This is a genomic window from Pseudomonas sp. S3_G06, assembly GCF_054667565.1.
In genome coordinates, this window is sequence record NZ_CP162738.1 from 2,156,797 (window position 1) to 2,272,139 (window position 115,343).

General features: G+C 57.2%; 98 protein-coding genes and 4 pseudogenes (2 of these 102 only partly in view). 45 read left to right on the forward strand and 57 right to left on the reverse strand.

The window, feature by feature from the left end; genetic code table 11:
• The 4 genes from AB4N47_RS09730 to AB4N47_RS09745 all read right to left on the reverse strand — a co-directional run.
• Positions 1 to 654: the 5' portion of an ABC transporter permease gene (locus tag AB4N47_RS09730; RefSeq protein ID WP_341637484.1), read on the reverse strand. Its footprint begins 150 nt before the window's first position; the window shows 654 of its 804 coding nt (coding positions 1-654); its start codon is at positions 652 to 654; the stop codon falls past the left edge of the window.
• Between the two features lie 19 nt (positions 655 to 673).
• Positions 674 to 1,516, reverse strand: coding sequence for an ABC transporter ATP-binding protein (locus AB4N47_RS09735; protein WP_339099878.1), 843 nt, complete (start codon positions 1,514 to 1,516; stop codon positions 674 to 676).
• Positions 1,517 to 1,576: 60 nt separating this feature from the next.
• Positions 1,577 to 2,602, reverse strand: coding sequence for an aromatic ring-hydroxylating dioxygenase subunit alpha (locus AB4N47_RS09740; RefSeq protein ID WP_041480351.1), 1,026 nt, complete (start codon positions 2,600 to 2,602; stop codon positions 1,577 to 1,579).
• A gap of 75 nt (positions 2,603 to 2,677) precedes the next feature.
• Positions 2,678 to 3,700 carry an ABC transporter substrate-binding protein gene (locus tag AB4N47_RS09745; RefSeq protein ID WP_341637485.1) on the reverse strand — a complete coding sequence of 341 codons (1,023 nt, stop codon included), beginning with the start codon at positions 3,698 to 3,700 and terminating at the stop codon, positions 2,678 to 2,680.
• A 665-nt stretch (positions 3,701 to 4,365) separates the two neighbouring features.
• On the opposite strand from AB4N47_RS09745, the gene AB4N47_RS09750 reads away from it, so the two are divergent.
• Entirely contained in the window at positions 4,366 to 5,187 is an 822-nt protein-coding gene (locus AB4N47_RS09750) for an outer membrane protein OmpK (protein ID WP_341637486.1), read from the forward strand.
• An 85-nt stretch (positions 5,188 to 5,272) separates the two neighbouring features.
• Here the strand turns inward: AB4N47_RS09750 and AB4N47_RS09755 are convergent.
• The 9 genes and pseudogenes from AB4N47_RS09755 to AB4N47_RS09795 all read right to left on the reverse strand — a co-directional run.
• Positions 5,273 to 5,899: pseudogene (locus tag AB4N47_RS09755) on the reverse strand (cysteine hydrolase family protein); the annotation flags it as partial.
• Between the two features lie 75 nt (positions 5,900 to 5,974).
• The gene (locus AB4N47_RS09760) at positions 5,975 to 6,631 is read right to left on the reverse strand and encodes a DsbA family oxidoreductase (protein WP_341637488.1); all 657 of its coding nucleotides are present in this window, start codon (positions 6,629 to 6,631) and stop codon (positions 5,975 to 5,977) included.
• The gene (locus tag AB4N47_RS09765; protein ID WP_016774741.1) at positions 6,628 to 6,843 is read right to left on the reverse strand and encodes a tautomerase family protein; all 216 of its coding nucleotides are present in this window, start codon (positions 6,841 to 6,843) and stop codon (positions 6,628 to 6,630) included. The genes AB4N47_RS09760 and AB4N47_RS09765 overlap by 4 nt, the downstream gene beginning before the upstream one ends.
• A 204-nt stretch (positions 6,844 to 7,047) precedes the next feature.
• A complete protein-coding gene (locus AB4N47_RS09770; protein ID WP_341637489.1) occupies positions 7,048 to 7,530 on the reverse strand; it encodes an HvfA family oxazolone/thioamide-modified RiPP metallophore in 483 nt (160 codons plus the stop codon).
• Positions 7,531 to 7,781: 251 nt separating this feature from the next.
• The gene (locus AB4N47_RS09775; RefSeq protein ID WP_341637490.1) at positions 7,782 to 8,573 is read right to left on the reverse strand and encodes an HvfC family RiPP maturation protein; all 792 of its coding nucleotides are present in this window, start codon (positions 8,571 to 8,573) and stop codon (positions 7,782 to 7,784) included.
• Complete coding sequence (locus AB4N47_RS09780; RefSeq protein WP_341637491.1) at positions 8,566 to 9,450, reverse strand: HvfB family MNIO-type RiPP peptide maturase; 885 nt, start codon at positions 9,448 to 9,450, stop codon at positions 8,566 to 8,568. The genes AB4N47_RS09775 and AB4N47_RS09780 overlap by 8 nt, the downstream gene beginning before the upstream one ends.
• Positions 9,451 to 9,563: 113 nt before the next feature.
• Positions 9,564 to 9,983 (reverse strand): organic hydroperoxide resistance protein, encoded by a 420-nt coding sequence (locus AB4N47_RS09785; protein ID WP_073476308.1) that lies wholly within the window; start codon positions 9,981 to 9,983, stop codon positions 9,564 to 9,566.
• A 61-nt stretch (positions 9,984 to 10,044) separates the two neighbouring features.
• On the reverse strand, positions 10,045 to 10,560 hold the full coding sequence (locus AB4N47_RS09790; RefSeq protein WP_130927265.1) for an HvfX family Cu-binding RiPP maturation protein: 516 nt from the start codon (positions 10,558 to 10,560) through the stop codon (positions 10,045 to 10,047).
• A 377-nt stretch (positions 10,561 to 10,937) separates the two neighbouring features.
• Entirely contained in the window at positions 10,938 to 11,999 is a 1,062-nt protein-coding gene (locus AB4N47_RS09795) for an SDR family oxidoreductase (RefSeq protein WP_460154475.1), read from the reverse strand.
• Positions 12,000 to 12,103: 104 nt separating this feature from the next.
• Here AB4N47_RS09795 and AB4N47_RS09800 point away from each other — a divergent pair, with 104 nt between their 5' ends.
• Positions 12,104 to 12,736: a dTMP kinase gene (locus AB4N47_RS09800; protein WP_341637493.1), complete on the forward strand. Its 633-nt coding sequence runs from the start codon at positions 12,104 to 12,106 to the stop codon at positions 12,734 to 12,736.
• Positions 12,737 to 12,844: 108 nt separating this feature from the next.
• Entirely contained in the window at positions 12,845 to 13,210 is a 366-nt protein-coding gene (locus AB4N47_RS09805; protein ID WP_150742172.1) for a low affinity iron permease family protein, read from the forward strand.
• Between the two features lie 74 nt (positions 13,211 to 13,284).
• On the opposite strand, the gene AB4N47_RS09810 is transcribed toward AB4N47_RS09805, so the two are convergent.
• The 4 genes and pseudogenes from AB4N47_RS09810 to AB4N47_RS09825 all read right to left on the reverse strand — a co-directional run.
• Complete coding sequence (locus AB4N47_RS09810) at positions 13,285 to 14,397, reverse strand: hypothetical protein (RefSeq protein WP_460154476.1); 1,113 nt, start codon at positions 14,395 to 14,397, stop codon at positions 13,285 to 13,287.
• Between the two features lie 126 nt (positions 14,398 to 14,523).
• Entirely contained in the window at positions 14,524 to 14,871 is a 348-nt protein-coding gene (locus tag AB4N47_RS09815; protein WP_095180026.1) for a helix-turn-helix domain-containing protein, read from the reverse strand.
• A 639-nt stretch (positions 14,872 to 15,510) separates the two neighbouring features.
• On the reverse strand, positions 15,511 to 16,599 hold the full coding sequence (locus tag AB4N47_RS09820; protein WP_460154477.1) for a hypothetical protein: 1,089 nt from the start codon (positions 16,597 to 16,599) through the stop codon (positions 15,511 to 15,513).
• A 725-nt stretch (positions 16,600 to 17,324) separates the two neighbouring features.
• Positions 17,325 to 17,447 (reverse strand): annotated as a pseudogene (locus AB4N47_RS09825) (transposase domain-containing protein); the annotation flags it as partial.
• Between AB4N47_RS09825 and AB4N47_RS09830 the strand changes: the two are divergent.
• From AB4N47_RS09830 to AB4N47_RS09865, 8 genes and pseudogenes are all read left to right on the forward strand, one after another.
• Positions 17,446 to 18,275 (forward strand): annotated as a pseudogene (locus AB4N47_RS09830) (transposase); the annotation flags it as partial. The pseudogenes AB4N47_RS09825 and AB4N47_RS09830 overlap by 2 nt on opposite strands.
• 501 nt (positions 18,276 to 18,776) lie before the next feature.
• On the forward strand, positions 18,777 to 19,319 hold the full coding sequence (locus tag AB4N47_RS09835; protein ID WP_460154478.1) for a GNAT family N-acetyltransferase: 543 nt from the start codon (positions 18,777 to 18,779) through the stop codon (positions 19,317 to 19,319).
• 24 nt (positions 19,320 to 19,343) lie between these two features.
• Positions 19,344 to 19,706: a hypothetical protein gene (locus AB4N47_RS09840; RefSeq protein WP_460154479.1), complete on the forward strand. Its 363-nt coding sequence runs from the start codon at positions 19,344 to 19,346 to the stop codon at positions 19,704 to 19,706.
• A 182-nt stretch (positions 19,707 to 19,888) separates the two neighbouring features.
• Entirely contained in the window at positions 19,889 to 21,151 is a 1,263-nt protein-coding gene (locus tag AB4N47_RS09845; protein WP_460154480.1) for an arginase family protein, read from the forward strand.
• A 12-nt stretch (positions 21,152 to 21,163) separates the two neighbouring features.
• Positions 21,164 to 22,639 carry a hypothetical protein gene (locus AB4N47_RS09850; protein ID WP_460154481.1) on the forward strand — a complete coding sequence of 492 codons (1,476 nt, stop codon included), beginning with the start codon at positions 21,164 to 21,166 and terminating at the stop codon, positions 22,637 to 22,639.
• The gene (locus AB4N47_RS09855; protein WP_460154482.1) at positions 22,636 to 23,493 is read left to right on the forward strand and encodes a cupin-like domain-containing protein; all 858 of its coding nucleotides are present in this window, start codon (positions 22,636 to 22,638) and stop codon (positions 23,491 to 23,493) included. Before AB4N47_RS09850 ends, AB4N47_RS09855 begins: the two co-directional genes overlap by 4 nt.
• On the forward strand, positions 23,490 to 24,392 hold the full coding sequence (locus AB4N47_RS09860; RefSeq protein WP_460154483.1) for a cupin-like domain-containing protein: 903 nt from the start codon (positions 23,490 to 23,492) through the stop codon (positions 24,390 to 24,392). The genes AB4N47_RS09855 and AB4N47_RS09860 overlap by 4 nt, the downstream gene beginning before the upstream one ends.
• Before the next feature lies 1 nt (position 24,393).
• On the forward strand, positions 24,394 to 25,452 hold the full coding sequence (locus AB4N47_RS09865; RefSeq protein ID WP_460154484.1) for a hypothetical protein: 1,059 nt from the start codon (positions 24,394 to 24,396) through the stop codon (positions 25,450 to 25,452).
• Here the strand turns inward: AB4N47_RS09865 and AB4N47_RS09870 are convergent.
• From AB4N47_RS09870 to AB4N47_RS09890, 5 genes and pseudogenes are all read right to left on the reverse strand, one after another.
• Entirely contained in the window at positions 25,437 to 26,618 is a 1,182-nt protein-coding gene (locus AB4N47_RS09870; RefSeq protein WP_460154485.1) for a JmjC domain-containing protein, read from the reverse strand. The two genes, AB4N47_RS09865 and AB4N47_RS09870, sit on opposite strands and share 16 nt — an antisense overlap.
• Before the next feature lie 215 nt (positions 26,619 to 26,833).
• A pseudogene (locus AB4N47_RS09875) lies at positions 26,834 to 27,275 on the reverse strand (ATP-binding protein); the annotation flags it as partial.
• Between the two features lie 661 nt (positions 27,276 to 27,936).
• Entirely contained in the window at positions 27,937 to 28,386 is a 450-nt protein-coding gene (locus AB4N47_RS09880) for a hypothetical protein (protein ID WP_460154486.1), read from the reverse strand.
• A gap of 439 nt (positions 28,387 to 28,825) precedes the next feature.
• Positions 28,826 to 29,386: a hypothetical protein gene (locus AB4N47_RS09885; protein ID WP_460154487.1), complete on the reverse strand. Its 561-nt coding sequence runs from the start codon at positions 29,384 to 29,386 to the stop codon at positions 28,826 to 28,828.
• Between the two features lie 106 nt (positions 29,387 to 29,492).
• On the reverse strand, positions 29,493 to 30,608 hold the full coding sequence (locus tag AB4N47_RS09890; RefSeq protein WP_198719741.1) for a HEPN-associated N-terminal domain-containing protein: 1,116 nt from the start codon (positions 30,606 to 30,608) through the stop codon (positions 29,493 to 29,495).
• Positions 30,609 to 31,009: 401 nt separating this feature from the next.
• Here AB4N47_RS09890 and AB4N47_RS09895 point away from each other — a divergent pair, with 401 nt between their 5' ends.
• Positions 31,010 to 33,079, forward strand: a complete 2,070-nt coding sequence (locus tag AB4N47_RS09895) for an ATP-dependent nuclease (RefSeq protein WP_460154488.1) — start codon at positions 31,010 to 31,012, stop codon at positions 33,077 to 33,079.
• The gene (locus AB4N47_RS09900) at positions 33,076 to 35,079 is read left to right on the forward strand and encodes a UvrD-helicase domain-containing protein (protein ID WP_460154489.1); all 2,004 of its coding nucleotides are present in this window, start codon (positions 33,076 to 33,078) and stop codon (positions 35,077 to 35,079) included. The genes AB4N47_RS09895 and AB4N47_RS09900 overlap by 4 nt, the downstream gene beginning before the upstream one ends.
• 1,081 nt (positions 35,080 to 36,160) lie before the next feature.
• On the opposite strand, the gene AB4N47_RS09905 is transcribed toward AB4N47_RS09900, so the two are convergent.
• The 6 genes from AB4N47_RS09905 to AB4N47_RS09930 all read right to left on the reverse strand — a co-directional run bounded on the left by AB4N47_RS09905 (position 36,161) and on the right by AB4N47_RS09930 (position 49,108).
• The gene (locus AB4N47_RS09905) at positions 36,161 to 37,306 is read right to left on the reverse strand and encodes a Shedu immune nuclease family protein (protein ID WP_198719737.1); all 1,146 of its coding nucleotides are present in this window, start codon (positions 37,304 to 37,306) and stop codon (positions 36,161 to 36,163) included.
• Positions 37,296 to 39,518, reverse strand: a complete 2,223-nt coding sequence (locus AB4N47_RS09910; RefSeq protein ID WP_330512574.1) for a hypothetical protein — start codon at positions 39,516 to 39,518, stop codon at positions 37,296 to 37,298. Before AB4N47_RS09910 ends, AB4N47_RS09905 begins: the two co-directional genes overlap by 11 nt.
• A 1-nt stretch (position 39,519) precedes the next feature.
• Positions 39,520 to 43,719, reverse strand: coding sequence for a DEAD/DEAH box helicase (locus AB4N47_RS09915; protein ID WP_460154490.1), 4,200 nt, complete (start codon positions 43,717 to 43,719; stop codon positions 39,520 to 39,522).
• The gene (locus AB4N47_RS09920) at positions 43,716 to 46,502 is read right to left on the reverse strand and encodes a hypothetical protein (protein ID WP_460154491.1); all 2,787 of its coding nucleotides are present in this window, start codon (positions 46,500 to 46,502) and stop codon (positions 43,716 to 43,718) included. The genes AB4N47_RS09915 and AB4N47_RS09920 overlap by 4 nt, the downstream gene beginning before the upstream one ends.
• 53 nt (positions 46,503 to 46,555) lie before the next feature.
• Positions 46,556 to 48,247, reverse strand: coding sequence for an HsdM family class I SAM-dependent methyltransferase (locus tag AB4N47_RS09925; protein ID WP_198719733.1), 1,692 nt, complete (start codon positions 48,245 to 48,247; stop codon positions 46,556 to 46,558).
• 564 nt (positions 48,248 to 48,811) lie between these two features.
• On the reverse strand, positions 48,812 to 49,108 hold the full coding sequence (locus AB4N47_RS09930; protein ID WP_046036377.1) for a helix-turn-helix domain-containing protein: 297 nt from the start codon (positions 49,106 to 49,108) through the stop codon (positions 48,812 to 48,814).
• A gap of 85 nt (positions 49,109 to 49,193) precedes the next feature.
• On the opposite strand from AB4N47_RS09930, the gene AB4N47_RS09935 reads away from it, so the two are divergent.
• Entirely contained in the window at positions 49,194 to 49,643 is a 450-nt protein-coding gene (locus AB4N47_RS09935; RefSeq protein WP_198719732.1) for a hypothetical protein, read from the forward strand.
• A 508-nt stretch (positions 49,644 to 50,151) separates the two neighbouring features.
• On the opposite strand, the gene AB4N47_RS09940 is transcribed toward AB4N47_RS09935, so the two are convergent.
• From AB4N47_RS09940 to AB4N47_RS09975, 8 genes are all read right to left on the reverse strand, one after another.
• Positions 50,152 to 52,260 carry a hypothetical protein gene (locus tag AB4N47_RS09940; RefSeq protein WP_460154492.1) on the reverse strand — a complete coding sequence of 703 codons (2,109 nt, stop codon included), beginning with the start codon at positions 52,258 to 52,260 and terminating at the stop codon, positions 50,152 to 50,154.
• On the reverse strand, positions 52,247 to 53,767 hold the full coding sequence (locus AB4N47_RS09945; protein ID WP_460154493.1) for a tyrosine-type recombinase/integrase: 1,521 nt from the start codon (positions 53,765 to 53,767) through the stop codon (positions 52,247 to 52,249). Before AB4N47_RS09945 ends, AB4N47_RS09940 begins: the two co-directional genes overlap by 14 nt.
• 11 nt (positions 53,768 to 53,778) lie before the next feature.
• The gene (locus AB4N47_RS09950; RefSeq protein ID WP_460154494.1) at positions 53,779 to 55,032 is read right to left on the reverse strand and encodes a tyrosine-type recombinase/integrase; all 1,254 of its coding nucleotides are present in this window, start codon (positions 55,030 to 55,032) and stop codon (positions 53,779 to 53,781) included.
• A gap of 262 nt (positions 55,033 to 55,294) precedes the next feature.
• The gene (locus tag AB4N47_RS09955) at positions 55,295 to 55,810 is read right to left on the reverse strand and encodes a cupin domain-containing protein (protein ID WP_341637523.1); all 516 of its coding nucleotides are present in this window, start codon (positions 55,808 to 55,810) and stop codon (positions 55,295 to 55,297) included.
• A 102-nt stretch (positions 55,811 to 55,912) separates the two neighbouring features.
• The gene (locus AB4N47_RS09960; RefSeq protein WP_341637524.1) at positions 55,913 to 58,315 is read right to left on the reverse strand and encodes a TonB-dependent receptor; all 2,403 of its coding nucleotides are present in this window, start codon (positions 58,313 to 58,315) and stop codon (positions 55,913 to 55,915) included.
• Positions 58,316 to 58,382: 67 nt separating this feature from the next.
• Entirely contained in the window at positions 58,383 to 59,333 is a 951-nt protein-coding gene (locus AB4N47_RS09965; protein WP_341637525.1) for a FecR family protein, read from the reverse strand.
• Positions 59,333 to 59,842 carry a sigma-70 family RNA polymerase sigma factor gene (locus AB4N47_RS09970; RefSeq protein ID WP_341637526.1) on the reverse strand — a complete coding sequence of 170 codons (510 nt, stop codon included), beginning with the start codon at positions 59,840 to 59,842 and terminating at the stop codon, positions 59,333 to 59,335. Before AB4N47_RS09970 ends, AB4N47_RS09965 begins: the two co-directional genes overlap by 1 nt.
• Positions 59,843 to 59,923: 81 nt before the next feature.
• Positions 59,924 to 60,820: a helix-turn-helix domain-containing protein gene (locus tag AB4N47_RS09975; protein WP_341637527.1), complete on the reverse strand. Its 897-nt coding sequence runs from the start codon at positions 60,818 to 60,820 to the stop codon at positions 59,924 to 59,926.
• A 162-nt stretch (positions 60,821 to 60,982) separates the two neighbouring features.
• Here AB4N47_RS09975 and AB4N47_RS09980 point away from each other — a divergent pair, with 162 nt between their 5' ends.
• The 5 genes from AB4N47_RS09980 to AB4N47_RS10000 all read left to right on the forward strand — a co-directional run bounded on the left by AB4N47_RS09980 (position 60,983) and on the right by AB4N47_RS10000 (position 67,385).
• Positions 60,983 to 62,341, forward strand: a complete 1,359-nt coding sequence (locus AB4N47_RS09980) for a glutamine synthetase family protein (protein ID WP_016774729.1) — start codon at positions 60,983 to 60,985, stop codon at positions 62,339 to 62,341.
• A gap of 187 nt (positions 62,342 to 62,528) precedes the next feature.
• Entirely contained in the window at positions 62,529 to 63,617 is a 1,089-nt protein-coding gene (locus tag AB4N47_RS09985; protein ID WP_460154495.1) for a polyamine ABC transporter substrate-binding protein, read from the forward strand.
• Positions 63,614 to 64,915, forward strand: coding sequence for an NAD(P)/FAD-dependent oxidoreductase (locus AB4N47_RS09990; protein ID WP_460154496.1), 1,302 nt, complete (start codon positions 63,614 to 63,616; stop codon positions 64,913 to 64,915). The genes AB4N47_RS09985 and AB4N47_RS09990 overlap by 4 nt, the downstream gene beginning before the upstream one ends.
• 245 nt (positions 64,916 to 65,160) lie before the next feature.
• Positions 65,161 to 66,816, forward strand: a complete 1,656-nt coding sequence (locus tag AB4N47_RS09995) for a PqiB family protein (RefSeq protein ID WP_123442487.1) — start codon at positions 65,161 to 65,163, stop codon at positions 66,814 to 66,816.
• Positions 66,817 to 66,833: 17 nt separating this feature from the next.
• Complete coding sequence (locus tag AB4N47_RS10000) at positions 66,834 to 67,385, forward strand: PqiC family protein (RefSeq protein WP_024012957.1); 552 nt, start codon at positions 66,834 to 66,836, stop codon at positions 67,383 to 67,385.
• A gap of 5 nt (positions 67,386 to 67,390) precedes the next feature.
• Here AB4N47_RS10000 and AB4N47_RS10005 read toward each other — a convergent pair whose 3' ends face one another.
• On the reverse strand, positions 67,391 to 68,329 hold the full coding sequence (locus AB4N47_RS10005) for a site-specific integrase (protein ID WP_186569674.1): 939 nt from the start codon (positions 68,327 to 68,329) through the stop codon (positions 67,391 to 67,393).
• Between the two features lie 243 nt (positions 68,330 to 68,572).
• Here AB4N47_RS10005 and AB4N47_RS10010 point away from each other — a divergent pair, with 243 nt between their 5' ends.
• The 5 genes from AB4N47_RS10010 (at position 68,573) to AB4N47_RS10030 (ending at position 74,611) form a co-directional block, all read left to right on the forward strand.
• Positions 68,573 to 69,952, forward strand: a complete 1,380-nt coding sequence (locus tag AB4N47_RS10010) for a UDP-glucose dehydrogenase family protein (protein WP_341637551.1) — start codon at positions 68,573 to 68,575, stop codon at positions 69,950 to 69,952.
• Between the two features lie 233 nt (positions 69,953 to 70,185).
• Entirely contained in the window at positions 70,186 to 71,364 is a 1,179-nt protein-coding gene (locus AB4N47_RS10015) for an MFS transporter (RefSeq protein WP_341637552.1), read from the forward strand.
• A gap of 156 nt (positions 71,365 to 71,520) precedes the next feature.
• Positions 71,521 to 72,207, forward strand: coding sequence for an HPP family protein (locus tag AB4N47_RS10020; RefSeq protein WP_341637553.1), 687 nt, complete (start codon positions 71,521 to 71,523; stop codon positions 72,205 to 72,207).
• A 142-nt stretch (positions 72,208 to 72,349) separates the two neighbouring features.
• Positions 72,350 to 73,456, forward strand: coding sequence for an enoyl-CoA hydratase/isomerase family protein (locus AB4N47_RS10025; RefSeq protein WP_341637554.1), 1,107 nt, complete (start codon positions 72,350 to 72,352; stop codon positions 73,454 to 73,456).
• 3 nt (positions 73,457 to 73,459) lie between these two features.
• Positions 73,460 to 74,611, forward strand: coding sequence for an acyl-CoA dehydrogenase family protein (locus AB4N47_RS10030; protein WP_341637555.1), 1,152 nt, complete (start codon positions 73,460 to 73,462; stop codon positions 74,609 to 74,611).
• Between the two features lie 91 nt (positions 74,612 to 74,702).
• Here the strand turns inward: AB4N47_RS10030 and AB4N47_RS10035 are convergent, their stop codons facing one another.
• The 6 genes from AB4N47_RS10035 to AB4N47_RS10060 form a co-directional block, all read right to left on the reverse strand.
• Complete coding sequence (locus AB4N47_RS10035) at positions 74,703 to 75,476, reverse strand: enoyl-CoA hydratase (protein ID WP_016774718.1); 774 nt, start codon at positions 75,474 to 75,476, stop codon at positions 74,703 to 74,705.
• A gap of 15 nt (positions 75,477 to 75,491) precedes the next feature.
• Positions 75,492 to 76,619, reverse strand: coding sequence for an acyl-CoA dehydrogenase (locus AB4N47_RS10040; RefSeq protein ID WP_073474453.1), 1,128 nt, complete (start codon positions 76,617 to 76,619; stop codon positions 75,492 to 75,494).
• Between the two features lie 142 nt (positions 76,620 to 76,761).
• The gene (locus AB4N47_RS10045) at positions 76,762 to 77,955 is read right to left on the reverse strand and encodes an acetyl-CoA C-acyltransferase (RefSeq protein WP_136493352.1); all 1,194 of its coding nucleotides are present in this window, start codon (positions 77,953 to 77,955) and stop codon (positions 76,762 to 76,764) included.
• A 12-nt stretch (positions 77,956 to 77,967) separates the two neighbouring features.
• Positions 77,968 to 78,729, reverse strand: coding sequence for an SDR family NAD(P)-dependent oxidoreductase (locus AB4N47_RS10050; protein WP_341637556.1), 762 nt, complete (start codon positions 78,727 to 78,729; stop codon positions 77,968 to 77,970).
• Between the two features lie 18 nt (positions 78,730 to 78,747).
• The gene (locus AB4N47_RS10055) at positions 78,748 to 80,412 is read right to left on the reverse strand and encodes an AMP-binding protein (RefSeq protein WP_341637557.1); all 1,665 of its coding nucleotides are present in this window, start codon (positions 80,410 to 80,412) and stop codon (positions 78,748 to 78,750) included.
• Positions 80,413 to 80,596: 184 nt separating this feature from the next.
• Complete coding sequence (locus AB4N47_RS10060; RefSeq protein WP_212616316.1) at positions 80,597 to 81,613, reverse strand: AraC family transcriptional regulator; 1,017 nt, start codon at positions 81,611 to 81,613, stop codon at positions 80,597 to 80,599.
• Between the two features lie 259 nt (positions 81,614 to 81,872).
• Here AB4N47_RS10060 and efeU point away from each other — a divergent pair, with 259 nt between their 5' ends.
• Genes efeU through efeO (AB4N47_RS10080) form a run of 4 tightly spaced genes read left to right on the forward strand, consistent with a single transcriptional unit; the run spans position 81,873 to position 86,072 of the window.
• On the forward strand, positions 81,873 to 82,712 hold the full coding sequence (gene efeU / locus AB4N47_RS10065; RefSeq protein ID WP_041480384.1) for an iron uptake transporter permease EfeU: 840 nt from the start codon (positions 81,873 to 81,875) through the stop codon (positions 82,710 to 82,712).
• 8 nt (positions 82,713 to 82,720) lie between these two features.
• Positions 82,721 to 83,905 carry an iron uptake system protein EfeO gene (efeO, locus tag AB4N47_RS10070; RefSeq protein ID WP_341637559.1) on the forward strand — a complete coding sequence of 395 codons (1,185 nt, stop codon included), beginning with the start codon at positions 82,721 to 82,723 and terminating at the stop codon, positions 83,903 to 83,905.
• Positions 83,906 to 83,922: 17 nt separating this feature from the next.
• A complete protein-coding gene (efeB, locus tag AB4N47_RS10075) occupies positions 83,923 to 85,221 on the forward strand; it encodes an iron uptake transporter deferrochelatase/peroxidase subunit (RefSeq protein WP_258709969.1) in 1,299 nt (432 codons plus the stop codon).
• 26 nt (positions 85,222 to 85,247) lie between these two features.
• The gene (efeO, locus tag AB4N47_RS10080) at positions 85,248 to 86,072 is read left to right on the forward strand and encodes an iron uptake system protein EfeO (RefSeq protein WP_341637560.1); all 825 of its coding nucleotides are present in this window, start codon (positions 85,248 to 85,250) and stop codon (positions 86,070 to 86,072) included.
• Positions 86,073 to 86,177: 105 nt separating this feature from the next.
• On the opposite strand, the gene pssA is transcribed toward efeO (AB4N47_RS10080), so the two are convergent.
• Positions 86,178 to 87,521 (reverse strand): CDP-diacylglycerol--serine O-phosphatidyltransferase, encoded by a 1,344-nt coding sequence (gene pssA / locus AB4N47_RS10085; RefSeq protein ID WP_341637561.1) that lies wholly within the window; start codon positions 87,519 to 87,521, stop codon positions 86,178 to 86,180.
• 269 nt (positions 87,522 to 87,790) lie between these two features.
• Between pssA and AB4N47_RS10090 the strand changes: the two genes are divergently transcribed.
• The 3 genes from AB4N47_RS10090 (at position 87,791) to AB4N47_RS10100 (ending at position 89,920) form a co-directional block, all read left to right on the forward strand.
• Positions 87,791 to 88,354 (forward strand): TetR/AcrR family transcriptional regulator, encoded by a 564-nt coding sequence (locus AB4N47_RS10090; protein WP_130910518.1) that lies wholly within the window; start codon positions 87,791 to 87,793, stop codon positions 88,352 to 88,354.
• Between the two features lie 54 nt (positions 88,355 to 88,408).
• Positions 88,409 to 88,888, forward strand: coding sequence for a nuclear transport factor 2 family protein (locus tag AB4N47_RS10095; protein WP_305380774.1), 480 nt, complete (start codon positions 88,409 to 88,411; stop codon positions 88,886 to 88,888).
• A 252-nt stretch (positions 88,889 to 89,140) separates the two neighbouring features.
• On the forward strand, positions 89,141 to 89,920 hold the full coding sequence (locus tag AB4N47_RS10100) for a TSUP family transporter (protein ID WP_016774706.1): 780 nt from the start codon (positions 89,141 to 89,143) through the stop codon (positions 89,918 to 89,920).
• On the opposite strand, the gene nudC is transcribed toward AB4N47_RS10100, so the two are convergent.
• From nudC to AB4N47_RS10120, 4 genes are all read right to left on the reverse strand, one after another.
• Positions 89,888 to 90,718 (reverse strand): NAD(+) diphosphatase, encoded by an 831-nt coding sequence (nudC, locus tag AB4N47_RS10105; RefSeq protein ID WP_341637562.1) that lies wholly within the window; start codon positions 90,716 to 90,718, stop codon positions 89,888 to 89,890. The two genes, AB4N47_RS10100 and nudC, sit on opposite strands and share 33 nt — an antisense overlap.
• A 7-nt stretch (positions 90,719 to 90,725) precedes the next feature.
• Complete coding sequence (locus AB4N47_RS10110) at positions 90,726 to 91,538, reverse strand: crotonase/enoyl-CoA hydratase family protein (protein WP_122881052.1); 813 nt, start codon at positions 91,536 to 91,538, stop codon at positions 90,726 to 90,728.
• A gap of 187 nt (positions 91,539 to 91,725) precedes the next feature.
• Entirely contained in the window at positions 91,726 to 92,871 is a 1,146-nt protein-coding gene (locus tag AB4N47_RS10115; RefSeq protein ID WP_016774703.1) for a PQQ-dependent sugar dehydrogenase, read from the reverse strand.
• 51 nt (positions 92,872 to 92,922) lie between these two features.
• Positions 92,923 to 93,243: a hypothetical protein gene (locus AB4N47_RS10120; RefSeq protein WP_016774702.1), complete on the reverse strand. Its 321-nt coding sequence runs from the start codon at positions 93,241 to 93,243 to the stop codon at positions 92,923 to 92,925.
• A gap of 189 nt (positions 93,244 to 93,432) precedes the next feature.
• On the opposite strand from AB4N47_RS10120, the gene ku reads away from it, so the two are divergent.
• Positions 93,433 to 94,299 carry a non-homologous end joining protein Ku gene (gene ku / locus AB4N47_RS10125; protein ID WP_460154497.1) on the forward strand — a complete coding sequence of 289 codons (867 nt, stop codon included), beginning with the start codon at positions 93,433 to 93,435 and terminating at the stop codon, positions 94,297 to 94,299.
• A gap of 132 nt (positions 94,300 to 94,431) precedes the next feature.
• Here ku and lpxO read toward each other — a convergent pair whose 3' ends face one another.
• Positions 94,432 to 95,331 carry a lipid A hydroxylase LpxO gene (gene lpxO / locus AB4N47_RS10130; protein ID WP_460154498.1) on the reverse strand — a complete coding sequence of 300 codons (900 nt, stop codon included), beginning with the start codon at positions 95,329 to 95,331 and terminating at the stop codon, positions 94,432 to 94,434.
• Positions 95,332 to 95,640: 309 nt separating this feature from the next.
• Here lpxO and AB4N47_RS10135 point away from each other — a divergent pair, with 309 nt between their 5' ends.
• Positions 95,641 to 96,075, forward strand: a complete 435-nt coding sequence (locus tag AB4N47_RS10135; RefSeq protein ID WP_024012933.1) for a hypothetical protein — start codon at positions 95,641 to 95,643, stop codon at positions 96,073 to 96,075.
• A gap of 33 nt (positions 96,076 to 96,108) precedes the next feature.
• Here the strand turns inward: AB4N47_RS10135 and AB4N47_RS10140 are convergent, their stop codons facing one another.
• The 4 genes from AB4N47_RS10140 to AB4N47_RS10155 all read right to left on the reverse strand — a co-directional run bounded on the left by AB4N47_RS10140 (position 96,109) and on the right by AB4N47_RS10155 (position 100,717).
• Positions 96,109 to 97,053, reverse strand: coding sequence for a methyltransferase (locus AB4N47_RS10140; protein WP_122507330.1), 945 nt, complete (start codon positions 97,051 to 97,053; stop codon positions 96,109 to 96,111).
• 14 nt (positions 97,054 to 97,067) lie between these two features.
• Positions 97,068 to 98,387: an iron-containing redox enzyme family protein gene (locus tag AB4N47_RS10145; protein WP_445941204.1), complete on the reverse strand. Its 1,320-nt coding sequence runs from the start codon at positions 98,385 to 98,387 to the stop codon at positions 97,068 to 97,070.
• Positions 98,388 to 98,545: 158 nt separating this feature from the next.
• Positions 98,546 to 99,475: a ZIP family metal transporter gene (locus AB4N47_RS10150; protein WP_122698304.1), complete on the reverse strand. Its 930-nt coding sequence runs from the start codon at positions 99,473 to 99,475 to the stop codon at positions 98,546 to 98,548.
• A 15-nt stretch (positions 99,476 to 99,490) separates the two neighbouring features.
• A complete protein-coding gene (locus AB4N47_RS10155) occupies positions 99,491 to 100,717 on the reverse strand; it encodes a zinc-dependent alcohol dehydrogenase (protein WP_160769536.1) in 1,227 nt (408 codons plus the stop codon).
• Between the two features lie 375 nt (positions 100,718 to 101,092).
• Between AB4N47_RS10155 and AB4N47_RS10160 the strand changes: the two genes are divergently transcribed.
• Positions 101,093 to 102,679: an ABC-F family ATPase gene (locus AB4N47_RS10160; RefSeq protein WP_016774693.1), complete on the forward strand. Its 1,587-nt coding sequence runs from the start codon at positions 101,093 to 101,095 to the stop codon at positions 102,677 to 102,679.
• A 250-nt stretch (positions 102,680 to 102,929) separates the two neighbouring features.
• Positions 102,930 to 104,117, forward strand: coding sequence for an MFS transporter (locus tag AB4N47_RS10165; RefSeq protein ID WP_341637565.1), 1,188 nt, complete (start codon positions 102,930 to 102,932; stop codon positions 104,115 to 104,117).
• Between the two features lie 130 nt (positions 104,118 to 104,247).
• Here the strand turns inward: AB4N47_RS10165 and AB4N47_RS10170 are convergent, their stop codons facing one another.
• Positions 104,248 to 105,285: an alpha/beta hydrolase family protein gene (locus AB4N47_RS10170; RefSeq protein ID WP_341637566.1), complete on the reverse strand. Its 1,038-nt coding sequence runs from the start codon at positions 105,283 to 105,285 to the stop codon at positions 104,248 to 104,250.
• A gap of 167 nt (positions 105,286 to 105,452) precedes the next feature.
• A complete protein-coding gene (locus AB4N47_RS10175) occupies positions 105,453 to 106,064 on the reverse strand; it encodes an FMN-dependent NADH-azoreductase (RefSeq protein WP_016774691.1) in 612 nt (203 codons plus the stop codon).
• Between the two features lie 126 nt (positions 106,065 to 106,190).
• On the opposite strand from AB4N47_RS10175, the gene AB4N47_RS10180 reads away from it, so the two are divergent.
• Both AB4N47_RS10180 and AB4N47_RS10185 read left to right on the forward strand, forming a co-directional pair.
• A complete protein-coding gene (locus AB4N47_RS10180; RefSeq protein WP_130910531.1) occupies positions 106,191 to 107,099 on the forward strand; it encodes a LysR substrate-binding domain-containing protein in 909 nt (302 codons plus the stop codon).
• A complete protein-coding gene (locus AB4N47_RS10185) occupies positions 107,096 to 107,455 on the forward strand; it encodes an MmcQ/YjbR family DNA-binding protein (RefSeq protein ID WP_341637567.1) in 360 nt (119 codons plus the stop codon). The genes AB4N47_RS10180 and AB4N47_RS10185 overlap by 4 nt, the downstream gene beginning before the upstream one ends.
• Before the next feature lie 119 nt (positions 107,456 to 107,574).
• On the opposite strand, the gene AB4N47_RS10190 is transcribed toward AB4N47_RS10185, so the two are convergent.
• On the reverse strand, positions 107,575 to 108,003 hold the full coding sequence (locus AB4N47_RS10190; RefSeq protein WP_341637568.1) for a DUF1294 domain-containing protein: 429 nt from the start codon (positions 108,001 to 108,003) through the stop codon (positions 107,575 to 107,577).
• Positions 108,000 to 108,830, reverse strand: a complete 831-nt coding sequence (locus AB4N47_RS10195; RefSeq protein ID WP_016774688.1) for an undecaprenyl-diphosphate phosphatase — start codon at positions 108,828 to 108,830, stop codon at positions 108,000 to 108,002. The genes AB4N47_RS10190 and AB4N47_RS10195 overlap by 4 nt, the downstream gene beginning before the upstream one ends.
• 304 nt (positions 108,831 to 109,134) lie before the next feature.
• Here AB4N47_RS10195 and AB4N47_RS10200 point away from each other — a divergent pair, with 304 nt between their 5' ends.
• The 8 genes from AB4N47_RS10200 to AB4N47_RS10235 all read left to right on the forward strand — a co-directional run.
• Entirely contained in the window at positions 109,135 to 110,769 is a 1,635-nt protein-coding gene (locus AB4N47_RS10200; RefSeq protein WP_071172404.1) for a methyl-accepting chemotaxis protein, read from the forward strand.
• Positions 110,770 to 110,999: 230 nt separating this feature from the next.
• A complete protein-coding gene (pnuC, locus tag AB4N47_RS10205) occupies positions 111,000 to 111,563 on the forward strand; it encodes a nicotinamide riboside transporter PnuC (RefSeq protein ID WP_341637569.1) in 564 nt (187 codons plus the stop codon).
• A complete protein-coding gene (locus AB4N47_RS10210) occupies positions 111,560 to 112,084 on the forward strand; it encodes an AAA family ATPase (RefSeq protein ID WP_341637570.1) in 525 nt (174 codons plus the stop codon). Before pnuC ends, AB4N47_RS10210 begins: the two co-directional genes overlap by 4 nt.
• A 333-nt stretch (positions 112,085 to 112,417) precedes the next feature.
• Positions 112,418 to 112,867, forward strand: a complete 450-nt coding sequence (locus tag AB4N47_RS10215) for a hypothetical protein (protein ID WP_024012918.1) — start codon at positions 112,418 to 112,420, stop codon at positions 112,865 to 112,867.
• A 1-nt stretch (position 112,868) separates the two neighbouring features.
• The gene (locus AB4N47_RS10220; RefSeq protein WP_341637571.1) at positions 112,869 to 113,441 is read left to right on the forward strand and encodes an adhesin; all 573 of its coding nucleotides are present in this window, start codon (positions 112,869 to 112,871) and stop codon (positions 113,439 to 113,441) included.
• 73 nt (positions 113,442 to 113,514) lie between these two features.
• Positions 113,515 to 114,498, forward strand: coding sequence for a heme utilization protein (locus tag AB4N47_RS10225; RefSeq protein ID WP_341637572.1), 984 nt, complete (start codon positions 113,515 to 113,517; stop codon positions 114,496 to 114,498).
• A 66-nt stretch (positions 114,499 to 114,564) separates the two neighbouring features.
• A complete protein-coding gene (locus AB4N47_RS10230; RefSeq protein ID WP_024012915.1) occupies positions 114,565 to 115,245 on the forward strand; it encodes a C39 family peptidase in 681 nt (226 codons plus the stop codon).
• 43 nt (positions 115,246 to 115,288) lie between these two features.
• Positions 115,289 to 115,343, forward strand: partial view of a hypothetical protein gene (locus tag AB4N47_RS10235; RefSeq protein WP_073474520.1) — the 5' portion only. Its footprint extends 692 nt past the window's final position; 55 of the gene's 747 nt are visible here — the first part of the coding sequence; it begins with the start codon at positions 115,289 to 115,291; its stop codon lies off the right edge, out of view.

Consider the following 115,343-nt stretch of genomic DNA (forward strand, 5'->3'; position numbering starts at 1 on the left):
ATACGCCAGCCCTGCACCGGTGCCCCCGGTGCCGGCAACGAACTCCGCCACCACCGCGCCGATCAACGCCAGCCCGCTGGCAATGCGCAGCCCGGCAAAAAAACACGGCAGGGCGCTGGGAATGCGCAGGCGCAACAGCACCTGCCAGCGGCTGGCGCGGTTCAGGCGGAACAGATTGAGCAGGCCGGGGTTGACGCTGCGCAAGCCGAGTACGGTGTTGGCGATGATCGGAAAAATCGCCACCAGGGTCGCGCAAATAATCAACGCCAGCGTGGTGTTGCTGCACCAGATGATGATCAGCGGTGCCACGGCCACCACCGGCGTCACCTGCAACAGGATGGCGTAGGGAAACAGGCTGGCTTCCAGCACGCGGCTCTGCACAAACACAAAGGCCGCCAGGGTGCCGATAAGCACCGCCAGCGCAAAGGAAAAAAAAGTGATCTTCAAGGTCATCCACAATGCACCGAACAGCATCGGGCCATCGCTGATCAGGGTACGGCCGATATCGACCGGGGAGGGCACCAGATACACCGGCACCTTCCAGGCCACACATGCCAATTGCCACAGACCCAGCAATACCGTGCCGAGCAGCAGCGGCGAGACGATGCGCAACACCGTGGGGTGACGTAACCAGGGAGTAAAGGACGGGCTCATGAGCGGGCTCTCAATAAAGTCAGCAAGAATCGCCATTGGCCTCGGCCAGCAGCCGGGACAGGCGTGCGCACTGCGCGATAAAGGCCGGGGAGGTGCGGTAGGCCTCGTCTCGTTCCAACGGGCCGTCGATTTCGATGTCGGCGATTACTCGGCCCGGGCGCGCACCCATCACCACCACCCGCGATGACAGGTAGACGGCCTCGAAAATGCTGTGAGTGACGAACACCACGGTCAGGTCGCGGCTAGCCCACAGCTGACGCAGGTCGCTGTCGAGCTTGTTGCGGGTGAACTCATCCAGGGCGCCGAAGGGCTCGTCCATCAGCAGCAGATTGGGCTCGGTGGCCAAGGCCCGGGCGATGGACGCGCGCATTTGCATGCCGCCGGACAGTTCCCGCGGGTACACCTGGCTGAAGCGGTCCAAGCCGACAAGGGCAAGGGCGGCGTCGACCTTTGGTTGGCTATGGGCTTTGGGCACATTGGCCAGATCCAGCGGCAGGCGCACGTTGTCGCTGACCTTCGCCCAAGGCATGAGGGTCGCCTCCTGGAACACCATCGCCAGGCTTTGCCCTTGGGTCGGGCTGGCCGGGCTGTCCTTGCCCCACCAGCGCACGTGGCCGGCGGAGGGCTTTTCGAGGCCGGCGAACATTTTCAGCAGGGTGCTCTTGCCGCAGCCCGAAGGGCCGAGCAATGAAACGAACTCGCCGCGCTGAATGGCCAGCTTCACCCGGCTCAAGGCCTGGGTACCGTTGCTGTAGGTTTTTTCCACCTGATTGGCGAACAGCGGTGTTTGCACGCCGACGCTGTCGCCCCGTGGCAACGCCTGTGGCAGGGCGTTGGCCCCAGTTATGGTTTGCATCAACATAGCGCTCTCCCCTTGGGTCATGAGCGTCCGGTAAAGCCCCGGCACACCGGGGCGCTGACTTCAATGGCTGAGGAACACTTCACTTTCACCGTGGGCTTCGAGCAGGCCCAGCAGTTGCCGGCGAATCACCAGGCCAGGCTTGTCCGACGGCATGTGCAGTTCCACTCGCCGGCGAGTATCGACACAGGCGTCGTAATCGGTGGCTTCGAGGATGTCGCGGTCTTCGGCGGTGATCGCTGCGTCCCAGTCGATCAGTTCCTGGGTCGAGCATTGCTCTTCGCTGTCATTGCGATACAACCACTGGACCAGCATCAGGCGCCCGTCTTCCATGGGTGTCGCGCAGTTGTAGATGATGTGGTGGATGCCGCTGTCCGGGTACATGCAGCCAAAGCGCCGGGAGAACGGCAGGTAATAGCGGTTGATCAGGTGGCGCTGGGTAATCGGCTCGCGGGTGCCGGTGATGCGATAGCTTTCCTCAGGATTGCGGATCGGCACCCGGGTCTCCGCCTCGAAGCCATAGTCGGTTTCGCGAAACTCGTAGCCGGCCGGCGCGGGCTGGTCGAAAAGGCCGAAGTTGGCTTTGTGGACGAAGGAAAAATGCGAGTTGTCAAAGGAGTTTTCCATGACCCGCAGCGGGCTGGTTTTCCACTCTTCATAAAACTGGAAGATGCGCCGGTAGCCCGGGGCGCCATCCTCGGGAAACTCAGGGATTGGTTGCAGAGGATCGTCGAGGGCAACCCAGGCGTAGCCGTATTTTTCCTGGCAGTGAAAGGCCTGGACCGAGGCGCCCGGCGGAATCATGCCAGCGGGGTTTTGCGGGATCTTCACGCAGGTGCCGGTGCAGTCGTATTCCCAGCCGTGATAGCCGCAGGCGATGTTGCCGTCCTCGCTGACAAAGCCTTTCGAGAGCTTGGCGGTGCGGTGGCAGCAACGGTCGCGCATGGCCACCGGGGTGCCGTCGGGGCGCTTCCACAGCACCAGCGCCTCACCGAGTAAAGTGAAGGGCTGCGGGCCGGCATCCAGCGAGGTCATGGGCAGCAGGGCATACCAGAAGCGGCGCAATACAGGTTGTTTGGTAACCAACATAACAAGTGTCCTCACGGTAATCGTTCAGCCGGCTCTTGGGCTCGGGCTCTGGGTTCAGCAGTCTTGCAATCAGGCTCAGCGGCAGGCGGACTGTTCGGCGCCAGGCAGTACCTTCAAGTCCTCGACGAAGCGCGTGGTGTAGGCCTTCTGCCAAGGCGCATCGGCACCGAGCAGGCCGGCGTCGACCATGAAATTGCGCGTGGCCTGCCAGCGCGCATCGCTCATCACGCCGATGCCTTGGGTGGCGGCATCACCACCGGTGACCAGGCGATATTGCTTGAGCGTCGACAAGCCCCAGGCGAGCAATTCATCGCTCATGTTCGGGTTGTCGGCCTTGATCAGGTGGTTGGCGCTCGGGTTGTCGAGATAGCGCTTCCAGCCCTCCATGGACGCGCGAACGAAGCGCTGGACCCGATCCGGATGTTGATCGATCACATCCTGGCGCGTGGCCAGGGTCGAGCCGTAGGGCGGGTAACCGGCGTCGGCAAACAGGAAGAAGTTGGCTTTTTCCCCGGCCTTCAACGCCTGGAACAATTCAGAGCTGGCATAGGCCTGCTGCGTGGTGTTGGCGTTCGCGAGGAAGGGTTGCAGGTTGAAGGTGTAGGGGCGGGCCTGGCTGTCCTTGAGCTGGTATTTTCCCTTGAGCCAAGGCCACCACGTTTGCTGGCCGGAGGTGGAAACCAGCACCTGCTTGTTCTGCAAGGCATCCAGGCCGCTCACATCGGCATGGGTCAGCAGACCCTGAGGATCACCTTGAAAGGGCGCGGCCACGGCCACTACCGGCAGGCCTTGCTCCACACTTTTGAGAATCTGCAAGTCGTAGTTGACGATGAAATCGGCCTGCTTGTTGAGCAGCAGCTGCATGCCATTGACCTGCGGCCCACCCATGCGGATGGTCACGTCCAGGCCTTCTTTTTCATACAGTCCATCCGCCAGGGCCTGGTAGAAACCGCCCTGTTCAGCTTGGGCATACCAGGAAGTAAGCAGCACCACCTTGTCATTGGCCAACGCCAGTGGAGACGCGATCAGGGCGGCGGGCACAAGCGCCATGGCCAGTAGCGAGCGAAGCGGTTGACCCAAGGCAAAGCGAATTTTCATGATGTGTTCTCCACAACGATTCGAAAACCGCCGCGCGCCAATCGGCACGCCAGCGAGGGACCGATTGGAGAGAACAAGGGAGGAGAGGGGCGTATATGCGTAGTTACACGGCTGACACTTCTCTCTTGCCCGGGGCGCTGGCGCCGCGTTCAAGCATCCAATCGGACGTACGCCCACAGGGAGGGGCGCAAGAGCAATGCCCGGTGCCATTGCTGGCACTGACCGCTTCTACTCGAAAGCAGTCATAGCCAAAAGTGTGCCAAGCCGTCGCAGGCCCGCCTTCACGGGATCCGGCGGGCGAGGCAATCAGCAGGAGGTGTGCAGACGAATCGCAACGGTGCGAATCCAAGTAAGCGCGCCTCAATCTGGTGCGCAACCGATGGCTGAAAAGTATTCAGTTTTACGCGCGGATTGTGCTGAATGAGGGTTGAGGATTGTATTCGCTCAGTTGGCACAACCCCTGCTTAGTCCGGAATCGAGTAGAAGCGGTCAGCACAGAGGGCTCTCAACAGAACCCGAGGTGCAGGGCATTGCTCTGGCGGCATTACGCCGCGCACCCGGCAAGGGTCGCCCCTCGTTAATTTGAGGGCCAGAGCAGCTGCTTGATCCGCAGCTCGGGCATGCCTTGCCGGTGATATCCGCCAATCACCTGACAAGGGCAGCCCATGAACGCATCGCGTACTCCATTACTTGCACCTTCACTGCTGCGTCGCAGCCTGGCGCCGCTGTTAGCTCTGGCCAGCGCCGGCGCCGAAGCTGGCCCTCTGTTGTGGAACGACAACAGCTTGAGCTACCTCTACGGCGAGCATTTCAAAGTCGACGGCACTGGCGACGATACTCAGCAAACGCTGAGCTTCGAACACGCCAGCGGCTGGACGTGGGGCGATATCTTCATGTTCGTCGACAACAAATGGTCCAGCGGACTCTCGGGTGCCGACGGCCATTCCTACTACGGTGAATTCTCCCCACGGCTGTCACTGGGCAAAATCAGTGACCGCTCCCTGAGCTATGGCATCGTCAAGGACGTCCTGATCGCCGCCACCTACGAGCGCGGTGAAAACCGCAATCGCAAATACCTGCTGGGTCCCGCTGTCGACCTCGTGCTTCCAGGCTTCGATCGCTTTTCCCTTAATACCTACTACCGCAAACCCGACGGCATCACCGGTAAGGCCTCAGGTCAATGGCAGATCAACCCGACCTGGTCCATGACCCTCCCGGTGGGTCGCTCCGATATTCTTTTCGACGGTTATCTGGAGTGGTACGTCAACGACGTCGGCGACAAAGGCACCTCCAACTATGTGGCCAGGAGCTTTCACTTCAACCCACAAGTCAAATACGACGTGGGCAAGGCGCTGGGGCAACAGCAAAAACGTTTTTATGCGGGACTTGAGTGGGATTACTGGTCGAATAAATACGGGATTGAAGACACGAGCGGATTCCCTACCGACCAGAACGCGTTGAGTCTCTTGCTCAAGGTGCATTTTTGACGGGAGCCGATCGCCCATTGCAGAAAGCGGCCTTGACGCACCACCTCGGCAAACTGGCGAAATCGGTGAGGTTCATCGCCGCTACCCCCTGCGCTGCCAGCGCCTCAATCAGTTCTTGGGTAGTCACGATTGAATGAGCGAAAGTCGGCCCGTTCAACTCGTGGGCAGCGTGCATCATTTCCGCGCGGAAAGCGGCGGTCGCATCGCGCACCAGCGTGACGTGGTAGCCCAATTCCGAGGCGTAGCGGGCGGTCGCTTCGATGCAGGTGTTTGCGAGCAGGCCGACGATGATGACGTGGGTGATGCCTTTCTGCTTCAGGCGAAAATCAAGGTCGGTATTGGCAAAGCCGCTGGAGCCCCAATGTTCCTGCACGACAATGTCGCCGTCCTTCGGCGCAAAATCGGGATGCCATTCGCCGCCCCATTCACCGCGTGCGAAGTGGTGCATGTGCATGATTTTGCACTGGGTCGGTGTTGGATGATCCCAGCCTTCGTAGTCGCCATGTTCCCAACGGTGGTGCGGCACGATGACCACCGGAATGTTCTGCGCCCGTACGGCGCGATCAAGGACTCGGAGGTTGTCGAGCAGCCCGACCTGTTCGGCAATCGGCTTGATCAAGGGGAAGACCTTGCCGTTTTCCGAGAGAAAATCGTTGTACGGATCGACCAGCAGATAAGCGGTGCGGTTCAGCGGATAAGCGGTATTCGACATGACGATGTACTCCGCAAAAGTTGAGTGACCGATGCGGTGGGCCTGCCCGAAGCATCGCATTAGAAAGTCACTTGGTCAGGCTGTGGCGGACTCTCGTGCCACTTGCCTGAGGATTTGTTCGTACTCCTTGACTGATAGCGATCCAGACACCAACTGACGACCGTTCAACACCATGGCCGGGACCGAGTTGATCCCGCGTTCAAGGTAGAAACCTTCAAGTTCACGGACCTCGAGAGCGAACGCCTCGCTAGTCAAAATTTCGCGAGCGCGGGTGGTTGAAAGTCCCGCTTCACCGGCCAGGCGCACCAGTGTTTCGTGGTCGCTGGGGTTCTCCCCATTGGTGAAATAAGCCTCGATCAGGATTTTCTTCAGCGCGACCTGGCGGCCTTCCTGCACGGCCCAGAGCAGAAGTCGATGGGCATCGAAGGTGTTGTAGAAATGGCTGCGCTTTTCCAGGTCGAATTGAAAACCGATGGCTTTGCCGCGCGCGACGATCATTTCATTGCGCGAGGCGACTTCTTCGGCGCTGCGCCCGTATTTGCGCATCATGTGCTTGATGGCGTGCTCGCCCTCGGCCGGCATGTCCGGGTTCAGTTCGAAGGGCTTGAAGGTCAGTTCTACGCCAACCTCGCCGGCAACGTTCGCGATGGCTTGTTCCAGCGCTGTGGCGCCGAGTGCGCACCAGGGGCACACCACATCCGACACAAAGTCGATACTGACGGGGAAGGTCATTTCTTCGACTCCGTCAGTTGTTGGCGGTACTCGGTGGTGGTAATTCCGGCATAGCCCCAGTTATCGGTGTCGACCTCTTCAATAACGATATGGGTGAGGTGCGGGTCCTTGTTGAGGACGGTTTGCATGGTTTTGGTGATCTCGGCGATGACTTGAGATTTCTGTTCTTTGGTAACGCCGTCGCGAGTGATACGAACGCTGATGAAAGGCATGGGATAAGTCTCCAGTAGGCGCCCCATCGACATGATGAGGAGAGCAGTGGGATGGACTTTAGAGTGTTGCGTTCAGGGGATAAATCAGGGGCGGAGAACATCACTTATAACGCGGTGTAATCAATACAACTGGGGGCTTTGCAGAAGGTAAATCGCCCTCCCTGGCTGCAGGCGCGGGGAGGGCGAATGCTACGGCGGAAGGAATCAGTTCTGCGCTTTGCTCATGCGGGTAAATAGCTCGGTTGGGACTTTCTTGCCGTTGGAAATGTACTGGTTGGTTCTGAACTTGTAGACCTCACCTTCCGAAAGAAAACCATCGTGGTTGGTGTCCATCGCTTTGAATTCTTCACCGCCCTGAGGTGCTACAGCCAGCAGTTCTTTAAGAGAGACGAGGCCATCATGGTCGGTGTCTGTGCGAGCGAAAGAGTCGTCGCCACATTTGCCTTCACCGCACTTGCCTTCGGCAGTAGCGGACTTGTCGCTGGCTTCGCTGGCCCCGCATTTGCCTTCGCCACATTTGCCCTCGCCACACTTGCCTTCGCCGGTTTTATCTGCCGATGCCAGTTGGTAGCCTTGGGGCAATGGCTCTACAGCGAATGCCGCAGACGATGCCAGGCTCATGCCACCGGCTAAAGCAATTGCGGCCAGGCCAAGACTGGTTTTGTTCGACATTGGTTTACGGTACATAGTGCTTCTCCAGATGCTTTGCGCGGCGAGGCCGCGGTTCATGCCACAGGGCGGATAGACCCTCAAGGAAGCTCGAGGCGAAGGGCGCAAGCGTCGCCACTTCGACAGAGCGTCCTAGTTCGGGTAGGCCTATTGAGCGGGAGTCATGTATCGGCGATGTATCGGCGAGAGGAGCATTTGTAAGCCAATCCCAAGACTTCGCGTTTGGGTACATAGAGATACAAAAACCGACCTCAGCCTTTGCTCGTCAGTCAGGACAACAGCTTTAAAACGGGGGGCGCGGCTATGCCCACGGCGGCTTGCGCATGCAGCTTGCGCAGCAGCACCAGTGCGTCAGCGACGAAGCCGGTCACGTCTGTTGCACCAGCCTCCGCAGCCAAAGCGTGCAACTGCGCTCGACCATCCATGTCAGGGAACTGCTCGATCCGCTGCAACAAACGGAACGCGAGAGGGCTGACCTGGGAGAATTGCACTTGGCCACTCGGCACACGGCTGATCAGCAGCAACGTTGGTTGTTCTGGCGGTTCAGAAGGCAGGTGGCCCGGCCCGAGACGATGTACGGCCCAGGTGTAAGCCAGCGGCCAGACGAGCGGGGAAAGCCTGAGGGGACGGTCGAGTAGCTGTTCTGCATCACTGACTTTTAACGGCGCAGCGTCCAACTGGTGCAGCGCCATTTCCACCCACTCGTAATGAGCCAATTCAGGCAAGAACGGGTACCAGGGGTGTTCGTGATCGGGCGAGTCCTCCAGGCTCGCTACGAAGTCTACAAACTCACGAGCAATTTCTCCGAAGCGTGGTGTCTGCGCGCGGTAATCACGCAAAAAACGTCGTACCAGTGCACGCCAACCGGCGTCACCCAGCACGGCCACCAGCACCGGAAACGTTCCACCCAGCAACCCCAACAGATTGTTCAACACCAGGTTGAGATAGACCTGCGCTCTTGCGGGATTCATCTGCGCAGGCGGCGCATAACTGTCCGGGTCACGCAGGTACCGTGTCAGCGCGAGCTGCTGACTGTGCAAACTTGAAGTGGAGTCAGTCATCGACAGTCACCCGCACCAAAGCATTGGCGTCGCGTTGCAAGCGCCTGATGGTGTTCAGCTCAGCCACAAGTTCGTCGTAGGACGGAAAGTTGAAATCGCGCTCCAGCAGGGTTGGTTTCACACCAAAGAGGCCATAAGCCTGGCCCAGCAATGACCAGACTACCGGTTTGACCGACGCACCATGGGTGTCGATGATCAGGTCATCAGCTTCGTCGTAATGGCCAGCCACATGCATGGCGACTACGCGTTCGGGTTCCAGGCCGGCGAGGAAAACCGCTGGATCGAAGCGGTGGTTCACCGAGTTGACGTACACATTGTTGACGTCGAGCAACAGGTCGCAATCGGCCTCGCGGAGCACTGCATTGGTAAAAGTGAGTTCGTCCATGTCCTGATGAGCAGCGGCGTAGTAAGAGACGTTCTCTACAGCAAGACGACGACCGAGAATGTCCTGTGCACGGCGGATGCGCGCAGCAACGTGATGAACGGCCTCCTCAGTGAATGGCAACGGCAGCAGGTCGTATAAATGGCCATCGTCACTGCAGTAACTGAGGTGTTCGCTATAGAACGGCACGTTGAAGCGATCGAGGAACCCGCGTACCTGCTCAAGAAAAGACTCGTCCAGCGGCGCACTGCCACCCAGCGACAGTGACAGGCCATGGCATGACAGCGGGTAGCGTTCAGCCAGCAATCGCAAGGCTTTACCATGAGCGCCACCGATGCCGATCCAGTTCTCTGGAGCAACCTCTAGAAAATCGAAATCCCCGACTGGAGCGTCGCGAAGCGTGTTGAGCAGCGCACGGCGCAACCCGAGCCCTACATTCGCTTCAAGGGTGAGCGGTGGATCTAAATGTGCTGGTGACGAAATGTTCGTTTGCATGAGCTCAATACTCCGATTCGACGTCTGAAACCCCCGATCCACAGCACCTCCACGGTTACCGCTGGCAGCCTGGGGGGTATGAATCGGGTGATTGAAACCCGCCACGATTCTGCTCAAACGAGGTTGATCACCACGTTGATGTTGTTCCGCGTCGCTTTGGAGTACGGGCATGTCTGGTGTGCGGTGTCGATCAGCTCTTGAGCGACGTTGCGATCCAGGCCGGGAAGGAAGACGTTGAGGCGAGCCTGGAGGAAATACGCACCATCGGTTGTGCCTAGATCCACTTCGGCGTCGACGGCAAGGTCAACCGGGAGGGTGACTTTCAGCTTGCTCGCCGCAAGCCCCATCGCGCCGATAAAACAGGCCGACCAACCAGCGGCGAACAACTGCTCTGGGTTGGTACCGGCGCCAGAGGTGCCAGGCGATGACAGTTTTATATCCAGTCGGCCGTCGTCACTGAGAGCGGTGCCATTACGACCACCCGAGGAGGTATGGACTTTGCCGGTGTACAGCACTTTATCAATATGGGTCATGGTGAAACTCCTGATTAACTAGCGGGGGTTGAGAGCGATAACCTCGGTGACGCGATAACACTCAGCGTGCATTCAAACGCTTGAGATACCGACCGATGCATGCATCCAGGCTCAGCTTGCCGGCGCCTGTGAACACCAGTGGTAGAAGTGCTACGAGATAGATCAACGGCAACTTGAAATTGCCGTAGCCTTTGTTGCTGATGGAGTACCCCATAGCCAGTTCGCTCAGCGTCGACCACTCTGCTGGCCAGTGAACTGCGGCAGTTGCCACGACGGTGACCACTATGAGGATCAGTGCCGAAAGACGTGTTCCCAGACCTACAAGCAAAGCGATGGAACAGAGCAGTTCTGCCCACATGGATAACTGCCAATTGAACGTAGCCGGCAGCTGATTGAAGGGAAAAGGAAAGGCCCCTTGAATGCTCGGGAACCAGTTCTCACCGTTCCACTTTTCCCATCCCGCTTCAAAAAACTCCCAGGCCAGAAAAACGCGCAGGCTCAAAGGGGCGATCCAGTCCCCAGCGCGATCGAGATTAAGTTGCAGCCGATTCAAGACCGATAACGCGTTTGTTTGCATTGGTTTAATCCTCCGACTCGTCGTCAAGAAAGTGGAAGCCGTTCAGGTGCTCCCAATGACAGGTGTCAGGCACAGGAGCACTGCGCTGGCCGTGGGCGCAGTTCATCGTGCTGGTGTATCTCGCTTGTGTCTGAGCGGGCGGGAAGATCAATGTTGTGTAACGTGTTTGCGTCCGTACACACTTGGATACAGAGCGATACCTGTCGAAGGCGCTATTTTGGAGTTGGGATATACGATCGGCTGCGTTCTGCCGGTGACTGGCGGGAGGATTTCGCAGGGCGAATGAACGTCGCAGATGAGGGGAGGGGCGAGGGCGTGGAAAGTACTGTTGAATGAGGGGGGCACGCCAGGTGCCCACCTTATCTGTCTGGAACCGCCTAAGGTATCAAGCGCATCTCCCGCAGCCTGTCGAACACGTCGAAAAATGCCTGATCACTCGCCTGATAGGCAGCGAAGCCCATCAGGCGGCTTTTCGACATGTCCGTGACCACTTCGATGGGCCGGCCAAGGTCTGCATCTGTATGCCATGGGGAAATCAGGCGTCCAATGTCGGACTCTTTCAAACCGTGATCGGCGACTATTTGCGTCCATACGGCTTGATCGTCCGCCATCTGCTTTTCTAGAGGCGAGGGTGACGCGGGATAGTCAGCAGCAGGCAGGTCGAAGTATTCGGCAATTCGGCTCCACATCCATTTCCACCGGAATACATCGCCATTGGTGATATTGAATGCCTGATTTGCCGCAGCCGGCGTGGTGGCCGCCCACAGTTGCTGTTTCGCCAACTGCCGCGCATCGGTCATGTCGGTGAGGCTGTCCCACTGCACCCTGGATCCGGGAAACACAAAAGGGCGCTTGGTTTTTTTGCAAATCGAGGCATAGACGGCGAGGGTGGTCGCCATGTTCATCGCATTGCCCACGGCCACCCCGGTGACGGTATGCGGGCGATGCACGCTCCAGGTGAAACCGTCCTTTTCCGCAGCGGCGAAGAGTTCGTCTTCCTGAGCGTAATAGAAATTCTCGACATCGAGGCGACCCTGCTCTTCGCGAAACGGCGTCTGTGGCAGGGTGCCCTTACCATAGGCTTCGAACGGGCCGAGGTAATGTTTAAGGCCGGTAACCAGTGCTACGTGTTTGACGCTTTTGGCTGGGCGAATGGCGGCGAGGACGTTGCGTACCATGGCCGCATTGACGCGAATGTTCTCGGCCTCCGTGGCTTGCCGCGACCATGTGGTAATGAACACATGCGTGGGTTTCACATCCCTCAGCGCCTGTTCCAGAGAAGCAGGATCCTGAAGGTCTGCCGCGACAGGGATCACACCTTGCGTTTGCGATGGATGCCTCGATAGCGCGGCGACCTGCCATTTGTTGTCGATGAGTAACTGAGTGATGGCGCTACCGACGATGCCGCTGGCGCCCACGACTAGAGCTGTCTGGGTCATAGGTTTTCTCCTGGATTCAGGTTTGGGAGTCGGCTGAGCAACAGAGGTTCAACCTGAAAATCCGTTAGAGTGCGCGCTACTCCCCGTTAAAGCCTGTGAGAAAAATGACTCGTCCGCTGTTTGTCGCTCTGGATGGCCCCAAAGGCGTCGGCAAAACCTCGCTGTTGGAGGCCATCACTGAAGTCCTGAGGGCAGACAACCAGAAAGTCATCCGACTGTGCGAGAAAAAAAGCGACCCGTTCAGGGGCGAGACAATGCATCTGGTGAACCGACTCGTCCGACATCCCGACCGGAATCTGGAGCTGGAAGTTTGCCAACGCCTGGCTGATAGCCGCAGTTGGATTTCCCGAAACGTGCTGACCAGACAACCCGCCGACAGCATCATCCTGATCGATCGCTGGTACCCGTCCGATGCCGCGTTTCGCCGGATAGTCCCGTTTGCTGAAATACTGCAATTGAACATTGACCGCAACGTACAGGTGCCAGACCTGCATGTCGGGGTGGTTACAGCGGCGGAGATTTCGTGGGAGAGGGCAGGTTCACGCCGGCGCGGCTTGAGCAGTACTGTGCTTCGCGGTCTGGAGGAGCATGTCGACAGTACCCAGGCTTTTGAGCAAGCCGCTGCCGAACAGGGTTGGTTTATATGCCGCAATGAGGGAGCAATCGAGGAGGCGACGGGGCGGGTGGTAGGGGAGATTAATCGGGTGGTGAGCCGCCGGTGCAGCCGCTCCATCTGACGCCTGAGCAATCGTGCGAATCTGCGCCACCGACGAGCGGCGCAAATATGACAAAGTATTTCGCCACCAAACGAGGTCAAGTGATTAGGTTTATTCAGAGGTTTCAAGATGAGATTTGCACGCTTTTGCCAGACACTGTCCAACTGGGCGGGTAGCCCGAAGACCTTTTTGACAGCGATTGTTCTGATCGTCGCCTGGGCTGGCACAGGGCCGTACTTTCATTACAACGACACTTGGCAGCTGATCATCAACACCTCGACAACGATCATCACCTTCCTGATGGTATTCCTCATTCAAAACACCCAGAACCGCGACAATGACATTCTGCATCTGAAGATCGATGAGCTGATACGAGCTACCCACGAGGCACAGAATGCTACGCTGGGGCTGGAGCAAATGGGCTCGAGTGAGCTGCGAAAACTTCGTGAACAATACCGCATGCTGGGTGAGTCAGGGCAGATCAAGTTTGACTGAAACTGGCGAAGCACCCACAAAGCTACGGGGCCCCAGCATTGCGAGCATTGCTGGAGCCCCGCATCGATCGGCTATCAGTCGAAACTCAGTTCCTGAGTCTTGATGTGATTGGCCACTGCGCCGGAGATGGCGTCGAAGATTGCTTTTTCATTGTTGCTGTAGACCTCCATGTCGAGATCCAGGGTAATGGCAGCGCTGCGGATCATTACACCTTCATGGTGGTAGCTGACAAACAGTGAGTGCCAGTCTGTGAATTCCACATCCAACACGAGGTAAACCACTGTCACCGAAGCCATGCCCTGGTCGTTCTTGATGGGGCCAAAGGCGACAGTTGTGCGGCCGTCCTTAGTGCTTGCCTTGTTCCACCAGAAGGTCATGAAGTCGTGGGTGCCCGAATCGTTGGGGTCCTTGGCCAAGAGCGTCGCGAGCTGCTTGAAACTCTCGAGTTCCGTCGCTCCCAGATACGTGCCAACGATGGTGGTCAGCAAACTACCGATGTCCACGTCACCTGAAGAGACATCCTGCCTGATCTGGCCGCCACTCGCTGCCTTCACGGTGAAGCCCAGATCGGTCAGTTGGTAAACCACAGCATCGAACCATTGCTTCGTCTGCAGATAGTCCGTATTGGTGATGTCCACGCCCTTGCTTTTCAGGACAGCACGCGCAGCCCCCTGTGCGTAGAGGTTCAGGTGAGAGTATGCGCTGACCTGCTCCGGGGTAGCATCGGTCATGGCATAAACCAACTGCGAGTCGATGGCTGTGGCGTCGATTGTCGTCGTAGTTCCACCGGTTACCACGCTGCCCAGCTTAGGCGGCGCAAGGGCAGGCCATGCGCAGGTGATGATCCTGCTCGTAAATCCCACACCATCGCGAAGATAGGCTTGACGAGAGCGCCAGTCGGGATGGGATGTGCGGTCGATAGTGAAAGGGACGTCACGCAAGCCTTCGGGAGGGTTACCTATGGACTTGTCGATTGCCACGTTGAGCCTCTTCAGAAGCCCGTCGCACTCGCATTTCGCGAAAACATTCAGATGGTAGTTCAGGCCTTCTGTGTTGGTGACTTGCACGTGAGCACCAGCCCCCAGGGCCGCTTGGCAAGTTGAGATATTCCGACCGAAAAGGCTGAACGTTTTCTGGGACTCGAACTTCACTTCTACATCAGCTTTTGCAGATTCCTTAGTGCACATGATGATCTCCAGCTCATACCCAGGCGTCATTGCTTGGGCATCTAGAAGTTATCAATATCGGACCCTTCGTGAAGCTCAGTCGGTTGAGCAGTGCTCACGAATTGCCCTGAAAATTTTGCGTGGCGCTCAAGGTGCTGGAGTGGTCACTTCATCAAGAAACTTGGCGAGGTTACGAACGTCGTTGTCGGCCATTCTTTCAATCACGTCCGCGAGCGCTTTGCGATGCGGCGCGTCATGCATTGCGCCGAGCGTGTGCTGCCCACGGCCGAGCAGAAGCCAATCGGCATTGACGTTCAACTCGACGCACAGCTTGGCGAAGTTCTCCATACTGATTGGCTCTGAACGAAACCACCGACTGAGGGCGCTGTCCGTCACACCGATTCGGTGTGACAGCGCGTAGAGTTTTGGAAACCCACGAAGGGTATATGCGAACTGAAGTCTCTCGCCGTAGCTTTTGATGCCATGCATTTCCATATCTATCTTCGTCCTTTACTCGGAGAGGCATCGAAAGCTTCAGAAGTCCGCAGCCTCTCCGGGTTTAAGGCGGGTGAAGCCCCCAAGAGCGAATCGAGTGTGGTAACTGGCGGCCGGCAGCGCGCCAAAGATTGCTCTCGGCCATGCTAAAGACGAACTCATGTGCAGTGATATGAACTTTGCCGACGGAGAGCTCAGGTAGGTGTCCGGCCAAGGTGGTTAGAGGTCAAGATGGGAGGAAAACGACGCTGGATAAGTTTGAGTCCAGACGATGCTGCATACATCATTTAACAAGTGGGCGATGTCGGACGTTCACGAGCGCCAGAGACGCCGTCAAAATGGGGGCCTACGCTTGGTTCACGGAACTAAATGTTCACGGGCATGCGTTCATGAAAAGGCTCTGATCCGTCGGTTTCTTTGGGGCAGACCAAACTGTTACGAAGCCAACGTCAGGCCCTCTACATTCAGACGCGAGGGGCTCTCAAGCGTGACCTAGCGAGGTTTGCACTTGCGCGTGCCGCGAGTTAGAGCGCAGGCCAAAGAGAGGCGCTAAAGTCAAGCGAGAAACGAAAAAGGCCTGCCATTAGGCAAGCCCTTTAGTATGACTTGAATCACTTCGCTAACAGTCCATTCATCGACTTAAATAGTTTTTCTTCCAATTAATTTTGGTAATATTTTCACTATTTCTGAGGAGCTATTATGCTCCAGCTTGTGCTTCTCAAGCTCAATAGTAGTCTGGCCTTGAGTTAGTACATGATTGCGCTCCGTACCTATCAGGTTTTTTATAACAATCTCCAGCGCTTGGTTGTCGCAGTCGATAAGGGCAACCTGCACCCCCAGATATTTGACCTCGTTGTTAGTCAGCTCATTCTGAAAGTATTTAATGTCGGAGAGCCCAGATTTGTATAGGCGCAAAAAGAAAAAAGCGAAAACCTGCATAAATACTGCCAGTGAAATTTTCGGAATAAATAAAAGTGCTAGAGTTATCAGGAGCGTTTCTGGATTATCGACATTCAAACCATCTTGCGGTTTCAACCTTGTCACATCGAAAGCAAAAGTCCCTAGCATGACTATAGCTGCTGAGGTAGTTGCAACGCCAAGAGCAAGGTTCACGCTCCCGCGCTTTGAAAGGGCATTAATCTCAGACAACAGACGTCTTCTAGAGTCATCAAACTCACTTTGGAGGGACTCGATTGTCGAATCCAGGCGCGCTTGCCTGGAACCAGAACTCTTGATTTCTTCCCATATAGCCGCACCTGCCTCCGCCTTCACGGACGCAGAAATCTCACTTGTTAATTTGCTGAGATCGCCACTGAACGCCTCTGTTACATAATTTTTGAGATTGACGAAGGAATCATGCAACTCAGAGTTTTCGCTCAGTTCTTCTTGGGTATTCCATAATCGCCTAAGAGCATTGGTCCGCTCTTCTTCGTTGAGATCGAATTGATCGGAGAGAAATATTCCTCCCTGCAAGTAAAAATAGGTAAGCAAACCGAAAAAGAGAACAAATAGAACAAAAGACACCAGATACATCACTTCTTTTGGCATTGGAATAACACCAAAATAATAATTTCCAAAGCCACCGGACAAGAAAAAAGAAACGCATAAGCTGCTGATGGCGATTAGAACAGCTTTTCTTTTTCTGCGGCTGTTTTCCAGCGTTGCGTTCAGCTCCCTGTAGTTGTTCTCAATTTTCTGCTCCAGCAACTCGTTATCAGTGTCTAGCATCTTGCTCGCACCCAAAAAATGATAGCTCAGGATACAGGATGGCCACAGGCTATGTAAGTCTCAGATTTCTTTGATTCTAGGACTCGGTGCAGCGCTCCAGGACAGTCGAACAAGAACCGTGTTTGTGTACTAGAAATCGCTCAGACGCTGCTTGGTCTTCGAATAATTTCAGAGTGGCTCTCAAAGTCGGCGCGAGTCCAATCAAGTAAGCAGAAATTATTCGCGAAGCTCCAGTTGAGCATTTTTTCCAAGCCTTTAATGCAGGTGGTACTGCTTATGAGGGTTCAAGGGGCCCCCGTTGTAAGCGATCCAATTGACGAACCGGTAGGCGTACCAAGTGCTAATGGAGGGCTGACATGACTCGGTGCCTCGGCTCAAGCGACCTGAAACATGAAGATTCTCAAAAAAACTGGATTCGCGATTAGGTCGCCAGTGGCTGTAGGGAGGAAAAAGGGGAAATGGGATGAATGGCCGCTTCATGAGGCTACCCGCGCGGTAAAATCTCAAGGTATATATGTACGTTTAGCAGAGGTACTAGGCGCTGACCAGTTTTCGAGGCGTCAGCTACAAAAACGCAGTTTTCGTGACAGCGCAACGCAATAGAAGGTGTAAGGATGGGACGGCAAGAGCTGATTTCTTGGGAAACGGGCTTTTGTGGAGAAGCGACCGGGAATTAGTGGAAATGGACACACGCTCTTGAACATTTCTAACATAGCACCTGAGTTAACATAACTCTCCCGGCACGTCGGCAGGCGTGTGAGGACGTCTTTCGAATAGTCGTACGGATCGTGCCCGTTGAGCCTGGCAGGCTGGATCAAACTCGTGACCGCCACAGCACGTTTGCCGCTGAAGCGGCGAATGGAAGAAATTGAATCAAGTATCATCGGAATCTACCTGCGCTCGACGAAGCCGATCGGCAAGCCCCCCCCGATCGCACAGCCCAAGGCTACTCGCCTGCAAGAGAAAATCGACAAGCTCAAAGCTCAGATGAAAGAGTTACAGGTCATTGAAATCCAGCTCAACGAATCGCCGGATAAACAGGTCTCACTGACCGATCCAGACGCCCGTTCCATGATTACGCGCGGCACTGAAATCGTCGGCGACAACGTGCAGGCAGCGGTCGATACTCATCGCCATTTGATCGTGGCGCACGAGGTGACCAACGTCGGTTCCGATCGCAGCCAACTTAGTTCGATGGCCAAGCAGGCCCGCGAGGCGATGGCGTCAGAAGCGAAGAAATCCTGGCTTGTCACGATGCAGACATCACGCCTATGTGCCCAAGTCGATGACCTCAGCAGCCAAAGCTGATTGGCGTTTCAACAACGATGTCTTCATCTGCGACGCTTCAAAAAATGAATACATTTGTCCGGCTGGAGAGGCATTGATTGGCGTTTTTCCAGCGTTGAAAAAGGCTCGAAGTTACACCGCTACCGGAGTTCGAATTGGCAAGGCTGCGCCATGAAGTCGAAGTGCACACCGAGCACGCAACGACGAATTCGACGCTGGGAACATGAAGCTGTATTGGAGGAAATGCAAATTCGGCTGAATAAAGCGCCGGAGATGATGCGGATCCGAAAACGGACTGTTGAGCATCCCTCGGGACGCTCAAGCAATGGATGGGCACGACACACTTCCTGACCCGAAAGCTTAACGGGGTGAGTGCAGAGATGAGCCTCACTGAGTCATTTTGCATTTGCGGGACGGTCGTCCAGTCAGGCGAAAGCGACCACGACCAGGATCAAAAGCATTGTATGGGCCGTTGCGCTCGCTCAGCTTCTTGTCCCCCACACCCTTCATGCTTGGTATGTTTCTCTATCCTGTATCACCCGCATCGGTACACACTAGATTCTTATGGCCATGCAGCAGCTTGTTGACTTGGGAGACGCCGGTTACGTCGGCCGCCGTGCCGCCGTGCCGCCGCCAAATCGTGCTGCCTAGGAGGCGGCGGAAATACATGATAGGCGTATCTTCCGGCGTGCTGCTTTAGGTTAGCGACAGCTTACTTCAGAGATAACCAATTAACCTCAGAGTAGGCTTGCACGATAATGGTTAGCGTCTATGCTGAGAAAAATGGATGAGGTTTCTTACATTTTGAAGCTTTACCTTCATAATTGATTTGATTGATTGGCAAGGACTGAATGAACCGAGTTGCTCTATTTTTCGCAAAGGAGGGGGCTGTGATTGACTTTACTCCGTTGTGCAAAGATGGAGCTGGTGAGGATCTCGTTACTTGGCTAACGAGTGAAGAATGGCCTTTTCATGTGAATAGTCATTTAACTTCTGATCAAGTTAATGATCTTGTCATAGATGGTATATTAAGTGCTCCTGATGCTTTGGCTTTTTGGATATCTGACGGAGGGGAAAGTAGAGTTGGTTTACTGATTATCTTCGACATGGATGACATTGAAGACGGTGCTCCTCGATTCGACCTCCGGGTGCGAGCACAGTTTCGTGGAAGTGGACTCGGCACGCTAGCCGTTCGCTGGATGACTAGCTATCTTTTTACGGGATGGCCATCACTAAGACGGATCGAAGGGACAACTCGGGGCGATAATATAGCAATGCAACTGGTCTTAACGAAAAACGGTTTCGTGAAGGAGGGTTGTCTTCGCAAGGCTTGGCCTGGTTCCGGTGGTTTTTTTTACGACACTTTCTTGTATGCAATTCTTCGCGAGGAGTGGCGCGGTGGGGCTGAGGTTTTTACGAATTCGAATGATTAGATTAATTTGCAAAGGAGTTCAGCGATGGGTGACGATAATAATGGTGATCGCAAAACGGGAGGGCGACCTGAGGAGCGCCCTGTTTTGGTAGATGACGATGCGGATGATTTAGGTCGCCGCGACAATCGGCCAATAATGGATGATGATGCTGATGTTCTCGGCCGTCGCGACGTTCGGCCATTTATGGATAATGATGCGGATGTTTTAGGTCGTCGCGACAATCGGCCGATAATGGATGATGATGCTGATGTTCTCGGCCGTCGCGACGTTCGGCCATTTATGGATGATGATGCGGATGTTTTAGGTCGTCGCGATAATAGGCCGATTATGGATGATGACGATGCGGATGTTTTGGGTCGCCGTGACAATCGGCCGATGATGGAGTAGTTGTACGTTCTACGGAACGCTCTAGCTGCGTTTCAGATGGTCGACGATGATGATGATTTTTTGTGTGCCTATACGTTATGTTTGCCAATGACTTTTACACACTATTCATTCTCTACGTACAAGTTGATGTTTCCCCGCTAGGATTAAACGTTATCGTGCGATGAGTGATATAGGGAGGAGCGATGGGATTGAATGGAGAAGACGGGCCGGTGACGACAAAATCCGTTCTGTCCGTGACGAGAGATGCATTTATGTCTGTCTCTGCGAGTGGTGCCCAAGAGCTATTTCTAGTGGGTCAAACTTCTATCCCTCTGTCAAATACCGACGCGATCGTTCTTGAGATTTTTGCCATTCCTCGGACACTTGAGAGCGGCATCCTTGCGATCCGCTTTCGCGTACCTGACCTCGATGCGGACGAGATCCTCGCGGCGCTGGGTATCTGGATCGAACGCGGCGTGGTCGGGCCGGTGCGCCTAGATCGAGGCAATAGCACCTCTTTATGGGGCCTTGGTATGTTCGGTTGCCCAAGACTATCTCTTGAAGATGCGTTGCGAGGCGATTCTTGCGATGTGGTCTTTGTCGGCATGCCGTACGAACTCGGCATAACCGGGCGGGACGGCACACGTCGTGGGCCATCCTATTTGAGACGTTGCAGCCGAGTGGCCTTCGACTACGTGGAAAAAGCGGGTGTGCCTGACGGCTGGTGGGATACTGTCAAGGGAAGACGCGTCCTGGAAGCTGTCCGCTTCGCAGACATCGGTAACGTGTCTTGTCGGGACACCGCGCGCAATGGAATCGCTTTCGATGACCTCTATAACGTGGTCAACATGCTCTTCCTGGCTGGGCGGTTACCCGTCGTGATCGGTGGGGATCACTCGATTAGCTATGCAACGATCAGCGCCGCAATTGCACGTTTCCCCCGGTTGGGCGTGATCCACCTAGACGCTCACCCGGATCTTGGGCGAACCCCGGGTATAAGCCGCTGGAGGCAGAACCTAACGCACGGCAACTTCATGTCTTGGCTTGAGCCTGCTTCGGAGATTCAACTGGTGCTGCAACTCGGCGTCCGGCATCTACTTTCGGAACCGCCATACGTAAGCGACAAAGTGAAGAGCTACCCGGGGCGCGAGTGGTTGTCGCGGATCGAAGAAATTGCTTCGGGCCTTCCGAAGGATCACCCATACTTCCTGACATGTGATGTTGATTGCCTGGATCCGAATGTGATCTCTCAAACAGGTACCCCTGTGCCTGGGGGGCTCTCTTATGAAGATGTGCGGATGGCTTTTCAGGTCCTCGCCAAGGAGGTCAACATCATCGGTGTAGATATCGTCGAGCTCACAGCGCCTCGTGTCGACGAGAGCGTCCAAGAGGGTACCATTATTTCTTACCTCCTCTTCGAGCTGCTCGCGGCGATCTTCGATCGGCGCCGCTGCAGTCCATTCTAAGGCGGATGCGCGATGAGGAAGGAAACGATTCCGGGAGCGCTGGATACGGAACTTTCATCTAGCCTTTCGACAGCTGTCTCGCATCTCTCGCGCAATGCATTGGAACAGCATCTGCTTGAGCGCGATCGCTTAGCAGAGCTAGCTTGCACGCTCGATACGATCTCGGGATGCCGGACCGAGCAGAGGCCAGAGGATTGGGAGATTAGGGGCGATCTCGCCACAGATGCTCTCTTACAGCGTGAAACGGGTGTTCTTCGAAAGCGTTTTCTATTACATGCAGGCGAGTTTGCGAGTCGAACCTGGCTGACGCCGCCTACCGGAAGTCATATCGGTTTCCCCGGTACCGACGAGACCTACCGTTTCTGCTACGACAGGCAGCATGTAGCGCATTTTCTCGAGCGGCGTCTGAATGCACCTAGCCCGCGCCCGGGTAGAGTTGAGCGAGCATGTTTCTTGTTCGGCAGCGGTATGGCCGCAATCAACACGTTGCTCCAGTCACTCGCTTATGTGACAAAGCCGGCCAGACGACGGCTTGGTGTCTTCGCTGGGTATTTTGAGACGCACAGCCTTGTCAGGTTATCCGCTTTCGCCGAACAATGGGCTCGCCTGCGAACCACCGACGAGCTCGCCAACTTAGTGCGCACCGGCGCATTTCCGATCCTATTCATCGAACCAGTGCAGTACAATTGGTCGCTCGATACGGTTGATTGGGACGAGCTTCTCGCGGCCATCGCCGAAAGCGCAGATCCGCCAATCGTCGTGCTTGATACAACACTAGTGGGAAATGCGGACCCGCTGGAGAAGATTGTGTCGCGGCTGATTGGATCAAACTGCCCAATCGTTGTTCGGGTCAGGTCGGGGCTTAAGCTGGATCAAGAGGGGCTTGAGCTCGCGAGCGTTGGAGTTCTTGAATGGTGGGCGAGATCGGACGCCGCCGCTGACTCCGAGCGGCTCGCCTATATTGTTGATACGTTCCGAACTATCTCAGGTGCGGGTCTCTGTCGTTCGGCGGCGTGCGCACTCTCCCCCCCGTTCGTATTCGACGAGAAGCGATCCCAAGTTTACTCAGATGGCATTCTGCAAATTAATCGACGGTTATTCGAGGCACTGACTCCGGCAGGCGACATTTTCGGGGAGACGGTTTTCCCCTCTTCGCCGTGGAACAGCCCTTTCGTGCTGCTGAGGCTGCGCCAGGAGGAGGACGGAGGCTATGAATTCTTGGCGCATTTGCTCATGCGCGAAGCAAAACGACGGAACCTAGAATGGATTATGTCCGGTAGCTTTGGCTTCAGAACGGAGCGATTCGAGACGATTCTACCCAAAGAGCAGATTCGCTGGGGGGAGAGGCTTGGTGGCGTACTTAAGGTCTGTGCTGGACGCTACCAGGGCGCGCGTTACTGGGAAATCATTGACCTGTTGAACGAGCTGTCTACGTTCGATTCTATCGATGAAGCGGATCGCGCTTGGGCGAGAAAGGTTGTTCTATGATTCTCAATTCCATCCCCCGCGTGATATCCGTCTCTAGGCGTAAGCTTTCGGCTTATCTCGCCGAACCTGAATGGCCCTTAATAGTCACGCGAGGCATGGACTGCTGGCCAGCTATGCAGCGCTGGGATCTTGACTACTTTGCCTCTCGGTTTAGCGACTTCCCCATTATTGCCTTCGCACCGCAATTTGAGGAGCTGGCCAATTGGGGCGTCCGAACAGATTTGCGAGCTTACGCTGCATATCTACGCAATCCTTCTAAGGCCGAAATCGATGGGGTGTGGATAAAGGGTGATCCCAGATCCTTCAAGGAGAGCGGCCAAATTCTCTATTCTGGCAACTTTAATCCCGCTAACCTACGCTACGGTCAACCGGACAATATTTTTCGCGACGTGCCGGAAATGCCTGGTTTCATTGACTCTTGGTTGCCTCTGCTCGATCAACGTTTTGTCGAAACCTGCCGCCGCATCCAACCGCATTTCTTCGTTTATCTATCGGCGCCAGGCGCATGGACACCTTTGCATGCCGATTTTTGGGATACACATGCATTCTTGGCCCAGATTTGTGGCTCTAAGCGTGCGTATCTTTTTCATCCGAATCACACGGATCTATTGATGAGCGACTCTACCCGGGACGTACGACTTATGTGTTGTGACGAACAATACGCGTCCATAGAGGGCTGGGTGACGGAACTGCATCGGGGAGACCTTCTAATTATCCCGTCTCGATGGTTGCATTTTGTTGAGACGCTGGAGTTCTCAATCACATATAGCGCGGACTGGGTTGATGCAGTCAACTGGAGGTCATATGTGACATATGGAAATGCGGTCCTGCAGCAGCGGGGGATTTCATTTTGACGGAAATTTCATATGTCGATCGGGTCGCTGCCAACATCGCGTACCCCGATTTATATGAGCGCTACATTTCGCGCAGAGAACCTGTCGTAATAGTTGGCGCAGCATCTGGATGGGCAGCATTGAGTGCATGGACACCTGAGTTCTTCGTCCGTGAGTACGGGGACGAGTTCGTCGAGCTATTACGCTGCGGAGCCTCCGAGCGCAAAACAGTCCCCTTGCGGGAGTACTTCTCTATTCCGAAGTTCGATCAGCACATGTGGTATCTCGTCGATTGGGATTTTCGTAGGCGCTGCCGAAAACTGCTCAAAGATATTGTCGCGCTGCGTCACTTTCATATTGATTTTCTTGAATCGATACCGCCCCGTAATCGTCTGGACCTTATGTGGATCTATATCGGACATGCGGGGACACGCGGACCGACACATCTCGACAATTTCGGCAGTAGCGCTTGGCTGGCCGTAGTCGAAGGAACAAAGCGGCTTGTCTTTCCCCGCTTTCACCCCAATACGAGCAGCCGTTCACGGATCGATTTGTTCGATGCAGAAGATCATCCGAATGTGATTCTTCGCCAAGAGGCTATTCTCCGACCAGGCGATGTTGCATTTGTGCCGGCTGGATGCTGGCACGCGGCCCTTAATCAGACCTATTGTGTCAGCGTCACAGCTAACTTTGTGGATGGGGTAAGTTTCGATAGTCATCGCGCCTTCGCGACCCGTCACTGGTTTGGTCGTGAAATGCTACGGGAGCAGACGAATCGTATTGCGGAGGGCTGCACGGGGGATGAACAGAACGAGACACGGTTGCATCTTCGGTGCGCCCTTGAGGCCTATCAACAATGGCTAGCGGACGAGCTCGATGAAGTCGAGCGCCTTCGGGTTGCTCTGGGGCACGAGGGCTGAAATGGCGAATCCGCTCGCGCAATGGTCGCCGGGTTTTACCGAATTTGCGCGGTCTCAATCGACACCGGCGATCATCTATGATCTGCCGAAGCTCCGGCGGACGGCGGCCAATCTCCTCGGCCTATGCACATCTTTTCAGGGCGAGTGCCATTTTGCAGTCAAGGCTAATCGGTCGCCGATCGTCCTTGAGCAATTTGCTGCGTGCGGCTTTGGGGTGGACGTCGCCTCTTTGCAGGAGGTCGAAGTGGCGCGCGCGGTGGGGCACAACAAAATCGTTGCAACAAGTCCCGGTCTGGATGTGCCTACAATTGGTCTCATCAGCGAGCTAGGTGGAACGGTCTTCTTTGACAGTGTCGGGCAGGTGAGGGTAGCGCGCGATGCGGGCTACGACCTCCTAAATCATGGGGTACGTGTGTCCATGCGGGGGGGCTACCACCGCTTCGGCCTGACACTGATAGAGTTAGAGTCGCTTCGGAAGGATGTGAGCTGGGCTCCGAGGAAATTTCACTTCCACTACGGCGAGGTCGAGACCCTTCACGACGTTGCCAATCTATTAGATCAGGTCGCAGTGATCCTGGATCTATTCGAGGCGGACGTAATTGATTTAGGTGGAGGCTACGGTGTCCTTTCGAACGACCCGGAAATGCTCAAGAATGGCTTTGCTATGATTGCCGATTTCGCTACATCGCGGCGGGTTTGTGTGGCGTTCGAGTTCGGCAAAATCGCAATAGCTAGGTGCGCTTTGTTGTTGACAAGTGTGTTGTCACGGAAGCTCCGCGGTGGTTCACAGGTACTTTTCGTTGATGCGTCCGCGTATAATCTAGGTACGCTTGAGCGGCGCTCAATGCTGAAGTGGGCGGATGACGGCAGTGGTACCATCCTGACCACGGTTGCGGGGCCTACGTGCTATGAGCACGACATCTTCGTAGAAGAGATTCCTGCGCCCCCGATTGTAGCGGGCGAGACAATTGCCTTTGGGCTGTGTGGCGCTTACGCGACAAGTGTTACGAGTTCGCTCCATGGCTTGCCGGTGCCGCGAGAGGTCTATTTTGACCTGTGATCCCACAACGATTTGTTGTGTGTCAGGCCGACTAATCCGTCTTTTGCCAGTGATCTGACAATCTCCTCCACGTTAACGGTCGGCGCGAGTAACATCAGCTCGGCTATGGTTCTTGATCCTTTACACAAGATTCTAGTGAGCCCATCGTAAGAGGTGCCTAGGCCGAGGGGCTCGCCGGTGTGACCGACAGGCGCTAGCCATGTTACTAGCGTGTCCCCCCTGATCGGAGTTCCGCTCTCCACAGCCCAGGGCAAGTTCACAACTACCGGTGGGCGAAGTGCCTTCTCTGATCGCCGAAAAAATGCATCGACGGCTATCGGACGTTGCACTAACTCGTCAAACGCTTTTGTGAGGAGCATTTCGAAAGCTTGGATCCGTTCAGATGAGGCGTGGCGCGGGAGTGATGCCCCCCAGATTTCGTGTTCTTCGAGATCGTCTAGCAACGACCGTAATAGGTCGATGGCGCGCACGCGGGCCACACCGACTGAGATATGTAGGGATGGTCTATCAACTCCTTTAACTTCGTGCCAGTAGCCACGTGGAATATAAAGTACATCGCCTTCGCAAAGGTCTATTTCTGTGATCGCTTCTCCCGGGCAGTCCCTAGTGGAGGTTCGAAAGCCGGACTTGGAAGCGACGTCCGAATCGTCAAATAGCGTCCAATGTTTCTCCCCAGCGACTTGCAAGGCGAAGACGTCGTGTTCATCCCAGTGCCGGCCGAAGCTGTCGTCGTTGCCGAATGAGACGTAACAATTCATGCCAATGTTCTCCTCCAATATACTTGTGAGCCCGATAGACAACGTCCGCAGCTCGTTTGAGACCTCGTCTACGCAGTCAAGGATTAGGGTTCCTCCGTTCTCCAGCGCAGTGTAGAGAGCCTTACGTCGTAAGACTGGTGCAGAGGCCACGGTGTGTGTCGGCACCCAGTTGTGAAGACGAGACGTTGCTATGGCTCCGAAATCTGAATGCTCTATTCGAAGACGCGGTGGGTGCAAACGATGGCTCTGAAGAACGAGGTTTAGATCATTCCACCCAAATGGGGGGGGGCGGTTATGCCGACCGCGGAGAAGGCACGGACGGGCACCATAGTAATGTTGGAAAAAATCTATCGGGACATCTGCGTCCAGAAGATCCGAAAGAATTCTTACATCGGTATCCTGTCGCATATTTTTCTCCTTCGGAGCTATCTTTATGTTGGCGCTGATTGAAAACTGACCCACCCTGCCGATTGAAAATTGACCCAGGGCGAATTACTGATTTTTGTCCCAGCAATTGTGGATAAGCTTAGCAGCAGTGTCCCGGTTGAACGGTCATCAAGCCCCACCGCATAAAGGCATGCGGCAGGGTGTTTATGGTGCAGAACAAAACGGTTCATTGTCCTCGATTCATCTTCGTCCTTGCGCTTTCGCTCACGTGATCTGATCTTTGTCTGCGCGGCCAGTGTGCTGTGTTGCAGGCAGTAGGAATCGTTGCCGTTTCGACGATGTGGCAGTGGTGTGTCAACCGATCCAGCAACGCTGTGGTCATCTTTGCGTCGCCAAACACGGTAGACCATTCCGAGAAGCTGAGGTTGGTCGTGATCACAATGCTGGAGTGCTCGTTCAGCTTGGACAGCAGGTAAAATAACAGCGCGCCGCTGCTCTGGCTGAAGGGTAAATACCCCAGTTCATCGAGTATCACCAGGCTGTCCGAAGCAGCCTTTGAGCGATTCGGCCACTCTTGCCGTCGTACTTTTCACGCTCCAGCAGATTGACCAGATCCACTGTGGAGAAGAAGCGAACTTGCTTGTTATGCGTAGTGATTCCGGACACGGACAAGGCGCTGACGCGTAAGGATCTGCTCATAGACAATGCTCCAAATGAAAATTGCCGCTCGAGAAGTAGTTAGGCTTACAGAGGACAGCGCCATCTAGTGTTCTCCAGGTTCGTCGTCGACTTTAGGCAGCCGCCGATATTCGCAGAGAAACGTCAAACGTCGACGTTCAGCCAAAAGCAGTCTTCACTTATCGACCAGAAGTGCGGTATCTCCTGGTTGAACGAATTGGCCTCCCTTGGTAGGGCTCGGTCAGCACCACGGCAGCGTCTCTGCGTCTAACAAAAATGCAGTGGTCGGGTTTCGTGGTGCTAGGCCTTGTGGTATTGACGGCCCTTTAATGTCGCCAGGAGCACTAGCGCTAGTAATGGACGATAAAGAGAGATTTGTTTTCTACGAGAAGGTTTTCTATCAGGAGCTCGACCGCAAGGAAAAGCTCTACGCCAGGTTGAGTATGCCGCTTGCGATGCTAGTAGCCATAGTGACGTTCCTCTCGTATATGCTCAGCAATGCACCAACCACCGAGGACGGTACCGCGAGCGTCTTTTTCTGGATTTTCTATCTCAGCACGTGTGTGATGCTACTGATAGGCGCTCTGTATTTCCGTGCTGCATGGTCCCTTAGGGATTCCGACAGGGGCCTCCCCACATTGCTGACTTGGTCTGAGAGTCCCTAGGACTTAATAATTTGAGACGTATCCGCTTCCTCTTGATGGGGGGATTTGTTCTCAGGAAGGTTCATGTTGAAAATGAACTCCTTTTCCTCTGGATCGGAAAAGTCCTGGAAACTCCATCCTTGAACAGAGTTAAATAGGCAGAAATCCCAATAGTGCTTGAATTCTTCGTCAGTAATGAAGTTGGCCTCTGCCTCATCAAAGGAAGGGATGATGAAGATCATTTTTTGGAAAGTAAATTGAAGCTCCCCGATCGCTAAAGGCAACGTTTTGTCGTTACTAATTCGGCGATAGATTATCAGTTCAGCCGCTTTTGAAAAGCTTGCATAGGATCTCAAAATTGCTATTTTCGGAAGGGTTGTCACTTTGCGACTACCGGAGACCCATTCCAGGGTTTTTTCGAAGCCAGCTAATTTTTCCGTTTCAATAACGCTCAGTGCAAACTTCACGAGTGCTTTGTATACCTCTTGAGGACTGAGCTTCTCTTTGAACTTAAGTGGAATGTTGGTCGGCGGTCGGTCTTGAGGTGCTTCCTCGCCATCTGGCAGTGTATAGCTGATGGCAAAATCAAGAGCTAAGATCTGCCTGGAAAGTTCGTGCGGATCTAAACCTATAATTCCAGGCGCCTCAGTTGAGGGGGCATTGACTGCGGCAAGAATTTTTTATTTTCGGTCCTTAGATAAGTAAGTTATTTGGAAGTTTTCACCCTTGATTGACGACACTTTGTTATCTTTGTTCTTAACTTTTAAGAAAGCCCCCAGACACCTCAAATAAGTATAAATGTGCCTTTCACACGTCTCGGAAAAATATTTGTTACAAGCGTCGCACTCCTCATGCAAGATAAGAGTTTTGTTCCCTAGAGCCTCCGATATCGCGTGAGCTTCTTGTTTAAATGTTGTTTTGGCTTCTTGGGTCGGATCGCTCTGAGCGATACACTCGGGTGTTCTTGCAGAATCGGCAAATGCGTTTTTTCTTCGAGCGCTCGCCAATCCAGGTTTTCTTTTCTGGAATTTTACCGTCGAGCTCATAGTGTTCGAAGAAATACCCCATATTTTTATCAAACGCATTTAGAGCTTTATCTACATTTTGCCCGGCATCTGCAGCCATGAGCTCAACGGTCATCAATACCTTTTCTTGATTGGTAAGCCTTGACTTGTAGGGCATATAGAAAAAGTGCTCTCCGTCGGGTATTTTTTCAACGAAAGACTTAATTTTATTGATTCTCAGGTCAGACCCTTTATAAATATCAACAAAAGTTTCAATTCTTTTTCTAAGTGCAGCGGACGAGGTCTGTCTGCATGATATGGCAATCTGACGATTGAGGGGGTCCAAAGACGTGGCAAAGCACAACGAGATATCGCGCTCAAATCCCCCTGTGCCATCTTCGCTATCTGCGCGCCAAAATAGCTCGTGATTTCCACGGAATAAAATAAATTGGTAAAATTTCATAGAGCCCTTTATTTCTGCAAGGGATTGATATTTAACTTCAGTCGAGCCTCAGTGGCCTGTGCTAAATTTAGATATTTATCTATACTAGTTGGAGATCAGGTGAGCCTCAATCAATATTCACATTTTTTGCTTTAATGAATTTCAGAGGTGCCGAAGCTCTTTGTTGAAAAAAATTGAATGCTGGCTCAATGTCTTCTATAAAGATGACTAAGTTTCGTTTTCTTGGGGAGGCCACACTCCCATACATGATCCCATCAAGTTTTCCTTCTGAAAACTCATGCTCCCTCAGATACTCGGTTACGATTTGGGAGGGTACATATTCCGTGTGAACACGATCATCTCGAGCTACAGGTTGCATGATGTCGCTAGCAAAATGGTGCAAAAAAGATAGGTACAGCCTGAGTCGTCTAGGCTCATCGGAAAAGATGCCGGGAACGGGCGGAATCCGCGAAAGGTCAAGTATTCGCAACGGCTCAACCGTTTGGAAATATCCTACTCTACTTGCCCGCGCCTTCACCTCTTTGACGGCTGTCCTGGGATCCAATGCTCCATAAAACATAGGTATACCTGCAGGATTCATGCGGTTGGTTTGGCAAACAGATCGTGGAGGTGGGCCGAAATCTTTTGCCGTAGGTGATGAAAGGTCGAAGCCTGGCCGAGCTCGATAGAGACGAAGCCCTGGAGTCTGAACACGCACCAGGTTCAGTCGCTCTATCAAATCAGCGATCGCATTCAATATTCCTAAGGAGGAAAATGATTCAGCCGATAAATCATCACCGCCTTTTTTATGGAAGAAGAACCTGCGCTCATGCTTAACCAAGGTGCAAAAATTGTCCCAGGCGAAGCACATTGCTTGTTCTTCGTCTAACGTCGCCCAATCAAGCTCACACCAAATTTCGTCAGACAGCCTGTAGTTGATCGCCTTCTGGAGATCTCCCTGATAATCCATCGGGAGATCAAGGCCTACTTTCTCAAAAAGAAGCTCGTAAGTAGACCAAGTGCTTCCTTGATAACCGCCTTCTCTGTTATTCCAAGGGAGGTTATCTGCAGCTCGACCGTAGTGCGTTGACAGCACCTGCTCGAACCATTCGCAAAGCTCTCCCAGCGGAGCGGTAGGTGAGGTGAAACCACGGCAAAATCTGCAACCTCTTTTGCCGCTGTATTCGCGGATCCACTGCTTAACATCGGGATCACTGAAGCAGCGCGCGCAGACCGTATCCATTCAGAGTGCTCTCATTCATTGAGTACGCGATTTATGCCAGATTTGATGCCAATTGGCCATGCCTACTGGGTATAAAATGCACATGCCGCTTACCTAGCACGGTGCTGAGGGTGACCAAAATTTTGTAGAGGGCAAGCAATTGACACGCCGAGCTTCATTGGCGACAGACGAGCGCCCCGACTAGCTTTGAATCGCCCCGGATTCTCTAGAGCTTGACAACCAAAGCAGATTTGATCTGATTCCCGCCATCTTGGGCGAGCAGGACTCAACGCGGCCGAATCGAGTAGCCATCGATAGGCTTTCGTGGCATATAGCTACTACATTCAGGGAGGAATGGTTTTAGCCATGCTGGCGCTGGGCAAACCCTCTCCCTGCCACGGGATCAGGATGGGAGCAGCGCTGTGTACCTTTCGGCTTTGAAAATCAAAAATTTCCGCCAGTTCGGCCATGACAATCATGCGTTGAACATCCAATTTAATGAAGGCGTGACTGCTCTCGTAGGTGAGAACGATGCGGGTAAAACTGCCGTCATCGATGCGATCCGGTACGTTTTGCAGACCCGGGATGCTGAGTACCTTCGATTGCAAATCGAGGACTTCCATATTGCCAGCGATGGCACTCAGGCGGAGACCATCACCCTAAGATGCACCCTGGAAGGCCTAAGCGTGGCGGAACTCGGCGCTTTCGCTGAGTACGTGACGTACACAGGTGGCGTGGGGCGACTGTACGTTCACTGGTCGGCTCGCCGCGTCGTTGCATCGGCCTCCACGCGCAAATGGGTCGATATCTCGGTTCGATCGGGTGAGAACGGGGAAGGCCCGGCTTTGGATGTGGGTGTACGCCAACTGTTAGCCACTGCATACCTGAAACCACTGCGGGACGCTGAGCGGGAAATGTCCCCTGGCCGCAATTCCAGGCTGTCCCAGGTATTGAGCAGTTTCCCTAATATTGATGCGGGCAACTCGTTCGATTCGGCGGCACTGCCGGTTCACCTCTCTGACGCAGAAGCTCTGAGCATTGCCGGCATGGGCGATCTCCTGCGCCACCTTGTGAACCGTCACGGTGCCATCGTCTCCGCTCAGAAGGAGATCAACGAAACTTACCTTCGCCCACTATCCCTCGCTGGCCAACCCCTCACGAGTAGCATCGGCTTTGGGGAAGCCGGGACTGATCCAGCCAAGCTCAAGCAGATCCTGGAGCGATTGGAACTGGGGCTTCTGGATTATGCCACTGGAAAGGCGCGAGGCATCTACGGGCTGGGATCAAACAACGTGTTGTTCATGGCCTGCGAATTACTGCTGCTCGGTAAGGAGCCCGACGGACTTCCGCTGCTCCTTATCGAAGAGCCAGAAGCCCACTTGCATCCACAACGTCAGCTCCAGTTGATGGAGTTTCTCGAAGCAGCGGCGAGACCTTCGGCAGGCTTGAGGCCGGTTCAGGTCATCCTCACCACCCATAGCCCCAACCTGAGCTCGAAAATACCGTTGCAGAATCTGGTGCTGATGCAACGGCAACAGGCCTTCTCGCTCGCACAGAGTCTAACCTGCCTGGCGCCTGATGATTATCGCTTCCTTAGCCGCTTCCTCGACGTCACCAAGGCAGGGCTGTTCTTCGCAAAGGGCTTGCTTGTCGTGGAAGGCGATGCGGAAGCAATCCTGCTGCCTTCGCTTGCTCGACGCTTGGGTAAGGATCTTACCAAGCACGGCGTATCGATCATCAATGTGGGCGGTGTAGGGCTGCGGCGCTACTCAAAAATCTTGCAACGCAAAGATCCTTCAAAAGGCGAGATCACCGTGCCTACGGCATGCATCACTGACATGGACGTGATGCCGGACTGCGCACCCGAGATTACGAGTCTGAAAGGGGTGAAGGGATCGGTCTGGCCAGACAAATCTGACCGGCGCTGGCGCGCTATGAAAGACTTTGGTAGCACACCGGCCGACCTTGAAAAAGGCCTCAAGGAGCATCGTGACAAGAAAACCGAGAGTGATGGGCAATGTGTGCGCACGTTCGTTGCCGACCACTGGACGCTCGAATACGACTTGGCGTTCCAAGGCCTTTCGAAGGAAGTCCATCATGCCGGATACCTGGCCATCAATGAGGAAAAAATCGATGAAAACAAGGAAACCAAGGACAGCCTGCTGAAAAAAGCAGACACGGCCTTCACTAAAATCCAGTCCACCCATACCACCGAGGAAGCTCGATGCTCCGCGATCTACAAGTTGTTTAAAAGGGCCTCCAAAGCGATCGCAGCACAGCACCTGATCGACCTGATTGACCAACGTTTCGAAGCTCGCACCCTGGATGCCATAACGCTGCGCGGGCTGCTGCCCACCTACGTTGTTCACGCGATCGAATATGCGACGGGGGGTTCAGCACTGGCCACGACCTCCAGTTCGGCTCACATCGTGACCGTGCCCACTGCACCGAATTCAGGATCGGCTGACCCGGTGGAGGAGGTCGCCAAATGACACTCAACCAACTGGTTGCCCCCATCACTGACGCCGATGTGGACTGGGTCATGGATCTGATGGGGCTTGAGGCGCTAGACGAGCCTCGTCGAGATTTTCTGAAGTCGATGGATACCGTTGATGTTGCGGCCTGTCCCGGGAGCGGTAAAACGACCTTGGTAGTGGCGAAGCTGGCGATTCTGGCACGCCATTGGAAGAGCCGTATGCAAGGAATCTGCGTGCTATCGCATACCAACGCGGCTCGAGAAGAGATTGAGAAACGGTTAGGCGGCACCGAGGTGGGGCAACGGCTGCTGCGTTTTCCTCACTACATCGACACCATCCATGGTTTCACCGTCAGATTCCTGGCCTCGCCATGGTTACGCTCGAAAGGGATTGCGTTGCAGGCCATTGACGATGAGGCCACGCATAAAGCACGTCGAAGGGAGCTGACGTACCGCGAGCACTTAGGTGCACAAGCCGCCTTCGAGAAGAAATTCAAAAGTATTCACAGCTTGCGGATCAGGTTTGCTGATTTCGACCACCCCCTCGGCGCTGAAGATATTGGTTTTGCCCCACACACGGCCACCTACAAGAGTTTGGTGAAATCGCTCAGTGGCGCAGCCAAGGCTGGCTACTTCTGCTTCGATGAGGTGTTCGTGCTGGGCCACGCCTTACTCGATCAGGAGGCGGGCGTGGGCGCTGCATTACGCGTGCGCTTCCCTTGCGTCTTGATCGATGAAATGCAGGACACCCAACCTGATCAAGCGGGCGTGCTTCAGCGTGTCTTTCCCCACGATGACCCAGACGTCCGAGTCATTCGCGTCGGCGATCCAAACCAGGAAATCTTCGAGAAGAAGACGCCACTGCAGGATCCGTTCCCTGATCCGGGCCGTCAGCTAGAGATCGCCAGCAGCTTCCGCTTTGATCAGGCCATTGCATCGATCGCCAACCCCTTTGCGTATGTCCCCATCACAAATGGTTTAGTAGGATTAAGGGCGCCGTGTACGCCAGACAGTGTCCCCAACACGATCATCGTCTTCCCTGACGAAGATGCGACCCGGGTATTGGATGAGTTCGCAAAACTGGTGCTTAAGCATCTGCCGACGGAATCCCGCAAAGCGGGTGTGTTTGCTGTCGGTGCGGTACACCGGCTTGAGAACTTCAAAGAGAACCAGTACCCAAAAGCCTTGGAGCATTACTGGCCATCCTATCGGTCTGATACGACCAAGACATCGTTCAAGCCTCGCACGTTCGCCGAAGGTGCACACATTGCTCGGCGTTATGCGATGCGAGAGCCTACAGCCGCTTCAGCCGTTGAGCTGCTGGCTTACTGCCTGGCCAATCTGAGCGTATTGGCGTTTCCTAATAGCCCGGTGCAACTGAGAGGCCGACACCACGCTTCAGTCGAAGAGATACTCACAACCAAACCTGAAGCGTTCGCTCAATACCGCGAGTGCATCCAGCAAATTCTGTTCGTGCCATCGGAGGTCACCGAGCATGATTGGATCAAGGTCATTTCACCCAAGCTCTTGCTGCTGGCAGCTGTTCTTCATGATGTTGAGGGCGTAGCAGTTGATCTCCAAGCCTATCTGTACCTCGCTTGGGAGCCTGCACCCGCAGCCACTGAAGCCGGAGAAAGCGGCGGATCACTGATAAACACTTACCGATTCCAGGAGGGCGCCGACGGCGTCGATATCCGGATGTCATCCATTCATTCGGAAAAGGGCAAAACCCATTCTGCGACGCTAATTCTGGAAACCTTCAGGAAGACCCACTTCATTCAAAAGCTCATGCCGTGGCTTGAGGGCCAAAAGGCCGCTGCCAAGAGGCCACCGGACAGTGCTAAGAAAGACATGATGCTGATGTACGTGGGGATGACTCGGCCGACTCACATGCTGTGCCTGGCCATACGTCAGAGTACCTTGGGGGAGGGCGCCACTGGAGAGAAGCGCAGGGCGGCGCTCAAAACAGCCGGATGGTCGATTTTGGAACTGACAGCTCTGGCTCCAGTGCCATAGCTACTCCGTTGCTCCCGTTACGCGAGGGGCAAAAACGCCTTTCGCTATGAATGACTGAGAGCAGGCCGGATCAAATAGAGAAATTTATTAACCCCTGAGTCGCGATTGCCCTTAATACAAACGGAAGGGCAATCGGGGGATCAGTCAGGCGTTGCCGCCAACCACTCTCACGAATTCATCCTTGGCATCCTTGTCGAACAGAAATACCCCATGCTTGTGGTGCTCAGTGAGATTGGGGCGGAGTGAACCAAATTACCTGATGATCCCGGCAGAAGGTATTGCGCGCACCTACATCCTCGTAATATTTATCCTCGTTGGTCATCTTGTAGATCAGGCTTAGCCTCTCGGATGACCGCACTTGCGCGATTTCACTCAGTTCATCTGTAGTGGTCAACTAATCCCGGACACGACTCAAAGGGATCGGTTGAACATGATAATCCAATTGCTCAAAAAAACTATGGCATATTGCCACTAATTGCTCGACTATGAAGCGCTCTCTTAACGTGACTATTCCTTACGCGGTGCAACTGTCTGAGTCGGAGATACAGTTTGTGGTTGTACTGAATAGGGTGCGAGGGAGGGAGGGGGAGTTGGTACCTCGTTTCTCAGGAAAGCAGCAGAAATTGCAGCACCTGAACTGACGAGTGCAGCGACCACTGGTACCCAGACTTTCCACCGTTCGGCCCGCGAGGCCTCCTTGTCGTGCAGTTCGACCGCAATTTCGATCAGTTTGTTAACCACAGATGGATGAAGGGGTTCCCTGATCCGCTTCTTGTTTTCTGGTGAATACACAAGAACATAACGTGATACCAGAGACACTCGATCGACGCCGGACTCCTTTAAACGTACTCTAAAGAGTTCCGGATGATTCTTCGCTACATCAATCCAAGATGTTGCTGAGACTGGAGCGTAGCAGAGCTCTTTTCTAAGTCCCTCTTCACTTCGACTAGTGTTGCGGTGATACGCGAGCACCTGGATGAGTGCAATAACCTCACCTAATCGCCCGCGTTTCAAATACGATGAAAGCTTCCGGCTCATGGTTGTCCCTAAATTACGATGCGTCGTTATATCCCGAAGAATGCTATTCGGCCAGGTGCGTCAGAAAAAGCTCCAACTTTCGCAGAAGCTCATCAAAGGTGATTATTTCAACATCCTTGTAGGAACATCTAAAAGTCTCAAACGAACGTAACAGCTTTGACACGACGGGGAGGGTTCCGGCGATTACCACACAACGGGTATTGTCCGGCCGAGAGTCTGCAAGAGCCTCATCATCACGATGAATCCCCCACGCCGTCTGTAGCGAGTGGCGTTGATACAACACCTGACTGACTGCCCCGCTTAACTCTGAGTCTGGGGCATGAACTCCGCCGCCACGGCGGTACTCTCTTTTCTGTACCAGAGGCGTCGAGGGCCTTTTGATCTCGACAATTGACAGAACCTGACCAGCGCCTCGAAAAAGATAGTCACCTATTTGGGCTCCTGTCCCTCTGATTCCACTGGGCTGAGCATGAAACTGACCGCTTACCAAGTGAACGGGCCCACAAAACAACATCGTCAGTATAAAAATATTCTGATCGAAGAATTTCTGCCATATGTTCTCGCTTAGTTCTTGAGCAAGCATGTCGCGGTATGAGTCGATCATTTGCTGCAGCGAGACCCGCTCGATATCCGCATGCAGTGCCATCAAGGTAAGTGGGTGCTCAACGGCCAGCGCCGGAAGATCCTCTCGCACTTTTACCACCGCACGCCGGCGAACCTCAGCTGCGTCCATAGGACGGTGCGATGGACCAATGCGGTCGAGCCCTGAAGTGAAGTCCAACTCGTTCGTGTTTTCAGACTCCGTTTCTATTTCTGAATTGCTAGGAGCGGGAATCCCCGTCATAACCATCTGCTGTATGCGGGTTGGCGACTGATCACCAGCATGACTGACATGTATTCGATAAAGTCGGGCGCCGTGTAAAAAAGGAGCTAACTCCAACGCAAGAACACGATCACCCACTTGCCATTTGTGTGGTGTTGACTGCACGAACAAAGTGCACGTTTGACCTATCATCAACGTCCGCTCTACCGCCGCAGCTCGCGCCTGCGGAAGTCCCACACGAGTACAAATGGAATGAATATCCAAGGGTACATCTAGCGCGCCTTGACCTGCGGCCTCACATAAGGCGGCGCTGACATCGCAATGTGGGGTGAGTAAATTAAAGGCGTGGAGTAATTCAACTTTCATTGTGTTCGTTAGTCATCTCGAGAAAACCGCGGATGTGCTGTCCCTTGTGCGTCCCATCTTCGCGAGGTGGAGGACCACCCTTCAGTACGGCACGTGACAGTAGCTGATTTTGTGCAACGCACGACGTTTCCGGAATCATGATGCAGTCAGGACAGGCGCCTCCCGCTGCGTCGCAAAGCCGACCAGAGTTGCAGCGATGGATTGAGGCATCTAGGAAACGTCTTAGGAATAGATTGTTTTCGTTCCGCCACAACGATGACAAATTACCCAAGTCCATCGTGGTTCCGTTTCGATAGACTACAAATGCGAGATCGAGAGGAAAGATGTACTCCCCCATGGACCCTAGATCCAATCCTGACAGCTCAGCCACGTTTTTCATAAGTGCATGTGCGTAGGTGTGCAAGAGGGTGTACACGTAGCGGTACGTGGTGGCATCCCCTTCTTTGAGAAGGGAGAAGTAGCGACCAAAAGGTTCTGCCACCTCCAGCAGCTTTCCGCCCAGTTTGACGGGGCTGCTGCTGTCCCACTGGGGCAAATCTGAAACCCCGATGGCCTGTAACCATTTATAAACAACCTCGGGGTCGAGGCGCACATAGAGTGCTTCGTTAGCTTGGGTCATGACATAAATAGGGCGTTTGCCATTATTCAACGGCTCAAAGAGCTTCAATCGAACGGGGACATCCTTGTTGCGCTTGTTCAATATCGGAGTGGCGGAAACACGCGTATACCCATGGGTGAATCGGCACAGGTCAAATTCGCGGATTAAACCCAGATCTGCCATGCCAAGCTTTTTCATCAAGTGCTGGGTTTCGGCTTCCTGTTTGGCCTTAGCGTTCGCCCCTTTTGGCGCTAGGTCATCATCAAGATGGTTGAAACGCACAAACTTAGCGCGCCCCCCGTCAGGCGGCGCGGAGAGTTTGCCTCTATTCAATGCCTCGTGCTCGACTGCCAGAACGAAGGGGTCGAAGCGGCTAGTGTATTCGCCGCGCGACGCAAGCTGCTGAGTTATGGCTAGAGGAAGATCGACTCGGGGAGGTATGAGTGGTGGGCTGCTGGTTGTCCATCTCGTGACCAGTTTTTTGAGCTCACTGTCCACTACCGCTTTAAGGGACCCATCTCCTGAAACTGCGCTTTCACGCATTAGACAAAGACTCTCGTACGTTTCCCATTCCCCGGTTTTACCCGCAGCCAGCAAAATGGCCTTCATTTCTGCTGGTGTGAGCTCAGCGCCACCAAATCTGAAGAGGGAACCTATGAAGGCGGCAAGTTGATCATCGTTCTGTGGCTCCAGCAGAGTGATCAACTGGTGCTCCGACTCTGGAAACAGAACAAACTGTTCCGACTGTGAATAGTATGCCGACGATGCTCTATACGAGATGGGTTCCATCCGTCGTTCGCCTAGACGGGAACTGGCTTGGTCGCGAAAAAGCTCTGTCGTAAATTTATCTTGCTGACGCCACTCATTTGCCCCTTTGTGCCCGCAAGAAGGTTTAGCACAGTAGAAGTGCCACTTACCGATTCGGGGCGAATCGGTGTTCAGTTTAAATTCATTACCTCCGCAAAGCTGGCATTCTTCACCGGAGAGTCTTGGCGTGTTGTTACGATCATCCCACTCCCAACGACCCGGAGTGACTGGCATCCACTCACCCGACCAATGTACGAAAACCACATCGACCTGCCGCCATTGGCAAGGCCCCTTGGCGTCCACTGATGTACACCGATTGTTTCGCAGTTGGTCCATGTTCTTGGCCATATCGCGAACGGATGTAAAACGTTTAAAAAGGCTGCATTTATTGCAAACGAAGGTCAGAGGTGCCGGTGCGTATTTCATCCGCAGCGGGCTCAAGAATGCCAAGCGATCGGCGCCCAGAGGCGACACAACGCCTCGATTAAGAATCGCTTCTTCGAGACATTGTTGTGGAACGACCGGACGGTCGGCAGTTCCCGCGGCAGACGCCCTTAAGAACCAGCTCTGCCAGATTTCATGCAGCCTCAAAATGATTTGCGATTTCGTGACGCTTTGAATAGGTGCATCATCAGTCGTTGCCGTAAGGTCCGGGATTGAAATACACGAACCCAGTCCACCTTCAAATGTGAAGAACGCGCCAGGGGCATACGCTGATCCAAGTTGACCACGAGATCGTGACATTGTCGGAGCAGTGAGTGTCCTGTCATCGTCATCAGCAGCAAGAAAGCCTTTACGAGTACCCATCTCAATCTCCCGTCCGCGCATCGTCTGCGCTGTCGTTATTTGCTACTCCGTGGCGTACGAAATCCATTACCGCCAAGACCTCATTGGAGAGTTGTACCTTGCCTTCGCTATCGCAATACGAGGCTTGAATGATGCCAGCCTGATCCACGTCTCGTAGCGATGTCATAGGTTTGGAGATCACTTCCGTTTGACTTTTGAAATAACCGTCCAGGAAACCGCTGCCCCACATATGGCTGCTCCAAACATTGACTAGTAGATCGCGAGTCCTCCGGTCAATACGTGCTCGGTAATATTCCTCTCCTTCGGGAGCGAAGGCGCCACGCAACCCCACAGCGAGCTCAATGAAATCGTTGATTTCGTTGATAAATGCTTCTCCGCGGAACCTGTATTCTTTACGAATGTTGGGAATAACACTGAAATCCGATGTTTTGGCTTTCTGATCTTCTGGTAGCTGAATCAACTCGCGACTTGGCACCACACCAACCAAATAAGCCTGAAGCAGGCTGGTGAATACACGCTCGATTGCGCGTTCTGCCCATCGGTCGATAGCCGCGGGCTGCACCATACGTTCAAGGAAGCGGTGGAAGATGTCGAACACATGAACTATGTGCCGATCACGACGACGCTGTGGCGTGGGTATCAAGACAACGAACCCAATGTGAGCACGACCCACGCGCGAGGACGCTTGAATGTACTCGGCAATGTCCGAAGGCATGCCTGCAAAAAACATAGAGTTGAACTCGTCGACGTCGACGCCGTGTGAAATGGCTGATGTCGCGATGACTGAGCGCAACTGATCTTGTAGCGGCGGAAAAGGATGCCCTGGATTTACGCGAAGTTGGGCAGTATCCACGACATTTTGAATTTCCCCTTGCTCCACCGAACCGGTGATCAGTCGAGTATCAAGCCCCCTCAGATCCATACCTTCATTGAGGTGTCGCTTGCGGGTTTCCTCCGCCTCCGCAGCCATAATCTGATCACCACCTTTTTTATTGGTGACGTAAGTCAAGGCTATGCGATGCAGGTCAATGAGAGTGGCCAGTTTTGATGCGCAGGCCTCACCTAATGCGTCCTTGTGCAGCGCCTCGAGAGCGCCTCGGGAGACGTGCTCCACGAGCAATTGGCGTGCAGATTGGAAAACTTCTGCGTCATTGCTCGTCAGGTCGTTGAACAGGCGGGTGACGTTGAAATGAAAGCTCGATAAAACCGCAACACTTGTCGTCGTATGCGGCTTTCCGTTGGTCATGAAGGCTGTGTAAACACGGGCTTGGCTGCTCGCCACTTCGATGTCCGGATGCGCTTGACGCTCTACATCCTCCGCTGGAGCGGGTACCGAATAAAATGATTCGTAAAGGGTTGGGCCCGGCTCGGGAAACTGTGTTGCCGGAATCGAGCGTTGGTACAAGTGCTCCAGCTGCCTCTCAGGAGCAGAGACGGTAGCGGACGCGGCGATCACCTTAGCCCGGCGCCTACGCCCTTGTTTATCTGTTGCGACCAAGCCGCTGAGTGGCTTGGACAGGTATTCAAAGACGGCATCGAGTGTGGATTCGAAGAGACCGGCGAAGGTGCCCAGCGATTCATCGAGTAGGTGTGCCTCGTCCTGGATGATAAGGCTGGGGAATGGATCGTGAAAAATGCGTTTTCCAGCCGAATAAGCAGGGTATATCCCCTCCATGCCTTTTGCGTCAGGCCCCGCAGCTAGCTCACGAGGTTCAGGAACGTACAACCGCCCGCTGACCGGATTGATCCAAGGCGCCGCTCCGAACATCGCGTAGATCCGCCGAATGGTTCGAGCTGAATGGCCAATGAGGGCCAGCTTATCGACGGTACCCAAAAGCACGGACGGTGCTAAATCGTAAATGTCTTCATCCACAATGTAGAACGGAAGGGGCCGCCAGTTACCACCGTTTGAATCGCATTGGATATCAGTGCATACGTGGCCCAGTATTTGGTCCCTGTTATCAACAAATAGCCGCAAAGCTGTTTCGCAATTACAGAAAGGGCATTTGGGCAGCTTGCGCCAGGCACGCATGGCAGTGTGATATTTGGCGTCGTTTTTCCGAAGGGCTCGCTCAGCCGCTAGGAATGGAGGTGCAGACGAAATGTTTGGGATGCTCTTCACCCCCTTAGTATTGTGACGGTTAGGAGAGCCGCCGCTGCCGACCCAGAATCCTATGGACAATGGGTTACCACCGTAGCCATGACGATTTCGGACACGCTCAGCATGTGCCAGTACTCGTGCGCACCGCTGGGCCTGTTGGATTGTTAGCAATCGCAACGGGTAGCGAATGAGCGCAGTGACCCCTAACTGCTTACCACGAAGCCGATCAAGCATAAGGTTAAAGGTCAGCAGCCCGAAAAAAGCTTCAGATTTGCCGCCGCCGGTCGCGAAGTAAAGGAGGGTGACAGCGTCGTCTCTGGCTTCGTTATAGAGGTGCGAATACTCCGGAATTCGCGAAGCCAAAGCAGGAACATTCGCAATGATGAAAGCAAGCTGAAACAAGCGCCACTCATTGTCGTCCTGGCCAAAACGGGCCTGCATGAAGTTCGCCATTGTCTCGTTAGTGGCTAGCCAAGCTTCATAAACAATTGCTTTTGGGTCAGTCTGCGGGCCTCGCTCGCGCCAAGCCGCACGAGATTCCCTCAAGCAATTCAGGCCGGCAGCGATAGTCGCCATCTCTGTGGTCCATTTTCGGATGTCGTGGCGAAACGCCTCTTCCTCGCGTGCAATTCCGGCTACGTCGCAAGCGGATAGGCCATCGGCAGGCGACACTTGCTCGGGTAAATTGTTAAGCCATGTTTGCATGGCTGGCACCAGCGCCTCCAACCCATCAAGTCCATCTGGTTGGGCCAAGGCACGTATTTTTCGCACGACACCAGCAGCGCTCGTGGGAGTGATTCGCGGCTGGATGTAACGAGGCGTCCACGTAGTCTCTAGAGTCCGAATCGCAGGGTCGGATTGTAGTTGCACAACTCCGCAGTTGTGCCCCATGGCTGGATGTGTCAGGTACTTGTTATAGCGATAGGAAGGGTCAATTCGCTCGAGTTTCAACGGATGGTGAAGCGCAGCCGGAAGCTGTATTTGTAGAGAAACGAGGAAGATAGCTTCGTCCGTCTCGTCTACATGCTGAGTCGGCATACTGCTGACGTTTTCAATTGCGAGAAAGAAATTTCGTTTGGAAGGATCGAGCCAGTCTGTATGCAGCTCGAGATCCCAATCTAAGTGAATCTGCGGCAATGTTATTGGTAGCTGAGACGTGCGCGCACTCTGGAGAAATTCCGCCCAATTCGAGTATTGACTGGCGGGTATGCTCAACTGGTGCCGATACCCCCACGCCTTACCACCAGAGTCCAGATCATCGCTTTCAGCCCAATCCTGCAGCCGCTTGTTCACGGCCTCATTCATACGCAAGGACTGGTTGTCGATGTCTTGCTGAAGAGCTTCAATGGATTTCGCGGTATCGAGTTCCAGTGGTGGTAGCTCCACATCCAATCGCAACCATTTGTGTGGGACCGCCAATGGCTCGAAGTGCTCGTCTTTGATAGGAAGAGCCTCGCGTGAGTTGACGAGCGCTCCCTCCCTCGTGCTATCACTAAGTTCTTCCATTTCAGCTGAAGAAAAATCCTCGGCTTCGGCCGAATCGTGAGAAAAATCCGAGGTCAGCAGATCTCTCGGGATGCCTTTCGCTGCGTAGATTTCCTCAACAATCGTCGACCGGATTGCCGTCCACCCGGGATGCTTATATTTCGAGCTATAAGTGCCTTTGGCTTTCTCCCACGCTTCTTCCAGCCGACGGTTACGTTCAGCCCGAATCTCGTCAACCACAGCCCGGCGCAACATAAAGACAGGACGACAGTTTGGCCTTTTGAGATCCTCTTCACGGGGAAGCACGCGCACGTAGACACATAGCCTCGGGAATACCGTTATCACTGAAGACGCGAGGGCATTGAGTTGCATCTGGACCCCGTGCGACGAAATCCAGATAGGCGATGTCACTTCATCGTCACCGGATTGGTTGCGCTGGGGCAGCAAAAAACCAGAATTTAACAACGTTCTTGGACGAGCTCCGAAGAGATATTGCCCTGTGGAACCTTGGCCGCTGATTTGTGCATACGTCAGATTCAGAAGGCTATCGACGACCGCCTCCTTGAGGGTAGAGGAGATCTTTGCCGGATGGTCACGAAGCGTGGGTTGGCTCATTGCAGCGTTTCCTTAGAAAGTCCGACAAACTCGACGGAGGCAATGCTTTCACGCGCCTTGTCGAAAAGCTGATTCAAAGTCGTTCGCTTGATACTCGAGTTGGCCATAACGGATTCGGGCTGCAGGAGCATGTACGCATAGATGTCGGCGACATGGCGACCATCTAGCCGACGCGAGTTACGTACAGCCGTGATGACGCGCTGCCACTGGTAAGCAGCTTCCAACGGAGACAGTCCGAGCACCGTTGCAAATGCCTTGAAAGTCTCCTCGCGCTGTGGCGCCTGTGGCCGAAGCTGCTCGAACGGGGTGTCGAGTGAGCGTCCTAAATCAATCCACTGGCGCATCGCCTGAGCCCCGGGAAGTTTGGTTTCCAGAAGAGGGTCAAGCTCAAGCATCTGCTCTCGTATTACGCGTACCTTGTCAGAAAGTGAGCCCTGCGCGAATCGCTTAGCGAGGCATTTCTGGATCTGCTCGTGATAACTTCTCAAGGCAGTTTCGAACGTCTTATCCGATTGAATAGGTACGCCCGCTTCACGGAGTACTTGCTCGACCATCTCGCGCAGCTCAGCTGACATGATAAAAACCTTATCACCCACCTCCAGGGAGCCGACTTGGCAAGTCCGAAAGCCTACATCTGCTGCCCGCGGCGAAGCCGGGTCGTAGACGTACATTTCCGATTTCTCATGGCGGAACAGCGTCACGTTGCTGTCAAGTCGGATAACCCAAGATTCGGTTCCATCACCATGCCCCTCAGAGGAAACATTGGATGACAACTCGACACGAAAGGTAGGTAGCACATAGTCGCTAGTGGAAAGGACAGAAGCGTCTTCCGGGAGATCTTTCAGTTTCCTCAAAATGGATTCCATCCGAGGTTTAAAAGATCTGAATTCGGGCATCAGCTCGACGATAGGCTTGAGCGTGGCCCGTAGAAACTGCCCGGCTCGCTGGGTTAGCAAAACCACCGTATGGGAAGGAACACGATCATCGGTCAGCAATAGACGAAGGCAGTCCTCGTTTAATCCAGCACAAACCAGTGTCGAGCCTTGCAGCTCATCAAGGCGTTCTTCGAGGTGAGCGGCACACAACAGTTGTACGCGCCCTTGAAAGGAGTCATATATCAGCCCATCGGGATACTGGTCGTACTCCGCGAGGAAGCGTTCGGCGAGGCGCAGATACAGCGCACTGGTAAACACGATGGCAACCTTACGCTTTGAGCTCTTTGCAGCGTTGGAAACAAGCTCTGCCAACTTATGCGCGAAAGGCGTTGCCTCGTGATAATTGCAGAATAGTTGTGAGCTACGCTGAAGACATTCAAAAAGGGCTGGCCCCTGGTCTCCAACGCCAACGGTACGCTCGAACTCCTGCACGTTACCCAGGTGGTTGAGCCAATCGAAAGCGGCGCGTGTCCGCTGCGACACTTCAATACTTGCCAGATAGTCGGACATATGCCTGACGCCGCAGGGGAGGGCTGCAAGACGAGAAAGGTACGACGCTGCGTCGATTAGTGGTTTGGCAGACTCTTTGCCCCCAGGTGCAGCATTGGCGATACGTACCAGCTTGGTAGCTGATTTGGCCGTATCCGCATCAACGATAAAAACATTGAGTTCCCGCGGAGCGGGATGCAGGGTTTCCTGAGCCAATGGCGCCAATAATCCCGCTCCACCGACAGTACTCGGAACACCCAAAATTTTGAATTCGTGGGGCGTGTGCCATTGACTTGAAGGGTTCCGCTTGCGGTTCTGCTCCCAGAGTTCCTCCTTGATTCTGAAAGCAGCATGGGGCTCATCAGTGATTACAATAACGCCAGGGGGGCGACCTTGAAATACGTCCTCCAGCATTATGCAGAAGCGCGCCAGTTGCTTTTTCCAGCTTTTGGCCTCCATACGAATTGCTCGGGTAGCCTGGACTAGAACGACCTCCGGTGAGCCAAACCGAGCCAGATCTCTGCAGGCGCGTCGAAGCTCGGTCTCTGACATCCGTCCATCAAGTGCAAAGAGGGCATCTGGTGCTGTACGCGGATCACCGATGACTGCGCAGTTCAATTTTAAAGCAGTCGCGAGTTTCCTTCTGAGTTTGGCTCGGATAAGCGCCAAAAGGTGCTCGTCGCAAGATTGCCAACGGTCAAAATCTGGCGTCGCCAAAAAGTGAGGCAGCAGCTCACCAACTGTCGGATTGAATGGGTCGTCTAGGTTTTGAGGAAAATTACTGTCGGATAGGGAAAAGTAAAAGGCGTCTTTGTCTCCCATGGAGCGAGTCACACTTGCGTTGGCTTCGGCGCTTACCTCAAGCAAGTTGTGAGCGATTCGAAGAATGCTTGTCCGATCGAAATGGACGTGATTCAGACCATAAAAGGCATTGCTCTTCACTGGAAAAAGCAAGCCGCGAACTCCTTGTTTGTCGCCCTGATGCCAGCGTACCAACGTAGCCAACGCGTGTACCAGAGGCAGGGTTTTGGGCGCCGCGGGCCATGCCATCACGATGTGTCGTGATCGGTGCTCGGCAGCATGCAGATAAAGATCTGCCAGAGCTAAAAGCGTTGAGGAGGGCGCGCTCGGCTGCAAACTGCCATCTCGGTACATCGCGATGAGAGCTTCATGTGCACGAGGTACGATGCTAGGAGCGGGCGTTTCTACCGGGACGGTTTGAACCGTTTTACGCGCATGGGTCTTCAGTGCAGGTTTTGCATGGGCGAGAGGTTTTCGTGCCGCGAACAGCTGCGCAAGTTCCTCGCGCCGTCGCTGTTGCGCTTCCATTAAGTCGTTGAGCTTCTTCCGTGATGCCATGTGCCCTGCTTAAGTCGATTGATTTCAGCGTTTAGGCAGCATAAGCGAAAGGTCTACTGCTTTTCCAATGCCTTTCGAGCAGCATTTGCCATGTCTAAGCCTTGTTCGAGGTAGATCCTGAGCCGGCCAGGATCAGGCAGTCGGAGTTGGTTGAGCTCGAACACTGATACGTTGGTCGCTCCAGAGATACAGCGGAAGTACCGATCTACGGTCGGCGTCCCAAGCAACTGCACCAACTGAGCAGGTGTCAATGCAGGTTCAGGGGCTATCTGTTCAAGAATCACGGTGTGGTTTTCACCAACGAATCCGCCATAGGTCTCTATGAGCTGTGTCGGAACAGTTGCGGCAACTAATCGTCGCGGTTGCTCGTTGGATGTCACGCGTTGCAGTAAGACGCTGGGGCGGCGAATGATGGAACGATGGTCTTTTGCCCCCATATTTACAAAACAGCCTTCTTTGTTCGCTTTAGCCGCACCGTTAAAGCGCAAGGAACCGTTAGGTGCAATGTCGCTGGACCAAAGCAGCGGAACCACCGTGTCGCCACGCGCGCCGACAGCCGTTTTCGTCGAGGCGTAGGTTGTGCGTGTGTCGCGGTTCCACACAAACGCGCCGATACGGGGCGCATAACCGTAGTCCACTAAGCCAGCCTTCGATTTTGCTGCGCTTTTAAGCAGTGCGATGTCGCTCTCCAACCGGGGGATTGGCCACGCGGCCCCCATGTTGGGCAAGATGCATAGACCCACGTCAATGTAACTACCGTCTTTTGAAACTAACGACACCTTCGCTTCGGTGCTTGGCGCATGCCCTGTTTTTTCTCGCCGCGCTAACGTCAATGCGGTCTCCTGTTGGACATCCATAAAGACGCCAATACGGTCACCAACCATACCAATACCGAGCAACGTGGTTTGCGTCATCATGTAACTTCTCAGCCTGGAGAAGTTCTGACCAGACAAAAAGCTAGTCGGGGTGACCAGTGCGCAGATGCCACCCGTAGCGAGAAGTTTGATGCACAAGGCAATAAAGAGGGCATACAGATTCGGCTGGCCTTGAACAACGTCTTCAAACTCGTGGACGTACTGACTGACTTCCTCAGCGCGCATCTTTCTAAATGGAGGATTGCATACCACCACATCGAGCTTTTCCCACAGGTGCTTGGTTTGTAGAAGCGAGTCGCCCTGGTAGACCTGAAACACGGGGTAGGTGTCAGTCGCGACAACCTCGTCATGGAGCGCCATCAGCAGGAAGTGCTTTGACAATTCACATAAGGCGGCATCTTGGTCAAATCCCAAAATTCGCTCTTGAATGTGGCTCACTATCTGTTGGGCGCTTGCACCATGTCGGCGAAGCAAATCACGCATGCGCATAGCGATAGGTGCCAAAAACGCAGCGCCGCCACACGCGGGGTCACAAAAACTGCGATTGGAAAAATCGACGCCCTGGGCTGACAGGTCGTCAAGCAAGCGCCTCGTTAGCGATGGCGGAGTAAAGAACATCGCCTGCTGCTTTCTGCGCTCGCTTCCCAACAGTTGCGCGTACGCCGAGGAGAACCAGTAGGTCGACTCGATGAAGTCAAGCTTGCTTACAAACGCCACGAACGCGCACACGGCAGGCTCGTTCAAGAGGAGGGTTGCTACGGGTAGACCGGACTGTGGCAATCCCGGAAAACAGTTACTGCACCATTTTGCTAATGCGCTGCCCAGGATCAAGTCCGGCTCTAGCTTCGCCTTTTGCATCACCACACGCATGTCGCGGACTAGGCTGTGAAAGTGAGTTTTAGTAGGGAGAGTCATAGGTGGCACAGGCCTGGTACGCATTTATAGCGCGGAGCGAACAACAATGTGTGAAGGGGCGGGCCGTACATCATTCCTCTCCTTGGAATAGGATAAGTAGCTTGCTTATCGAACAGTGGCATTTTGTCAGGTCATCTATCCCAGATCTACAGAACAAGCTTTATGAGTCAGCTTTGGATTCTTAAGCACTCTGAGTTTTAGAACCTTAGAGGAGCAATCAGCGTGCGCAAATTCTTCAAGAAGAGAGGAGCCGCACTTTTTGCTCAGAGGGAAAATTTCGGGGGGAGAATTCGTTGACGCCTTGATTCAGCCGGTTTTCTCATCACTTCTCTCAAGCGCTGAGCGGATCCTTCAAGCTCCGAGGGTGACGCGAGGCTAAGAGCAAGCATCAACGCATCGCGACGTTTCCGCTTCCCCTCTAAAATTTCACTGAGGCTGCTTTCTGACTGAATAGGTTGCTTCATGGTTGCGGATTCCGCCTTCAGTTCAGTTGGGATATTAGCACAAGCTAGTCGCCCCTTAGTCCTCAGATAACCCTTCGATTTCGGTTGATAGCTCCGCTCGGATACGGGAAAACAGCTTCTCAAGGGAAGTCGGCTGATCCTGAAGCAGATAACAGCCTACGAGTATGGTCAGCGGATGAACGTCCAATACCGATGCCAGTTCGTCTACCTTCTCAATCGTAGGGCTCTTCAGACCGCGCTCTAAGGTGCTGAGATAGGTCCGACTACTCACGTCGGAGAAATCTTCTTGGGAAAGCTTCCTTTCCGATCTCAGCTTTTTCAGGGCCGCACCAAATGCCTGTTTCAGTTCCATATTGCCGACCTCGCAAAAGGAACGATGAAGCCTTCGCGAGCTCTATAGAGCTACAATCTATAGTGTTCACTTTTGGGGTGGAGCTATGTTCATCACTCACAAACCAGCAGAGATTTTCCTCGGCGCATACCTGGGTGATGACTCTACCCAGTACTGGCAGTACGTTGAGCAGACCACTCATTGTCCCTGGTTTTACGTCAGAGTAGGGCGACAACAAGGCGGTGAAGCGTTGACTAGTATGGTTATGCTTGCCAGCGTTTCAGCGCTTGAGAAGCTACTTAACGAACAGGGAGCAGGCATCTGGCTGTTGGATGTGCAGTTGGTTTCACCGGCTTATCTGAACGGAAGTGACGGGTGGAAGATGGAGAGGCTGTTAGAGGTGCGCGAAATGGTGGATAACACCAGTGAGGAGGCGGCCTACGTGTATAGCCTGGAGGGAGGGCATACCTACACTGAGGCCTTGGGGTCCAGCACATCCGATTTGCAAAATCCTCGTATCATTTTTTCGGCTACACCGGCATCTCGGCAAGCATGAGACCAACACGCTCGAACGGTTAACGGCATCTTCGACGCGCTAGCGATTAGGCAATCTAGCCTGCCCGCCGAGTCAGTTGGCGGCGTTGGCAACCTTTCTGCCACTTACCGTTTCCGCAACGGAGTCAGTATGTTTTCGACATCCAATCCTTTCAGCAGACAGTTGTGCGCAATTGCCGACAGTGCTTCAAAGAGCTGGTCTCGCTGCTTTATCAAGTCGGCATTCTCCGCCTGCAGATTAGCAATACGTTCTTCGAGGCTTCTTCGGCGGCGGGCACCGTCTGGATCTCTCCCACTCTCCTTGAGTTGTGCGATACGGGCGGACTCGATTCGCATCCCACGGTCCCCCACTAAGGTAGCTCGGCTAGTCAGACCCAATCGACGCTGCACTTCGGGGCGCGAAATAGGCGCGTTCTCTAGTCCTAAGCTAATCATTTGGGCGAGGAGGGCGTCGATCGCCTCATCCAAGGTCCCGCCTCTCAAGGTCTGTCGATGAGCCATGGTCGCCTCTAATCATCTGAAACAGAGCTGTGCCGTTTGTCCGTGTCCGCAATCGTCATTGGATGCCCATTCGGAAATACGCGTTGCACACCTACATTGGTATCGCGTGCGAGGACGGATTTTAAATTGTTGAGCTTGTCTTCCTGGTCCATCAGCCATACATCGCTACCTGCCTCTCCGGCGCCGGCATCGCGCATGATGGTGATTGCCGTCGTCAAATTCTCGGCTTGTTTCTCAAGGTTGGCGCGCTCGGATGGAGTGCCCATCAGATGGAGATGCGAGCAGCCGTTCCAGCACTGAAGATGCTTAGGGCAGGGCGCTTGGGAGAAATCGTGAATGCAACCTCCGAAGGGTGTTACGTGTAGCGCCGTGGCGTGTACGGTGAGGAATGCTTCTGCAGTTGTCGTGCCTTTATCTGACAGCAACGCATGGTAACTGTCGGTTAACGCGCCCTGAATGCGTTTATCTCTTATGCCTGTATGCAGAAAATCGATGCGCTCGTGATGGCTATTGAACGCCAAGAACTCGTGATGCGCAGCAGTGTTTTCCTCAATGCTTGTGTGTTGGTAGTAGACATTCTGGTCGAGGCGTTTTCGCCCTAAGGCCAATGCTTGCTGAACATCACTCATACCGGTCAGATGATAAATAGTGTTTCGCCAGTGTCGAGGTTGGTGGCTAGTCAGTCGAATAGGCGCGCCGTTAGATTCTGTTAATGATCGGCGTGAAAAAATGGATGGATATTTTTCATCGTTCCCCAACGCGCGGTTAATGTCCAAGAGTGTCACTCGACGCGGGATTACTCGAAACACATTTGCTTCCCGCCCACCGAGGCGGAATTGACCATCAAACGCGATGGCTAATGTTTCGCTGGTTTTTAGGACAACACATAGTTTGCCTCCAACATTTTCAGTAAGCGCTGCATGATCGCGAAGTTTGGGAACAAGAAAACGCTCAATATCGCCAGCCAAGTATCTGCGTTTGATCGCCTTCCCTCGATCCTTGATCTGGTCGCAGGGATGAATTTCGTTTCGTAAAAAGTACATGTATAGATTTCTAGCGGTGTCTCGGCCCTGGCTAAATCCGAGCCAACGCAGAACTTCATTCTCTGACATTGCAGTCTGCGGAGAGTAATCCCAGAGACGGCCAGGATGGGTCTCTTGCCACCTCGCGATTCCCCGTTGCTCTTGCGTCAGCACCCTCAATCGTTCGACCGCACGCCTGGCTAAAGGAACGTCGCTTTCTGCGAACCAATGAACACGGGATTGAAACTGCTTTTCCGCAAAGTACCTGATCCCGCATTCGACCAGAGGTCTGCCATTGGCATCTACAACCACCTCACCTGTCGCCCCTTTGATCGGTCTCTCGACCCAACAGTCATAGGGAATTACTGCTACCTCATTACCACGTTGCCCAGTCGCAATTAATAAATCGATAACACGCAGCAAGATTTCTTCGCTCTCACTTATCGGGTTGTTTGAACATAAGGCATAAGCTTCCATAGCCTCGCGAGAAGGCAACCTATCATCAGATTTACGTTGTTTTACCGCACGATCTGGATCGTGCAATGAAATGTAATCGTGTCGGCGTTTTTCTGGTTTTGCATCATGCTCAAAGTGTATGGCGATCTCGGTTAATTGCAAACTATCAATCGTATCCGCTACTACTTGAAGATGAGAGATCGCGTCGTAGAGATTCTTGTAACCACTTTCGCGGAGAAATCCCACGACGCGATCAAAATCGCCTCGCGTCAACTGTGTGGGGTCGGATACGCCGCGCTCAAACAAGGGATTGTAAAGCCGGCGTACGGCAATATTATATGCAGCCGCCATCGAAAACTTCAGATTCCGGGTGCGTTGCAAATACACAATCAAGGCTTTGCTAAAATCTTGGAAAGTGAAGGGGAGTGGTCCTTTAGGCGGGGCGGAATAGCCTGTCTTCTCGAGAGCTTGTCGATGCGTTTCGAATGTAAGAGCATGTTGGTTATCCCGTTGTGGTAACCAACTTCCGACGTCCCATACCGGTGACGCCCACGGCGTTGAAATTGGCAACGACTGAAAAATCTTTTGTTCCTGTGCAATGAAGCCTTCGAGGCTCTGCCTTGACCTAGACAGCGTCATCTGCGGCATCCTCCGTGTGCAGCCGGCAGCGTTCGATCGTAGCGCTTACTGCCAGGATGGTTGTCTGATGTTGGGCGAGGGGCCGGTTGTGAATGAGGTCCCCGGCTTGTTCTGCCATGTCAATGAACCGTTGCGCTTCCCGTTGCAACGCCTCTTTCACCTGCTCATGGCGGCCGTCAGCAAAGGGGTGAAATTTCTTGCAGGTGTAGCAGGCGTAGACGGGATTGTAGGGGCAGTGGGTATGAACTGGGAGGGCGCAGGCACCAATGTCCCCGATGTATTGCGTATCGATAACGCCGCGGATGGCTCTTTCCGGCACAGTATCGCGGCGTTGGACGATTTCCCCAGTTAATAAGCTGCGCATGATGCGTTGATAGGCCGGGCTCTTACCCAGTGCTTTTTCTTTGATGCGGGCAATGTTGGGGGTTGCCGTCACGTAAGCACGCGCCGCAACCGTGCTGTTGTGCCCGAGCAGTTCGGCAATCATGTCTGCCGGAGTTCCTTGGTCCGCCAAACCTTGCCCGAGGTGATGACGCAACAACATGGTTACCTGGTTGGGCTTGTTTATCCCAGCTTTACATAGCTCGTGTTTGAGGCTTACACCGATTTCGGTTACAGACATGCGTCTTCCGTTAGGACTTACTAACAAGGGCTCGCAGTCGCCGCCAAAGCGGCGTCGCATTTCCGCAACATGCTGCGAGATTTTCTCCCCCAGCCGGGTTGTTATTTTGCGGGGCCGTCGCTCAGGTCTGCGTTGACCAACCTTTTTGGCCATGGGTAGCCAGAGGGTGTAGTACCTTTCATGATCAGCGCTTTCGATGAACTCAAAATCCGCAATGTCAAGCGAATGGAATTGAATCGAACGCGGGCCTAATTCGAAACTTAAGTGGAGCATCATGTTGAGCTGAGCTTCACTCCAGTCTTTGGTCTGGATATCGCGCTCAATTCGCTGCAGTAGCCTGATCTCTTCATCAGGTGCTAAACCGGACTGTGATAGAAATATACGTTCGTACGGATCAAGGCGGCTCGTCTTGATTTCTTTAAGTGCTAGATATGTTTCTTTGTCAAAGCCCAATACTCCTCGATTAAGGCCCCAGCGATAAAACGTTCTAAAAAAAATAGTGCTTTCGCGAAATTGCGCCCAAGTACTTATGGTCGTGACCACCTCTAGCCGCGTCCAAGGAAACTTGGCTGAGATATCGCTCTCAGCTAGTCGCCCGAACACTCCGGATGCTTTGAATGCCGTTACCGGTGCATACTTTTCCAGTGCATAGGCCACGAACGCTTTGGCGATTTGCATAAGGTTAGGATTCAGGTGGAGCGCAGCCCAATCTATCTTCATAGCCGTTCCGCCGTCGTACCACGTCCAAACGCTCAATCGAGTATCGACGTACCTTGGCTGGTCATTAGTGCGAGTTCGAATCGCAACCTGAGCCGGGCCCTCGAACACGTAGGCCGGAAAAGAGGAGGAGGGTGAAGCGTGTTCTTGATCGGCTGAATTGGTCACAGCGAACTTCCTTAACTGTCGAGTCGGCTCCAGGCTGCCGAGGCACGCTGGGCGTTGTGGAGGTTGGCTGACTCGGATAGATAACGACTTGCATAACGGCGTGGCATCGTCGAAGTGTCAGACCAACCGCAGACTCGTCGGAGTTCGTCCGTGGCCCGCTCGAGGTCATACCCACGCTTCTCGACCAGGTAAGCCAAAAAACGGTCGGCAAAGGTGTGGCGAAAGTCATGCGCGGAAAGTGTAGACAACAACCCCGGATGAGCCAGTTCAATGGTCAGAAACAGCCGATCAAGGATGTTAGACATCGCGCGGATCGACAGCGGAAGGCCTCGGTCAGAAATGAACAAATAGCGGTACAGCAATTTCATCGGTTTTCCGTCACGCAGTGGGCGTCGCTCGCTCTGAATATAGCGCTCGTAGACCTCATACAACTGTGTCGAGATACCTACGGTCCGCCCGTGTGTTTTCAGCGCAGGTTCTTCCGCGCGCGGGTCGCCGGGATCATGTTCGCGGTCATTGACGCTGACATAGGCATGCTGAGAACCCTGATTGATATCCGTGGTGTAAAGCTTCAGAAGCTCTCCGCGACGGATACCGGTCTCCAGCAGCAACTCAATCATTAGCCAATTGCGCAACTGCAGTCGTTCCGGAAACGGATTCTCCGTGGCGCCCGGGCGAATTAGTGCGCGAATGATCCGGAGTTGAGTATCTGTCAGGCTGCGGTAACAAGTGCGGTTTGGCCGAGCATTGATGATATGGCTCTCAAAGCGCCGCTCAATGACGTCGGCGACATCTGCAAATACCACCTCGATGTTAGCCAAGGTGGTTGAGTTTTGACGGGCGCGCGGGATGTAACGGGTGACACACCAGGACAGGTATTGCTTCAGCAATCGCAGGTACTGGTCACGAGTACGCGGATCGATCTGCGGAAAAGGTGCCGTTGCAGCTGTGCCGATTCGGGCGACCAGATTATCGGCCTGACGGCCGCTTTGGAGCCAAATCGCGTAACCATCCAACAAGGCGAGAATCGCCTCAAAGTGACAGGCCAAGACGGCCTCATCGATATCCAGATCTCGGGTTTTGGCATAGGTGTAGAAAGCCTGGATCGCACGCAGGTGTGCTGCGGCGGTGTTGTATGCACGATGCCTGAGCTTGAGCTGGACGTAGATGAATGGGACTAGCTTGGGCAATGGCACCGCCTGACCATCCTGCACAAGCAGCGGTACACGCTGACCAGAAGCGTAACGGCACTGAATCAGCTTCATCGGCGGCCACCTCACTCAAGGACTCGCCATGAACACGAAGGACATGGCCCGTTGAGAGATTGGACGTCAGAAGCGGGTTTGTCGAATCAGTACCTTATGAACCTCATGAACATTTCTGACATAGCATCTGGTTTAACATAATATACATTACACGTAACAAAGTATTACAAGGTTAGCGTGGTCGCCCAGGAGATTTGAAACTGCGTTGGCCGCTTCAAGACCAGCTTTCCCTACAAACTGCATTCTTCCCAATCTACAGCCCTCATCCATCATCACGCGTCAGCTTTTCAATCAGCGCACCATGCTGCGGAAACTGTGCCATGAGTTTTGCGCGATTACCGATTTCCATGTCTGCGAAATCAAACCCAGGCGAAACCGCTTCGCTGATCAAGCCAAAGCCATTTGAGCCTTCCAGTAATCGAGAGGCTTTCCAAATTCCACCCGGTACGTGCAACTGCAGTTGCTGACCAGCCAAAACATCGCTGCCCATTACCAGCGTTTGCAATGAGCCGTCGGCGTGGATCAGGTTGTATTCGATGGCGTCGCCCAACTGGAAATAATGCAGGATGTCGGACTGGTTGAAATGAAACTGGCCCGCCGGCGATTGCTCAGTGAGCAGATAGTAGATCGAGGTCAGCAGATATCGCGGGCCTTGCTGCGTTTCGAGGCAGTCACGGTGATCGGCTTGATAGGTTCTGCGGTAATACCCGCCCTCGACATGAGGCTGTAGATTCAGCGCAGTAATCACGTCAGTTGCGTTCGGCTTGCGCTGAATCATGACCTTCTCCGTAACAGGTACTATTTTTGTTAGCTCAACTAAACGGTCATTTAGTGTAGTTAACGTATTTTCAAAGACGATCGACGCAGTTACCCTCCTCCATTAGAAGTCTACCGTCGCCGACAGCAGATACGTTCGCGGCGTCGAAAGCGTCAACCCCGGCTCACTATCATCCGATGCACCCGCCGAACTCCAATAGCGTTTATCCAACACGTTTTCGACATTGGCGCGCAAGGTGATCATCTTCTCGTCCAGCTTGAAAGCATAGCGTGTGCCGACGTCGAACCGTTCCCATGAGTCGATTTCCTTGTCGTTCGACTGGTCCAGATACTGCGAACTCGAGTAAATACCACGGCTGGTCAAAGTCAGCCCCGGCACGCTCGGCACGTCCCACTCCGCGCCGAGGTTGACGTTGTATTTCGGTGTCGCCGGTGCGCGGTTGCCGTCGAATGTGCCGTTGGTGGTGTGGGTCAGTTCGCTGTCGATGTACATCACACCGCCGAGCAATCGGAACCCCTTGAGCGGTTCGCCGAACACGCTCAGTTCTACGCCGTTGTTCTCACGCTTGCCGTTCGGGCCGAAGACTCGTGTGGTCGCATTGGTTTCGTAGGCAGGCTGTTTGATGCGGAACACCGCTGCCGTCAGCGCGTATGCACCCGCGTCGTACTTGGCGCCGACTTCGACCTGGCGGCTGATGAATGGCGGGAAGATTTCGTCTTCGTTGATAGATGTCGATGGCGCGATCTTGCCTTGGCTCAGACCTTCCATGTAGTTGGCATACAGCGAAAGTTTGTCCGTCGCCTTGAACAGAATCCCGCCCGATGGCGAGACTTTTTCCTCATCGTAAGCCGTGTCGCCCTTGATGCCGTCGCTCCAGTCATCGACTTTGACTCGCTGCCAGCGCGCCCCCAAAGTCAGCAACAGGCGATCGTCGAAGAAGCCGAGTGTGTCCGACAGCGCCACGCCGCTGAAGCGATTTTCGGTGTAGACCTTGGCGTCATTGCGATTCGGCGTGCCGGGTCTGGCGATTTCCACCGGGTCGTAGAGATTACTGCGCCCGGCCGCGTAACGGGCGCCGCCGTTTTCGAAGTCCATATAAAAGTAGTTGGCCGCCAGGTTCACTTCGTGGCTGACCGGCCCGGTCTGGAACCAGTTGCGCACCCCAGCGGTAGCGGTACGCACGTTTTCGTCGCGGGTGAAATCTCGTGGCTGGATGCTGAAATCACCGGCATCGTTAGTCACCGAAACCGCGTGGCGCAAGAAGTCGTGATTGCTTTTACGTGCGCCGACGCCGCCATACAGCATGACCGAGTCGCTGACATCGAACTCGCCGTTGAGCGTGCCGAAAGTGTCTTTGGTTCGCGCCCGGCTCCAGGGTTGCGCGTAGTTATCGCGCACATCATTGGCGTTCGGCACCTTGGCACCGGCCGCGACTTGCACGCGTTCCTGCGGTGCGTCGGTGTCGCGTTCGGTGTGGCCAATATCGGTGGAAAGTCGCAAGCGTTCACCACGGAAATCCAGACCAAGGACCGCCATGTCGCGATCGACGCTCTGATGATCCCATTCGGTATCTCCGGACTGTTTGACACCGTTGAAGCGCAGACCGAATTGGTTTTCGTCACCAAAACGCCGTCCGACATCCACCGCGCCGCCGACTTGGTTGTTCGAGGCGTAATTGGCCGTCAGCGAAGTAATCGGCTTGTCGGTCGCACGCTTCGGCACGACGTTGATCCCCCCTCCTACACTGCCCCGTGGCGAAATCCCGTTGATCAATTGGCTCGGGCCTTTGAGGATGTCGACGCGATCGGCCATCTCCATATCAATGGTGTACGTCGGCAAAATTCCGTAGAGGCCGTTGTAGGCAACGTCACTGTTGAACAGACTGAAACCACGGATGGTGAATTGCTCATAGCGGCCACCGGCCGGGTTGGTTGCGCGTACCGAAGGGTCGCTGCCGATCAAGTCGCCGAGGGTGCGCGCCTGTTGGTTTTTCACCGTTTCGCTGGTGTAGGTGGTCATGCTGAACGGGGTTTCCATGAAATCCCTGGAGCCCAACAGCCCTTGCGAACCACGACGGGCGACCTGACCTCCGGCGAATACATCGGCATCCGCTGAACCGCTCGCGCCGAGAATCGATGTCGGCTCAAGCTGCAAGGTGCTGCCTTGCGCTGCGGGCACCAGCGTATAAGCCTGATCGCCGACCGGTTGCAGCTGCAAACCGGAACCCAGCAACAACCGACTAAGCCCCTCCTCCACACCGAATTCGCCGGACAACCCACTGCTGTTACGGCCGCTGACCAGCGCCGGATCCACCGACAGATTGACTCCAGCGAGACCGGCAAACCGCGTCAGCGCCGCACTCAGACTACCGGCCGGGACCTGATAACTGCGGCGGCTGCCATCGTCGGCCCAGCTCGATTGGATCAACACGGGGCTGGCACTCAGGCTCAGCAAAAGGCTCAACTGCAACAACGGACGCAAACGACCTGGAAATACTGCGGGCATTGGAAGAAGCTCTCGATTTTGTTCACTTGCGTGGAATGACCAGCGAGGCGAAAAAAAGGGACAGGCTTCAGCCAGTTTTTTCTGCGCGCGGCACCAGTGACACCCAAAATCGCGTTCGCGTGTGCACATCGACGGGCAAACTGGCTGCCAGCAGTGCCAGCACTTGATCGGTATCGTCGAGGCGGAAACTGCCGGTGATGCGCAGCGATTCCAGCGCCGGATCCCAGCGCAGCACGCCCGAGCGGTAGCGACTCAGCTCGCGAAGGAAATCACCCAGCGGCTGGTTTTGCGCCATCAGCACACCGTCGCGCCAACCGGGCATCAACGCATCGAATGCCGTCACCGCCCCCGCGCCCGAAGCTTGCAGGCTGACTTGCTGACCCTGCTGCAATACCAGCGCCGGGCCGTGCAGCGGCCGCAATTGCACCGAACCGCGCAACACGCAGACCTGGCAATCGCGCGCATTGAGGCGCACCGAGATGTCGCTGTGATTGACGATCATCCGCCCATAAGGCGCGTTGACGATAAAGGCTGAATCGCCCGCCACGTTGAGCGCCATCTCGCCACGAATCAGCGTCAGCTGACGTGCAGGCAGATCGACATTCACCGCGCTGTCGATGTTGAGTTGCAATGAAGAATCCTGGGCCAACTGCACTTTGCGCCGCTCGCCGGTGCTGGTGTGCAAATCGGCGCGCCAGACCTCCAGCGGCAGCTCCCGACTGATCAACCAAACCGCCGGCACTAGCGCCGCTACGCCCAGTGCACGCTTGAGTGCCGCGCGCCGCGCCGGATCAGGCCGATCCAGCGTGGCCATGGCCAGTGTCGGCGGCAAACCTGCGAAACGCTGGCGAAGCTGCTGGATTTTCTGCCAAGCGTTCTCGTGGCGACTGTCACTGGTGCGCCAATGCTGCAATCGGGCGTGATCTTCATCACTGGCGCCGCCGGACTCGAGCAGTGCCAGCCATTGCGCTGCGGCCCGTGCCACTTCGCGCGTTTCATCGCTGGGGGCAACGCGCATCACAGCTCCACCAGCAAGCAATGCTCGTACGCCTGGGCCATGTAGCGTTTCACCGTGCGTTCGGAAACCTGCAAGCGCTCGGCAATCTCGCGGTAGCCGATGCCTTCGAGCTGGCTCCAAAGAAATGCCCGCCGCACCGCACGCTGCAAGCCATCGAGCAACTCATCCAGCGCCTGCAAGGTTTCCAGCAGCAACCAGCGCTGTTCCGGCGACGGCGCGCACGCTTCCGGCAATTGCGCCAAGGCATCGAGGTAGGCTTTTTCCAGATGGCGCCGCGTGTAGAAATTGCTCAGCAGTCGTTTGCCGACGGTGAGCAAATACGCGCGCGGCTCGCGCAACTCGGCCAGTGGCGGCGCGTTGCACAGGACGCGTAGAAAGGTGTCCTGACTGAGGTCCGCCGCATCCCACGCATTGCCCATGCGTCGGCGCAGCCAGGTTTCCAGCCAGCCGCGGTGCTCGCGGTACAACTGCTGCAGGCTCTGCTCCGACGGTGACGTAGCTTCAATCATCTCAAGAGACCCTGCGCGAAGGTAGATTCAAATGAGACTGATTCTATTTAACTTCTCGAAGGACACAAAGCCTTTTTCTGCTCAGCGCTTGAGCGTTTCGCTCGGCAGCTCCTTGAACAGCGCGCGGTAACTGCTGGAAAACCGCCCCAGATGCCAGAACGACCAGCGCATCGCCACTTCGGCAACGGTGGTTTCCGTGGGCCTGCGCTTGAGCAATTCACGGTGCGCACTGTTCAGCCGCCGCAGGCGTAACCAGTGACTCGGGGTCATTCCGGTGTAGGCCTTGAACGCTTGTTGCAACTGGCGCAGCGGTACGCCGGCGACGTGGGATAGTTCGAGCAGATTGACCGTGTCTTCCGGCGAATCAGCCGCCCACTCCCCTACTCTTTTGATGATTTGGCGTTCGTTGTTGCGCCGCTGCAATCCGCTGCGATCAAGGCTGGTGTGAGCGTTATCAAGGATGAACAGGCAGTCCTCAAGCAACTGTTGAGTCAGGCGATCTTTATCAAGTAGATCAGTAGCTTGCGACAACTTCGTGAGAATCGAGCTTAACCAGCCGCTGAACAAAGCGTTCTGTCCGCAGTTCAGCGGCGCCATGAACAACCCTTCGAGCTTGGCCACTTGCAGGCCGTGCTCGCGGACGAAATCCGCCCCGAACACCACGGCGATTTCCCGATAGTTTTCCGGGGTGATCCAGATGTTGCGGCTCTCTTCGTTGAGCAGGTACAGCGCGTTGTCACTGCGATCGAAACAGAACGCCAGAGCACCGGATGGCGCACTGAAATTCTGCTCGACCCGGGTGTTCATCTGTTCTTCGTAAACCTCGACGCCCTGCAAGTCGAGATAGCGAATCTGCCCGGCGAAATGTCCCGGCGACATCTGTTGGTAGTGCTGGACCCAGCCCGGTGTGGCGCGGATTTGCTCAGCCACGTCGGCGGTGTTGAACGCTTGAACCTGAAGCGGATTGCACGTTGTCATGGGGTGACCTTGCGCACTCTTTTGGTGCGCTTTGGTGCTGCTGAAAGTGGATAGATGGAATCGCAAGCCGCGCCCAAGATAGTCGCCAACGCGCCACAGGGGAAGGGGCGGAAGATGAAACCCGCCCTCCCCGGCGTCTACAAAACCAATAACGAGGTCTTTATGAACGCCCCTTTCGATCAGCTGTTCACCTGGCTGAAAGATCACAAGATTACCGAAGTCGAATGCGTGGTCAGCGACCTGACCGGCATCGCCCGCGGCAAGATTGCACCGACCAACAAGTTTCTGCATGAGCGCGGCATGCGCCTGCCGGAAAGCGTGCTGCTGCAAACGGTAACCGGGGATTTTGTCGACGACGACATCTACTACGACCTGCTTGATCCGGCCGACATCGACATGGTCTGCAAACCGGTTTCCGATGCCGTGTATGTCATCCCGTGGGCGATCGAGCCGACCGCCATCGTCATCCACGACACCTTCGACAAGTTTGGCAACCCGATCGAACTGTCGCCGCGCAACGTGCTGAAGAAAGTTCTGCAGCTCTACACCGACAAGGGCTGGAAGCCGATTGTCGCGCCGGAAATGGAGTTCTACCTGACCCAGCGCTGTGAAGATCCGGACCTGCCGCTCAAGGCACCGCTGGGTCGTTCGGGCCGTGCGGAAAGCGGGCGCCAGTCATTCTCGATCGATGCCGCCAACGAATTCGATCCGCTGTTCGAAGACGTCTACGACTGGTGCGAACTGCAAGGCCTGGATCTCGACACGCTGATCCACGAAGACGGCCCGGCGCAGATGGAAATCAACTTCCGCCATGGCGATGCGCTGGATCTGGCCGACCAGATCACCGTGTTCAAGCGCACCCTGCGCGAGGCGGCGCTCAAGCACAACGTCACCGCGACGTTCATGGCCAAGCCGATCGGCGACGAGCCTGGCAGCGCCATGCACCTGCACCAGAGCGTGGTCGAGATCGCGACGGGCCAGCCGATATTCGCCGATGCCGAGGGCAACATGAGCGAACTGTTCCGTCATCACATCGGTGGCTTGCAGAAATACATCCCGAAAGTCCTGCCGATGTTCGCGCCGAACGTCAATTCGTTCCGCCGCTTCCTGCCGGACACCTCGGCACCGGTCAACGTCGAATGGGGCGAAGAGAACCGCACGGTCGGCCTGCGAGTGCCGACATCGGGGCCTGAATCGATGCGCGTGGAAAACCGCTTGCCCGGCGCCGACGCCAACCCGTATCTGGCGATTGCCGCGAGTCTGCTGTGCGGCTACATCGGCATGGTCGAGAAGATCGAGCCTAGCGCGGCGGTCGAAGGCCGGGCCTATGAACGCCGCAACCTGCGCCTGCCCATCACCATCGAAGAAGCCCTGACGCAGATGGAAGAGTGCCCGAAAGTCGCCGAATACCTGGGCAGCAAATTCGTCCGCGGTTACGTCGCGGTCAAACGCGCCGAGCACGAAAACTTCAAGCGCGTGATCAGCTCGTGGGAGCGGGAGTTTCTGCTGCTGAGCGTCTGACGGCGAGCCCGTCCCTGTGGGAGCGAGCCTGCTCGCGAAGACGGCCGCACAGTTGATCGTTCCCATGCTCCCGCGTGGGAACGCATCCCGGGACGCTCTGCGTCCCATCCAAAGCCGAACGCGGAGCGTCCGTTGCGGCATTCCCACGCAGAGCGTGGGAACGATCATTACAAGAAGAGGTGTCGATATGCGTCTATTGAAATCCGTACTCCCGGTCGCAATGAGCGTGCTGTTCAGTGCCCTAGCCCACGCCGAGCCCCAAGTGAGCGTTTACAACTGGACCGACTACATCGGCGAAACCACCCTCGCCGACTTCCAGAGCAAGACCGGGATCAAGGTGATCTACGACGTCTTCGACTCCAACGAAACCCTTGAAGGCAAACTCCTCGCCGGTCGCACCGGATACGACGTGGTAGTCCCGTCCAACCATTTCCTCGCCCGCCAGGTAAAGGCCGGCGCGTTCATGAAGCTCGATCGTTCACAGTTACCAAACTGGAGGAACTTGGACCCGAAACTGCTTGAATTACTTGAGAAAAATGATCCCGGCAATGCGCACTCGGTGCCTTACCTGTGGGGCACCAACGGCATCGGTTATAACGTCGACAAGGTCAAGCAAGTGCTCGGCATCGACCACATCGATTCCTGGGCCGTGCTGTTCGAACCCGAAAATCTGAAGAAGCTCAGCCAGTGCGGCGTGTCGATGATGGACTCCGCTGACGAAGTCTTCCCGGCCATCCTCAACTACATGGGCATGGACCAGCGCAGTGAAAACCCTGAAGACTACAAAAAGGCCGAAGCCAAGCTGCTGAGCATCCGCCCGTACATCACCTATTTCCATTCTTCCAAGTATGTTTCCGACCTGGCCAATGGTGACATCTGCGTTGCGTTCGGTTACTCCGGCGATGTGTTCCAGGCGGCCAACCGCGCCAAGGAAGCCAAGAACGGTGTGAATATCGCTTACGCCATCCCCAAGGAAGGCGCCAACCTGTGGTTCGATCTGCTGGCGATCCCAGCCGACGCGAGCAACGCCAAAGAGGCGCACGCCTTCATCAATTACCTGCTCGATCCGCAGGTGATCGCCAAGGTCAGCGCCACCGTCGGCTACGCCAACCCGAATCCGGCGGCCAAGCCGTTCATGGATCAGGAACTGGTCAACAATCCTGAGGTTTACCCGCCGCAGTCGGTGCTCGACAAACTCTACATTTCCTCGACCCCGCCCCAGGCGATCATGCGCCTGATGACCCGGTCGTGGAGCAAAGTGAAGTCGAACAAATGAATCAGCACAGCGCACAACACACCGGCTCTTATTACGCCGCTTCTGCGCGGGCGAGCACGCCCTACCCTGCGCTGGATGGTGATTTGCTTGCCGACGTTTGCGTAATCGGTGGCGGCTTCACTGGCGTCAATACCGCGATTGAGCTGGCGCAGCGCGGTTTGTCGGTGGTGTTGCTCGAGGCGCGACGTATCGGCTGGGGCGCCAGCGGGCGCAATGGCGGTCAGCTGATTCGCGGTATCGGCCATGAAGTCGAGGGTTTCGCCCGCTACGTTGGCCAGGACGGCGTGCGCTATCTGCAGCGCGCCGGCATCGATTCGGTGGAGCTGGTGCGCCAGCGCATCATTGAAAACGCCATCGCCTGTGATCTGCGCTGGGGCTTTTGCGAACTGGCCAACACCGCCGCGCAATTCGCCGCGTTCAAGCAGGAACAGGACAGTCTCGCCGAACTCGACTATGCCCACGCAACGAGGCTGGTCGGGCCGGAACAGATCCGGCAGCAAGTGGTCGACGCTGGTGTGTACGCCGGCGGATTGATCGACATGGGTTCGGGGCACTTGCATCCGCTTGATCTGGTGCAAGGTGAGGCGCGTCTCGCGGCATCGCTGGGCGTGCGTATCTTTGAGCAGAGTCCGGTGCTGGAAATCCTCCATGGCCCGACCGTCGAGGTGCGCTGCGCCACGGGTTCAGTGCGCGCCGGCAGCCTGGTGCTTGGTTGCAACGCGCATCTGGATGACCTCGAGCCGAAACTCAGCGGCAAAGTTCTGCCCGCTGGCAGTTACATCATTGCCACCGAGCCGCTGGACGAAACTCGCGCCGCGCAGTTGATTCCACAGAACCTGGCGCTGTGCGATCAAAAAGTCGGGCTGGACTATTACCGACTCTCGTCTGATCGACGGTTGCTGTTTGGCGGCGCTTGTCATTATTCCGGGCGCGATCCGGCGGACATCGCCGCCTATATGCGCCCGAAAATGCTCAAGGTGTTCCCGCAACTGGCCGATGTGCACATCGACTACCAATGGGGCGGCAAGATCGGCATTACCGCCAATCGCTTCCCCCAGGTTGGCCGACTCAAACAGCACCCGAACGTGTTTTACGCGCAGGGTTATTCCGGCCATGGCCTCAACGTCACCCATTGGTGCGCGAAACTGTTGGGCGAAGCCATTCATGCCGGGCACAGCCAGGGCATGGACGTGTTCAGCGGCGTGCCGCACATGACCTTCCCCGGTGGCCCGGCCTTGCGTTCACCGCTGCTGGCGCTGGGCATGTTCTGGTATCGCTTGCGCGAAATGCTCGGCTGAGCCCGCCACGACTCTGGCCCCTGTAGGAGCTGCCGAAGGCTGCGATCTTGGGACGCAGAGCGTCCCGGGCTGCATTCCCACGCAGAGCATGGGAACGATCAGGTCGCAGTGTTCGGCAACTCCTTGCACCGCAATCGCGTCCTAGGCCAGCTATACACATTTGCTCTATCGCCAAGCACTTCTATATTGATGAAGTGCTTTTGCGTTCCTGACGCTCAGTGCCCGATTAAATGAGGAGGACATGGATGAAGTCGTCAGCCAGCGATGAGCCGCGAGCACCCGGTCAAGCGCCGATCAAAACCCGCCGTTTCGCTATTTCACTGGTATGGATCGTGCCGATTGTGGCGGTGCTGGTCGGGATTTCGCTGGTGATTCACAACATCCTTCAGGAAGGCCCGGTCATCACCGTTACCTTCAAGACCGGCGATGGCCTGACCGCGAACAAGACCGAAGTCCGGTACCGCAACGTGGTCATCGGCCATGTCTCCGACGTCGAACTGGCCAACGACCATAGACACGTCAACGCCACGATCAAATTGGCCAAGCAGGCCGAAGCCTTCACCCGCGAGGATTCGCAATTCTGGGTGGTGCGTCCACGTATCGGCGCCGGCGGGGTCTCGGGCATCGATACGCTGCTGTCGGGCGATTACATCGGCGCCGACATAGGCCAGGCCAATACCCGCTCAAAAAACTTCAAAGGTCTGGAGAACCCGCCGCCGATCACCTACGGCGAACCGGGCAAACGCTTTACGCTGCACACCGCAGACCTTGGCTCGCTGGACATCGGCTCCCCCGTTTATTACCGCAAGATTCCGGTTGGCCAGGTTGTGTCCTACGCGCTGGACCCGGACGGCAAAGGCGTCAACATCGAAGTCTTCGTGCATTCGCCGAACGACGCCTACGTCACCGAAAACACCCGCTTCTGGAACGCCAGTGGCATCGACATCAATGTCGGCGCCAACGGTTTCGCGGTGAAAACCGAGTCGCTGTCGACCCTGCTGGTCGGCGGCATCGCTTTCCGCGCCCCGGACTACAGCCCCGACGATAAGCCGGCCAGCGACGACAAGAGTTTCGAGCTGTTTGCCAACCAGACCGCCGCCCTCGCCCCGCCCGACGGCAAGGCGCAATACCTGGCGCTGCGGTTTGATCAGGCGTTGCGCGGCCTCAAGGTGGATGCGCCCGTAGAGTTTCTCGGTATCGAAATCGGCCGGGTGGTGGCGGTCAATCTCGACTTCGACGAGGTCAAGCGCACCTTTCCGGTGAATGTCGGCATTGTCATTTATCCGCAGCGACTCGGCCGTGCCCACGCGAAGATTCTCAAGACCTACCATGGCGACGAAAACGACGAGGCCACCGGCGCGCGCCTGATCGGCACGTTCATTGAAAATGGCCTGCGCGCCCAGGCCCGCAATGGCAACCTGCTCACCGGTCAGTTGTATATTTCGCTGGATTTCTACCCCAAAGCGCCGAAAGTCGCGTTCGACCCCAAGGCACGGCCGGTCACCATTCCGACCGTTCCCGGCAGCCTCGAACAATTGCAGGAAAAACTCGAGGCGATGGTGAACAAGATCAACGCGCTGCCGGTTGAACGCATCGCCAGCAACCTCGACGGCAATCTGGTCGAGCTGCGCAAGGGCCTTAAGCAGTTCAACGCCAGGACTCTGCCGGGTGTACAGAGCACCCTCGCCGACGTCAGCAAGACCTTGCAGTCGGCCAATTCGACTCTCGCCGAGGACTCACCGCAACGCGAGCAACTGACCGAGACCCTCGACGAGCTCGGGCGCATGTCGCGCTCGTTGCGAGAGCTGTCGGATTACCTCGGTCGCCACCCTGAGTCGCTGATTCGCGGGCGTCCCGACAACGCCGCGCCGCTGGACCTCAAAGGACCGCCACGCAATTGAGCACAGGAGCTGAATCCATGGCTTTACCGTTGAAGATCACCGTGCTCGCTGCCTTCGTGCTGCTGACTGCGTGCCGTAGCGACCCGATCAGCTTTCATACGCTGACCCCGGCACAACCGGGTGCCAGCCGCAACGGCGCCGACATCGCCATAGAAAGCATCAGCGTGCCGCCACAGGTCGATCGCGCGCAGATAGTGATTCGCCAGGGCAACAGCGGCGTGGCGATTCTGGAAACCGATTGGTGGAGCGCCACCCTTGCCGATGAGTTGCGCGGCGCGCTGATCGATCAATTGAGCAGCGGTGTCGGCCAGCAGCGCGCCTCCGTGCGTATCGACGTGCAGCGCTTCGATTCGATTCCCGGCCAGTACGCCTTGATCGACGTGAAATGGCGAGTGCGCCCGCTAGGTGCTGAAGACGCGGCGCTACTGACCTGCCGCTCGGTGTTGCAGACGCCTTCAGGGCCAAGCATCGAAGAGCTGGTGACTGCGCAACAGAACAACGTCAAACGGCTTGCTGCACAAATCACTCAGGCTGCGACGGCCGCGCGCAATTGCCCTTCATCGGGCTAATCGCGTCACAAATCGAAGCGATCCACCGCCCGCCGCCGCTCGTTGTCATCGCGCACATCGTAGTTGGCGGTCGTCTGGATATTGCTGTGATGCGCCAGTTTCTGCGCGATCGACAGGTCGTGCTCTTCGATCACCCGGGTGATGAATGAACGCCGAAAATCGTGGGGCATGATTTTTACCCCGACCTGCGTACCGCGCTGGCGGGCGATGTAGTAAATCGCGTGTTTGGTGATGCGCTCGCGGGTGATGTGGCTGCCCCGGCGAATGCGATTGAACAGGAATGCATCGTCGCTCTCGCCTTCCTTGAGCTGTGAACGACGCAGTTCCAGCCAGGCGTCGAGCTTGGCAAAGGCCCAGGCCGGCGCGTACTTGATCAGCTGTTTGTTGCCCTTGCCGGTGACGGTCAGGCTGCGTTCGTTGAAGTCGACCTGACTCAGATCCAAATCCACTGATTCCGACTTGCGCATGCCGGTGCCGTACAGCAGCGCTATCACCGCCGCATCACGCAAGCCCTGCGGGCGCGGGTCGGCAGCGCAGACTTCCATCAGTTCGTGAATCAGCGTGCGCTTGAGGTTGCGCCCCTGGGACAGCCGTGTGCCGGCTATGCCCTTGACCGAACGCATCTTCAACAGGTGATCCTGGCTGATCAGGCTCATGCGCCACGCCTCGTTCATCACCCCGCGCACGGCGTTGACGTACAGCGAAGAGGTGTTCGGTGCATAACCGTCGGCACGCAAAGCGGCGACCAGCGCCACCACGTCTTCCGGTTGCAGGCCGTGCCAAGGGATTTCTTCGATATCGACGTCCTCGAAACCGAGGCGGTCAGCGGCATCTTGCAGCACATAGCGCATGGTCAACTGGCTGGAAGGTGCCAGTCGTGCCAGGTAAACGGTCAGCGGATTGCTGGTGGACGGTGCAGGTTGGGTACTCGACAAATCACTCAAACGAAACGGCCTTGAAATAAAAAACGATTCAACAAAAACAATAAATGCATGAAATGAAACGCAAAAAAACGGCGTGACTCAATGACAGGGGTTGCCGCGAAAGGCCGACAACCTGCCGTTCGAGGCCGTAAAAGTCAATCGGGCATTCCCCGAACGGTCTGTTTGCTGCTTTATCAGCACGGTAGGCGAACTGAAACATCGCGCTCTTATGTTCAATGCAGGGACTGCGAACAGGAGTGCGGCATGAAGATCACGGTATTTGGCAGTGGTTATGTCGGTCTGGTGCAAGCGGCGGTGCTGGCCGAGGTCGGTCACGACGTGGTGTGCATGGATGTCGACGCGCAGAAGATCGAGCGGTTACGCCAGGGTCACGTCAGTATTTTCGAGCCGGGGCTGGCCAGCCTGGTGCGCGAGGGCCTGGACTCGCAGCGCCTGCAATTCACTACTGATGAGCGGTTTGCGGTGTTGCATGGGCGGGTTGCGTTCATCGCGGTGGGCACGCCGTCACGCGAGGACGGCTCGGCGGACCTGCGCTACGTGTTGTCGGTCGGCGACGCGATTGCCCGGCATCGCCAACAGCCGTTGATCGTGGTGGAAAAATCCACGGTGCCGGTGGGCACGGGCGACGCTTTGCGCAGCCACATCGAAAAAGCCCTGATCAAGATTGGCCGCCTGCTGCAGTTCGATATTGTCTCCAACCCGGAATTTCTCAAGGAAGGTTCAGCGGTTGCTGATTGCCGGCGGCCGGATCGTATCGTCATCGGTTGCGAAGGCGCTGAAGTGCGCGATGTGATGCGCGATCTGTACGCGCCGTTCAACCGCAACCATGACCGCATCCTGTTCATGGACCTGCGCAGTGCCGAGCTGACCAAATACGCCGCCAACTGCATGCTCGCGACCAAGATCAGCTTCATCAACCAGATCGCCGAACTCGCCGAGCACCTCGGCGCAGATATCGAATCAGTGCGCCAGGGCATCGGTGCCGATACGCGGATTGGCTATCACTTCATCTATCCGGGTTGCGGCTACGGCGGTTCGTGTTTTCCCAAAGACATGCGCGCGTTGATTCACAGTGCCGAGCAGGCGCATTGCTCCAGTGATCTGCTGCAAGCGGTAGAAGCGATCAACCAGCGCCAGAAACACAAACTGTTTGAACGCATCAACGCCTTCTACCGGGGAGATTTGCGCGGCAGGACCTTTGCCTTGTGGGGCCTGGCGTTCAAGCCCAACACCGACGACATGCGCGACGCGCCGAGCCGGGTTCTGCTCGAAGATTTATGGGCTGCCGGGGCCAGCGTGCGCGCGTTTGATCCGGAGGCCATGGTGGAAACCCAGAATCTCTATCCAAACGAATCAAAACTGATGCTGATGGGCACGCCGGAATCGGTACTGGGCGGCGCCGATGCGCTGATCATCTGCACCGAATGGCAACAGTTCAAGGCCCCGGATTTCGAGCTGATCAAACAGCGCCTCAACAGCCCGGTCATCTTCGACGGCCGTAACCTGTACGACGCCGGACGCCTGGCGCGCAATGGTTTCCAGTATTTCCCGATGGGGCGCGGTGAATCGTGCAAGTTGCCGATCACCTTGCGGCAGAGGCCGGCGGCTTCGGATGTGGCTTGAACTGGCCCGCCGGTGGCCAGTGATGGCAGTGGACTGCACACAGACCGTGTGGGAGCTGGCTTGCCAGCGATGACGGAATACCAGCCGATTCAAATGTTGCCTGACACACCGCAATCGCTGGCAAGCCAGCTCCCACAGGGACAATGTGCATGAGGCGATGGAGGTTGACCGGTGGCAGCTGCCCAGAGAGGATGGCGTTCGCCAGCCATTCCGAATAAGGACATTCCCCTTCCGTGGCCATGTATTCGCCGTTCATTCGCCGGTTGATGATCAGCTCGCTGACCGTGGTCATCAGCCGCGCCCTGGTCAGCCCGTTGCTGACACTGTTCCTGAGCAACAAGCTTGGCCTCAATCCGCAGGATGTCGGCTTGCTGCTCGGCATCGCCGTGTTCAGCGCCACGCTGCTGTCGCTGTACGGCGGCTACATCATCGACAAGCTGGACAAGCGCCAGTTGCTGATTGTGGCCATGCTCTCCAGCGGTATCGGCCTGATCCTGCTGACCTTCGCGCAGAACCTGTATCTGGTCACCCTGGTGCTGATCATCAGCGAAACCGCGTCGGCGCTGTTCCTCATCGGCTCCAAGGCGATCCTCAGTAAAAACCTGCCGGTGGGCCAGCGGGTCAAGGCGTTTTCCCTCAATTACACGCTGACCAATATCGGCTACGCCGTCGGACCGATGATTGGCGTGGTGATTGCCGGGGTGCAGCCGTCCGCGCCGTTCATCGTTGCCGGTGCGATCGCCATTGGCAGTATTTTTCTGCTGCTCGGCGCGACCAGGGATGCCAGTCCGACAACTTCCGGCAGTGCGCCGCAAAGTTTCCTCAACACGCTGATGATCCTGAAAAACGACCGCACCATGGTTCTGTTCACCCTCGGTTGCCTGCTCAGCACATTGGTGCACGGGCGCTTTACGCTGTACCTGTCGCAATACCTGCTGGTCACCCACACCCAGCAACAGACCCTGGACACCATGGCCGCCCTGCTCGCCTGCAACGCAATCACAGTGATCCTGCTGCAATACCAGGTCGGTCGCTGGCTCAGCCGCGAACACCTGCGTCACTGGATTGCTGGCGGCACTGCGCTGTTCATCGTCGGGTTGATTGGCTTCAGTTTGGCGGACAGCCTGCTCGGCTGGTGCGTGGCGATGTTCATCTTCACCTTGGGCGAAATGATCATTTACCCGGCAGACTTCCTCTTCGTCGACACCCTCGCCCCGGAAACACTGCGCGGCAGCTACTACGGCGCGCAGAACCTGGCGGCACTCGGCGGCGGGGCGAGCCCGGTGCTGTGCGGGTTTCTGCTGATGCATACGCCGGCGCCGAGCATGTTCTACGCCCTAAGCGGCTTGGCGGCGCTGGGCGGTTATCTATGCTTCGTCAGCGCGCGGCGCACCCGTTCAATGCAAAAATAGTGCACTAAAACTGCATTTATATGAATTTGTCAGCATCGATTTTGATCGGCAAACTACGCGCGTTCCTCCCCCAATGTTGGAACGCTTCGAGGGCTTTCCGGATATGCCGGACAAGTCCTTTTTTTGCCCCGGATTTTTGTAAAGGATCAGTTCTACATGCTTGCTCGCTGGTTGCCCGCTGCCATCAACACCCGCCCCACTGAATGGAGCCGTGCCGCGATCGGCATGGCCTTGGGCACGCTGTTCAGTGTGTGGATGTGCGCGCAGGTGTTCGGCCATGACGTTGCCTTTCACCTGATCGGCCCGCTCGGCGCTTCGGCGGTGCTGCTGTTCGCCGTGTCCTCGGGCGCCCTCGCCCAGCCATGGTCGATTCTTGGCGGCTACCTGTGTGCTGGCGTGGTCGCCTTGCTGGTCGCCCATGTGCTCGGCCGTACGCTGGGCAGCGCCTGCCTTGCTGCCGGCATGGCGGTGATTCTCATGTGCTGGCTGCGTTGCCTGCACCCACCGGCCGGTGCCTTGGCGTTGACACTGGTGCTGGCCGACCCTGCGACCATCGCCATGGACTGGAAAGCCATGGAGCCGGTGATGCTCGGCGCCATCTGCATGCTCATCAGCGCGCTGGCCTATAACAACCTGACCCGCATCCGTTATCCGAAACGCGCTGCCGACCCGGCACCGCCAGTGGTCCCGGTCGACCGCCAGGCGATCACCGCCGAAGACTTGAAACTGGCGCTGGTCGACATGGAAGCCTTCATCGACGTCACCCCCGAAGACCTCGAACGCCTGATCCACGCCAGCGAACTGCACGCCAAGCGCCGCAGCATCAGCGAAACCTTCCGATAATCACGCAATTTCGAGGCATGTAAAAACGCAGATTCCCCCTGCACATATCCCCGTTGTACACGACAAATTTGCACTGTTACGATCCGCTAACGCCCGCGCGCGGGCTTTTCGAATAAAGACAATAAAAAGCAGGGAGTTACAGATGACAGCTCAGGCTTCATCCCGGCGGACCCCGTCCATGGATGCCATACCAAACGACGTGCTGGCCGAGGTGCGCAATCATATCGGCCACCTGACCCTCAACCGCCCTGCGGGCCTCAATGCAATCACCCTGGACATGGTGCGTCTGCTGCAACAGCAGCTCGATGCCTGGGCGTCTGACGCCGATGTGCACGCCGTGGTATTGCGCGGTGCCGGCGAAAAGGCTTTCTGCGCCGGCGGTGATATTCGTTCGCTGTACGACAGCTACAAGAGCGGCGACACGCTGCACGAAGATTTCTTTGTCGAGGAATACGCCCTCGACCTGACGATTCATCACTACCGCAAACCGGTGCTGGCCCTGATGGACGGTTTCGTCCTCGGCGGTGGCATGGGCCTGGTACAAGGCGCCGATCTGCGCGTGGTCACCGATAAGAGCCGACTGGCGATGCCGGAAGTGGCCATCGGTTATTTCCCCGACGTCGGCGGCAGTTATTTCCTGCCACGCATTCCCGGTGAACTGGGGATTTATCTGGGCGTCAGCGGCGTGCAGATTCGCGCTGCCGATGCGCTGTACTGCGGCCTCGCCGACTGGTATCTGGAGAGCAGCAAACTGGGCCTGCTCGACGAGAAACTCGATCAGATGGAGTGGCAGGACACGCCGCTCAAGTCGCTGCAGAACCTGCTGGCCAAGCACGCCGTGCAAACCCTGCCCGATGCGCCCCTCCAAGCATTGCGCCCGGCCATTGACCACTTCTTTGCCTTGCCCGACGTGCCGAGCATGATCGAGCAATTGCGCGCCGTCACCGTCGCCGACAGCCACGAATGGGCGGTCACCACGGCGGATCTGCTGGAAACCCGCTCGCCGCTGGCCATGGCCGTGACCCTGGAAATGCTCCGTCGCGGCAGGCACCTGAGTCTGGAGAATTGCTTTGCGCTGGAGCTGCATCTGGACCGCCAGTGGTTTGCCCGTGGCGACCTGATCGAAGGTGTGCGCGCCCTGCTGATCGACAAGGACAAGTCACCGCGCTGGAACCCGCCAACCGTCGCTGAGCTTGACGCTGCGCAGGTTGCGAGCTTCTTCCATGGTTTTGATGAAAGCGGGAGCTGAGTCATGCACGATCTCGAACTGACTGAAGAACAAGTGATGATCCGCGACATGGCCCGGGATTTTGCCCGTGGCGAAATCGCGCCCCACGCCCACGCCTGGGAAAAGGCCGGCTGGATCGACGACGCGCTGGTGGCGAAGATGGGTGAACTGGGCTTGCTCGGCATGGTTGTGCCGGAAGAATGGGGCGGCACCTACGTCGATTACGTCGCCTATGCCCTGGCGGTTGAGGAAATCTCTGCCGGTGACGGCGCGACCGGCGCGTTCATGAGCATCCACAACTCGGTAGGCTGCGGCCCGGTGCTCAACTACGGCAGCGCCGAACAGAAACAGACCTGGCTGGCCGATCTGGCCAGTGGGCAGACCATCGGTTGCTTCTGCCTGACCGAACCCCAGGCCGGCTCCGAAGCGCATAACCTGCGCACCCGCGCCGAACTGCGCGACGGCCAATGGGTGATCAACGGTGCCAAGCAATTCGTCAGCAATGGCAAACGGGCGAAACTGGCGATCGTCTTCGCCGTGACCGACCCGGAGCTGGGCAAGAAAGGCCTGTCAGCGTTTCTGGTGCCCACCGACACGCCAGGTTTCATCGTCGATCGCACCGAACACAAGATGGGCATCCGTGCTTCCGACACCTGCGCGGTGACATTGAACAACTGCAGCATCCCCGAGGCCAATCTGCTCGGCGAACGCGGCAAGGGCCTGGCGATTGCCCTGTCCAACCTTGAAGGCGGACGCATCGGCATCGCGGCGCAGGCATTGGGTATCGCCCGGGCAGCGTTTGAAGCGGCGCTGGCCTACTCGAAAGATCGGGTGCAATTCGACAAGCCGATCATCGAGCACCAGAGCATTGCCAATCTGCTTGCTGACATGCACATGCAGATCAACGCCGCGCGGTTGCTGATCCTCCATGCGGCGCGGCTGAGGACGGCGGGCAAACCATGCTTGTCCGAGGCTTCACAGGCCAAGCTGTTCGCGTCGGAAATGGCCGAGAAAGTATGTTCGTCGGCGATCCAGATCCATGGCGGCTATGGCTATCTGGAAGATTACCCGGTCGAGAAGTACTACCGCGATGCGCGGATTACTCAGATCTATGAAGGTTCGAGCGAGATACAGCGGATGGTGATTGCGCGGGATTTGAAGAACTATCAGTTGTAAAAGCTTCGCGAGCAGGCTCGCTCCCACATTGGACGGTGCAGATCCTGTGGGAGCGAGCCTGCTCGCGAATGCGTCAGCTTAGGCACCGCATCTATTTGCCTTGGAATGCAGCCTCACGCTTGGCAATAAAGGCCGCCATCCCTTCCTTCTGATCCTGCGTCGCAAACGCAGCATGAAACACCCGCCGCTCGAAACGCACGCCTTCGCTCAGGTTGACCTCGAACGCGCGGTTGACGCTCTCCTTGATCATCATCGCAATCGGCAGCGACTTGCCGGCGATCACCGCTGCAACTTTCAGCGCCTCATCAAGCAGCTCATCGCTCGGCACGATCCGCGCGACGATGCCGCAACGCTCGGCTTCCACCGCGTCGATCATGCGCCCGCTCAGGCACATTTCCATGGCTTTGGCTTTGCCCACGGCGCGGGTCAGGCGCTGAGTGCCGCCCATGCCCGGCAGCACGCCGAGGTTGATTTCCGGCTGGCCGAATCTGGCGTTGTCGCCAGCCAGAATGAAGTCGCACATCAGCGCCAGTTCACAACCGCCGCCGAGGGCAAAACCATTGACCGCTGCGATGATCGGCTTGCGGCGGTTAGCGACGCGATCGCTGTCGCTGAACAGATCGTCCATGTAGATCTGCGGATAGGTCAGCTCAGCCATTTCCTTGATGTCGGCGCCGGCGGCGAAAGCCTTTTTCGAACCGGTGAGGACGATGCAGCCAATATGCGCATCGGCTTCCAGCGTATCGAGGGCGTGGTTCACTTCGCTGACCAGTTGCGCGTTCAGCGCGTTCAGCGCCTGCGGCCGGTTGAGGGTGATCAGGCCGACGCGGTCGCGGGTTTCCAGCAGAATCGTTTCGTAAGTCATGAATAAAATTCCTTGTCAGAGATTGCGCGAAATGACCATGCGCTGAATGTCGCTGGTGCCTTCGTAGATCTGGCAGACGCGCACGTCGCGGTAGATGCGTTCCAGCGGGAAGTCGTTGAGGTAACCGTAACCGCCGAGGGTTTGCAAGGCCATGGAACAGACCTTCTCGGCCATTTCCGAGGCGAACAGCTTGGCCATCGACGCCTCGACCAGCGCCGGTTGGCCGCTGTCGCGCAAGGCTGCGGCGTAATGCACCATCTGCCGGGCGACAGCGATCTGCGTGGCCATGTCGGCCAAGCGGAACGCCACGGCCTGATGCTCGATGATCGGTTTGCCGAAGGTGTCGCGCTCACGGGCGTAATCGCGCGCAGCTTCGAATGCGGCGCGGGCCATGCCGACGGCTTGTGAGGCGATACCGACGCGGCCGCCTTCGAGGTTGGCCAAGGCGATCTTGTAGCCCTCGCCCTCCTCGCCCAGCCGATTGGCGACCGGCACTTTCACATCTTCGAAGAGGATCTGGCAGGTGTCGGAGGCGTGCTGGCCGAGTTTGTCTTCGACCCGCGCGACTTTGTAGCCGGGCGAGTCGGTCGGCACGATAAACGCGCTGATCCCGCGTTTGCCGGCGCTCGGGTCGGTCACGGCAAACACGATCACGATGCCGGCGTTCTGCCCGGAGGTGATGAACTGTTTGCAGCCGTTGAGCACGTAGTGATCGCCTTCCAGCCGCGCACGGGTTTTCAGGCTGCTGGCATCGGAACCGGCCTGCGGTTCGGTCAGCGCGAACGCACCGAGCATTGCGCCGCTGGCCAATGGTTTGAGGAAGCGCTCGCGTTGGTCATCATTGCCGAACTTGAGAATCGGCACGCAGCCGACCGAGTTGTGCACGCTCATGATCGTCGAGCACGCACCGTCGCCGGCGGCGATTTCTTCCAGAGCCATGGCGTAGGCCAGGTAGCCGGTGTCACAGCCGCCCCATTGCTCCGGCACGAGCATGCCGAAAAAGCCCAGCTCAGCCATCTCGGCGATGGCTTCCTTGGGGAAACGGTGTTCGCGATCCCACTCGGCGGCGAACGGCTTGAGCCGTTCCTCGGCAAACTGCCGGGCCATGTCGCGGATCTGGGTTTGGTCTTCGTTGGGGATCATGGTGATTCCTTCAAATCTGAGTACGACATAGAACCCTGTGGGAGCGAGCCTGCTCGCGAAAGCGGTGTATCAGTCACGCATGTGCCGGCTGAAACGACGTCTTCGCGAGCAGGCTCGCTCCCACAGTTGATCGGCGATGCCTTCAGTAAACGCATTCCACAGCCATGGCCGTGGCCTCTCCGCCGCCAATGCAGATCGCTGCAATGCCGCGCTTGAGCTGTTTCTGCCGCAGCGCCGCGAGCAACGTCACCAGAATCCGCGCCCCCGACGCACCGATCGGATGGCCCAGCGCGCAGGCGCCGCCGTGCACGTTGAGCTTGTCGTGGGGAATCTCCAGGTGCGTCATCGCCGCCATGCCGACCACGGCAAACGCTTCGTTCACTTCAAACAGATCCACTTGATCCAGCGTCCAACCGGTCTTCTTCACCAGTTTCTTTATCGCGCCAATCGGTGCGGTGGGAAACAAGCCCGGTGTATCAGCGAACGCAGCATGCCCATGGATCACCGCCAGCGGCTTGAGGCCCAGTTGCTGCGCGTGGGACTGGCGCATCAGCACCAGCGCCGCCGCGCCGTCGGAGATCGAGCTGGAGTTGGCTGCGGTGACCGTGCCGCCCTCGCGGAACGCCGGTTTCAGCGAGGCAACCTTGTCGAGTTTGGCTTTCGGCGGCTGTTCATCGTTGCTGATCACTACCTGCTCTTTGCCGACGGTCACCGTCAGCGGGACGATTTCGTCCTTGAAGCTGCCATCCTTGATCGCCTGTTGCGCGCGGGTGGTCGAGGCAATGGCGAAAGCGTCCTGCGCCTCGCGGCTGAAGCTGTTGGCCTCGGCGCAGTCCTCGGCGAAGGTGCCCATCAGGCGGCCCTTGTCGTAGGCGTCTTCGAGGCCGTCGAGGAACATCGAATCGAGCACGCGGCCATGGCCCATGCGATAACCGGCGCGGGCGCGATCGAGCAGGTACGGCGAGTTGGACATGCTTTCCATGCCGCCGGCAATCACCACGTCGGCGCTGCCGGCGAGCAGCATGTCGTGGGCCATGATGGTGGTCTGCATGCCCGAGCCGCACATTTTGTTGACCGTGGTGCAGCGCGTCGATTTATCCAGCCCGGCGCCCAGCGCAGCCTGACGTGCCGGCGCCTGGCCAAGGCCGGCGGGCAATACGCAACCGAACAGCACTTCATCAACCGCGTCGCTGGCGACACCGGCGCGTTCGACCGCAGCCTTGATCGCCGCCGCGCCGAGTTGCGGTGCGGTGAGGCTTTTCAGTTCACCTTGAAAACCGCCCATCGGTGTGCGGACGGCGCTGACGATAACAATCGGATCATTGGACATAGTCATGACTAATCCTCCTTACTTGGCGGCCATGCGCAAGGCGCCGTCGAGACGGATCACCTCGCCGTTGAGCATGCTGTTTTCGATGATGTGGCGCACCAGCGCGGCGTATTCGGCAGGCTTGCCCAGACGCGGCGGGAATGGCACGCCGGCGGCGAGCGAGTCGCGCACTTCCGGGGTCATGCCGGCCATCATCGGCGTTTCGAAAATGCCCGGTGCGATGGTCATCACGCGGATGCCGAAGCGCGCCAGTTCGCGGGCGGCTGGCAGGGTCAGGCTGGCGATTGCGCCTTTGGATGCCGAGTACGCAGCCTGGCCGATCTGGCCGTCGAACGCTGCGACCGAGGCGGTGTTGATGATTACTCCGCGCTCACCGTCAGCATTGGCTTCGCTCTCGCCAATCGCCGCAGCGGCGAGGCGCAGCATGTTGAAACTGCCGATCAGGTTGACGTTGATCACTTGCGCGAAGCTGCTGAGTGCGTGCGGGCCGTTTTTGCCGAGGATTTTTTCGCCACGGACGATGCCGGCGCAATTGACCAAGCCATTGACGCTGCCAAACGCGGCGATCGTCGCTTGGACCGCCGCTTCGGCAGCCGCCTCATTGCTGATGTCGGCAACCACGCTTTGCGCACCAAGGCGCTGAGCCTGAGCGGCGACGGCTTCGGCGTTCATGTCGACCAGCATGACTTTTGCGCCGGCACTGACCAGCAATTCAGCGCTGGCGGCACCGAGGCCTGACGCGCCGCCGGTGACGATAAAAACCTTGTTCTCGATCTGCATGACGGTGTTTCCTTGGATTCAAGCTGAAACGTTGTGCGCCGCGGCCTCTTGAGCCTTGGCGATTTCCTGGTTGCGCAAGATAAAGCGCTGCAATTTGCCACTCGGGGTTTTGGGCAATTCGCTGACAAATTCGATTTCACGCGGGTACGAATGCGCGGCCAGACGCTTGCGCACGTGTTGGCGCAGTTCTTCGGCCAACTCCGGCGCGGCGCGGTACTGCGCGCTCAGCACGACAAAGGCTTTGACCAGTTCGGTGCGTTCCGGGTCGGGCTTGCCGACGACCGCCGCCTCGACCACGGCCGGGTGTTCGATCAGCGCGCTTTCCACGTCGAACGGGCCGACGCGGTAGCCCGAAGTGGTGATCACATCATCACTGCGGCCGACGAAGCTGATGCTGCCGTCCGGGTTCCACTCCACGGTGTCGCCGCTCAGGTAGTAGTCGCCGACGAAGGCCTTGGTCGGCGCGCCTTCGTAGCCGCCGAACCAGCACATCGGCGACTGCGGGCGGTCGATGGCAAGAATGCCCGGCTGACCGACGCCGAGTTCGTTGTATTGCTCATCGAGCACGACGATGCGATGGCCCGGCGAAGCGAAACCAGCGGCGCCGACATGCACCGGGTGCTCAAGGCCGTGGTGGTTGCACAGCACCATGCCCAGTTCGGTCTGGCCGTAATGGTCGTGGATGACCACGTCGAGGTTGTCGGCGAACCAGCGGATCACTTCCGGGTTCAGCGGCTCACCGGCGCTGCTGACGATGCGCAGTTTGCCCTTGATCGATCTGGCAAACTCCTCTCCCCCGGCTATCAGCAAGCGATAGGCAGTCGGCGAGCCGGTGAGATTGGTAATGCCGTATTTGTTGATCACCCGGCAGGTGCTTTCGAGGGTGAACGGGCCATCGTAGAAGGTAATCGGGTGCCCCAGCGCCAACGGCCCGGTCACGCCGAAATAAATGCCGTAGGCCCATCCCGGATCGGCGACATTCCAGAACGCGTCTTCAGGGCGCAGGTCCACCGCATCACGGGTGTAGCTCTGGAAGGCGACGATGGCTTTGAGCGGCACTGACAGCGCTTTCGCCGGCCCCGTGGTGCCCGAGGTGAACATCAACAGGAACGGGTCTTCGCCGGTCAGTAGCACCGGTTCGCAGACATTGGAATAGTTGGCAAGCTCAGCCCAGAAGCTGAAATCTCCACGGACAATGCCCTGACCTTTCACACCGCCAACGGTGACGATGGTCGGGCATGCGCTGACTTCATTGAGCTTGGGCCGGTTGACCGCGTCGGTGACCACGATTTTAGCCCCCGAGCTGTTCAGGCGGTGCTCTAGCGCTTTCGGCCCGAATGCGGTGAATAGCGGCTGATACACCGCGCCGATGCGCCAGGTGGCGAGCACGGTGATGAGCAATTCGATATTGCGTGGCAGCAGGCCAGCGACTTTATCGCCCTTCTGCACGCCCTGGGCGAGAAGGAAGTTGGCGAAACGCGCGGCTTTGTCTTGCAGATCAGTGAAGGTGTAAGTCGCACTTGAGCCGTCGCGACCTTCCCAGAACAACGCAATGCGCCCGGGCAAGGCATGGCGGTCGCAACACTCGACGCAGGCGTTGAGTGCCGCAAGCGTGCCGCGCAGTGACGCGTCGACGGTGTGCTGATAATCGAACTGTTCGGTGGCAGACAAGTAATCGCGCATTGCCAGAATCCCTCGGTGTTTTTATTAGGCTGGGAACCGTAAACAACACAGGGATAGTCGCGCCGCGCGGGGCTTGGGGCAATGGTCAAAGTTATCAAAGTGGCTGACTGGTTTGGCCAAGCCTTTTAAGGGTAATGGTCACGCGGCCCTGGGTGGGAGCGAGCTTGCTCGCGAAGGCGTAGGGTCAGACCACCTCATTGAGGATCAGTGTGCGGTAATGCCCTGGATTCGACCCGGACCATTTGCGAAACGCCTTGTAGAACGAACTGGCATCCGCAAAACCCAGCCGTGCAGCAATCTCGACGAAGCTGATCGAGGGCTCTGCCAGCCAGGTGATCGCCAGCTCTTTGCGCACACTGTCCTTGAGACCCTGATAAGTCTGTCCTTCCTCGGCCAGACGCCGGCGTAATGTCGACGCGGACATGCACAGTTGCTGAGCCAGCGCCTCGGTTTCCGGCCAGTGCTCGGCGGGCACTTGCCGCAGATCGTGCTTGATCCGGCTGGCGAGGCTGTCGGGGTCGCGGTACTTGACCAGAATGTTCGCCGGCGCCTGGGCCAGAAAGCGCTTGAGTTCTTCGGCACTGCGTTTGATCGGCAGATCGAGACAATCGGCGGAAAAGATCATTCGTGTTCGCGGACGTTCGAAACGCAGGTTTTCCGAAAACATCACCCGATAGTCGTCAGTGAAATCCGGTTCGGCGCAGCGCAGTTCAATGGCGAGAATCGGAATCCGCCGCCCGGCCAGCCAGCACGCGACGCCGTGCACGATCATCCAGTAAGTGAAATAGGTGAAGGCGCGGCGCGGTTCGGCGTCGTCTTCGAGCAGGACGATTTCCGCAAGGCTCTGCTGATGCACCAATTGCGCCGGCAGTTTTTCCAGCATCAGCGACAGGAACGTCAGACCGGTATCCAGCGCCGCCGCCAGCGTCGGTTGCGCCATGGCGCTGCGACACAAAAACGCCAGGCTGCCGGACTTGAGCGGGCGTGGGTCCATGCCGAAGAACTCGTCATCACCGCGTCGTGCCAGCAGGCGCCAGAGTCTGGCGTATTGCGAGGCCGGCACCCTGCCCTCATCGGCCGCTAACAAAGCCGGATCGATGCCGACCTTGCTCAAGGCCTCATCCGTGGCTGCGCCCGGGGCACAACTTTGCAGCAGCGCTTCGCGCACCAGTTGAATGGCAATGGTGTCTTTTTCCGCCATGGAGCGAGGTGAGCCTTGTTGTTTTTTGGGTGGTGGGCATCTTAACCCAGCTGCTGAAGTCACCGCAGGGCCAATGTGGGAGCGAGCCTGCTCGTGAACGCGGTGTGTCAGATAAACAAATGTCACAGGCATACCGCATTCGCGAGCAGGAATGACAGTTGTTCAGCTAAGGTTCAGCTAAATGTCAATGAATGCCATTTGGGAATGAGTGTCATTATGTTACAACTTAGCCTCCTATCTAAATCGCTGTGGCTCGCCAATGCTCGTTCCCTTTTTGATCATGTTGCGCGAAGGCATCGAGGCCGCGCTTATCGTCGGCATCATTGCCAGTTACCTGCAACAGACCGGCCGCGGTCAATGGATGCCAGCGGTATGGATCGGCGTCTTCCTCGCCGCTGCCCTTGCCCTGCTGGTCGGCGGTGGCCTGGAACTGGTCAGTGCTGAATTCCCGCAAAAGCAGCAGGAGTTGTTCGAAGGCGTGGTCGGTCTGGTCGCCGTGGGCATTCTCAGTTCGATGGTGTTCTGGATGCGCAAGGTCGCGCGGTCGATCAAGCACTCGCTGCAAGCCTCGCTGGATCAGGCGCTGACGCAATCCAGGCATCAGGTGATTGCATTGATCGCCATGGTCTTCTTCGCCGTCGCTCGCGAAGGCCTGGAAACGGTGTTCTTCCTGCTCGCCGTGTTCCAGCAAAGCGAAGGCCCGGGTGCGCCGATTGGCGCCCTGCTCGGCCTGATCCTGGCGGTGATCGTCGGTTTCCTGATCTACAGCGGCAGCATGCGCCTCAATCTTTCGGCGTTCTTCAAGTGGACCGGATTGTTCATCCTTGTGGTCGCCGCCGGGATTCTCGCCAACTCGGTGCAGGCGCTGCATGAAGCCGGGCTGTGGAATCACCTGCAAACGGTGCTGTTCGACTTCAGCGCGACGCTGCCGATGGACGGCCCGCTGGGCTCGGTGCTGGCCGGCATGTTCGGTTATCAGGATGCGCCGACCGTCAGCACCTTGGGCGCGTACCTGATTTATCTGCTGCTGGCACTGGTGATGTTCTTCATGCCCGCGCCTCGCCAGGCGACGCCAACCACTTCCGTTTCCAGCCAATAAGGCCCTTCATGTCTACTACCCAAACCTCTCCGGCCCTGCGTTGGGCGCTGGCCGGCTCGGTGCTGCTGATGGTCGCCGCTGGCGGGCTGTTCTGGTACGCCTCGAACATGGCCGCAGCCAAGCGTCAGCACAACCACGACGAAATCGTCGTCAACATCCATCCGCACAGTTGCGAGCCGAATGCCCTGACCGTGCCCGCCGGCCGCGCCAGTTTCCGCATCGTCAACCGCTCCGAGCGTGCGGTCGAGTGGGAAATTCTCGACGGCGTGCTGGTGGTCGAAGAGCGGGAAAACATCGCGCCGGGCCTGAGCCAGGTGATCAACGCCAACCTGCAACCGGGCGACTATGCGATCACCTGCGGCTTGCTCAGCAACCCGCGCGGGACTTTGCATGTGACGCCGACGGCCGCTTCCGATGCCGCCGCCAAGGCCAAGCCATCGATGGTGGCTTTCGTCGGGCCGCTGTCGGAGTTTCGCGTGTATCTGGCCGTTCAGAGCAGCGCGCTGATCAAAGCGGCGACGGCGCTGAACCAGGCAATTGCCACTGGTGATCTGGAACAGGCGCAAGCGCTGTACCTGCCGGCGCGTGCCGCTTATCAGCGTCTGGCGCCGGCGGCGCAGCGCCTGGCCGAGCTGGACAATCAGATCAATGCCCGCGCCGATTATTTCGAAAAGCGCGAGCAGGATCCGGCGTTCGTCGGTTTCCATCGCCTCGAATACGCGCTGTTCCAGCAACGCAAACTCGACGATGTCGCGCCGATTGCCCAGCGCTTGCTCGCTGACGTCACCGTCCTCAAGCAACAGTTGCTCGCGCAGTCGCTGCCGCCGGAGCAGTTGGTGGGCATCGTCGTGCGCAACCTCAACAGCCTCGCCGATGTGCGCGCCGGCAGCGGCGAAGAGGAACGCTACAGCCGCAGCGATCTCAACGGTTTCGCTGCCAACGCGCAAACCGCGCGCAAGGTCGTCGACCTGTTGCGGCCGATGCTGAGCAAATCCTCCGCTGACGTGTTGGCGAATGTCGACCAGGCCATGAGTGACTTCGACAACCAGCTCAACGCGTTCAAATCCGCCGATGGCTACGTCAGTTACGACGCCGTGACCGCCGCGCAACGCCAGCAGATCGCCGCCAAAGCCAAGGTTCTGGCCGCGGCAATGGATGGCATCGACCCCGCCCTCGGCCTTTCCGGCCTGTAAGCAGAAGACCACGACAGATGAACGATTCAGAACCTCTCAACCTGCAACGACGTCGCGTGCTGATGGGCATGGGCGCCGCCGGTGTCGCCCTTGCTGGCTCGGCGCTGAGCTGCCCGGCCATGGCCGCGCAGCCTGCGCAAGTCACCGAAGCGCCGAGCAGCGACAAGACCGAAGACCGCCACGACTTCCACGGTGTGCACCAGGCCGGCATCGTCACCCCGCGCCCGGCCTCCGGAATGCTGGTGGCGTTCGATGTGCTGGCCAGCGATCGCGAAGACCTTGAGCGGCTGTTCCGCACCCTCAACGAACGCATCGCGTTTTTGATGAAGGGCGGCCCGGTCGCGCAGGTCGACCCGAAACTGCCACCGCTGGACTCCGGCATCCTCGGCCCGGTGGTCACCCCGGACAACCTGACCATCACCGTTTCCGTCGGCGATTCGCTGTTCGACGAGCGCTTCGGTCTGGCGGCGGCAAAGCCCAGGCGTCTGCAACGCATGGTCGGCTTTCCCAATGATGCGCTGGACGCCGACTGCTGCCATGGCGACCTCAGTCTGCAGTTCTGCGCCAACACCGCCGACACCAACATTCACGCCCTGCGCGACATCGTCAAGAATCTTCCTGATCTGTTGCTGGTGCGCTGGAAACAGGAAGGCAGCGTCCCGCCGCAAGCCCCGGCCAAACCCGGTGTACCGGCGCAGTCGGCGCGCAACTTTCTCGGTTTTCGCGATGGCTCGGCCAACCCCGATTCCAACGACGCCAAGGCCATGGAGCGGATTGTCTGGGTACAACCGGACAGTGACGAACCGGCCTGGGCTGCCCACGGCAGTTATCAAGCGGTGCGCATCATCCGCAACTTCGTCGAGCGCTGGGATCGCACGCCGTTGCAGGAGCAGGAAAGCATTCTCGGCCGGGTCAAGAGCAGCGGCGCGCCCATCGGCGGCCACAAGGAAAGCGAAGTGCCGGATTACAGCAAGGATCCGGCCGGCAAGCTGACCAGGCTCGATGCGCACATTCGTCTGGCCAACCCGCGCACCGCCGCGACCCAGGCCAATCTGATCCTGCGTCGGCCGTTCAACTACTCCAACGGCGTCAACAAGAACGGCCAGCTCGACATGGGCCTGCTGTTCATCTGTTACCAGGCTGACCTGGAACAAGGCTTCATCACCGTGCAGACCCGCCTCAACGGTGAACCGCTCGAGGAATACCTCAAACCGGTTGGCGGCGGTTACTTCTTCACCCTGCCCGGCGCTACCGGCGATGACGACTTCATCGGTCGCTCGTTACTCGCTGCCACCTCCCAAAACAAAACCGCATGACACCCAACCGACACTGGAGCCGCCCCATGAAAAAGACGCCACTCGCGTTATTGCTGACCCTTGGTTTGCTCAACACCCCGCTAGCGGCGTTCGCCGCGACTGCGCCGCTGGATCTGGTGGGGCCGGTGTCGGACTACAAGATCTACGTGACCGAAAAGCTCGATGAACTGGCCAGCCACACCCAGCAGTTCACCGACGCAGTGAAGAAAGGCGACTTGGCGACCGCGCAGAAGCTCTACGCGCCGACGCGGGTGTATTACGAGTCGATCGAACCGATTGCCGAGCTGTTCAGCGATCTCGATGCGTCCATTGACTCGCGCGTCGACGATCACGAGAAAGGCGTGAAGGCCGAAGACTTCACCGGTTTCCACCGCATCGAATATTCGTTGTTTGCGGAGAAAACCACCAAGGGCCTGGATGCACTGGCCGACGGTTTGAACAAAGACGTGCAGGACCTGCAAACCCGTGTGGCCGGTCTGACCTTCCCGCCAGAGAAGGTCGTCGGCGGCGCTGCTGCGCTGTTGGAAGAAGTGGCGGCGACGAAGATTTCCGGCGAGGAAGATCGCTACAGCCACACGGACCTGTACGACTTCCAGGGCAACATCGACGGGGCGAAGAAGATCGTTGATCTGTTCCGTCCGCAGATCGAACAGCAGGACAAGGCATTCGTAGCGAAAGTCGACAAGAACTTCGCCACGGTCGACAGGATTCTGGCCAAGTACAAGACTTCGGATGGCGGATTTGAGACCTATGACAAGGTCAAGGACAACGACCGCAAAGCGCTGGTCGGGCCGGTGAATACGCTGGCGGAAGATTTGTCGATGATGCGCGGGAAGTTGGGTCTAAACTGATTTTTTAGCCTCTGGTCTGGCCCCTTCGCGAGCAGGCTCGCTCCCACAGTTGGAATGCATTTCCCTGTGGGAGCGAGCCTGCTCGCGAAAGCAATTTCGGACGCGCTAGAGAATCCTGTAAAGCAACCGCTCAATCCTCACCCGACTCACCCGCTTGAGAAACTTCGCCACCCCTGCCGGGTAATCCGGCAGAGTCTCCAAGGTCTGGAAACTGTCGATCCGCGTGGTATGGCGGAAGATGTTTTCCAGCTCTTTCGCCCGTGGCTCCAGCCACTCGCCTTTCGGGTCTTCGATCAGCAGCGCGTTTTCCAGGTCGAGGCGAAACGCCCGTGGGTTGAGGTTGTTGCCGGTCAGCAAGGTGTAGCGCTGATCGATCCACATGCCTTTGAGGTGATAGGTGTTGTCACCGTCGCGCCACAAGTGCAGGTTCAATTGGCCGCTGTCGATGCTGTGCTGATGGCGTTTGGCGAAGCGGCGCAGGCTGATCTCGTACAGATACGGCAGCGCGGCGATCACCTTGAACGGCTCGCTCGGCGGAATGTAGAAATCGTTGGCGGTCTTGTCGCCGACCACAATGTCGATCTTCACGCCACGGGCCAGCGCGCGGTTGATCTCACGGATCACGCCCAGTGGCAGGTTGAAGTATGGCGTACAGATGGTCAGCTGCTTTTGCGCGCTGGCGATCAGTTCGAGAATCGCCCGGTTCAGCGGGTTGTTCTTGCCGACGCCGAGCAGTGGCGTGACCGACAGACCTTCTCGGCTGGTGCTGCCGGCGCCGGTGTCATAGGTCGCATACTTGAGGCGACTGCGCAGGTCACCGATGTCGTTGCGCAGGCTGCGGGTAGTCGGCAGGTTGGGCAGGTCGAGGCGGTGCACGGCTTTCGATTCGATCAGGCCATGCTTGACCAGGTGATGCATCGAATCCGCCAGCTCGCGACTGCGCAGCACGTGGTAACGGTCGAAACGGTACTTATCGAGTTTGTGCAGATAGACGTTGTTGAGGCTGGCGCCGCTGTAGACCACCTTGTCGTCAATCACGAAGCCTTTGAGGTGCAGCACGCCGAACAGCTCGCGGGTCTGCACCGGCACGCCGTAGATCGGCACTTCGCTCTGGTGCGTGCGGTTCATGTCCTGATACCAGGCGGCGTTGCCCGGCTGCTTGCCCGCGCCGATCAGGCCGCGCTGGGCACGTAACCAGTCAACCACCACGGCGATTTCCAGCTCGGGACGCTTGAGTTTGGCAGCATGCAGGGCATCGAGGATTTCCTGGCCGGCTTCGTCCTGCTGCAAATACAGCGCGATGATGTAGATGCGCTGGGTCGCTGCGGCGATTTGCTCGAGCAGGCAGCGTCGGAATTCGGCAGCACTGGACAGAATGCTCACCGCCTCGGCGGTCAGCGCGAAGCTGCGCAGTTTAGGCAGCAGAGAACGTTTGAAAAGCAACGGCATAAGGCTCGCAAGGTTCGATTCCGAAGAGTTTGAGAGCTTACACCATCGTCTGCGCCGGGTCTTGTCAGTGTCTATGAACGCCCGGAACCTGATCGTTACCCACGCTCTGCGTGGGAATGCCTCAATGGACGCTCTGCGTCCACTTTGGGACGCAGAGCGTCCCGGGCTGCGTTCCCACGCAGAGCGTGGGAACGATCATTCAAAGCGCCTTTACAGACGCTGAAGAAATTCGCTTGACCAAGGAGAACAGTCGTTCTACTGTTCGCCACATGAACGAATCAATCAGCAATGACACACGCGACATCATTCTGGATGTCACCGAAAAGTTGATCTACAAAAGTGGCATCGCTGCCACCAGCATGGATCTTCTGGTGAAGACCGCCGGCGTCTCCAGAAAAAGCATCTACCGTTACTTTGCCGACAAGGACGCACTGGTTGTCGCAGCCCTTCAGCGACGCGATATTCGCTGGATGCACTGGTTCACAAGTGCTGTCCACCAGGCCGAAACCCCGGCCGATCGCCTGCTCAACCTGTTTACCGTGCTCAAGGGCTGGTTCGACTCGGAAGGCTTTCGCGGCTGCGCCTTCATCAACACCAGCGGCGAAACCGGTGATCCACAGGATCCAGTGCGACTGGTGGCCAAAGAACACAAACAGAAGCTGCTCGACTACGTGTGCGAGCTATGTACCGAATATGGCGCCGAGGATCCGCAACTGCTGGCCAGACAGTTGCTGATCCTGATTGAAGGCGCCATTACCGTAGCGCTTGTGATGGGTGATCACAGTGCCGCCGATAATGCGCAATGCATGGCGCGAAAGTTATTGGGCCTGTAACTCTTAGCAAGCCGGACTTGTTGTTCAAACATTAAATGAATCAGGAGATTGAACATGTCGACTGCAGCCCAGATACGTCCGCCATTGCCCCCGTTCAACCATGCTTCAGCCATCGAGAAAGTGCGTCTGGCCGAGGATGGCTGGAACAGCCGCGATCCGGAAAAGGTTTCGCTCGCTTACACCCTCGACACCAAATGGCGCAATCGCGCCGAGTTCGCCAACAACCGCGAAGAGGCCAAGGCGTTTCTGACGCGCAAATGGGCGAAGGAACTGGATTATCGTTTGATCAAAGAACTCTGGGCCTACTCCGATACGCGTATCGCGGTGCGTTATGCCTATGAATGGCACGACGATTCCGGCAACTGGTTCCGCTCGTACGGCAACGAGAACTGGGAGTTCGATGACAACGGCCTGATGTTCCAGCGCTATGCCTGCATCAATGACATGCCGATCAAGGAAAGCGAGCGCAAGTTCCACTGGCCGCTGGGGCGCCGGCCGGATGATCATCCGGGGCTGAGTGAACTCGGTCTCTAAAGCCAACCCACCCCTGTGTAGGAGCTGCCGAAGGCTGCGATCTTTTGATCTTGATTTGATCGTTCCCACGCGCAGCAGCCGGAACGCTCTGCGTCCCGGAAGATCGCAGCCTTCGGCAGCTCCTACACAGGAACGTATTCCAGAGCGTAGTTGACGACGGCATGCTCTGGCTCGCCGCCGCAGTTAGATACAGGTAACATAATCGCCCTCCCCGCAGCCTACGTTCTGCGCCTTGCCGAATAAGCCGACTCCATGCCTTTCGAACTCAGCGTTGACCTCACCACCCTGGCCATTCTGGCTGCTGTTGCTTTCCTTGCCGGTTTCATCGATGCCATCGCTGGCGGGGGCGGTCTGTTGACCACGCCGGCGCTGCTGACTGCGGGTTTACCGCCGCATCTGGTATTAGGCACCAACAAGCTGAGCTCGACCTTCGGTTCGGCGACCGCCAGCTTCACCTTCTACAAGCGCAAACTGTTTCACCCACGCCAGTGGACCCACGCGATTGTCGGCACCCTGGTCGGTGCGCTCACCGGCGCGGTGGTTGCGCATTACCTGCCGGCCGAGTGGCTGAACAAAATGCTGCCGGTGATCGTCTTCGCCTGTGGCCTGTATTTGCTGTTTGGCGGCACGCCCAAAGCGCCGCTGGACAGCGACGCGCCGATCAAAAAGAAATGGCAATCGACCCAGGGCTTCAGCCTTGGCTTCTACGATGGCGTGGCCGGCCCCGGCACGGGCGCATTCTGGACCGTGAGCAGTCTGCTGCTGTACCCGATCGACCTGGTCAAGGCCAGCGGCGTGGCGCGGAGCATGAACTTTGTCAGCAACATCGCGGCGCTGTCGGTGTTCATCTTCTCCGGACAAGTCGACTGGATCATTGGCTTGTGCATGGGTCTGTCGGTGATGGTCGGGGCTTTCTTTGGCGCGCGCACCGCGATCAGCGGCGGCGCCAAATTCATTCGTCCGGTGTTCATCACCGTCGTGCTCGGCTTGACCGTGCGTCTAGCCTGGCAACACTGGTTCAGCGTGGCCTAAGCGCCGCGCCACATAGACGTCGATCAGGTAACGGGCAATCGAACGCGACGCCGGCAACGGCGGCAAGTCATGCACGTTGAACCACTGGGCGTCCTCGATCTCGTCTTCCTGACAGACAATTTCGCCACCGGCATATTCGGCATGGAAGCCGAGCATCATCGAATGCGGGAACGGCCAGCACTGGCTGCCGATGTACTGGATGTTCTTTACTTCGATCTGCACTTCTTCACGCACTTCGCGAATCAGGCAATCCTCGGCCGATTCCCCCGGCTCGGCGAAACCGGCCAGCGTGCTGTAAACCCCGGTGACGAAACGCGGCGAGCGCGCCAGAAGGATTTCGTCGCCACGGGTGATCAGCACGATCATGCTCGGTGAAATGCGCGGATAACTGCGCAGCTCGCACGGCTGGCAATACATCGCTCGTTCGCGCGGGACTTGTGTCATCCGCTGGCCACAGTTGCCGCAGAAGCGATGCTCTCGTGCCCAAGTGCCGATCTGTGCGGCATAACCGAGCACTTTGTACAGCGTGTGATCGCCTTCGAGCATGAACGCCCGCAAGCCTTTCCAGCCGCATCCGGGCACTTCGCTGACGCTGCGCAACTCGAGCAGATACACCGGCTCGCCATCCAGATGACCAATCCCATGCTCGGCGAGGACTGAAAGGTCCTGCCGCTTGAGCCATTCGCGCGGGAACAGCGCGCCGTTGTCATCGAACAGAAAGCCTTCCGGGCTGCGCGCTACGGCCCAGCCGCCGGGTTGATCGGTGTCGAGTACTGCAGTGGTCCAGCGAGAGGTCATGGTTAACTTAATCCAGAAATTCGGGTTTCTGTTTGCTCATGTGGGCGGCCATGGCCACGCGCAGATCGGTGGATTGCAGCATGGCGGCGTTCCAGGTGGCAACGTATTCGAGACCATCGTCGATGCGATGATCGCGCATGTAGCTGATCATTTCCTTGGTGCCGGTCACGGCAATCGGCGACTTCGCCGCGATGTCACGGGCAATGCCGAACACGCCTTCGAGCAGTGTGTCCTTGTCGCTGTAGACGCGATTGACCAGGCCCATGCTGCGTGCTTCCTCGGCGCCAAAGGTGCGACCGGTGTATGCCAGTTCACGCAGCATGCCGTCTCCGATGATTCGCGGCAACCGTTGCAGCGTACCGACGTCTGCGGCCATGCCGATGTCAATTTCCTTGATGGAAAATTGCGCGTCCTCGGCGGCATAACGCATGTCACAGGCTGAGATCAGATCAATCGCCCCGCCCAGGCAATAGCCCTGAATCGCAGCAAGCACCGGTTTGCGGCAGTTGTCGACAGCGTTGAACGAGGCTTGCAGATTGAGGATCTTGCGCCGCAACAGGCGCGCATTGCGGCCCACGTCCTTGCCCAGTTCATTGGCGACACCGGCAAGCATCATCAGGTCAATGCCGGAAGAAAAATGTTTGCCATTACCGCTGAGCACCACCACGCGGACTTCGTCGGTATCGTCGATCCATTGGAAGATCTCGATGATCTCGCTCCAGAACGCCGCGTTCATTGCGTTGATCTTTTCCGGGCGATTGATCTGCACATGCGCGATGTTATCGGCCAGTTCGACGCTGAAGGCGGAGTATTGAGTCATGGCAGTGATCCTTTACCGGGCTGGGAAATAAGGCCCGAACTATAACAAGGCAACGGGGCGGCGGTTCGGCCAAATGCGGGACTGACGGGCGCGGCTCATTGGGGAGCAGCCGAAGGCTGCGATCTTTTTGGGACGCAGAGCGTCCCGGGCTGCATTCCCACGCAGAGCGTGGGAACGATCGATTGGCTTATTTCAGCCCCAGCCTGTACAGCGAGCCATTCTCTTCATCCGTCAGCACATACAGATAGCCATCCGGCCCTTGGCGCACATCGCGGATGCGCTGATTCAATTCACCCAGCAAACGCTCCTCATGCACCACCTTGTCACCATCGAACTGCAGGCGAATCAGTTCCTGGGTCACCAGTGCGCCGATGAACGCGTTGTGCTGCCACGGGGTGAAGCGATCGGCGTCGTAGAACGCCATGCCGGTAACCCCCGGGGATTTTTCCCAGACATGATGCGGCGCCACGGTGCCTTCAGCAGTTTTGCCCTTGGCCTCTGGAATGGGCTGCATCGAGTAATTGATGCCATGGGTCGCCAACGGCCAGCCGTAGTTTTTGCCGCGCTCGATGATGTTCACTTCATCACCGCCACGTGGCCCGTGTTCGTTCTCCCACAGCGTGCCGGTCCACGGATTGAGCGCCGCGCCCTGCGGGTTGCGCAGGCCATAGGACCAGATTTCAGGCCGGACACCGGATTGGCCAACGAAAGGGTTATCGTCCGGCACTTTGCCGTCCGGGAAGATGCGTACGACTTTGCCTTGCAACTTGTCGAGATCCTGCGCAGTCGGCCGATCGTTGTTTTCACCCAGGGTAATAAACAGATAACCGTCGCGATCAAACACCAGGCGCGAACCAAAGTGGTTGCTCACCGACAGTTTCGGTTCCTGACGGAAGATCACGTTGAAGTCCTTCAACGTCTTCAGGTCATCGGAAAGCCGTCCGCGCCCTACCGCCGTACCAGCCTTGCCGCCCTCACCGCCGCCTTCTGCATACGACAGGTAGACCATGCGGTCCTGCTTGAAGTCCGGCGACAGCGCCACATCGAGCAAGCCGCCCTGCCCTTTGGCCCAGACCTGCGGCACGCCACTGATCGGCTCCGACAGTTTGCCGTCCTTGCTGACGACGCGCAGATGACCCGGGCGTTCGGTCACCAGCATGCCCTTCTGATCAGGCAGAAATGCCAGCGCCCAAGGATGTTCCAGGCCTTGGGCAATGGTGGTGACTTCAAGAATGCCCTGTTCGCTTTTCAGCTCCTTGGGCGCGGCGGCGAAGGCCGGGGCACTGATCAGCGCGGCGGCGCAGCAGGTGGCTAGTAGGGTTTTACGCAACATGCACGATTCCTTTTGTCGTGTGAAAGGCTGACAGAACATCAGTCCTGCCGTTCAACGGTTGCTGCCGGTGCCCCGTGGGGGTGGGTTGGGAATGAAGGTTGGCGGATTGCTCGGCACCGAGCGAATTGGCTGGCCATTGCCGATCCCCCGATTTTCGACGGTCGGCTGACGTGGCACGGGAACGGTGTTCGGCCCGCGAAGGGGCGGAGCACTGGGCTGGGTGCCCTGCATGCTGTTGGGGTTGGCCCGGCGGATCGGGCTGTTGTAAGGGTTATTGCTGTTGCCGGTGGGGCTTTGCGCCAGCACGACATCGGCATGAACCAGACCGCCACTGAGGGCCAGGACGGCGATGCCAAGCAGAAACCGGTTCATGGGAAATACCTCTCGATGTGCGTGGACTAGAGCCTTGGAGCCCAAGCTACGCCGTGGGTTCGGATTTGTTAACCCTCGCGCCTTAAACAACATGTAACACGGCTTGACCGTACTGCTGGAAGCCGCGCAATCACCGGAAACTTTCTCACCGCGCCACGGGTCACCTGATCATCACTCGGAGGACAAGTCATGGCTCGGGCAATCTGGAAAGGCGCAATCAGTTTTGGACTGGTACACATCCCCGTGGCGCTGGTTTCAGCGACGTCGTCCCAAGGCGTGGACTTCGACTGGCTCGACAGCCGCAGCATGGACCCGGTGGGCTATAAACGCATCAACAAGGTCACCGGCAAGGAAGTCACCAAAGAGAACATCGTCAAAGGCGTTGCCTACGAAAAGGGCCGATATGTGGTGCTCAGCGAGGAAGAAATCCGCTCGGCGCACCCGGTTTCCACGCAGACCATCGATATTTTCTCGTTTGTCGACGCCGAGCAGATTCCGCTGCAGAACATCGATACGCCCTACTACCTGGCACCGGACACGCGCGGCGGCAAGGTCTACGCGTTGCTGCGCGAAACCCTGAGCAAAACCAACAAGGTCGCCCTCGCCCGCGTTGTCCTGCATACCCGTCAATACCTGGCCGCGTTGATGCCGCTGGAGTCGGCGCTGGTTCTGGTGAAACTGCGCTGGCCGCAGGAAGTGCGCAGCCTCGATGAGCTGGCGCTGGGCAGCGAAGTGACCAAACCGCAACTGGCCAAGGGCGAGCTGGACATGGCTAAACGTCTCGTTGAAGACATGACCTCGGAGTGGTCGCCTGAGGACTACAAGGACGAGTTCGAAGACAAGATCATGGCGCTGGTCGAGAAGAAAGCCCACGAAGGCAAGATCGAGGATGTCGAGACCGCCACTGGCGAGGAAGAGCGCAAGACTGCCGATGTTATCGACTTGACCGAACTGCTCAAGCGCAGCCTCGGTGGCAAGGCACCGGCCAAGCCCAAGGCTAAATCAACCAGTAACGCGGCGCCGGCGAAGAAGACTCGGAAAGCGTCCGGGGAGTAAGCTTTGGGCCAGCTAGAGGTATGTTTGAAGTGAAGCCGCCTTCGCGAGCAGGCTCGCTCCCACAGGGGAACGCATTCCAGATTGTGGGAGCGAGCCTGCTCGCGAAGAGGCCGGTACCGACGCCGCAAGCCTTCAGATCAGAATGAAGATCGCCAGCAACGCGGCAAAAATCGCCCATTTCTCGAGGTAATACCGCGTACGGTTGCGCTTCTTCAACTCTTTGCCGCGCAAACGGATCTTGTAGATCTTGGTAAACAAGCGGTTGATACCACCGGTCTTGTCCCCCGCATCATTTGGCGCGCCCGCCGCTGACATCACCGTGCGGCTGAACCAGCGGTTGAACGCCGCCGCCCAGCGGTACTTCAACGGCCGCTCAATATCACAGAACAGAATGATGCGATTCTCATCCGTGGTGTTCTCTGCGTAATGAATAAACGTCTCGTCGAACATCACCGCTTCGCCATCGCGCCAGTGATAGTTCTCGCCGTCGACGTTGATATAGCAGCCAGGATCGTTCGGCGTATCCAGGCCCAGGTGATAACGGTAGGACCCCGCGTACGGATCGCGATGGCGCACCAGCTTGGAGCCCGGTGGCAGCTCGGCAAACATCGCCGCTTTGATCGACCCGATGCTCTGCACCAGTTCGGTGGTGCGGGGGCACAGCTTCATCGCCGATGGGTGACTGTCGCCGTACCACTTGAGGTAGAAGCGCTTCCAACCGGTCTTGAAGAAGGAGTTGAAGCCGACATCGTCATACTGATTCGAGCGCTTGATCTCGCCGGCACGCAGCAGATTCTGGCCTTCCTCGCGAATCTCTTCCCAGTGCGCCTGCAACGGGCTCAGATCGGGAAAGTCTGCCGGGTTCAGATACGGCTTGTTGGGCATCCTGGAAAACAGATAGAGGAAGCAGTTGATCGGCGCGAGGAACGTCGAGTGGTCACTCAATTGCCGCCCCAGCTTGTGGCGCACGCGTCCACGCAAGTGAACGTAAGCAATGGAGATGACATAAACAGCGGCAATGATGAGTTTCACGGAAAAGGGTCACACGTCAAAAGTGAACAAACTGCGCGCGTGGCGACCTGAGGCCCAGCGTCTTATGCAGCGGTCTTGATGCACAGGGCGCGTCCTTGGCCCGCGCCGTTTCCGGGCGCTCGGTGAAAGGGTGGCATTTTAGCCACAGTTCGTAACCGATAGTGAACCCTCAACTGTGAAAAACTGTCTTGCGCGTTTGCGTGTAAAGCTATAGCACACTTGAATCCATACAAACGCCCGTTGCTCATTTCGATGGAACCACGCTTGGCACGCGCTCCTCTATCGCTTACCAATAACGGAGGAACCCCCATGATCGCCCCAGAAACCGGTATGAAACCAGGTCAGCGCTATCGAATTGAAAGCGTCGAGCGCGCGCCGCAATTCTCTGGCTTTTTTCTCGATGGAAAGTATTACCTGGGACCTGAGTTGCAGACCGCCATCGGCTGGCTTGAAGGGCAAATATTCTTCTACGACCAGCTCGACCCGACCGGTGAGCCAGTGTACCCGGGAAGAATTGCCGGCACGATCGAAGGGCTGACGCTGGTAATGCCGGACGGCTTACGCCTGGAGATCGAAGAAGCGCCTTATCTGGCGGAACCTGCTGCGCCAGTACGCGCTTCCGTCGCCGGGCGCATCGAGCGTATCTCGCGGCAGCCAATTCGCCCTTCACCGCTTCTGGTGGCCGGGGCTGCGATGCTGGTAGGGGTTTGCCTGCTGACGATCTCGCGCATCAGAAATCGCTGAAGGCCACCGCGCGAGCAGTGGCCCAACTATCGGTCACTGCTCGCGGGTTACCGTCAGTGCGACCACGGCGATGCGCTCGGCGCGCTCATATTCAGGCTTGAGCAGTTCCTCGCTGAACACATCCGGATCGAGTTCGCGATAAGTCCAGCCAAAACGCTCGCCCTTGAGAAGAGGCGCCACGGCCTCGCGGAACGGATCCTGCCCGGCGACGATCGCCACGCCGGTGTACACCAGCAACGTGCCGCCTACCTCCAGTCGTGGCAACGCCTCACGCACGATCCGCACCGACAAACCCTCACCCAGCGCCCCGCCGCCGTGGCGATAGGCGCGCTGTTGCTCGTCGTTCATGTACGGCGGATTGGCGATGATCAAATCGAACTGCCCTTCGACACTGGCGAGCAGATCGCTGTGATACACCGACACATTGTTTGCGCCCGCCAGCTCGGCGTTAACCGCACTCATGCGCAGCGCCCGCGGATTGATGTCGACCGCCAGCACGTCGGCATCAGGACGTGCCTTGGCCATGACCACCGCGCCGGCGCCGCTTCCGCAGCCGATGTCCACCGCGCGCCTGATCGGCGAAAAGCGCTGCTGCAATTGCGCTTCGATGGCCTGAGCAAAGCGGTAAGTGTCGGGGCCGAAGAACACCGCGTCGCTCGCCGTCGTCGGAAACGCCGAGTGGGCGAACAAGCGGTCATTCAGCGTCGACCAGCGCACATGGCTGCGCCACACGGCGCCATCGCGTTCGACTGCGCCGGCCTGCTCTAGCGTGGCCAGTTCCTCTGCGCGAAATAGCTCTGAAGGAAACGGCATCGACCAACCAAACACATCGCGCAGATCCTTGGCCAGCGGCGTGGCAAAGCGTTGGAGATAACGTTCGTGGGTCAATGGCGTTGGGGTAATGAAGTGATAACCACTGTCGAGCAGGCGCTTGCCCAACTCGAACAGGGCTCTATCGGATGTTTCTTGTGCCGACATGAAGCCTCCTTGTTTCAACGCAAGCGGGCGCGCAGTTGGATGAAGCGACGCGTCGCGAAAAGTCCGGCCGGGCGCCAGTGTCGCTGCGGTTGCAGCCACGGCATCAACAACGCCATTTGCTCGGCGGCAGGTTTGTCGGCCAGTGCCGCTTCCAGATTCAGCAGATCGGCATCATCGTCAAAGGTTTCCTCTACCGCAGCTTCGCGGCGCACATAAGGCCGAGGCCGCGAGGCCGGGCAATCCTGAGTGATCCAGTCGCGCAGCAGCTGTTTTTCATAGCCGTTGAACACGCCGAACATCGCCGCATCGCTGCCGTCGATCAGGCGCCAGAAGCGGCTTTCTTCTACTGCCTCCCCGCGCTTGATCCAGCTCTTGCGCTCCAGCGCCGAGAGGAATTCGCCCATCTGCCCCGGCGTGGCCAGCCATTGATTGATGGTGCGGTTTTCGATGCGGCAGTAATCGGAATGCATGTGTCGGCCAAAGACAGCCTTGCGCTCAAGCATGGCGATGACTTCATGGTCCAGATCGAACTCTGTGATCACGGCGGTGGTGCCCTTGCCGACATCATTGAGGCGATAACCAACAGCCATGCGCCGGTAGAACTCATCGCGCTCTTCTCCCAACGGCATCAGCTCGAGCATCGATTGCACAGCCTTGCGCGCGTGGCCGGTACTGGCGTTGTCGATGGTCACATGCAGGCGGAAATAGTGCGGATCGATGCCCAGCTCTGCCAATTCATAAGCGCTGATCAACAGATGCAGAGGCAGTTGTTCGTAGCCGAGATTGAAACCGATAACTTCAGGCAAAAACTGCCCGCCGAAACGTCCCAGCGCCAACTGCACCGCGCCTTGCAGAAAATACTCGTCGGCAAGACCGCTCAGATCGGAGCAGTCGTGCTCGGCAAGCAGTTTGCGATAGATCACCACATGATTCTGCCGTGGCACGCCCTCGCCCAGCTCTTCCAGATAGGTATCGAGCAAATCGTCAAATCGCGGGTCCTGCCACTGCGGCAACAGCCCGGCCAGCCAGGCGCCATCGACCTCTTTGGTCGGTGCCACATGCAGAATGAAATACAACGCGTGGGATTTGTTGCGGAAATAGCGGCGCGGCGCGCCCTGCTGACGTTGCTCGAGGTAATCAGCGTACTCGGCCGCCACGCTGGCGCAGCGGGTTTCCGACCATTGCAGCAGATCTTCGGCGCTGGCCGGCAAATCGTCAGACAGCGCAGCCGCCTTGCTCAGTTGTCGGCGCAGGAAGTCCAGTGCCGCGCGATCGACCGTGGAGTCTTCCGCCAGCAATCGGTCATAGAGCTGGCGCTCGGTATCCGCCGGCATGGATGTTTTACCCGAAGACTTCCTGGTCGGGATTTCGATCAGCGACATGACTCATTCCCCTGCGTTATTGGCATTGCCTATAAACGAAAGAGTGATTGGCGCTGAAAAAAATTCCTTTTTTGTGCGGGGCGATGCGCTCAGTGGTGTGCGTCGGTTGGCTAACCCAAAGCCGTGTCGAGAAACATCATCACGCCGAAGCCAAGCATCAGCCCGAGCGTGGCCGGTGTTTCGTGGCCGTTCCGGTGAGTTTCCGGAATGACCTCGTGGGACACCACGAAGATCATCGCACCGGCGGCCAGGCCCATCGCCACCGGGAAGCCCAGCGCGAAGCTGTTAGTGATGCCCAATCCGATAATCGCGCCCAACGGTTCCATCAATCCTGACGCAGCGGCAATCAACGCTGCACGCACTGCGGAAATGCCGGTGACCCGCAGCGCCAACGCCACGGCCAGTCCTTCTGGAATGTCCTGAATGGCGATCGCAGTGGTCAGCGGCAAGCCGATTTTCATGTCGCCGGTGGCGAAGCTGACGCCGATCGCCATGCCTTCCGGCAGGTTGTGCAGGGTGATCGCCAGCACGAACAGCCAGACCCGATTGAAGCGCTTGGCTTCTGGGCCGCGCCGGCCGCTTTTTTCATGTTCGTGAGGAACGAAACGGTCGAGGCCGACCATCAACGCCACGCCCAAGGCCATGCCGGCCACAACGACGGCAGCGGCGAGCATGGGACTGCTCACCGCCTCCTTCGCCGCCGCAATGCCCGGCAGGATCAATGAAAAGGAACTGGCTGCCAGCATCATCCCCGCCGCGAAACCGAGCATGGTGTCCTGGGTTCGCGAAGTAATCGCCCGCAACGCCAAGGCCAATAACGCACCGACTGCCGTGGCGGCAAAACCCGACAGCCCGCCAAGTGTGGCGAGGCGCAAGGTGTCGCGGCCTGTACTGACCAAACCGGTGTAGCCACTGATCAAGAGCAACACCGTTACACCGACCAGGGTCAGCCAGAAAATGCGCCCTCCCCAGCCCGTACGCGAAAGGTTCACGAACCATGCGCGTACGGGAGCTGCGAATGAAGATGACGGTAGCGCCATGAAAACTCCTCGGTTTCAGGTGGCCGGTACGAACGGCGTGGTTTCATCCAACTGCGCCAGCGGAACATCGCTGCCACCCGGGGTCAGAATCACCTTGCGGCATTCTTCCTGCTTCTTATTGAAGATCTTGTAGCCCTCCGCCGCCTGCTCGAGCGACAGCCTGTGAGTGATGATCGCTTCGGGCTGCAACTTGCCGGTTTCGATGTAGCCAAGCAGTTCCGGCAGAAAGCGCTGCACATGAGTCTGGCCCATTTTGAAGGTCAGGCCCTTGTCGAAAGCATCGCCGAACATAAAACCGTGGATGAACCCGGCATATACGCCCGGAACGCTGACCACGCCGCCACGGCGTACAGCGGCGATGCACTGGCGCAAAGCCTTGCCGCTGCTGCCTTCAAGCTTGAGTGTAGCCATGACCGTTTCGGTGGTGCTGCCCTTGGCTTCAAGGCCGACGGCATCGACCACGGCATCGACGCCGCGATGGCCGGGAGTCTGGCTGGTAATGGTGTCGGCCGGGTCATCGTCTTCATCGAAGTTGATCGGAATCACGCCGTAGGTGCGCTGGGCATAATCGAGGCGGTACTGATGGTGATCAACCATGAAGATCAGCTCAGCACCGAGCATTCTGGCGCAGGCTGCGGTGAGCAAACCGACCGGCCCGGCGCCATAGATGGCCAGACTCGAGCCCTGTTTGACGCCGGCGTTGATCACGGCTTGCCAGGCAGTCGGCAGGATGTCAGAGAGAAACAGTACTTTCTCGTCCGACAGCGTGCCCGGCACCTTGAACGGCCCGGTATTGGCTTTCGGTACCCGCACCAGCTCCGCCTGGCCACCGGGAATTCCGCCATACAGACGGCTGTAGCCGAACAGCGCTGCTGGCGGCGGAATCATTTTCTTGTTCAGCGCCGCGCCGGGACCTTCATTGGTGGTCTCGCAGGCGGCGTAAAGCTCTTGCTGGCAGAAGAAGCAATCGCCGCAGGCGATCACGAACGGAATCACCACACGGTCGCCGCGCTGCACGGCCGTGACGGCTGGGCCGGTTTCTTCGACGATACCCATGAACTCATGGCCAAAAATATCGCCGTGCTCGACGGTGGGTATTTTGCCTCGGTACAGGTGCAGGTCCGACCCGCAGATGGCGGTAGCGGTGACGCGCAGGATGATGTCGTCGGCGGCTTCAAGTTTCGGGTCCGGTACGGTTTCGACGCGCACGTCATGGGCGCCGTGATAGGTCATTGCTCGCATGGCTTGGTCCTCACTCGTTTGAACGAAAATGGCTACTGCTCCACTTTCCGAAGTGAAAATGGCCGAGTGAGTTCATTCGGGTTTTCGAGATTTTGATCAGCGGATATCGGTGACTTCTCGGACGAGCCGATGCGTACGCCCGTTTGCCTGCCATATAACTGCCGTCTGAGTTATGCGACAATGCGCGCCAATGTCCAACAAGAACCCCGTACTCGTCGCTCAGCAGCTTGCCTTCAACGGCCCCAGTTGCGGACGGCTTATGCGCGTTGGCTCAACTCAAGCACAGACTGGGGGAGCTGGAAAAGCTCCAGATTGGTATTCAAGTCCGGTACCAGGCACCACAGACCAGCTCTAACCCATTGATAGGTAAGGTAATTGATCTCCACAGCTAACATCACGATGCAGTTTGGCGCCAAGCCGCTGTTCGAAAACGTTTCGGTCAAATTCGGCGCAGGCAATCGCTACGGCCTGATCGGTGCCAACGGTTGCGGCAAGTCGACCTTCATGAAAATCCTCGGCGGCGATCTCGATCCGTCCGGTGGCCAGGTCATGCTCGAGCCGAACGTGCGTCTGGGTAAGCTGCGCCAGGATCAGTTCGCCTACGAAGAATTTACCGTGATCGACACCGTGATCATGGGTCACGAAGAGCTGTGGAAGGTCAAGGCCGAGCGCGATCGCATCTATTCGCTGGCGGAAATGTCCGAAGAAGACGGCATGGCCGTCGCCGAGCTGGAAACCGAATTCGCCGAGATGGACGGCTACACCGCCGAATCCCGCGCCGGCGAACTGTTGTTGGGTCTGGGCATTCCGCTGGAACAGCATTTCGGCCCGATGAGCGAAGTTTCGCCAGGCTGGAAACTGCGCGTGTTGCTGGCGCAGGCACTGTTCTCCGATCCGGAAGTGCTGTTGCTCGACGAACCGACCAACCACTTGGACATCAACACCATTCGCTGGCTGGAAAACATCCTGACCCAGCGTAACAGCCTGATGATCATCATCTCCCACGACCGTCACTTCCTGAACAGCGTGTGCACGCACATGGCTGACCTGGATTACGGCGAGCTGCGTCTGTTCCCGGGCAACTACGACGAGTACATGACCGTGGCGACCCAGTCCCGCGAGCAGTTGCTGTCGGACAACGCCAAGAAGAAAGCGCAGATCTCCGAACTGCAATCGTTCGTCAGCCGCTTCTCGGCCAACGCCTCGAAAGCCAAGCAGGCCACCTCCCGCGCCAAAGCGATCGACAAGATCCAGCTGGCCGAGGTCAAGCCTTCCAGCCGCGTCAGCCCGTTCATTCGTTTCGAACAGAACAAGAAGCTGCACCGTCAGGCGGTCATGGTCGAGAAAATGGCCAAGGGTTTCGACGGCAAGCCACTGTTCAAGGACTTCAGCTTCCAGGTTGAAGCCGGCGAGCGCGTTGCGATCATCGGCCCGAACGGTATCGGCAAGACCACCCTGCTGCGCACCCTGGTCAACGAACTGACCCCGGACGCCGGTAGCGTGAAATGGACCGACGCCGCTGAGCTGGGCTACTACGCTCAGGATCACGCTCACGACTTCGAAGACGACGTTACCCTGTTCGATTGGATGGGTCAGTGGACCCAGGGCGAGCAGATGATTCGCGGTACTTTGGGCCGCATGCTGTTCTCCAACGACGAGATCCTCAAGTCGGTAAAGGTTATCTCCGGTGGTGAGCAAGGTCGCATGCTGTTCGGCAAGCTGATCCTGCAAAAGCCCAACGTGCTGATCATGGACGAACCGACCAACCACTTGGACATGGAATCGATCGAGGCGCTGAACCTGGCGCTGGAAAACTACCCGGGCACGCTGATCTTCGTCAGCCACGACCGTGAGTTCGTATCGTCCCTGGCCACGCGCATCATCGAGCTGAGCCCGAACGGCGTGACCGACTTCAGCGGCACTTATGACGACTACCTGCGTAGCCAGGGCGTTGTTTTCTAAGGGCAGCTTTTAGTTTCAAGCTGCAAGCTGCAAGTTAAAAGCCCTGTCCGTGTGACGGGGCTTTTTGCATTTGGCGCTTGGGAATTGTGGGTGCGCAGATATTCGCGAGCAGGCTCGCTCCCACATTGATCGTTACCACGCAGAGCGTGGGAACGATCATTAAGGCGAAGTAGTTAGCCTGCTTTCTTTTATCGCGGCCCCGCGCCATGATGTCGGCAACTCTCCCACCGCCGCCCGCGAACGAGTGCTCATGTCTGCGCAGCCACTGCCACCGCAAAGCTCCCTGGCGATCACCCTGCAGATCGTCTCCATCGTTTTCTACACTTTCATTGCCTTTCTCTGTATCGGCTTGCCGATTGCGGTATTGCCCGGTTACGTCCATGAGCAACTGGGTTTCAGCGCGATCATTGCCGGTCTGGTGATCGGCTCGCAGTATCTGGCCACCCTGCTCAGTCGGCCAATGGCCGGGCGCATGTCGGACACGCTCGGCACCAAGCGGGCGATTATTTATGGCTTGTGGGGGATTGTGCTCAGTGGCGCGCTGACGTTGCTGTCGACCTTGCTGCAAAGCTTTCCGCTGACCAGCCTGTTGATCCTGATTGCCGGGCGCTTGCTGCTGGGCATTGCCCAAGGCCTGATCGGCGTCGGCACCATCAGTTGGTGCATGGGCCAGGTCGGTGTCGAGCACACCGCGAAATCCATCGGCTGGAACGGCATCGCCTCTTACGGCGCGATCGCCATTGGCGCGCCGCTGGGCGTGGTGATGGTTGCCGAATATGGCTTTGTCAGCCTTGGCATCGCGCTGTCGGCACTGGCGGCCGGTGCGCTGTGGTTGATCCGCAACAAACCTTCGGTGCCGGTGATTCGTGGCGAGCGCCTGTCGTTCTGGGCGGTGTTCGGCAAGATTGCGCCGTACGGCACCAGCCTGACGCTCGCCTCGATCGGCTACGGCACCCTGACCACGTTCATCACTCTTTATTACCTCAACCGAGGCTGGACCGGCGCGGCGTACTGCCTGACCGTGTTTGGCGTGTGTTTCATTCTGTCGCGATTACTGTTTATTTCGGCGATCGCCCGGTTTGGCGGGTTTGCCTCAGCCATCGTTTGCATGTCGGTTGAAACTGTCGGGCTGGTGATGTTGTGGCTGGCGCCCTCCACTGCGTATGCGTTGATTGGCGCAGCGCTGGCGGGGTTTGGGCTGTCACTGGTGTATCCGGCTCTGGGGGTGGAAGCAATCAAACAGGTGCCGAGTTCCAGCCGTGGTTCGGGGTTGGGGGCTTATGCGGTGTTCTTCGATCTGGCACTGGCGATTGCCGGGCCATTGATGGGCGCGGTGGCGTTGAATCTGGGCTATTCGTGGATTTTCTTCAGCGCGGCATTGTTGTCGGTGACCGGGTTGGGCCTGACCTTGTTGCTCAAGCGTCGCGCAACCTCATGAAACCCCGATCCCCTTGTAGGAGCTGACGAGTGCAACGAGGCTGCGATCTTTTGATTTTGCTTTGAAGATCAAGAGATCGCAGCCTCGTTGCACTCGTCAGCTCCTACAGGAATTGGTGGCGGTGATGAAGTTATTGATCCGCCGTCTGCATCCCGGCTCGTGTCGATCTGCCCAGTGCATGAGCAAAAAACCGTCCGGCCTCGGAGATCAGGTTGCGGTGAATATCCTCGCGATCCACCCCGTCGGCATCGGTACACAACGCCGGCATGGCGCGGATCTGCTCTTCGGTGCACGGCGCCATGAACACGAAGTGCCCTGCTCCGGCCAGCAGTTTGAAGTCCGGCGCAGTGGGCAGTTTGCGCGCCAGGGCCGCAGCGTTTTTATCGAAGGCCACCAGTTTGTCGCCGTCGCCGCTGTAGAGCAGCACCGGTACGTGCACATCGGCGAGGGTATGGCGGCCGAACTTGAGGCTCAGCGGCGCCATCAGCAATAACGCGTGTACCCGTGGATCGGCCACCGGCTGCAAGTCATCGCGATCGACAATCAGCTCGCCCTGGGTGTTACAGGCGTCGTGATCGTCCGGGCGTTCCTGACAATAGCGGCGCAGACGATCCAGATCCGGTTGCGCCCCGGAAAGAATCAACGCGGTCTCGCCACCGGCCGAATAACCGATCACACCAACCTGATCAGCATTGACGAACGGTGCCAGCATGTTGTCGCCGAGCGTCGCGGTGATCGCTTGGGAAATCTGGATTGGCCGGCCGTAGAGATTGCTCAACGTGCCAAGTCGGCTGTGGTCGCGCCAGTTGTCGCCGGGATGAATCACCGCCACCACGACAAAGCCTTTGCGCGCCAACGAAGTGGCCAAATCATGGAGGGCCAGCGGCGTACCGGTGTTGCCGTGGGACAGCATCAACATGGGAAAGCGGCCGATCGCGACCTTGGTGTCTTCTCCGGCCTCGACCGAATAGCCCTCAAGCAAGCTCATGTGCTCGCGGTCACTGGAGGGGTAAAAAGCGATGGCGCGCATCGGTTGCAGATCGAGCGGGTCGAGAAAGGTCATCTCGTGATAACCGACGCTCCAGACAGGGTGGCGCCCCGGTGCGGCCTGCACTGAATTCAGGCTGGCCAGCAGACAAATCAGCAACAGTGCACAAAGATGCCTCATGAATGCCCTACCCTGTTGGACCACATCGTCGGATGTGCTGAAACTGCATAACCCGGGCCAGATTATGTAACAGGCAGAAACAAAAAACTCTGTATTCGGCCCTTGCGGAAACAGAATACAGAGTTTTTGAGGGATTACCTGAACATCAGCTGTTCTTTACGCAAGCCTTACGCGGCGGCGAACAGTTGCTCGCTGATCTTCGCTTGCGCAGCGCTCATGGCGTTGTTGCGCACTTCTTCGCCATAGGCCAGACCTTCAGCGCGGACGATTTCGATATCGGTGATGCCGAGGAAGCCCAGTACCAGCTTCAGATATTCTTCGTGAGCGATGCCGCTGGCCTGACCGGCGTGGATGCCACCGGAAGTCGACACGATCACCACTTTCTTGCCGCCGCAGAGGCCTTCAGGGCCGGCTTCGGTGTAGCGGAACGTCTGGCCGGCGACGGCAACGCGGTCGATCCACGCTTTAAGCTGGGTTGGAACGGTGAAGTTGTACATCGGCGCGGCAATCACCACGGCGTCGGCAGCGATGAACTCGGCCAGGGTCGAAGCGCTCAGCTCGGCTTCGTGCTGTTGCGCAGCGTCGCGCAGTTCGGCGGTGGTGCCGGCGGCAACCAGGGTGGTCGACGAGAAGTGGCTGATGGCATCGGCTGCCAGGTCGCGGTAGGTGACCACGGCGCTCGGCTCGGCAGCTTGCCAGGCGTCGACGACTTGACGGCTCAACTGACGGGAAGCCGAGTTGTCGCCGAGAATGCTCGAATCGATGTGCAACAGTTTCATGTGGGTTCTCCTGAAAGAATCGCCGGCGGCGACGGAATGGAGACAATCCTACGCAACAAACCAATAGCTGATTAGTCGCCGACAATGCGATAGTTCGTCCCATTTATAGAACGACTGGAAACGCGCATGCAGGACCTTAACGATCTCTACTATTTTGCCAAAGTGGTCGAAGCCGGTGGATTCGCAGCCGCCGGGCGCCTGCTCGGCATTCCCAAGTCACGGCTTTCAAGAAGAATTGCCGAACTGGAAGAGCGCCTTGGCGCACGTCTGCTGCAACGCACCACCCGCCAACTCAATCTCACTGCCGTCGGTGAACGCTATTTGCGCCACTGTCAGGCGATGCTGCTGGAAGCGGAAATGGCTGACGAAGCGGTGGCGAGCATGTCCAGCGAACCGCGCGGGCGCTTGCGGGTGTCGTGCCCTACCGGCCTTGCCCATGAAATGCTGCCGACGGTGATCAGCGACTTTCTCGGCAAGTTTCCTCAGGTGCAGCTGGAGGTCGTGCTGCTCAATCGCCGGGTCGATCTGGTCACCGAAGGCATCGATGTCGCTTTGCGTGTGCGCGATCACGGTGATGAAGATCCGTTGCTGGTCACCAGGCGCTTGCGGCAGGCGCAAGCAGTGGTGATCGCCAGCCCGGCGTTCATGCAAGGCAAGACCATTAATCATCCGCAGGACCTGAAAAACCTGCCGGTACTCGGCGCGCTGGAAGCCGACCGCATGGTGCATGTGCGCCTGCTCGATCAACAAGGCAAGAGCGTCGATCTGAGCATGGAAGCGCGGCTGGGCATTGATGACTTCGTGGTGCGCAAGGCCTGCGTCCTGGCCGGTCAGGGCTTTACCGTGCTGCCGATGATGTTCTGCGAAACCGAATTGCGTAACGGCACACTGGTGCAGGTGCTGCCGGAATGGTCATTGCCCGGCGGCTGGTTGCAAGCGGTGTATCCGCACCGGCGCGGGGTAATGCCGGCGGTGCGCGCATGGATCGATCACTTGGTCGAATCGTTCAATGCCTGCGGGGACAGATTTCTATGAAACAGGGAAGAATGAGCGAAGCCGAGGTCGCCGAGTTTTGTCTGGCCCTGCCCGGCGCCCGGGAAGATTACAAATGGGGCGGCGTACGGGTGTTCTCGATTGCCGGCAACAAGATGTTTGCCTTGCAGGGGCTGCGAGGAGATTCGCTGGCGTTCAAGGTCGACAAGGACCTGTTTCTCGGCCATTGCGACCGCCCGGGGATTCATCCAGCGCCGTATCTGGCACGGGCGCAGTGGATCATCATGCACCCGCCCTACCCGCTGAGTGCCGAGGAATTGCAGGGACTGTTGCAGCGATCGCATCAACTGGTGGTGGGCAAGTTGCCCAAGAAGACTCAAATCGGCCTGCTTTTGTAAGCACGCAAATCCTGTGGGAGCGAGCCTGCTCGCGAAGGCGGTTTGTCAGGCGACTCATCAGCGAGGATGAGATTGCTTTCGCGAGCAGGCTCGCTCCCACAGGGGATTTTCGGTGGACGTTAAATCAGCGACAGCAAGTTCGATCCGAGGAAAATCTGGTCAATCCAGAACACCTGATGCAACAACACGATCGCCCAGAACAGAATCTGAAACGACACCTTGCGCGTCTTGTGCCGAAACACCTGCTGAGCGATCAAAGCTCCCGGCCAGCCGCCCGCCAGTTCTACCGCATGCAGGATGTTTTCCGGGGTGCGCCAGGCATCGGCGCGGGCCTTGCGCTTGTCGGCCCAGTACAGAAAGAACGCCAGCACACTGACAATCCCGTACGCCGCCAGCGGCACCCGCGAGATGCCGCTGAGCCACATCGACAGCGAGCCGAACAGCGGCAGCGCGCAGATGATCAGCAACACCGCAAGCTTCAATTTCAGATGCTGAACGCGGCCGCCTGAAGGTCGTCCTTCAGGGCGGCGCGTGCGGGAATCGTTCATGCCTTGGCCGCCGACCAGTCCACCCAGCCGAACTGCCAGGTCGCCAGAATGAACAGGCCGAACGCAATCCGGTACCAGGCAAAGGCTGCGTAGCTGTGGCTGCCAATGAACTTGAGCAGGCCGCGCACAGCGATCATGGCGAAGATGAACGCCGTGACGAAACCAATGGCGAACACCGGGAAATCCGCCGGCACAAACAGATCGCGGTATTTGTAACCCGAATACACCGCCGCACCGACCATGGTTGGCATGGCGAGGAAAAACGAGAACTCGGTGGCCGTCTTGCGCGACAAGCCGAACAGCAAGCCACCAATGATCGTCGAGCCCGAACGCGAGGTGCCGGGAATCATCGCCAGGCATTGCGCGAAGCCGATTTTCAAGGCGTCGGTCCAGCGGATTTCGTCGACGGTTTCGGCGTGGACTTCATGTTGGCGCTGTTCGGCCCACAGCATGATGATGCCGCCGATGACCAGCGCCGCCGCCACGGTGATCGGGTTGAACAGGTATTCGTGAATCAGGTCGGCAAAGATCACCCCCAGCACCACGGCGGGCAAAAAGGCGATCAGCAGGTTGGCGGTGAAACGCCTGGCGCTCGGCTGGGTCGGCAGACCGATCACTACGTCGAGGATCTTGCGGCGAAACTCCCAGACCACCGCGAGGATCGCGCCGAGCTGAATGATGATGTTGAACGCCATGGCCCGCTCGCCGCCGAAGTTCAGCAAGTCGGCGACGATGATCTGGTGTCCGGTACTCGAAATGGGCAAAAACTCCGTCAGCCCTTCTACAACTCCTAGAATCAGTGCCTGCAAGGCGGTCCAAAGATCCATCAATCCCCCAGAGAGCGATGCGCGCGGGCATGCCCCGATAGTATTTTTTCGTTCACTGCGTCCAGCGTAGCCGGTAAAAGCTGTAGCGATTGCGCGCGCACAGGATCCACACGAAACGGTAAAAATTCCGTGAAATATCAAAACCGGATTCAGGTTTTTGCGCGCGGGGCCGAAATCCTAACAGACAAGCCTTAATAGCGCTCCCCGCGTTAGGCGGCTCAAGTCGCACAATCGCAAGCCCACAGCGGTGGCTGGATGCTGGCGATCGTTTATTACAAGAACAAGAATCCGGAGTGACAGCGTTATGAACAGCTTGCGCAGTGTGTCGATCAGCCGACGCTTGTGGCTCATCTTGATCGTGGCGGTGGTCATGTTGCTGACCTTGGGCGTGCTGATGCTCAAGCAGATCCACGACGACCTCTACCACGCCAAGGCGCAGAAAACCCAGCACGTGGTGCAGACCGCCAGTGGCCTGCTGACTTATTACCACGGCCTGGAAACCGCCGGCACCCTGACCAGGGATGCCGCGCAAAAGCAGGCGCTGACCGCGATCCGTGGCCTGCGCTACGACCAGAGCGACTACTTCTGGATCAACGACCTCACGCCCGTGATGGTCATGCACCCGACCAATCCCAAGCTCGAAGGCCAGAATCTTTCGGCGATCCGCGACCCGGACGGCTTTGCGGTGTTCAACGAGATGGTCGCCATTGCCAAGGCCAAAGGCGCGGGCATGGTCAATTATCGCTGGCCGAAACCGGGGGCGACCGACCCTGTCGCCAAGACCTCGTATGTGAAGCTGTTTGAGCCGTGGGGCTGGGTGATCGGTTCCGGTGTGTACGTCGACGATGTTCAGGCGGAATTTCAGGGACAAATGATCAAGGCGTCGGCGATCGGCCTGGCGATTGCGCTGATCATGGCGCTGCTGGTGATCCTGATCGCACGCAGCATCGTCCGTCCGTTGCAAGAAACCGTGAATGCCATGGCCAACATCGCCAGCGGCGAAAGCGACCTGACCCGCAGCCTCGATACCCACGGCAAGGATGAGGTCACCGAACTGGCCCATCACTTCAATGCGTTCACGGCCAAGTTGCGCCGAGTGATTGGTGATCTGCAGGTCTCGGCCAGCGCTTTGGGCCAGTCTTCCAGCGAGCTTGGCAACGATGCCTCGCAAGCGCAGCAGCGCAGTCAGCAGCAATCGCAGCAGATGGAACTGGTCGCCACGGCGATCAACGAAGTCACCTACGGCGTGCAGGACGTGGCGAAAAACGCCGAACACGCCGCCGCCGAAATGCGTGATGCCGAAGCGCAGGCGCAACAGGGGCAGATCAACATTGACGGCAGCCTGCAACAGATCGACAAGCTCTCCGGCACGATCGATCAGGCGGTGGAAGTGATCCGCACCCTGGCGGCGGAGAGCACGCAGATTGGCAGCGTGCTGGAAGTGATTCGCTCGATTGCCGAGCAGACCAATCTGTTGGCCTTGAACGCGGCGATTGAAGCGGCGCGTGCGGGTGAACAGGGTCGCGGGTTCGCCGTGGTGGCCGATGAGGTGCGCTTGCTGGCTCAGCGTACGCAGAAATCGACGGCGGAGATTCAGTCGATGATCGAGCGTTTGCAGAATCACTCGGAGGCTGCGGTGAAGGTGATCGGCGACAGCAGCAAGGCCTCGCAATTGACCATCGAACAGGCGGGACTGGCCGGGGCGAGCCTTAATGCAATTGGCCAGGCGTTGCGTAATCTCAACGGCCTGAATGCGTCGATTGCCAGCGCTACCTTGCAACAGGCGCAGGTGGTGGAGGACATCAACCAGAACGTGACCCAGGCGGCCGGGCTTTCCCATAGCACCGCGTTGGCGGCTGAACAGTCGAGTGCAGCCAGTCTGCGGCTTGGGCAACTGAGCGAACAGCTCAACGGGTTGCTGCGCCAGTTCCGGGTCTGACCGGTCACCGAGGTGAGCCCACCCCTCACCCCAGCCCTCTCCCCGAGGAGAGGGAGCAGATCATTGCGCATTTCATGATCTGCGTTCGACGCGATATTCCAGGTCGGCGTACCTCGACCAAACAACGCGGTCAGTTCCCTCTCCCTCCGGGAGAGGGTTAGGGTGAGGGGCTTTTGACCTGACTAATGCAGTACAATCCGCCCCCTTCTCAACTCCCCCAAGGATCCGCCATGTCCGGGCTTGAACTGTTTGCCGCTGCCCTCGGTGTCATCGCCGTGTGGCTGACGGTCAAGCAGAATCCGTGGTGCTGGCCGATCGGGCTGGTCATGGTGTTGCTCTACAGCTGGATCTTCTTTGAGGTGAAGCTGTATTCGGACATGTTGCTGCAAGTGATCTACGCCGCGCTGCAGATCTACGGCTGGTGGCAATGGACCCGCGCCGGGACGATGCATGACGGTCGCCAGGTTACCCGCCTCGATGCACGCTCGATTCTGCTCGGCCTTGGTATTGGAGCGATCGGCAGCGTATTACTGGGCGCGGCGATGGCGCACTGGACCGACGCCGCACAGCCGTGGCTCGATGCCGCGCTCACTGGTTTCAGTCTGGTCGCGCAACTGTGGATGGCGCAGAAACGCCTGCAATGCTGGGCGTTGTGGTTCGTCCTCGATGTGATCTTTGTCGGCCTGTTCATCTATAAAGGCCTCTATCTGACTGCCGGCCTGTATGCGCTGTTTACCCTGCTCGCGGTGCAAGGCTGGCGGGAATGGCGTGCCGATCCGGCGTTGCGCACATGAAAGTCGTTGTTCTCACCGGCCCGGAATCCACCGGCAAGAGTTGGCTGGCGGCAGGGTTGGAGCAGCGTTTCGGCGGCGTGCGCGTTGATGAATATGTTCGTCGGTTCATCGAAGACAACCCGCGCGACACTTGCCTCGCGGATATCCCTGATATCGCCCGGGGCCAGTTGCAATGGGAAGATCAGGCACGCGCGAAACAACCCGAACTGCTGATTCTCGACACCCATCTGCTCAGCAACATCCTCTGGAGCCAGACCCTGTTCGGCGACTGCCCGACCTGGCTGGAAATTGAGTTGTTGGCACGTCACTACGACCTGCACCTGCTGCTATCGCCGCAACAGGTCGACTGGGCCGAAGACGGCCAGCGCTGCCAACCGGATCTTTCGGATCGCATGGCATTTTTCGAAGCCACCCGCGCCTGGTTGATTGAGCATCAACAGCCGTTGCAAGTTATCGAGGGCAATTGGGCCGAACGCCAAGCGCAAGCCTTTGCAGCGGTGGAGCTTTTGCTGTCCGAATAACCTACCACGCCGGGCATATCGGGCAGATCTGTCCGTTTTTGAAACACTCCTAACCGCGCCAAGCCCCCATCCAAACGCTGTTCATCACTCCGTCACGTCACCTGTTACGCCGATGAAACACATCGGCGCAAACCCTTGTTCCAGAGCTTTCCGACGTCAAGTACCGTTCAAGCACCCCTGCATGTGTCTCAGCGCTGAAACAGTACCCGCTTCAAGCATTCCTCGAAAACACCCAACCCGTTGAAATAACGGGACAATTCAAAACCGGCACAGCTTTCGCTCTCTCCTTCACAACGCTGAATAACCCAGCCCACTGAAGAAGGAATTGCAGCCGTGGGGAATTTCAATAAAAGCCTGACCTGCCTACTGCTGATCGGATCAGCCGCCAGCGCACTGATCAGTGTCAGCGCCCAGGCCGAAGGCAATGGAGTGATCGTCCTCAACCGCGACGTTCAGCCAATCCCGATCGGCCGCAACGGCGGCAAAGACCCCTATCCGACCACAGTCAACGCCAACCCTTCGGCGCGGATCAACCAGACCCTCAGCAGTACCGAACTCACTGACGGTGATTTCGCCAGCGTCGCCAGCGGCTCTTCGATTCGCGGCAACATGACCACGCCCAGTTCCAACCTGCCCGGCATGAACACCCTGACCAATCAGAACGGCCTGCCCGGTATGCGCACGGGTAGCGGCGGCGGTTCCGGTGCCTCGATCTCAAACACGGTCAACCGGGCGATGAGCACCGGCCTGGCGCCTTTGACTCGCATGGCCGGAGGCCAATGACATGAATCGCACCCTGCTGCTTCTCGCCCTGCTCGGCTGCACCAGCGCCATGGCCGATTCGGCTTCAGTCAACAAAGCAAATATCCAGGATTCCGGCGCTCAGTATCGCGGCAACTTCAACGTCAACCAGGCCGCCGGTGACCAGATGCAACAAGCCAACACCAAGGCGATTGCCATCGGCACCGAAGCCCATGCCACCACCAGCGTCAGGCAAACCATCGACACGCCCGCCAGCCGCGCCATCGACGCGAGCGCCAATATCGGCGGCAACTCTTTCAGCAATGGCAACGGCATCCTCAGTGTGAACCAGGGCGCCGGTGCCAACAACCAAATGGCCAACGTTACGCGCGTCAGCATCAGTGCCGGCCCGCAGAGCGTTGACGACAGCGCCCTTTCACAACAGAACGTGGCGTTTTTACCGAGCTCAGGAGCAACTGGTACCTCAATCGGCAGTCGCCAGGTCACGACCAGTGATCAGGCCTTCACCGGCAGCCGCGGGGTAATCCAGGTGAACCAGAGTGCCGGGGTGGGGAACCGAATGGCTAACACCCTGAGCATCCGGGTCGCAGACTGACCCAAACAAAAAGCAGTGCAATTAGAAAAGTCCCAACACTTAACCAACTAATAAGCACGACGGAGAAACAACCATGAAACCTACAATGGCTCTCAAACCACTGGTTTTCGCACTCGCAGCAGTGATGGCAATGGCAGCACAGGCCGACGGTCGTGGTAACGGGCATGGCAATGGACACGGCAACGGTCACGGCCAGCCACAAGGTCCGAATCTTGAACAACTGCTGCAGATCACCGCTGGCGCCGGCGCCGCTGTCCTCGACGCACAAAACAGCGACGGCAACGTGGTGAAAAACCAGGGCACCCTGAACAACGCCAATGCCAGCGACTCGCTCAACGGCTCCAACGGCAACATGGGCGCCAACGTCGCCGCCGGCGACGGCAACCAGCAGGACAACGCTGCTGCGCTGGCCACCGCTGACGAAAGTTTCATCTTCGGCAATGCTGTTGCCGCCTCGAGCGCGACTCAGGTGAACAACAACAACTACGTTAAAAACTCGTCCACCTTCAACAACGCCACGCTCAACAATGCAGGCAACAACGGTTCCGGCAACATCGGCATCAACGTGAGCTCGGGCAACTTCAACCAACAGAAAAACAACCTCGCCATCGCCGTTTCCGGTGGTCGTGTAGCGCAGGCTGCCGCCTCTGCCAACCAGTCCTCGACTGGCCTGGTCGTGGAAAACAAAGGCGTGCAGGCTTACAAAACCGACACCCTTACCGGCACTTATGCAGCCGCTGGCACATTCAAAGCCAAAGGTACTGCAACCATCGAGGACGACAACCACGGCGGTTGGGGCAACCGTGGCGGCGGCCATGGCGGCAACGATGATCAGAAAGCCAAGTTCGAAGCCGTGGGTACTTTTGGCCTCGCTGGCGTCACCACCCAACAAGTGCTGACCAAAGATGGCTGGAAAACTCCAGTCGTCAACAACGCCAACATGACCAACTCGATGAACAACTTCTCCGGCAACGGCGGAGCCAACGTCTCGGCGGGTGTGGGCAACCAACAAAGCAACTCGCTGTCCATCGCCGCAGGTTGCAAAGCCTGCATGTAATCGCGATCGAAACGAAAGCCCCGGCAACGGGGCTTTTTTCCCAGGTTCCACAAGGCGTATTCGATCATGCGGACTCCTGCCCTCCTCGCTCTGCTTTGTCTGTGCGGCCTGACTCAGGCGGCACAGATGCCCGTGGCCGCCCTGCCGGGTGGCGTGCTGGTCTACAAGGACGTGCAAAGCATTCGTGAGCGCAAGTTTGCCGACATCGTCGAACAGAAAACCGATTTCAGCTGCGGCGCTGCTGCACTGGCAACGGTTCTGCGCCAGGCCTATTGGCTCGACGTCGATGAGGAGCACATCATCAAAGGCATGCTGGTCAACGCTGACCAGGACCTGGTGCGAACCCAGGGTTTCTCCATGCTCGACATGAAGCGCTACGTAGAAAGCATCGGCATGCGCGCCCGTGGCTACCGGATCCCGCCCGAGAAACTCGAAGCGGTGACCATTCCGGTGGTGGTTCTGATGGACATTCGTGGCTACAAGCATTTCGTCGTCCTGCAGCGTTCGGACAAGGATTGGGTCTACATCGGTGACCCGGTTCTCGGCCACAAACGCTACAAGCACGACGACTTTGTCAAAGGTTGGAACGGCATTGTCTTTGCCATCGTCGGCCCCGGTTACGACAAGGCCAACGCCTTGCGCAGCCCTCCCGTGCCGCTGACGGCGAAGAACTCGCTGGACAGTTTCAACCCGGTCAAAGATGCGGAATTGATGGATTTCGGGTTCATTCAGAGCGACTTCTTTTAATCGCCGAGTTAGAGAATGGGACTGGATGTCCCGGGAGCAGCAGATGAAAAGCTCATACTGGCTGGCCGCCGCCTGCCTGGCAGCGAGTGCGTCAGGTT

Coding starts and splice junctions, on each gene's coding strand:
- AB4N47_RS09815 (WP_095180026.1), bottom strand. CDS start 14,871: ATGGAAATGCATGGCATCAAAAGCTACGGCGAGAGACTTCAGTTCGCA.
- AB4N47_RS09780 (WP_341637491.1), bottom strand. CDS start 9,450: ATGCAAACGAACATTTCGTCACCAGCACATTTAGATCCACCGCTCACC.
- efeO (WP_341637560.1), top strand. CDS start 85,248: ATGAAAAAGACGCCACTCGCGTTATTGCTGACCCTTGGTTTGCTCAAC.
- AB4N47_RS09955 (WP_341637523.1), bottom strand. CDS start 55,810: ATGATTCAGCGCAAGCCGAACGCAACTGACGTGATTACTGCGCTGAAT.
- AB4N47_RS10145 (WP_445941204.1), bottom strand. CDS start 98,387: ATGCCGGCGGATACCGAGCGCCAGCTCTATGACCGATTGCTGGCGGAA.
- AB4N47_RS10180 (WP_130910531.1), top strand. CDS start 106,191: ATGCAGGACCTTAACGATCTCTACTATTTTGCCAAAGTGGTCGAAGCC.
- AB4N47_RS09915 (WP_460154490.1), bottom strand. CDS start 43,719: ATGAGCCAACCCACGCTTCGTGACCATCCGGCAAAGATCTCCTCTACC.
- AB4N47_RS09850 (WP_460154481.1), top strand. CDS start 21,164: ATGAGGAAGGAAACGATTCCGGGAGCGCTGGATACGGAACTTTCATCT.
- AB4N47_RS10095 (WP_305380774.1), top strand. CDS start 88,409: ATGTCGACTGCAGCCCAGATACGTCCGCCATTGCCCCCGTTCAACCAT.
- efeB (WP_258709969.1), top strand. CDS start 83,923: ATGAACGATTCAGAACCTCTCAACCTGCAACGACGTCGCGTGCTGATG.
- AB4N47_RS09980 (WP_016774729.1), top strand. CDS start 60,983: ATGAACGCCCCTTTCGATCAGCTGTTCACCTGGCTGAAAGATCACAAG.
- AB4N47_RS10150 (WP_122698304.1), bottom strand. CDS start 99,475: ATGGCGCTACCGTCATCTTCATTCGCAGCTCCCGTACGCGCATGGTTC.
- AB4N47_RS09975 (WP_341637527.1), bottom strand. CDS start 60,820: ATGACAACGTGCAATCCGCTTCAGGTTCAAGCGTTCAACACCGCCGAC.
- AB4N47_RS09840 (WP_460154479.1), top strand. CDS start 19,344: ATGGGTGACGATAATAATGGTGATCGCAAAACGGGAGGGCGACCTGAG.
- AB4N47_RS09800 (WP_341637493.1), top strand. CDS start 12,104: ATGACTCGTCCGCTGTTTGTCGCTCTGGATGGCCCCAAAGGCGTCGGC.
- AB4N47_RS09805 (WP_150742172.1), top strand. CDS start 12,845: ATGAGATTTGCACGCTTTTGCCAGACACTGTCCAACTGGGCGGGTAGC.
- AB4N47_RS10100 (WP_016774706.1), top strand. CDS start 89,141: ATGCCTTTCGAACTCAGCGTTGACCTCACCACCCTGGCCATTCTGGCT.
- AB4N47_RS09935 (WP_198719732.1), top strand. CDS start 49,194: ATGTTCATCACTCACAAACCAGCAGAGATTTTCCTCGGCGCATACCTG.
- AB4N47_RS09785 (WP_073476308.1), bottom strand. CDS start 9,983: ATGACCCATATTGATAAAGTGCTGTACACCGGCAAAGTCCATACCTCC.
- AB4N47_RS09740 (WP_041480351.1), bottom strand. CDS start 2,602: ATGTTGGTTACCAAACAACCTGTATTGCGCCGCTTCTGGTATGCCCTG.
- AB4N47_RS10170 (WP_341637566.1), bottom strand. CDS start 105,285: ATGAGGCATCTTTGTGCACTGTTGCTGATTTGTCTGCTGGCCAGCCTG.
- AB4N47_RS09900 (WP_460154489.1), top strand. CDS start 33,076: ATGACACTCAACCAACTGGTTGCCCCCATCACTGACGCCGATGTGGAC.
- AB4N47_RS10195 (WP_016774688.1), bottom strand. CDS start 108,830: ATGGATCTTTGGACCGCCTTGCAGGCACTGATTCTAGGAGTTGTAGAA.
- AB4N47_RS09770 (WP_341637489.1), bottom strand. CDS start 7,530: ATGTACCGTAAACCAATGTCGAACAAAACCAGTCTTGGCCTGGCCGCA.
- AB4N47_RS09855 (WP_460154482.1), top strand. CDS start 22,636: ATGATTCTCAATTCCATCCCCCGCGTGATATCCGTCTCTAGGCGTAAG.
- AB4N47_RS10020 (WP_341637553.1), top strand. CDS start 71,521: ATGCTTGCTCGCTGGTTGCCCGCTGCCATCAACACCCGCCCCACTGAA.
- AB4N47_RS09985 (WP_460154495.1), top strand. CDS start 62,529: ATGCGTCTATTGAAATCCGTACTCCCGGTCGCAATGAGCGTGCTGTTC.
- AB4N47_RS10025 (WP_341637554.1), top strand. CDS start 72,350: ATGACAGCTCAGGCTTCATCCCGGCGGACCCCGTCCATGGATGCCATA.
- AB4N47_RS09905 (WP_198719737.1), bottom strand. CDS start 37,306: ATGAAAGTTGAATTACTCCACGCCTTTAATTTACTCACCCCACATTGC.
- AB4N47_RS10045 (WP_136493352.1), bottom strand. CDS start 77,955: ATGACTATGTCCAATGATCCGATTGTTATCGTCAGCGCCGTCCGCACA.
- pnuC (WP_341637569.1), top strand. CDS start 111,000: ATGTCCGGGCTTGAACTGTTTGCCGCTGCCCTCGGTGTCATCGCCGTG.
- AB4N47_RS10210 (WP_341637570.1), top strand. CDS start 111,560: ATGAAAGTCGTTGTTCTCACCGGCCCGGAATCCACCGGCAAGAGTTGG.
- AB4N47_RS10225 (WP_341637572.1), top strand. CDS start 113,515: ATGAAACCTACAATGGCTCTCAAACCACTGGTTTTCGCACTCGCAGCA.
- AB4N47_RS09865 (WP_460154484.1), top strand. CDS start 24,394: ATGGCGAATCCGCTCGCGCAATGGTCGCCGGGTTTTACCGAATTTGCG.
- AB4N47_RS10055 (WP_341637557.1), bottom strand. CDS start 80,412: ATGCGCGATTACTTGTCTGCCACCGAACAGTTCGATTATCAGCACACC.
- AB4N47_RS10230 (WP_024012915.1), top strand. CDS start 114,565: ATGCGGACTCCTGCCCTCCTCGCTCTGCTTTGTCTGTGCGGCCTGACT.
- AB4N47_RS09890 (WP_198719741.1), bottom strand. CDS start 30,608: ATGGATACGGTCTGCGCGCGCTGCTTCAGTGATCCCGATGTTAAGCAG.
- AB4N47_RS10110 (WP_122881052.1), bottom strand. CDS start 91,538: ATGACTCAATACTCCGCCTTCAGCGTCGAACTGGCCGATAACATCGCG.
- AB4N47_RS10200 (WP_071172404.1), top strand. CDS start 109,135: ATGAACAGCTTGCGCAGTGTGTCGATCAGCCGACGCTTGTGGCTCATC.
- AB4N47_RS09775 (WP_341637490.1), bottom strand. CDS start 8,573: ATGACTGACTCCACTTCAAGTTTGCACAGTCAGCAGCTCGCGCTGACA.
- AB4N47_RS10010 (WP_341637551.1), top strand. CDS start 68,573: ATGAAGATCACGGTATTTGGCAGTGGTTATGTCGGTCTGGTGCAAGCG.
- AB4N47_RS09930 (WP_046036377.1), bottom strand. CDS start 49,108: ATGGAACTGAAACAGGCATTTGGTGCGGCCCTGAAAAAGCTGAGATCG.
- AB4N47_RS10135 (WP_024012933.1), top strand. CDS start 95,641: ATGATCGCCCCAGAAACCGGTATGAAACCAGGTCAGCGCTATCGAATT.
- AB4N47_RS09765 (WP_016774741.1), bottom strand. CDS start 6,843: ATGCCTTTCATCAGCGTTCGTATCACTCGCGACGGCGTTACCAAAGAA.
- AB4N47_RS09995 (WP_123442487.1), top strand. CDS start 65,161: ATGAAGTCGTCAGCCAGCGATGAGCCGCGAGCACCCGGTCAAGCGCCG.
- AB4N47_RS09790 (WP_130927265.1), bottom strand. CDS start 10,560: ATGCAAACAAACGCGTTATCGGTCTTGAATCGGCTGCAACTTAATCTC.
- AB4N47_RS10185 (WP_341637567.1), top strand. CDS start 107,096: ATGAAACAGGGAAGAATGAGCGAAGCCGAGGTCGCCGAGTTTTGTCTG.
- AB4N47_RS09990 (WP_460154496.1), top strand. CDS start 63,614: ATGAATCAGCACAGCGCACAACACACCGGCTCTTATTACGCCGCTTCT.
- AB4N47_RS09950 (WP_460154494.1), bottom strand. CDS start 55,032: ATGAAGCTGATTCAGTGCCGTTACGCTTCTGGTCAGCGTGTACCGCTG.
- AB4N47_RS09925 (WP_198719733.1), bottom strand. CDS start 48,247: ATGCGTGTGGTGATGCAAAAGGCGAAGCTAGAGCCGGACTTGATCCTG.
- AB4N47_RS09965 (WP_341637525.1), bottom strand. CDS start 59,333: ATGCGCGTTGCCCCCAGCGATGAAACGCGCGAAGTGGCACGGGCCGCA.
- pssA (WP_341637561.1), bottom strand. CDS start 87,521: ATGCCGTTGCTTTTCAAACGTTCTCTGCTGCCTAAACTGCGCAGCTTC.
- AB4N47_RS09960 (WP_341637524.1), bottom strand. CDS start 58,315: ATGCCCGCAGTATTTCCAGGTCGTTTGCGTCCGTTGTTGCAGTTGAGC.
- AB4N47_RS10060 (WP_212616316.1), bottom strand. CDS start 81,613: ATGGCGGAAAAAGACACCATTGCCATTCAACTGGTGCGCGAAGCGCTG.
- AB4N47_RS09810 (WP_460154476.1), bottom strand. CDS start 14,397: ATGTGCACTAAGGAATCTGCAAAAGCTGATGTAGAAGTGAAGTTCGAG.
- AB4N47_RS09735 (WP_339099878.1), bottom strand. CDS start 1,516: ATGTTGATGCAAACCATAACTGGGGCCAACGCCCTGCCACAGGCGTTG.
- AB4N47_RS09885 (WP_460154487.1), bottom strand. CDS start 29,386: ATGAAATTTTACCAATTTATTTTATTCCGTGGAAATCACGAGCTATTT.
- AB4N47_RS10050 (WP_341637556.1), bottom strand. CDS start 78,729: ATGCAGATCGAGAACAAGGTTTTTATCGTCACCGGCGGCGCGTCAGGC.
- AB4N47_RS10000 (WP_024012957.1), top strand. CDS start 66,834: ATGGCTTTACCGTTGAAGATCACCGTGCTCGCTGCCTTCGTGCTGCTG.
- AB4N47_RS10030 (WP_341637555.1), top strand. CDS start 73,460: ATGCACGATCTCGAACTGACTGAAGAACAAGTGATGATCCGCGACATG.
- AB4N47_RS10040 (WP_073474453.1), bottom strand. CDS start 76,619: ATGATCCCCAACGAAGACCAAACCCAGATCCGCGACATGGCCCGGCAG.
- AB4N47_RS09750 (WP_341637486.1), top strand. CDS start 4,366: ATGAACGCATCGCGTACTCCATTACTTGCACCTTCACTGCTGCGTCGC.
- AB4N47_RS09795 (WP_460154475.1), bottom strand. CDS start 11,999: ATGACCCAGACAGCTCTAGTCGTGGGCGCCAGCGGCATCGTCGGTAGC.
- AB4N47_RS10140 (WP_122507330.1), bottom strand. CDS start 97,053: ATGTCGGCACAAGAAACATCCGATAGAGCCCTGTTCGAGTTGGGCAAG.
- AB4N47_RS10220 (WP_341637571.1), top strand. CDS start 112,869: ATGAATCGCACCCTGCTGCTTCTCGCCCTGCTCGGCTGCACCAGCGCC.
- AB4N47_RS09910 (WP_330512574.1), bottom strand. CDS start 39,518: ATGGGTACTCGTAAAGGCTTTCTTGCTGCTGATGACGATGACAGGACA.
- AB4N47_RS10155 (WP_160769536.1), bottom strand. CDS start 100,717: ATGCGAGCAATGACCTATCACGGCGCCCATGACGTGCGCGTCGAAACC.
- nudC (WP_341637562.1), bottom strand. CDS start 90,718: ATGACCTCTCGCTGGACCACTGCAGTACTCGACACCGATCAACCCGGC.
- AB4N47_RS09920 (WP_460154491.1), bottom strand. CDS start 46,502: ATGGCATCACGGAAGAAGCTCAACGACTTAATGGAAGCGCAACAGCGA.
- AB4N47_RS10120 (WP_016774702.1), bottom strand. CDS start 93,243: ATGAACCGGTTTCTGCTTGGCATCGCCGTCCTGGCCCTCAGTGGCGGT.
- AB4N47_RS09970 (WP_341637526.1), bottom strand. CDS start 59,842: ATGATTGAAGCTACGTCACCGTCGGAGCAGAGCCTGCAGCAGTTGTAC.
- ku (WP_460154497.1), top strand. CDS start 93,433: ATGGCTCGGGCAATCTGGAAAGGCGCAATCAGTTTTGGACTGGTACAC.
- AB4N47_RS09940 (WP_460154492.1), bottom strand. CDS start 52,260: ATGACGCTGTCTAGGTCAAGGCAGAGCCTCGAAGGCTTCATTGCACAG.
- efeO (WP_341637559.1), top strand. CDS start 82,721: ATGTCTACTACCCAAACCTCTCCGGCCCTGCGTTGGGCGCTGGCCGGC.
- AB4N47_RS10090 (WP_130910518.1), top strand. CDS start 87,791: ATGAACGAATCAATCAGCAATGACACACGCGACATCATTCTGGATGTC.
- AB4N47_RS09745 (WP_341637485.1), bottom strand. CDS start 3,700: ATGAAAATTCGCTTTGCCTTGGGTCAACCGCTTCGCTCGCTACTGGCC.
- AB4N47_RS10165 (WP_341637565.1), top strand. CDS start 102,930: ATGTCTGCGCAGCCACTGCCACCGCAAAGCTCCCTGGCGATCACCCTG.
- AB4N47_RS09845 (WP_460154480.1), top strand. CDS start 19,889: ATGGGATTGAATGGAGAAGACGGGCCGGTGACGACAAAATCCGTTCTG.
- AB4N47_RS10190 (WP_341637568.1), bottom strand. CDS start 108,003: ATGAACGATTCCCGCACGCGCCGCCCTGAAGGACGACCTTCAGGCGGC.
- AB4N47_RS09820 (WP_460154477.1), bottom strand. CDS start 16,599: ATGCTAGACACTGATAACGAGTTGCTGGAGCAGAAAATTGAGAACAAC.
- AB4N47_RS09870 (WP_460154485.1), bottom strand. CDS start 26,618: ATGCGACAGGATACCGATGTAAGAATTCTTTCGGATCTTCTGGACGCA.
- efeU (WP_041480384.1), top strand. CDS start 81,873: ATGCTCGTTCCCTTTTTGATCATGTTGCGCGAAGGCATCGAGGCCGCG.
- AB4N47_RS09760 (WP_341637488.1), bottom strand. CDS start 6,631: ATGACCTTCCCCGTCAGTATCGACTTTGTGTCGGATGTGGTGTGCCCC.
- AB4N47_RS10115 (WP_016774703.1), bottom strand. CDS start 92,871: ATGTTGCGTAAAACCCTACTAGCCACCTGCTGCGCCGCCGCGCTGATC.
- AB4N47_RS10175 (WP_016774691.1), bottom strand. CDS start 106,064: ATGAAACTGTTGCACATCGATTCGAGCATTCTCGGCGACAACTCGGCT.
- AB4N47_RS10035 (WP_016774718.1), bottom strand. CDS start 75,476: ATGACTTACGAAACGATTCTGCTGGAAACCCGCGACCGCGTCGGCCTG.